Origin of the sequence: Chlorogloeopsis fritschii PCC 6912 (assembly GCF_000317285.1) — a bacterium.
GTDB lineage: Bacteria > Cyanobacteriota > Cyanobacteriia > Cyanobacteriales > Nostocaceae > Chlorogloeopsis > Chlorogloeopsis fritschii.
Genome location: NZ_AJLN01000078.1, coordinates 1 through 98,525 on the forward strand (window position 1 = coordinate 1; position 98,525 = coordinate 98,525).

A 98,525-nucleotide genomic window follows, 5' to 3' on the forward strand; every position below is an offset into this window, starting at 1 on the left:
GAATTTCTATATCATCGATTGTTTGCTGAACTGTTCCTATATTTAGACCAGAATCCCTCTACCTACGACTGGTACGCAGTTATTATTTATCCTAGACGCAACTTAGAACCAGACGAAACAAGACTTCATCAGGTTTTGCTAGAAAGTTTAAAAGTGCAGCGCGTTTATCTTGATGAACTTGATCGCTCAACAAACCAGTCTTTGGGTATTGGTGTTGTGAAGTTAGTAGTAGAACCAGAAGAAAGTGCTGCCAGCAGTGCTAGACAACTCATCGCACAAGCAAGGCAAGAAATAGCAGATCGCTTATCTAATCAAGCGATAATAGATTTAATCGAGACAATTATAGTGTACAAATTTCCCCAGTTGAGCCGTCAAGAGGTGGAAGATATGCTGAAATTGAGCGAACTTAAGCAAACTAGAGTTTACCAGGAAGCATTAGAAGAAGGACGACAAGAAGGACGACAAGAAGGACGACAAGAAGGACGACAAGAAGGTCTAAGAGAAGGTAAAATAGCGGCTGTTCCGCTATTGTTAAAAGCGGGAGTAAGTGTAGAAGAAATAGCTCAACAGTTAGGACTTGAAATGGAGACAGTTATGCAAATAGCACAACAACAGTCTTAATTTGAGATGATTAAGTTTAATGAACTCAAGCACATCATCCCTAATCCCTAGTCTAAGCGCTAAAGCACCCCTATTTTCAAGTTAGACGGTCATGTGAAATCCACAACAAGGGAAAGAAATTTCTTTTCTCTAGCCCCTAGCCCCTAGTCTCTAGCCTCTATTTTCAACACAACCTGGCACTACCCCACAGATGTCACTCCGATTAGCTATTTACCAATTCTGTCTCCATTTGTGAATTCAGCAGTGTCCACAACTGCAAATCTGTAAAATCCGGAATTACCATAAATGCACCTTTCTCTCTAAGAACATCGGGGTTGTGGGTAGAGGCAATACCAATAGTGCGAATACCAGCACCAACGGCAGAACGTATACCAGAAGGAGAATCTTCAAGAGCGATCGCATTTTCTGCTGTTATCTCCAGCTTTTTCAATGCAGCTTGGTAGGGTGCGGGGTTGGGTTTACCTGCAATGCAATCTTCTCCCAGCACAACTATATCAAAGGCTTCTTTTAGCCCCAAAACTTCTAACATGAAATATGCATTTAATTTCGGTGCATTGGTAACTAAGGCACGTTTTAGCTGATGTGCCTCTGTCCATGCTAATAATTCTGTAAATCCGGGCAGGGGTTGAATATCTTGTGCTTGTTGGCGGAACATAGCTTCTTTGTCTTCCGCAAATGTTATGCCTGCTTTCGGTGATAATTGCGGCAAGATGTCTTTGATAATTTCAGCATTAGTCTTGCCACTAATCTTGGTTTGATAGAAATGTTCATCTATCTCCAAACCGTAATCTAAAAGCATTTTTCGCCAAGCTTGGTAGTGAATTGGATCGGTGTTGGCGATCGTTCCATCTAAGTCAAAAAGAATTGCTGCCAGCATGGTTTTTACCGTATGTAAAATATTGTTAAGTTTATTTACATAGTTTACACGGTTTTGTCTCCTTAGTAATTGTTTCTGCATTGATGATAAAAAACTATAATTAAGGTTCTGAGTGAAGATAAACTACAAGCATTAGTGCTTGTGGAAGTAGATAAATTTGTCTGCTCATATACGTTTTTTAGTGTCAAACTTTTCTGTAGAAATCAGATGTCAGTTGCCAAAAAATTGTTGAAAGTCAACGATCTAGATGTGCAGATTTATAACTGTGAAGCCGAATTAGCACAGAATGTAGCAAAAATCGCACAAATTTATTTACAGAATGTTCTCCAGCAGAATGGTAGTGCTGCTGTAGTACTAGCAACAGGTAATTCTCAAATCAAATTTCTTGAGAATTTGACTGCATTGGGTGGGATTGATTGGTCAAAAATTACTTGTTTTCATTTGGATGAGTATTTAGGAATTTCTGCAGAGCATCCTGCTAGTTTTCGATATTATCTACGAGAACGTGTCGAAAAACTAGTAAAACCTAAGGAATTCCATTATATAAAAGGTGATACATTAGAACCTTTAATGGAATGCGATCGCTATACTAAATTATTGCAAGCACAACCCATTGATTTATGTTGTCTAGGTGTGGGAGAAAATGGGCATCTTGCTTTCAACGAACCATCAGTTGCTAATTTCCAAGATCCTTTCAGGATTAAATTGGTGAAATTAGATAAAGTCAATCACCAACAACAAGTAAATCAGGGCCATTTTCCCAATTTAGAAAGTGTGCCTAAATATGCTTTTACTTTAACTATTCCAATGATTTGTGCAGCAAGAAAAATTATTTGTATAACAACAGGAACACACAAAGCTAAAATTGTACAACAGATGTTGCAAGGAAATATTACTACAGATTGTCCCGCTTCTATTCTTCGTAAACAACCTCAAGCAACTTTATTTTTGGATAAAGACGCTGGAGCTTTAATTTAGTAATTAAATTGACATATTTCTTGGAAGACATAATACTTAGTAATCACAACCAGAACTAACAAAGTTTTACTTCTGGCTACTGACTCCTGACATTTATATAGGTGCTTTGGTTATTGACGTGACTATGTGTAGAGTATTGTGCTGTAAATAGGTTTTAGTAGGCAAATTAATTATGTCTAAGCTCATCCTCAAAAAGTATGGGCTTATATATTTTTGTTTTGTAAAATAAAATTCTCACAACCTATCTTGGAGCAATTAAAGATTGTCAACTAAGAAAAGCAAAGCTTTCTAGCTACCTTCTTAAAATGATTTTTATTACAATAAGTAAATAAATATTACAATATATTGCAAGACACTTGTTATGAAATGGCTAGTTAAAACTTAACCCACTTAGGTGTTATTACAAGGTTTAAATTTGCTAATAAAATTTTAGAGTAATAATATTAACAAATTCTTGTTAAGTATGCTAGATTGATTTTATACTAGTGATTAAAATAAATAACTACTTAAATTAGTAAATTATAATAACTACCTATAAAATATTGAGCTTGAATATAAAAAAATACTGAATTTGGTGCTGGAGAGAACATCCAACAACAATGTTATTAAAGTTTCCAGTGGCGTCATCCCTAAAATATCTATGTAATAAATTTTACACTAAGTTGCCCCTTGCAACTATTTTATTTGGCTCTTTTGCATTGCAAATTTGTGGTGCAGTCGGACTTGTAGGATTTATTTCGTTTAGAAATGGAAAAACAGCGGTAAGAGAGTTTGCTAGTCAGTTAGAAAATGAAGTGTGCGATCGCGTCGAACAGTACCTCGATAGATACTTAAAACTTCCTCAGCAAATTAATCAAATCAACTTAGATGCAATCCAGCTAGGTTTGCTAGATGTAACTGATTTGAAAACAACTTGGCATTACTTCTGGAAACAAATGCAAGTATTTGATGTTGGTTACATCAGCTTTTCTAATCCGAAGTGGGAATTGGTAGGTGTAGAAAGATTAGAATCTAACAAGTTTCTAATTCGGCAAACTTCTGTAAGCAAAACTGGATTGGTTAAGCAAGTTGCCTACATCACTGATAGTCGAGGAAATCTTGTCAAGTTGCCTGCAACAGCAAAAGTTCCCTCGCTAACAAGAGAATTTTTGTACATAAATGCAGTCAAAGCAGGAAAATCTGTGTGGAGTAAAAATTATCAGTTGCAGAATAAATCAGTATTATCAATTTCCAACAGCTATCCAGTTTACGACTCCGATCGCAAACTAATAGGAGTGCTGGGAACCAATATTAATTTTTCGCAAATTGATAAATTTTTAGCGCAAGTAAAACTTGCTAGGTCAGGTAATATCTTTATTCTAGAACGGGACGGACTAATAGTCGCTTCTTCTCAAAGCTCACACTCTGTTGTTAAAAATCAGCCAAAGCATCTCTCGGTATTTAATAGTGAAGACTCCCTAATTCAACAGACAAAGCAACATTTAATACAACAATTTGGTAGCTTGAGTTTATTAAGAGAGCAGCAAAAGTTGGTTTTTTCTAGCTCCAAAGCGAATTATTTTGTTCATGTAAAACCTTGGCAAAGCGAGATAGGTTTGGATTGGTTAGTTGTAGTGGTGATTCCTGAAAATGAATTTACAGAAAAAATTCACGCTAATACACTTACTACTTTTCTACTATGTATAGTATCTTTTTTAATAGCTACACTGTTCAGCCTTTTTACTACTCGCTGGATACTCAACCCGATTTTACAATTAACCACATCTGTGAAGAAAATTGCTGAGGGTAAATTGAATGAGACTGCAAAAATTAAAAATTTTAAAGAACTGGCAGAAGTTACCAACTTGGTTACAAATATGGCGAAGCAACTGCAAAAATCTTTTGCCAAGCTCAAAGCTAAAAATGCTGAGTTGAAAATCTTAAATAAGACACTCTCTCAAAGTGAGAGTCGATTGGCTCAATTTGTAGAAGCGATGCCAATAGGTGTGATGCTTGCAGAAGCCAATGGTAGGATTAGCTACAAAAACACAATCAGCAAACAGGTTTTTGAGCAAGCGGTCATACACTTAGCCACAATTGAAGAAATAACAAAAGTGTATCAAGTTTATCTTGCTGGAACAGATCAACTATACCCAAGTGATCGCTTGCCTGCGGTGAGAGCATTGCAGGGTGAAAATGTCACGGTTGATGATATAGAAATTCGCTATCCAGACAAGATTATTTATCTTGAAGCATCAGGAAAGGCAATCTACGATGAATCTGGTAATATCGTTTTTGCGATCGCCACTTTTGTTGATATTAGTCAACGTAAACAAACACAAAAATTACTAGCAGAATATAATCGCACCTTAAAAATTCACGTTAAAAAACGCACTAGCGAACTTCTGAAAGTAATCAAGCAACTGCAATCTTCCCAAAAAGAACTGATTAAATCTCAAGAAATTGCTAAACAAGGACAAAAAGCCGCCGAACAGGCAAACCAAGCTAAAAGTGAATTTCTTGCGAACATGAGCCACGAGTTGCGTACTCCCCTCAATGCTATTCTTGGCTTTACTCAAATGATGAGCCTTGACAAGACTTTAACTGTTGAGAACAAACAAAATTTGGCTATTGTCAATAGTGCAGGAGAGCATTTGCTTCATTTAATCAACGACATCTTGGAAGTATCTAAAATTGAGGCTGGCAAAACCACATTAAATTTGTCAAGCTTTGACTTAATTCTTTTATTAGAAAACATCAAACAGACGTTGGGATTGCGTGCTGCTGCTAAAGGTTTAAAACTAGTATTTGAATATGCGCCTAATCTACCCCGCTTCATCAAAACTGATTCTCATAAATTGCGGCAAGTACTACTCAACCTCTTAGGAAATGCTATTAAATTTACTGATATTGGTAGTGTGACGCTGCGGGTAAGAAGAGGAATTAGGAAAGAAGCAGAGGAGCAGAGGAGCAAAGAGAAGTCACAAGACGCGGAGCGGCTTCCCGAAAGGGTGCGGAGGCAGCCTCCGAAAGCGTTGCTCCTCCAAAGGAGGCTCAGAACTTCGGAGGGAGCAGAGGAGCAATACCCGATCCCCGATATCCAATCTCTGATTTTTGAAGTAACTGATACTGGCTCTGGTATTTCTCCAGATGAAATTCACTTATTATTTAAACCTTTTGGGCAAACAGAGAATGGGAGAAAATCCCAGCAGGGAACCGGGCTAGGTTTGGCAATTAGTCAAAATTACGTGCAACTAATGGGAGGTAAAATTGGTGTCAACAGTAAAGTTGGTGTAGGTAGTACATTTACTTTTAATATTCAAATCAACATCAGCGATTGCAGCGAGATTGTAACAAACAAATTTCAACATCAAATTATAGGTTTAGCAGGCACTCAAGGTGAATACCGCATTCTAATAGTTGATGATCACCAAGAAAGCCGCTTGTTTTTAGTGAAATTACTTAGCTCAATCGGCTATAGCATCAAAGAAGCCACAAATGGAGCAGAAGCCATCTCTGTTTGCGAATCATGGCAACCTCATTTAATTCTGATGGATATGCAGATGCCAGTAATGGATGGCTATGAAGCAATTAGAAGAATTCGAGCCAAGGAAACAGAAGACACATCTAGAACCCGTACCATCATTATTGCCTTGACTGCTACTGCTTTTAAGGAAGAACGGCAGAAAATGTTGTCTGCAAACTGTGATGATTTTATTAGCAAACCATTTTCACTAGAAGTCTTGTTGGAAAAATTGAGCGAATATTTGGGGGTAAAATACACAGCTAAATTCACAAACCAAAACACAGAAGCGATCGCAAACCAAATACAGCCAACTCTAACCTCTACTGAGGTGATAACACAATTGTTACAGTTTTCACCTCAGTGGATAGCCCAGCTTCATCATGCTGCTGCTAGCTGTAGCGATGAGCTAATTTTAGATTTACTTAAGCAAATTCCTCAAGACAAAGCTCAACTTGTGCAGATTTTTAGTGATTTAGCCAATAACTACCAGTTCGAGAAAATTATGGAATTGACTAGAGCAAATGCAGAATGAATTACGAACGAATAAACTCGGCTAAAAAAGATATTTTAATAATTGATGATATGCCAGACAACTTACGGGTTTTATCCTCGCTCCTCACTAAGGAAGGATATCACGTTCGTAAAGCTCTCAACTGGCAAATGGCTTTAACAGCTTGCCAAACTTTATTGCCAGACTTGATTCTACTCGATATCATGATGCCGGAAGTTGATGGCTATGAAATTTGTCAGCGTTTAAAAGCATGGAATTTAACTGCTGCGATTCCAGTAATTTTTATTAGCGCTTTAGATGATGTTTTCGATAAGGTAAAAGCGTTTCAGGTAGGAGGAGTAGACTACATTACCAAACCCTTTGAATTTGAAGAAGTTTTGGTACGTGTCGAAAATCAACTAGCGTTGAAGATGGCACAAATAGAAATATTACAATTAAACGCTGAATTAGAAAAAAGAGTAAAAGAACGTACTTGCCAATTAGAAAAAGCTCTACACAAACTCCAACAAGAAATGAATCAGCGTCAGCAACTTCAAAGTAAGCTGTTGGATATGGCGTTGCATGATTCTCTCACTGGTTTACCAAACCGAGTTTTGTTTCTCAAACGCTTAGAACAAGCACTCAATCGCACTAAATTGGAATTAGATTATCACTTTGCTGTATTATTTTTAGATTGCGATCGCTTCAAGGTAGTGAATGATTCTCTTGGACATTTGGTAGGAGATGAACTACTGATAGCCATTGCCCGCCGTTTACAAGCATCTTTAAGTCCTTTTGATACATTAGCACGATTTGGTGGTGATGAATTTGCTATCCTCTTAGAAAACATTACAGATATTAATATGGCTATTGAGGTAGCCGAAAATATTCTCCAAAAACTATCACTACCTTTTAAACTGTCCAGGTACGAAGTATTTATTAATGCGAGTATTGGCATTAATTGGGGTCATATTAACTATGAAAAGCCAGAGTATTTGCTCAGAGATGCTGACACAGCTATGTATCGTGCTAAGGCTTTTGGTAAAGCTAGATATCATGTTTTTAACCCTGCAATGCATCAGGAAGTAATTGAGCTTTTAGAGTTAGAAAATGACCTCAGAAGAGCAGTAGAGCGTCAAGAATTTGTTGTTTATTATCAACCAATAATTTCTTTAGAGACAGGCACGATTGCTGGGCTTGAAGCTCTTGTCCGTTGGCAACATCCAAAAAGAGGATTGGTTTACCCCGCAACTTTTATCCCCATAGCAGAAGAAACGGGTTTGATTAATACTATCAATATCTGGGTATTGCAATCAGCTTGTGAGACTTTATCTCTTTTGCAGAATCATTTATCAACCCCGAATACTCTAACTATTAGTGTTAATCTTTCACCACGTTTATTTTCTACACCTGATTTAATCGCAAAAATTGACCAAATTCTTGATGATATAAAAATCAATCCTGCTAACTTAGAATTAGAAATTACAGAAAGTGTTTTGATGGATAATAACGAAAATATTAAAACAACTCTTCGTAATATCAAGGAGCGAAATATCAAGTTAGTCATGGATGACTTTGGTACAGGCTATTCCTCTTTGAGTTACTTGCATAGCTTTCCATTAAATTCCCTGAAAATTGATAAATCTTTCGTCAAGTATATGCAGGAAAATCAACAGAGTATGGGATTGGTACCCGCAATGATTGGCATCGCTCATTCTATGGGAATGAGAGCCAATGCTGAAGGTGTCGAAACTCAACAGCAGTTAGTGCAGCTAAAAAATTTAAATTGTGATTTTGCTCAAGGATTTCTATTTTCTCCAGCTTTAGAACGAAAATCTGTTCTAGACTTACTCGCTGTAGCACCTAGATGGTAAATATCAAGCTTGCCAAGTCTATTATTCAAGCTAGAGTATTGTAAAGATTCGTATAGTCGTCATCACCCTAGCCTTAATGAATTAGAGCGATCGCCTGTGTCGGAGCTAAGTTTAAATATAAAAGCTGTAGGCTAGAAAATATTGATTAGATATCATATTTTGGCGCAAAAACATCAAGAAAATCTAACTAGCATTTCTTTACCTGAGCTAAAGAACAAAATTGGTTATCCAAATTTCCATAGAGAAACCTCAATTTAATTGAGGAATTACCTGCAATATTTTTCTGTCACATAGCATAATAGATAATGTGACTGAACTGTTTCACCCTTTAGTGTCTCTAAAACAAGGTCACTGGTTCAAGCTAATTTGCGGAGCCAGCTTCCAGCACCTACCCGCAGTCAGAAGTTTAACATTAGCCTACACATTGGCTGGCGCTGACTGTATAGATGTTGCTGCTGACCCAGCTGTAATTGCTGCTGCTCAATCAGCTCTACAAGTTGCTGCCAACCTTGCTCAACAAGCCCAAAAGCGAGGCTTTGGCAAAAGAGGAAAATTGCCATTTTTGATGGTTAGCCTCAATGATGGTGAAGATCCCCATTTTCGCAAAGCAGAATTTGATTCTATAAAGTGTCCTCCAGACTGTCAGCGACCTTGCGAAAAAATTTGTCCAGCACAGGCGATCGCATTTAGTGGTGTAAAAAATGGCTTCTCAGGAGTCATTACCGAAAAATGTTACGGTTGTGGTCGTTGCATATCAGCCTGTCCATATGAGATAATTTATACATTATCTCATGTTTCAACACCAGGGGCGATCGCGCCATCAATTCTGTCATCTGGGATAGATGCTGTAGAAATTCACACTAAAGTAGGTCGTTTAACGGAATTTCGGCGATTGTGGCAAGCGATTTTACCATGGGTTGAGCGGTTAAAGCTAGTATCGATTAGTTGTCCCGATGGCGAAGGTATGATTGATTACCTTCATGCTCTTTACGATGAGATTGCCCCACTCAAGAGTGCCTTAATTTGGCAAACTGATGGTCGTCCGATGAGTGGTGATATTGGCGATGGTACTACTCTAGCCGCTGTGAAATTAGGGCAAAAAGTTTTGGCAGCAAAATTACCGGGATACGTGCAGTTAGCAGGTGGCACCAACAGCTATACTGTCCCCAAGTTAAAGTCAATGGGGCTGCTTAGGGGAGCAGGGGTGCGGGGGAGCAGGGGTGCAAAGGGGAAAGAAGAATTGTTCTCCCCACCCCCTCAGCTCCTCAACTCCTCAGCCTCTATTTCTGGAGTTGCTTACGGAAGCTACGCCCGCGTATTGCTGTCACCAATTATCGAGCAGTTAGAAGCCAGGGAGGTGAATGGCATCGGTGTCAAACCAACTGTCCGCCTAGAAGAAGAACCAGAATTGCTCTGGCAGGCTGTAGAGCTTGCCCATTCTCTCGTTTCCCAGCTCAAGTCACACTAAGAGCGAAGTGCAAACATTCGCTATCTCTAAAAACGTCACCATAGGAAGCATGACGATTACAGACGATCTCCAAAAGTTGTTAGATATTTTGCCCCAAGACCTGCGGCAAATACTAGAGAAGCATTCCCAACGAGATAGTTTAGTTGAAGTGGTCTTGGATCTGGGCCGTCGCCCAGAGGCTCGCTTCCCCCATCAAGCTGAATATTTGAGCGACAAGCCCGTCACTCAAGAACAAATCGATGACTGCATTCAGCGAGTGGGAACCTTTGGCGGAGATAATCGAGCAGGAATAGAGCAAACTCTGCATAGAATCAGCGCTATCCGTAACCGCAATGGTAAGATTATCGGCTTAACCTGTCGTGTCGGTCGGGCAGTTTTCGGAACTATTGGCATGATCCGCGATTTAGTGGAAACAGGTAGATCGATTCTCATGCTGGGACGCCCAGGTGTGGGCAAAACCACAGCTTTAAGGGAGATTGCCCGTGTTTTAGCGGATGAGTTGAACAAGCGAGTAGTAATTATTGACACCTCTAACGAAATCGCTGGTGATGGCGATGTTCCTCACCCGGCAATTGGTAAGTCAAGACGAATGCAAGTGGCTCATCCGGAGTTGCAACATCAAGTAATGATTGAGGCAGTGGAAAACCATATGCCAGAAGTAATCGTCATTGATGAGATTGGCACAGAATTAGAAGCATTGGCAGCTCGTACCATTGCTGAACGTGGTGTACAGCTGGTAGGTACTGCTCACGGCAATCAAATTGAAAACCTGATCAAAAACCCTACTCTCTCCGATCTAGTTGGTGGAATTCAAGCTGTGACACTGGGAGACGAAGAAGCCAGACGGCGAGGCAGTCAAAAAACAGTTTTGGAGCGCAAAGCACCTCCCACTTTTGAAATTGCCGTGGAAATGATGGAACGGCAACGCTGGGTAGTGCATGAAAGTGTTGCCGACACTGTTGATAGTCTGTTAAGAGGACGTCAGCCAACTCCACAGGTAAGAACCGTAGATGAAAATGGCAAAGTTAACATCACACGTCAGCTTACTGCCATCAACGGTCGCTCTCACTCCCTTGGTGCTGAAGAATCGGTCGTACCCGCACGGCAGGCTAACGGTTGGCGTGCCTCTGGACAAATGGTGCCTTTGCCACCAGTAACACCAGAGCGAGAAAAGCTGTCAGGGCGAAGCGAGTTTGATCGCTTGCTAAATGAGTCTCTCGATTATACTGATAGCTTTGATTTCGCTGATACCAGACACTCTGGGCCAAATGGCGAAGATTTGCCATTGCACGTTTACCCCTATGGTGTTAGTCGCTCTCAATTAGAGCAGGTTATTCAGGTATTAAATTTACCAGTGGTATTGACAAAAGACATTGATAGTGCTGATGCAATCTTGGCATTGCGATCGCACGTCAAAAACCACGCCAAATTGCGGCAAATGGCTAGAGCCAGACAAGTGCCGATTCATATGATCAAATCCAGCACAATTCCGCAAATTACCCGTGGCTTGCGGCGATTGCTGAATATCGACGAGCCGGAAATTACCGACGATCGTGAACTGCAACTATTCCTTCACAGTGCCAGCGATGATGAGATTGACGCCCTAGAAGAAGCTAGATTGGCAGTTGAAAATATCGTCATTCCCAAAGGACAACCTGTGGAATTACTGCCGCGATCGCCCCAAGTGCGGAAAATGCAGCACGAGTTAGTCGAACATTATCGCCTGAAGTCTCATAGCTTTGGGGAAGAACCAAATCGGCGCTTGCGCATTTATCCGGCGTGATTTTACTAAATTAGGGGTACAACGGTGTACGAGTTATACCCCTAAACCCCAACGCTCCTTTCAAAACAAAAATCGAGTGGATAGTTGTGACACAAATCCACCCGTTTTTTCCGTGATCGCAATACCTGGGGAAACCCCGTAAAATTGTTTTAATTATTAGCGCCGTAACAAAATTAACGTGATTCAGTTCCCTGATTGGGGCTGCCTACTACAGTATCTTCACTACCTGATTCTGGCGTAGCACTTGTTTTGGCATTCGTTTCGTCGGAGCCACTGCTAGTTCTACGAGTTTCAGAATCGATATCGGTGATATCTTCTTCTAGGGGATTTTCGTAACCACCAGACCCAGTTTTTTCGTATTCACCAGGTTTCATGGAAGCGCTATCTTTCTGCTCAGACATATATTTACTCCTTATCATTTACTGTTCTTGCAACAGTTTAAAAGGAGCATGGGTGCAAGTTCATCTTTCTAAAAACTGGTTATAGCAAGTTACTCCATCTGTCTGAAGGATTATTTCACACTCACCCGACTGGATATGAAATGCTTACAACCTGAATCAGTGCTATAAAATTCTTTTTCCTAAAGGTACATTTCGCTCTGGCTGAATTAGCACAACTTCTCCATCTTCTAGCACCACACCTAAAACCAGCACTTCAGAGATAAAATCAGCGATTTGTCGGGTTGGAAAGTTAGTAACAGCCAAGATTAAGCTATCTAGTAAATCCTCTTTTTGGTAAAGTTTGGTAATTTGAGCGCTAGATTTTTTAATGCCCAAATTACCGAAATCTATCCACAGTTTGTAAGCTGATTTTCGCGCTTTGGGAAAATCTTCTACTTTGATGACTTTACCAACACGAATTTCTACTTTCTCAAAATCATCATAAGTAATAGGTGCCATTCCCAACCCTCAAATTACTTACTTACCTACGAGCTTAACTAAACCAATACCGCCAAAGTAAAGTCCTAAAACGGCTCCAGCGAGAAGAGTTTGAGTGAGAGGATCGACAGAAGGTGTAAGGACTGCACCTAAAATAACTGCCCCTAAAGTTACGTAACGCCAGCCAGAAAGCATTGTTTCTGAGGAGACGATTCCTAAAGCACCTAGTAAAAGCTGGATGACTGGTATTTGGAATGCTAAACCTGTGCTGAATAGTAACAGCAAGACAAATTCAAAATATTTATCAATTGACCACAACTGTTCTACAACATCTGCACCGTAGCTGATAAAGAATTTTAAAGCAGCTGGAATTAACAGGTAGTAAGCAAAAGTCAATCCTGCTGCAAATAGTACGCTCGATCCCAAAACAATCGGGGCTAACAAGCGGCGTTCTCTGCGAGTTAATCCTGGCAGAACAAATTGGATAATTTGATAGAGTACAAAAGGGCTAGCAACAAGCAAGCCACTGTAACCTGCAACTTTTAAAGAGACAAAAAAGTATTCTCCGGGTGCGAGTTGGAGAAATTTTACTCCTTGGGCTGGTACTTCCAGCAACTGGACAATCGGCTTGACAGCGATAAAGCAACCGATAACGCCGATCGCAACGGCGATGAGCGCATAAAAAATCCGCTGCCGTAACTCCTCTAGGTGTTCAAAAAGGCTCATTTCGACCTCACCAGGTAACTCATCTAGAGGATTGCTTTCTGGTTGGTCGTATTTTTCGGGGTCAAGATCGGGAACTGTTGCAGTGTCTACTTCTTGTGAAGGCGTCATGAGTCAACTAGCGAGCATCATTTGTTAACTATTTTATCTAGGCAAGTAGCTACCAGAAATTTTTCAGTCCGTTAAAACTAACAGCACAATTCTCAATTAGTACCCTAGCCTACCAAGAAATAAATTTCTTGGCTTATAGTTCAAGTCCACTCAAGTGGACTGCGATCGCTAATATCAAGTAAAATCTCGTCCTATAAAGAGCATCCACAAGGCGTTTTAGGGGTGAGGTGCAAGATTTATACAGTTAACTGTACCTGTGTCACCCCTTGCCGCAACTCGCGCTGTCGTCTCAGCCAAGACAATCGTACAGGCTTACGGATTAAGGGAGCTAGCTGGCGTGCAGCCCATCGCACAATTGCGCTTTTATTCAATAGTTGAGCTTGAGCCGCTTCTTCGCTTTGAAGTTGCTGTGCTCTAATAATTTCTGGCTCTCGTTCAGCTTGAATCTGTGGCAACGCCTCATCAATTGCCGCGTGTTCCGATTCCTCACGCAATATGGGAACTAGATGATTTGCTGCAACAATCACATCTCGCAAAGCCATATTGATGCCTTGAGCGCGGATTGGTGACATGGGATGAGCAGCATCGCCTAGAAGCAGTAATCCTGGTGCATACCAGTGCGGGCAGCGCCCAACCACAACGGATAATAAAACTGGTCGCTCAATGGTTTGGGCGTTTTGTCGGAAATGTTCTGCTAACCATGGAGGTGAGGCTTCGGCAAGCGTTTCAGACCAATTGACTTGTTTCCAGTCTATAGAATCATCTTCATGAAGTGCCCAACCCAGTTGAAGATTTCCCTCTGAAGAACGAAACAACCCAAATCCGTGTCGACCATGCAATATAGAATAAAAGACATTTTCCGTCTCAAAACGCGGACTATCCGCCAATTTAAACCAAAGAATGTCAAAACTGTGAGACTGATGTTCTATGGGCAAGTTTGCTCGCTGCCGAACAATGGAATTACGACCATCTGCCCCTACGATGAGATCGGTGTCTAAAGAGCGTTCATCGCCTAGTTTCACGCCACAAACTCGTCGATCGCTCCACAGTAAATCCTGCACGGTGACGCCCTGTAAAAACTCAAAATGGGGATAACTACTTGCCTCTTCAATTAATGCTTCGAGCAGGGCTGGCTGAGAAACGAGAGTGCATGGTTTACCACCAGGTTCGATTGGCTCATCAACTCGAAATAGCGATCGCTTGTCGATGATAAATTCCCAGGCATCTAAGGGACGATGGGGGATGCGTTCTACCACAGACAATAGTCCCATCTGCTCAAGAGCATCCAGCCCGCTGGGCATCAGTCCTTCACCGCGAAAAACTCGACGGAAGCTACGGGATGATTCAATTAGTTTAACTGAAATACCGCGTTGCACGAGGAGGAGTGCAAGTGCTGCACCAGTCGGCCCAGCCCCAACAATAACAACCTGAGTCATTACTCTTTTTAGGTAATTTATCAAGAACTCAGAATAGGGCAATAAAATTTTGGATTGGAATTTTCCAAAATCTAAAATTCCTAGTCCCTAGTCCCTAGCCCCTAGTTCCTAGTTTACTGCTGTGGTAATTGTGGGTGTTTGGCTGAGTATTGACCTACTATACGGGATATTTCGGGGTTGTAGAGTCGCAAATAATTCCAGTAATTTCCAAAAACTTGGCGCACATAGTTCCTAGTTTCGTTAAAGGGTATATTTTCTACAAATTCGTCTGTATCTTCTTTAGGTAAAGTTTGTAACCACTTAGCGACATTACCAGGCCCGGCATTGTAACTAGCGATCGCGAGTAGTGAGTTATTACCATACTGTTGATGGGTGTGATCCAAATACCAAGTACCTAGCATGATGTTATCGTTGGGATTTTCAAGGTCGAAGTTTTTGCTATTTTCCTTGAGTTGAGGAGCAATCCATTTGGCTGTACTCGGCAATACCTGCATTAAGCCGGTGGCATTGGCAACAGATTTGATTTTTGGCTCAAACCTCGATTCTTGACGAATTAAGGCTGTTACCAGTAAGGGATTGAGCTGGCGTTTTTGCGACCAATATTCAATTTCTTTGAGATAGGGAAAGGGATAACGAGCTTGCCAGTAGATAACCTGTTTGCTTAAAGCTTCGTACTCAGCTTGTTCTTCTGGTTTTTCTCGGTCTTCCAATTTAGAAATTTTGTCAATACCGATGATGTTTTCTCCCTTTGCCAATCGCATTAAACCTTCGGTGAATTGCTCTGCTACCGTAGGCTGCATTTTGTTTTGAAATTCGGTTTGCCATTGCAACCACGCGTCACGGTCTTGAGCTAGCAGATATAATTCTTTAAAAGTTTCAGAACCTGCTGTAGGAACAGGGCGCACGAGGGGGACTACTTCTGGTTGTAATTGACGCAGGTTGTTAAAATTGCCGACATTCAGCCCCAAAGTGACAGCCGATCGCCAGGCATAGTAAGAGTAGGGAAACTCGCTAATTACATACTCATAAGCTTGTTTCGCTTCCTGCACTTTCCCCGCTTTCATTGCCCATTTACCAAGCCAAAAGCCTGCTCTGGGAGCCAAAATACTGTCGGGATTGTTGATGGGAATTGGTTGTGCCCATTGCCACGCGGCTTGATAATCTGAGACTTTGGCTTTCTGTTGTGCCATCTTCCAGCGATATTCTGCTGCTTCCTCAGTCTTGCCGTGCTTGCTAACTAATAATTCCAGCGCTTGATTTGCTCCTTGGGTATCGTTTTGAGCTTGCAAGATATTGGCTTTTGCTAAGAGCGCTTCACCAGCATACTCAGGGAATTGATTGATTACCCGATCTAAATACGGCAAAGCGTTTTTACGTATTTTTGACATTTCTGCCAAACGCAGCAGTGCGGTACCAGTTTCGCTTGCCTCTGGAAAAGTATTAATCAGTTTCTGATAAGTAGCGATCGCCTGTTCTTGTTTGCCACCGATTTGCAATCCGCGCGCTGTACGATAGAGATTAAGCGGAGTTACGACTGCTTTGGCATAGGCATTGGCAGCTTTGGTAAATTGATTGTTTTCCCAATAGCCTGTAGCAATAATTTCCCACTGCTCTGGTTTGAGAGCCGGATTTTTGACAAGTTGATCCAACACGGGAAGAATGCCTGGTTGATCGTAGGCGTGTTTTGCCAAAATCAATTTCAACTCTGGCTGATTGGGATTTTCTTGGAGTCGTTTGCGGATAATATCCCAAGTCAGAGGGTGAGAAGGAAATTCAGCGATCGCTTTATCTTGATATTCGGGAAGTGCAATCAGGTAGAAAGCTTTAGCAGCAGCTGGATGTTCGGGATAGCGTTTTACTACTGCCTGCCTTTGATCTGAAGCTTTGCCTTCTTCTCCCAAGATATCGTATGCCTGTGCTCTTTTTAGTAAAATATAGGGCGCTAATACTGGATAGTCATTTTCTAAACCTTCCATTAAAGAGAGCGCTTGTTTTGCTTCTTTGGCTTCTATTAAGTCACTTGCCAACAAATAACGAGCGCGATTCCGATCAGGTGATGGGAACCCTTTGGCTAGTTCTTCGAGTTTTGCCGCTCGTTCTTGGGGGGATTGCAGTACTAATGGGAAAACTGCTGATTTGGCTTTGGTTGCCTCTGTCAGTTGTTGTGGCTCATTTTTAAAATTTTTGAGCCATTGACCCATATATTGTCCCATTCCCGGAGCTGAAGCTACTGCTCCAGCTAAAAAGGCGCACAATCCTGCACCTACAATGAGAGATATTTGCTTTTTCTGTAGCTTCTTCAGCATTGATACCCGCTGAAAATTTCACAAGAATTTCTTGACACTCTAGCACTAACTAGTGGAAGAGATAACCTATTTTGCCTTGAGATTTTGGATTATTAGTCAGAATATGCAAAATTCAAATTTATTTAGGCATTTATACTTAAAAATCTAATTGTTACTCTTGATTTGTAATTCAGCATCATCCTTAAGATATATTTGTTAGCTCGACGTAACTTCCAGTGCCATAGTTACTGCTTTCTGGACGTGAATTAACATAGTGTTAAATAATTTTACGATCGTATCTTGTGGACGAATTAAGAGTGGCAGTTCTGTATTACCCAAAACAATCGCTGTTGCTCCTGCCTCCTGCAAATTGTCAATAATACTCAACAGCTTTTGTCGAGAAGTTTCATGTATCTTTCCTAAGCAAAGTTCTTTATAGATGACTTGATGAACATAATTCATTGATTCAGAACTAGGAACTATTACACTGATGCCATAGGATGCAAAACGTTCCTTATAAAAATCTTGCTCCATCACGAAGCGTGTACCGAGAAGTCCTACAGAAGAAACACCTGACTCTACAATCTTTTCAGCCGTAGCATCTGCAATATGTACTAAGGGAATCCCAACATTATTTTGTACTACTGTTGCTACCTTATGCAATGTATTAGAAGCTATTAGGAAAAAATCTGCTCCTGCTTGCTCAATCTTTTGAACAACATTTGTCAGTAAAGCTGCAATATCATCCCATCTTTCCTCATGTTCAAGTTGAATGATGGGATGAAAGTTTAGGCTATACATTAAAAGTTCAGCAGAGTGTTCAACACCCAGCTTTGCTTTCACTTCCTGGTTGATCAGGCGATAGTATTCGGCAGACGATTCCCAACTAACGCCGCCAACTAACCCAATAGTTTTCATTGGGATGCTTCTCTAAATAGTGAATATTGCTGGGCTATTTTAGGAGTCTTCCCCTTCAAGCCAATCATCAACTTGAGAGTAAATACCTTGAGCAAAGGTAATCGCTGCATAAACCATAAACCCAAGCGACGAACTAATACTAAAGGCAAAAAATGATTAGAGAACATTCGATCTAGCAAGTCAGTAAAACCTAAAATAACCAAGTTTTCCCGCTTACGCCAGCGTTCGTAGCGTTTGAGTACCTTGAGAGAGCCAATATCTTCACCGACTTGGTGTGCTTCTTGGATTACCTGCGCTAAAGCTGCTACATCCCGAATACCTAAATTCAAACCTTGTCCGCCAACGGGATGACAATTGTGTGCCGCATCACCAACTAAAGCCAGTCGATGTAGGGCATAACGATCGCTTTGCATCAGCTGTACTTGAAAAATAAAGCGATCACCTAGTAATTCCAGCTTGCCCATTTGATTGCCAAAACGACGGCTTAATTCTGTTAAAAATTGTTCGTCATCTAAAGCACATAAAGCTTTGGCTTCTTGGTGGGGGGCTGTCCAGACAATCCGGCAGCGGTTTCCCGGTAAAGGTAAAATTGCAAAAGGGCCGCTAGACCAAAATTTTTCGTAAGCAGTGTGGTTGTGAAATTTCTCTGGTTTGACAAATGCCACAATACAAGACTGCCAATATTTCCAGCCACGAGTTTTAATGTCAGCAGCTTGGCGAATGCGCGATCGCGATCCATCGGCAGCTACAAGTAATTTGCTCTTGATTGTCTGCAATTGTTCTGCCACTTTAATTTCTATTGCCACCGCATCTTGTTGGTAATTGGTACTCACTACTTCTGCGGGGCAAAGATAAGTGACGTTGGGACAATTTTGAACAAATTCCTGTAATGGATACAACAGTGCTTGATGTTCTGCTACATAGCCCAAATCCTTGGTGCCGATATCAGCTGTTGCAAACTCCACTACATCTGGGTAGTCGGCATCGGAAAGGCAAACGCGACGATAAACTTCTATTTGGGGTAATATTTTGTCCCAAACTCCAATTCCTTGAAAAATGAGTGCAGACAGCATATGCACAGCGTAAGCTTGCCCTTTGCATACTGCCGCTGATTCTACTTTTGCCTCCACCAGCAGTACGCTTAACCCGGAATCTTTCAAAGCTGAGGCTAGAGTTAAGCCGGCGATTCCGCCACCGACAATGACTAAATCGTAATCGTATCCCTGGTTGTGTGTAGCTACTTGAGCAGGGGAAATAGATTGTAAAAGCTGCGCTTGCGCCATTGTTAAGAGAAATTACAGCATTTTAATTATTATTTTTACGCGATCAGCTTGGGGAGGGCAAGCGCAGGATGTTAGGAATATGTTGTAGTAGAAAAATCTTTCCTTAAATCTGCCTCTAGGGGTTGTTTTCACTTATTAATGAAGTTTTGCAAAGCTTTTGAGTCTAAACTTATTCTCCACAAGCCTGCGAGGGGAGAGTCAGGCAGTTGGGGATTGCCGATGAGATTACTGTCATTATCTAAACCGATACTAAAAATTCCACCCAGAGGAATCTGCCCTAATTTTCCAAAGCCTTCAATATTTTTTGGATCGGCGATCGCTCGCTGCTTCAACCGTATAGTTGTTTGCGAACCACCGTCAAAGTAGATTGTGGCTCTATTACCCTTGAACCTTACCTGAACGTCGTAAACTCCACCAGTTGCGTAATAGTAAGCTTTGGCAGCGAGCTTTTTGCCATCTATATTTCTTCCCTGATACTCGGCTGCCGTAGCGGGTGTGACTAGCATAAACAGGGCTGTAGCTAAGACTAGCCCTAAAACTTTCATAGTTACCCCAAGTTAAAGTCTGATCTAGCTATATATTTCTAGGGTAGAACATGAGTTGATTTAGTAACTATCTTTGTGCTTTTTGGGCTAAATAGCTTGGCGCGATCGCAAGAGTGTCACTCAGTTACACATTTACTATTTATTGGATAAAGTGATAGTAGAGTGACTTGCCAAGCATTACGCAAACACAGATGACACAAAGCCTCGTACTCCAACAAGAAGTGATATCAGCCTTTCAGGCTCAGGTAGAAATGCTTGAGAGATGTCTGAATGGCGCTAGCGAGCAAGACGAGGCAAAAGCAGAAATCATTGAATTGGCAAATAGTAGAGGAATATCTCTCAACGAGCTTAAAGAGGTTATAAAACAGCTTCGAGAAAAATTCAATAAGACTGTTAAAGCTTTTGAAAAGTGTGTACAAGAAGTGAAAAATGACGAATTAACAATACTGTATTTTGTCAGGTGCTGCTTCCTTGTCAAAGAACTCATAGACGAATTCTGGGATTTTTTTCTAGACAACAATGGCACAAAAGCATTCAGAAAAATAACAGAAGCTCTTGTTCGGCTTTACAGAGAGGTTAAAAGCCAAGCTGTGTCTGCAAACCCTCAAACAGATGAAATATACATCTTGACTGATGCTCTCAAACACAGTTTACAGTCAATAATTAGGGCCGCTTTGCGTGTTAATGCACTGTCTCAAGAAGAGATTAATGCATTAGATTTGGGAGATATTACTCCCCAAGAATCGGAAACTATGTTAATTTTCCTATCTACGAGGAAGAGATGGGAGTCGGTTTACAAGAGACTTGCAGAATCCTAAGTTCATCGAAAAAGAGCAAGTGATACGTATACACGATGAACTCGTCAGAAAATCTGGCGAGTCATCAGCCATCCTAAATGAAGGCTTATTGGAATCCGCTCTCTACCAACCAAAGGCAGGTTTTGGAGAAGAATATTTCCATTCCACAATCTACGAACAGGCGGCTGCATACCTGTTTCATGTAGCTTGTAACCACGCTTTTGAGCAGGGTAACAAACGTACTGCTTTTGCTGTCATGGTGACGTTCTTAAATCTAAATGATTATGAACTGACTATGACAGAAGAAAAAGCTTATGAGTTAACAATGCAGGTGGTTAATCATGAAGTAGATAAAGAACAATTAGCCAGTATTCTGAAAAATTACGTCACAGAACTTTTTTGAATTTGATTTACCACAGAACTGTTTAAGTAAGGAGCAAAGATGTATAGATAAAGCGCGATCGCCCTAAATTACCACTTGAGAAAGGTAATGTAACCTTACTTGCGATGGGTGCTATAAATACTTATTACCCTGAATTATAGATTGAAAGTCATTACAAAAAGTTATAATTCCCGCGAACAGTGTTATCACCGTGGCAACTTCCACTCCCGTTGGATGAGTACACAGCAAGCCGAGTTGTTGTCTACTTTTTCTTCAACAGCAGATGGGTTCCAATTAAGTTCTGTACCTTATCTAAAGCAATTCAACTTTACTATGAGGGATTGCGCTCAGGTGAGGAAATTTTTTTATTTCCCGATGGGGTAGATCCTAACGATTTCTATCCTCCTTAAGGATATGGCAAAGTGATTACACCAAACTTAAAAGCTCCAGTTTACTTGTACTCCCACAATATCCACTTGATTCTCGTACTTGCCTCTAAGGGTTCCTTCAGTTCTACTGACTTGTTCAATTGAACCATCGTCAACAAACAAATGAGCATAGCCTATATCTATACTCAGAGAATCTGAAGGTTTATAGCTAGCACCCACAGCTAACCAAGTGCGATCACTATCTGGAATGCGGGCAGTGCGATACTCATCTTTAACTGGAGTAGGATCGTAAGCAATCCCAGCCCGTAAAGTCAGTTGCTCCAAAACTTGATAGTTGAAGCCCAAACCGACTCGGATTGTATCTCGCCAATTTTGCGGTTGTACTGTACTTGGTTGGGCTGGGTTATCATAGTCTATTTGCAATTTATCAAAACGGCTCCAGTTTGTCCAAGTTACATCTCCCATCAAGGCAAATTTGGGAGAAACTTTTTGGTAGATACTTAAAGAAAGTGTATCAGGTAGTTTTAACTCTGCTTTGGCATCTGTATCTGTGAATGCTCCGCGCTGGGTAAGAGCGGCAGTAGCTGTGGGAACGGTAAAATCTGCTTCTCCTCTAAGTTGGTGAGTCATAGCAGAACGATACGCCAATCCAATCCGAGTATTTTTGTCAGGCTTATAAAGAATACCCAGGTTGTAACCCAAACTCCAATCGTTACCTTCCACTTTCACAAAACCATCGGCAGATTGGGGTTGTGTTGGCAATCCAGCACTCAGCCCAATTAATCCAAAATCAATCGCATTGGAAAGTTCGGCGTTGGCATATTGGAGATTCACACCTGCGCCGACTGAAAGTTGCTCGCTTAACTTGGCAGCGATCGCTGGGTTAATATTAATAGTTGTAAGCTGGGATTTTACTGCTTGATAACGCCCTACCCAGTCCGATTCATATTCAGTTGTCAGTGCAAATGGTACATTTACACCAACACCAAGTTTAATGCGATCGGAAATACTCCAATTTGCATATAAGTTCGGCACTACCGCGTTTACGCCTGCATCCCCACCTTCACCCCCAGACAGCGGGGTACCGTTAAATAATGATGAACCTTGATTGTTAAAGCGGACTGTTGGTGCAATATAGTAAGCACCAGCCTGAACAGAACTAGCTTCTAATTCAGTCAATCCTGCCGGGTTGAAAAAGATTGTGCTGGCATCATCTACCGCTGCTGCTCCCCCAGTAAAGGCATTGCCTAAACCTTTCACACTTTGTTCAGATAGGGCAAACCCCGATGCTTGAGCAACTTGGGGATGATGGCAGACAGTTAAAGCAATTGTTGGAAGTAAAAACCAAATTTGTAATTTTAAGCTTTGCATTTTAATTGCTGATTCCAAAAATTTTGTATGCTTTTTGGCAAACAACGTTTTAGGTGATTTGAGAGTGCAAAATTTTGCTGGCTGACAGCGGATTTTACCAGTTTTAGAGATTGGCTTTGATGGAAAGTATTATTTGTTCAAAATTAATAAAGTTTTTCTTCTTACCTTTACACAACAGAAGCAGATTAGCACCCATAAAAAACCCTCCACAAAGGGAGGGAAGCAATAACTATAAAAGCATGAGAATATCCTCAATTGAGAATATCCTTACCCAGTCGAATAAAAAAGGGAACAAGTGTTATGTAAAAAATGCATATATTCTATGTAAGAAATAATAATACTTTGGAAAAACAAAATATTACATTTGTGTAATTTTGTTCTAATTCATTAACTTCAAATAACTTATGACATTGCCACAAGGGTTGCTTACCGATCCATTTTTGCAACTGCCAACTCCAACCTCAGTAAGAGTTGTTTGGTTTACTGAGTTTGCTGGTTACAAACACATGATTGATTACGGCGAGAATTTAGCTAAAACTGTCTTTGCCACAACTTCTAAACTGACTCGCACCCGTGAAGATCAGCAGTCACGTGTGGGAAAACAAACCCAAGATGGAGAAGTTTATCAATATCCTGTTAAACGTCAAATTTGGCGGCACGAGGCTGAAGTAAATAATTTAACTGCTGGCAATAGAATTTCTTATCGAGTTACAAGTGTGCGCGAAGATGGCGAAAGCTTTAGTAGTAATGTATTTAGCCTCGCGCCAAATCCTATCCCTGGTAAACCACTAAAAATTCTGCTTACCTCTGATCATCAAATTAAGCCGATGGTAGCAGCCAATTTACAAAAGGTGGTAGAAACAATCGGGCAAGTAGATGCAGTTTGGTTTGCTGGTGACTTAGCGAATATCCCCGATCGCGCTAGTGAATGGTTTGATGATAATCGTGGTGGTGCATTTTTCCCATGCTTGCAAGGTCGTGCTCACTATGAAATGGCATACAATGACCAAAAAACAATCTACACAGGGGGAGCAATTATTCAATATGCACCAATGTTTACTTGCATTGGTAATCACGAAGTTATGGGGCGCTTTGCTAAAGAGGGGAGTTTGAACGGAGAATTTAACGATACAATTCCTCGTACAGCCGCCCTGAATTTGTATGGAGAGGCATCTCTAAAAGAGAATTCTTTTAATACCGATACCTACGAAGAAATTTTTACCCTGCCGCAGAGTATGGAAGGTGGAAAAACCTACTATGCAGTCAGCTTTGGTGATGTGCGTTTGGCAGTGCTATATGCTACAAATATGTGGCGTTATATCAGTAGTGATGGTGGGCACAAAGGAAAATACAGCGAGCCGGAAGCAAAATTAAGTAATCCTGAGAACTGGGGTTACGGACAGCATATTTATGAGCCGATTGCCAAAGGTAGCAAACAGTACAACTGGCTAGAGCAAGAACTCAATAGCTCTGAGTTTAAACAAGCCAAGTATAAAGTGGTTATGCTACATCATCCGCCTCATACTTTGGGAGATAATATTATACCTGCTTATACCGATCCAGTACAGATAATAGAACGGGATGAAGATGACAAAATTAAGGCAGTGCGTTACGAATATCCCAAACAAGCAGATTATATAATTCGCGATGTATTGCCACTTTTAGAAGCAGCAGGAGTGCAATTAGTATTTTTTGGACATTCTCATTTATGGAACCGCTTTTGTAGTTCTTCTGGGATGCACTTTATAGAAACTTCTAACGTCGGCAACTCTTATGGAGCTGCTTATGGAGATAAACCACGCAAGAACCTACCACCTTGGCATAGTCAAGACTACGTAGCAATTGGCGATCCGTATGGTTTAGAACCAGTAGTGCCGACAATTGCGCCAATACTAGATGAAAATGGGCAAGCGATGCCGTATATTACCAGTAACGACATCACTGTTTTCAGTATTTTTGACACAGGTACAGGTACGGTAAGTAGCTATCGTTTTAATACGCGCAAACCAGATGGAGAAGTGATTAAATTTGATGAGTTTAAGATGGTTAGTGGTTAGTAGGGGAGCCAGCAATTTTTGTAGGGTGGGCACTGTTCACGACATAAAAATAAGGGTTTGAGGAAAGTTAAGCAGTGCCCACCTGATTTCATACCATTTTTAATTGCAATACACATAAATTTTGCCCAGCCACGATATATCGCGGCTCTACGCAGTCTATATTTGTATCAGATTTTTTGTGAAAGCCTGCCTGTAAATTAGTTAGTATTTATACCATACTCACATTAAAGTGGCGTGCAGTTCAATTTCTACTCCACCACGCAAAGCATTTGAGACTGGGCATCCTGCTTCTGCTTCTTGTGCGATTTGCTCAAAGGTTGCTGCATCAATTCCAGAAACGTGCCCTTGAGTTTCTAGACGCATCTTGGTGATTTTGAAACCACCGGTTTGTTGGGGTTCAATTGTACAAGTTGCCTGTGTTTGTACACTCTCAGGCTCATATCCTTTTTCGCTCAATGTAAATGCAAATGCCATACTGTAACAGGCAGCATGAGCAGCAGCTAGCAATTCTTCTGGGTTGGTGCCTGGGGAGTTTTCAAATCTGGTTGCAAAGCTGTAGGGGGTTTCTTGGAGTATTCCACTGCTAGCATTGATTTCACCTTTGCCGTTTTTTAAGTTTCCATGCCATACGGCTTGTGCGGTACGCTTGAGGGTTGCCATACTCCCACATCCTTGATTCAAAGAAGCGACTTCATATTAGTGCGATGAAAAAATTAATGCATACCTCAGTGGGTAGAAAATAGCGATCGCATTTTCCAAAATATCACAATCATCACAGATCCAGAGGATGCTGCTCCCAAGCAGCAATTGCCTGCCGAATCGGGATTTCAATACTAAATTCTGCTCCTTGCCCTGGTTGTGAAGTGCATTTCAAAACACCTTTGTGATTTTCGACAATAATTTGATAGCTAACCGATAATCCCAAACCGACACCACTACCTACGGGTTTTGTGGTAAAGAACGGATCGAAAACTCGTGCTTTAACTTGTTCACTCATTCCAACACCGTTATCAGCAATTTTGACGCGAACTCTACTCGAACAAACAAGCTCTGTACGAATACGAATTTGTGGAATTAGGTACTGGTGATTGGGTACTGAGGATTGGGGAGTGTGGGAAGTTTGAAGAAGGGCGTGGAGAGAAGCGGGTGGGGAGTGTAGGGAGTTTTTCTCTCCCCCATCTTCCCTATCTTCCTCATCTTTTTCTTCCCTTCTTCTTCCTAATCCCTCTAATGCATCAATCGCATTATTAAGAATATTCATAAAAACTTGGTTGAGCTTGCCTGGATAGCACTCAACAACAGGTAAGTTGCCGTATTCTTTGATAATTTCAATTTGAGGATGGTGGAGATTATCTTTGAGTCGGTGCTGCAAAATTAATAAGGTACTGTCAATTCCTTCGTGCAAATTCACCCGTTTCATCTCGGCTTCGTCAAGACGTGAGAAATTTCTTAAAGAAAGGACAATATTACCAATACGTTTAGCACCAGCTTGCATAGATTCTAAAAGCTTTGGCAGATCCATCACCACAAAGTCAAAATCTATGTCTTGCGATCGCTCAACAATTGTCGAGACTGGTTGAGGATAATGTTCTTGGTAAAGGCGCAACATATCTAATAAGTTAGATATGTATTGCTCGGCGTGTGCCAAGTTACCAACAATGAAATTGATGGGATTGTTGATTTCATGAGCAATACCAGCTACCATCTGACCAAGAGAAGACATTTTTTCGCTTTGAACGAGCTGGGTTTGAGTATTTTTAAGGTTTTCTAAAGCTTGCTGCAACTCTAAACTTTGCTCTTGGGCTACTTGAACTGCTGAGTGCAGGGCACGTTCAGCAGAAGTACGCTCCACAATTTCCACTAATAATTGTTCATTGGCATCTTTTAAAGCTTTTGTCCGCTTTTCAACTTGAATTTCTAGTTCATCTTTAGCCTCAAATAGGGCTTTTTCTGCCGAGGCTCGTTCTTGGTGCAGAGCTACTGCTGCCGCTGCTGCTGCCAGCAAATCTATTTCTAAAGCATCCCAAGCACGTGCTTCTGTACAATTGTCAAAGCCTATAAAACCCCAAAATTTGTTATTGACTGTTAGCGGTAAAAGCAGGATGGAAAGAATTTCTTGTCTGCCAAGAAACTTTTGCTCTGATTCTGGAAATTCGGCGACTATACCTGCAATGATTTCACCCTTTCCTAAAATTTCCGCCCAACGAGGAAGAACTTCTTGCAAGGATAAGTTTTGCAGTTGTGAGTTATCGATTTCTGGTGTAATGTCTTTTGCGCACCACTCGGCACGCTGACTTGTAAGCAAGCATCCTGCTGCGTCTTGATGGTTCTCAAATAAGTAAACGCGGCTGGCTCCCGATGCTTGTCCAAGTAATTCTAAGATGTGTGCGTAACAATTGCCAGCAGTATCATCAGCCAGTAACCGCCTTTGTGCTTCTACCAGGGTTGCCAGGTAATGTTCCCGCTTTGCTAGAGCTAACTCTGTCTGTTTGCGTTCTGATTCAGCTTTTTGACGTTGATTTGCTTCGATAGCTAAAGTCACTAAGTCAGCGATACAGCCTGCAAAATTTTGTTCTTCTAAACTCCAATGGCGCACACCGCCTGTATATTCATGGCAAACAACGCCTACCATCTCACCTTCCACCCAAATTGGTGCATCTAACATAGATGTAACGCCAACCGCAGGCAGATAGGCTACGCCAAATTCACAGGTACGCGGATCGGTATAGGCGTCATCTGCTGCGATGGTACGCTCTGCTTCTAAAGCTTGGAAGTATACTGGATAGTCTACTGCTGAAAGTTCTACACCACTGGTATGCCGCTTGAGTGTTTGTTCGTAGAGGTTAAGGCAGCGAATTTTAGAGCGATCGCTATTGTAGTGCCACACACTGACGCGTTCTAATCCAAGGGTAGCGGCGGCAGCTTCGGTGATTTTGGCTAAAGCTGAATTTAAATCGCCTTGTGCCAAGTTTCTACTTTTTGCCAGCGCCAAAAGCACTTGGTTTTGCTGCTCCAAACGATTGTGGGTGTGACGCAGGATCAGTTCGCAGCTTTGCCGTTCAATAATATTACTAAAGGTACAAATTACCTGTTCTGTACCATCCTGAGGCTGGGTATTCACCAGTAACCAAATGCGTTCGCAGTTATTGGGATGAGAAATACTCAAAATCAAATTTTCTTGGCGAGAAAGTAGCAAATTTGGGTTAGCAAAAGCTGTATTGTCTACTTGGGTAACTTGCCAGGTATTCCCAAAAGCAGGAGTTCCCAATAATTCTTTTTCTGAACGTTGCAGCAATTTACAACCTATAGCATTACAAAATAAAATTTCTGCCTTTGCTCCCAATAGCATTACCCCTACTGGTATTTGGCGCAGGATTTTTTCTTGAGCTAATAAAGTTTTTGAGCCTTTTTTACGGCTGTGATATTTAGTATTATTTGTAACCATATTGATAGAATTAAAAAACTTTCTTCCCTGCTGCTTTCTGCCTCCTGCCTCCTGCCTTGGTTCTACTTTTGTACGTACTTATCAACAAAGAAGATGCACAGCCCTATATTAAAATACAATGCTAAGACTGTGCTTATCTTTACAAGAAGTGTATTCAGTAGATTGTTCTGATAATATATTATTTTTTACAAAAAATATAACCGAAAAAATACGGCTGTTATTTAAACTAACAAACGCAACTGTGAACCTTGCTGAGTTTTATTAACTTCAATGCGGGCTGCAAAAGCTTCTTTGAGGTGGGGCATATGGGTAACGGTGAGGATACAAGCGAAATCGGGGGCGATCGCGTTAATTGCTGCAATCAGGCGATCGCATCCTTCGCTATCTTGCGTTCCAAAACCTTCATCTACAATTAACATCTGCAATGCTGCCCCAGCCCTTTGTGCCAATAATTTCGCCAAGGCTAAACGAATCGCAAAGTTAATTCTAAACGCTTCTCCACCAGAGTAAGTTTCATAAGCTCGCGTGCCTCTAGCATCAGCAATCAAAATATCTAAAGTATCAATCAACTTGCTATTTTTCTTGGTAGATTTACCGTTGCGCCCGGCTTTTTGAGTAACAAATTGTACGTGTAATTGATTAGCACTCAGTCGTGAAAGTAATTGATTTGTCTCTGCTTCGAGTTGAGGCAAGACATTTTCAATCATCAGCGTCTGGATGCCGTTTTTACCAAATGCCTGTGCTAATTCCTGATAAGTTCGATATTGGTGTTTGACTTCTTGTAGTTGTTGTTGCTGTTGTTCGTATTGATTCTTGAGAACTTCCAACTGGTGCGCCATCTGCTCTAAGCGCCCGACTTGGGCGAGTTGTTCGTCGAGTTGGCGTCTGCGGATTGCTAGCTGCTGTTCTAAAGCTTGAATTTGAGCGATCGGATTGGCAGTTTCTTGGAGTTGATGAACGATACTGTCTATTTGATGTTTGAGTTTCTGCCGCTCTACCCACCTTGCTTGCAAAGCCACCTCTAATTCTTGTGCTCTTGTCTGCAGCTGCGGATACTGTTGCTGCGCGGTTAGTAGTTGTTGATAGCGTAACTGCCAAGCTTGGGCTTGACGGACTGAGGCTCGCAGGTTGTTATGCTGTTCTGTATCGTAGCCAAGTTCGCTAATGTGGCGATCTAAGACAGCAATTTCTTTGGCGCACTCAGAATCAGTAGCTGCCTGCCCAATTGTAGCTTGCAATTGGACAATTTGTGCTTCTAGTTCCGGCTGACGTGCTGCTATTTGTGCTTCTCGCTTAGTTGCATCTTTAATCTGCCCTTGCTTAATTTCTGCCCAACGCCAGCGTTCCACTTCATTGCGAGCTAGAGCATGGTCTTGTTCATTATAGTTGAGTTGTTGCAGATATTGGTTTAGCTGACTCAGTTCGGCTTGTTGATCATGAGCGTAATCACCAATTTGCAGCGATCGCTCTAGTTGTTGCTTTTGTGTTTCGATATGTTGTATTTGCTGTTCGACATCAGTGGTAGCTTGCAACTGTGCTGCCAATTGTCCCCTTTGTTCGCGTAACCCATCATAGGGAGATAATAACTGGGATATCTCGCGATATTCCTGCCTGAGTACTTGAATTTCTCGATCTGAAACAGCCATTTGTTCGCGAACTACCCACAACTGCTCTTCCGTATCCTTGTACTCAGTCTTAGTTTTGTCCACCACGCGATTCCAGTGATGCTCATCCAAAGGGCGTTCGCACAACGGACAAATTGCATTCGGAGTCTGGAGCATTTGCAATTTTTGCTCTAATTCTCCCAACAGCCTTTCAAAATCCCGTTGGTGAGCTTGCAATCTTTCAATAAAGTGACGCCTTTCCTGTCCTTTTTCCTGAACTCGTTGCAAATATACCCGCTTTTTCTCCAATTCTTCAATCTGTACTGCTACTTCCATCACCGCTTGTTGTAGTTGCGGCTGGCGTCGCTGCTGCCCTTGTAGTTGATTTTGCGTAGCTTCTAGTTGCTCTAATCTTGCTACCAAAGAGGCATGAACTCTATCTATTTGACTTTGTAAAGTTGCCTTTTGTTGTAACAGCGGAGCTACTTGCATTTGCAACCGATCCAGCTGGGCAAGGTGCTGACGCGCTGCTGCTAATTGTGCCAACGCTTCTTCTACCTCACCTGACTTGCTCAGAGTTTGCTGAATCTCCTGCTGTTGTTGTTGCAAAGCTTCCAACTGCGCCTGCGCTTGTTGCAGTTGTCGCTCCATATCTTGAATTTGTTTGGAAAGCTGTTGCTGCTTTTGCTGACGAGCTGCAAGAGCGCGGGTATATTCTGCAAATTTAGCGCTCATCCCTTCTTCTTGAGATTGCAGATTTTGATAGTGAGTATATCCAGCTTTGATTTGGGATTCTTGAGCTAATAACTCTTCTAATAAAGATAGCTGACTTCTTGAGCTTGCCCGCTCCTGTTCGAGGCGATCGCAATCTCCTGTCAAATTTTGGTACTGCTGCCTAACAAAATTCAGTTGCTCTTCCCAATTTTGGCGTTGATGCTGTACAACTTGCAAACTTTGTAATTGAACATTCTCAAAAGCCTGTACCTGTTGCAAGCGCTCCAGTTCGCTTTCTAACTCTGCACGTTTTTGGGCGATCGCATCTCGCTGTTGCAGTTGAGTTTTCATCGACTCTAAAGAACGTTCTAACTCTTCTGCTTTGGCTTTAAACTGACGCGATAATTCTTTTGCTCGTTCTTCTAATTCATCATATTGATTCAGTTTTAATAACTCAGCTAATATCTCTTTGCGCTCGCTGGGGCGCTTCAGCATAAATTCATCTGCACGACCTTGACGCAAGTAAGCAGAATTAATAAAAGTATCGTAATCCAGTTTTATATGTTGTAAAATTTGGTCTTGCGTTGCTCTAACACCTTTGCCAGTCAGCGAACGAAATCCATTTGGCGTTTCGATTTGAAATTCCAGAACACTACTACCACCCCGCGCTCTGGTACGAATGACTCGATAAGTTTGTTGCCCGCTTGTTTTGAAGGTAAAATCTACCCGCACTTCTTTTGTACCAGTGTGGATAACATCATCTTCAGAAGCAGCTCTGCTTTCTCCCCAAATTGCCCAGGTAATCGCTTCCAATAAAGAAGATTTACCCGCACCATTGGCTCCACAAATACAAGCAGTATGCAATCCGCGAAAATCTAAAGTTGTATCACGATAACTGAGGAAGTTTTTTAGGATGAGTTGTACTGGAATCATCTAGGCTAGGAAACCACACATTTTTAATAAGTAGCAGCACAGGTACTCTGTTTGCTAGTCTAGCTAGCTAAAAATCATGTTTCTAGTCTTTAAGACTCTATTTTTACAATTGTTAACATTAGCATGAGAATTTTTTTCCTGTTAAGTAACCCTTTTTTACTATAGTTATATAAAAATTAAACCTAGCCTGAGAGAATAGAGCCTTTATCCTTTAGCTATCCTTCTCAGCTTCTAGTGTCAGAGGTGGTGCAACTAGGAATGTACAGCATAGTATTAAGTTCATTAACAATCTTTTTTTAATGAAAGCAGAAGAAGAAGTTTCTTTACTAGAAAAGTAGAGCATAGGAAAAATGGGAGGGGTTAGTTGCAAATTTTAACCATGAGGTTTAGTAGGTGCGAGAAGGTGTGGCTGTTTTACCCTCCTAGCAAAAAAGTGAGATTCTTTGGTATTCTTTCCGCATTTTCCTCTTGGTAAAGTGGAGATGAAAGTAATTTTGATATTTAAATAGTCAGGATTTGATGATAGACAGGAATTACTTCTATATTAAATTTTAGCCAAAGAGTTATACATAACTTGGCACCATTTTTTAGCAGATGGAAATGTCCTTTAACTTTTTTAAATTCAATATTTTTTAGAGAAACTCTGCAATTACTCCTGGTTATCAAAATTAAGCTTGCTGGTAATCACATATTAACTATCTAAATGTCAAATAGTCTTGTTCTTTGATAACTTATCTATTACCTTGATACTTGCCCGTTAATGAGATTTTCACCATTCTCAATAACCGTAGGGTGGAGAGAAGTCACAAGACGCCGGAATTTTACAGAAAAGAAAATATGTTCCTATGATGTATTTAGGGCGTAGGCAGGCTTAGTTTGTGTAGCCTCAGGCTTCTAGCCTAAGTGAGCACTAATGTGATTTATGGAAGAAGTTTATTGATTGACATATATCTGCCGAGATAGATGATGTAAAAATATCAGGAACAAATTCAAATAAATTTGCGTCATTATTATTATAGATAGTTAATTTATATCTATCGAATAGAGATGAGCATAATATGAAAATTTGAGTAGCGCTTCACATACTATATATGACCTTGGTGCTATGACTTTTGTCATATATAAATAGATAGGTAGATAAGTTAAAAATTCAGAAACAATATCAGTAAAATCACGTCAAAATCAGTAAGATACAAAGACACAAAAGGACTTATTATGAATCGCTTTCTATATTGGAAATCTGGAACTGCCGCAGTTATGGCAATGGCAATTACTACAGGTACAATTGTGCCTTTATTTGCCCCTGTTGGTGCCAATGCACAAACACCGGATCTTTTTAATCGCAGTCGAGTCACAAGTCAATCAAGAACAGTTTCAATTCCTCGTGGAGTCAGAATTCCTGTGACTTACGAAAAAGATAGAATTCTGGTTACTCCTAATGAAACATCATCTTTAAAATTAACAGTTGCCAGGAATATTGTAGATAGGAATGGAAATCTCTTAATTCCGGAAGGAACTGAAATTGAAGGGCAGTTAGAACCTGCAACCGCTAGAAATGGTGATAAAGGTTCTCGCTATGTGGCAAAAGAACTAGTTTTTCGTGACGGTAGGCGGCAAACTATAGATGCAACTTCTCAGATAGTGACTAGAAAAGAAACTATTAAGAAAGGAGCTAAAACGGGGACGATATTAACAGATGCGGCTATTGGGGCAGGTGCTGCTAGTGTAATTTCACTAATTACAGGCAACCGTAAAATAGAAGTTCTAGAGCCTATCGCTGGTGGTGCTGCTGGCGCTTTAGCCAGTGTGCTGTTGCGCAGAAGAGAAGTGGAAGTTGTTTCTATCGATCCTCAAAGAGATTTGGATTTGACTTTAGAATCTAATTTGCTTCTATCTCGCTATTAGAATTAACTGAGTTTAATTTAAAATGCGATCGCTTCCTCAAATCGAATGGGTGCGATCGCTTAATTTTGTATTTCAGTAGAACACATTAATCACTTACAACAGGCAACCAAACAATAAATGTAGTCCCTGGTGCTTGAGGTAATGAAATTTTTGAGGGAAGAGCAGGACTAAAAACTTCAATTTTTCCCTGCATTTGTTCTACCAATTGCTTGGCTATGGCTAAACCCAAGCCTGTACCAGGAATTTCAGTTTGAGCTTGCACACCTCGATAATGCCTTTCACCAAGATGTTCTAAATCTTCGGGTGGAATGCCAGGGCCATTATCTGTGATAGTAACTCCCTGGAAATTATCTTTTTCTTGTCCTACTTGAATTAATATTTTACCACCTGGCGGAGTGTATTTTAAAGCATTATCAATAATATTACTTAACACTTCTGTTAAGGCTTTAGGATTAATCCGCACTAATGGTAAATTAGACGGAATATTGGACATTAATTGCAAGTTTCGCTCTTGAGCTATTGCTTGAGCTGAAACTAATAAAGGTTGCAATACATCAGCTAAATAACATTCTGTTTTTTTCTCTCCAGCCCCCGGTAATAATAGTACAGGTTTGTCTTCTTTTTCTACTGTTGCTTCTACAAATACTTCGTTCTTTTCTGGTAGTTTCAAAGGTGCTAAATCTTCTGCGCTCAAGTCAATTGCTTCATCAAACTTTTGCAGCAATTCTTGCAGGCGATCGCTTTCCCGAACAATACTTTCTGCTACCTCTCGGTTGGCATCTCCTGCTCGCAATCTCTTCATCAGCAGTTTGCCAAAGGTTCGTAATGCTGTTAGTGGATTGCGAAATTGATGCAATAAATTATCCAGCAAATCTTGCTGCTTTTCTTGCAAAATTTGTTGTTGATGCAATTGCACCTCCAACCATGTTCGACGCTGATCTAAAATACAAGCTATTGTCAGGGTTTGAGCAACGCGCTCAATTTGACTGCGCTCTTGTTCATTCCATGCCCTATCTTCCCTGGCTGTGACTAGCAACCCCATCATCACATCTTCATAAATCAGAGGTAGAAAAATTTGATCGCCACTTAGTAATTCCTGTTGTGAATTTGATGCAGTTGTATCTTCTGTTCCAAATTCTTTTGCTGCTGTCAGTAACTTTTGGTTAAACTTTGGCAATGCCAATGCATTTACTCCTTGTCGCCCCATTGCCGTCTCTGGATAAACCACCACAGGAACCAGTTTCGCTTCATTTGTCGGAGCTTCTACCAATTCTTGGGTTAAATACACAACGCTTAAAGACGCTCCTAACCCCTGGGCTAACAACATCATTTGCTCTTGACACAGAACAACAAACTCAGAACTGGCAGACATTAACATTTTTTAGCTCTTGCTTAAAATTTTAGATTTCAGGTAAGACAAGAAAAAGGCAGGAGTTGTTTATGTAACAAAGCATAACTAAACCATTTAAGTTTTGCCTCGCCCTAGCGCATTATTCTTTGACTGCTTTTTATTTACAAAAAAAAGTAAAGGCTGAAAGCCTCGCCCCTTGTGGGTGGATTCGTTTTCCCCCAACCCTGTTTCCTTTCATCTACACTCAAAAAAATATGCTTGTTGTATCAAAAGTTTAAAAACTGTTGATCTTTTAAACTAGAACTTTTATAATTACGACGGATTTTGTAGCTATAACTACAATACGTAGCTTGCAAAGAGGAGGAAAATAGGTTGGCAAGGAGACGGAAGCGGAAAAGCCGTCGTCGCCAAGAAGGGCGGCGCATTCTTGAACATGTGCCTCAATATAGCATTGAAAGTGGCGAAGATAAACCTGTGACAGCAGCCAGAAAATTCATTCAAGCTGAAGGGATTTTGCCACCCGCTTTACTACTTGTGAAGCGTAACGAACATACCACAGACAGATATTTTTGGGCTGAAAAGGGATTGTTTGGTGCTCAATATGTAGAAGAGAACCATTTCTTATTCCCAAGCCTGAGAATTTTAGAAAATCCTTCTGGCTCGGAACCTGTAGCTGTGGCTAGTCGATAGACCATCAAGATGAGCGTGGATTGTGAATGTGGCTTTTGACTTTTATTAACTGGCAAAATGCTAAAGATATTCAATAACTTCATTATTTTTTTAGTTTTCAGCGAGTTTGCCAGTAGGGGTAGCTGTCTGGACTTGGGCAATTAAATTCCATTAAGCAATGGTGTTTGTGGGATTTGGTTTGTAGTTATGAAAATGTACCAGGGAGTAAGAATAAAAGTGCTCTTGGCTGAGGTTAAATTTAATCTCAAGCGATCGCCCACACCAGCTAACTTAGGTGGATGCGAGAAATAGATCGTTGGGAAATCGCCAAGCCTGGGTGTCAAAAATTAAGGCTTGCTCTCCACTAAAGATTCAAATCGTTGTGGAGAATAGCGATTACATGAGGAGCTGTTATTCTTCCTCCCTAAAGTTCATTTTCTGAAAGTTTAGTCAAAAGTCTACATATTGTTGATTTACAGATGGTTACCGGATCTCACGATTATTCACAAGGCTTCAGCTTCAAAGCCCTCTGTAACTCAATGAGTTCATCGCGATGGGCTGTAACAGTGATTTTGCTTGAGAAGCGTGATTCACTCTGGTTTACATCCAGTTGCAGTAACACCTTCTCAAGTTTTTCAGCTTTTTTCCAGTAGAAAATTCCACATAAAGGCGACAACAAGACTAACCATACAAAGGTAGTACCGAGGCTAGGAAAAAGCAGTGACAAAACCAGTGATAAACAAAGAATTCCAGCAGTTGCTAGCAGCGTCAAAAATACAGTTAAAAACCAACTAGGACGAACCGTACCTTCAAAAATCACTTGGTTTTTTTCTGGATCTACCGCTGCCACTCGGTAAGACCGCATTTGAAAATACTCCCTTAATTGAGGCATTAAAGTAGCTTCATCTTGTTCAGATACCAGTTGCACTACTTCTGTACGGTCTTTGGCAGAGGCACGGATAAAGAAAAATAGCCCGACCGATAACAACAAAGTTAGCAGCAACGTGGATGGCAGAATAGCAGTATCCATATCTAAATTGTTACTGTTTTAGTGGAGGGGACTTATTCATTATCAATTATCAATTAACTTGTCCTCCTACTTAACTTATATACTGTTGCCATAGACGAGCTAAATCCTGTGCTTGTGACATCCATTCTGAGGAAACTTGGTACATTCGCCGGGGACGTCCCCTTCCTTCAAGTTTTTTCCAGTACCCTGTGATTGCCCTATGATCTTCGAGAAACTTAATCGCACTATAAAGTACGGTATCTGAAAGCCGATAGTTAGGGTATTCAGCTTCCAATCGTTGGATTAACTCGGTTCCGTAAGACTCCCCTTGTAGCACAACGTACAAGATATAACAAACTGCTAGTTCCTGACAAAGGTAAGTTGGCGGAGGATTTTCAAAGAATTTATATATATCCTCAAGTTTCATGGTAAGTGATGAATGACTAAAAAAATACCTGGAGGTTAGGCTTAACATCCCGATAGGGGGTATATAGTGCTACCCTCTGGTTTGGTTAAGTATATAACTTAGGCTAGATTTGCAAAGCGCAAACTGCGAAACATTACCCACACTATTTAGTTGTGGGAGGGCGCTAGACAGCGCCATGATGAATGCGCCAGCTATGGAGGTGCAAAAATTTGCACTCCTATCCTAAGCTTGAGGCAGTGTGGTGAGGAGCAAATAGACAACGGTTAAGCCGTTGTCTTAGTGTTAAGTGATGCCAAGGATGTGAGAACTGCTTAAGCATAAAGTGTTGCCTTAGCAATAATAAAGGTAGCATGAAAATTTTTCTGTAAAACTTAATAAACACTTTTTTTACAAGGTTTATCCCAGTGCGAATCATCAATGATTATGCTGATTAAAAATTATTTTTTCTAATGCTTGTACCTCTTGACACACATACATCAGTATGCTCATTTGCATTTTTATACTTGAAATACTCCAGATGATGTGAAGACATATGATAGTAAACTTATCTAGCACCCAGCACATTAGGTGATCAGTATGTCAGTAGACTCTCAATCATCTTCCTCTCGACGTCGAGCAATTGCCCAAGCATTTCGCCTCACTGGTTGGATTAGCTTTTGGATTCAGCTAGTGCTAGGTGTCGTTTCTGCCATAATTGTGCTGTTATTTGCCGTTTTTAGCCAAAGACCAGGTAGTCCTAGTAATAATCCAGGTAATGGATTGGGCGTGTTTTTGGCGGTTTGTGGGCTAGTTACCTTAGGTGGGGGTATTTATTTGGCTTTCCGTTATACGCGAATTGGCAGACAACTATTATCTTCAAATCCCAGCAACCACCCAGGCAAATTGGAAACAGTGCAAATCTTGCGGCTGGGACTGATGGTGAATTTGATAGGAATGTTGTTAACTCTTTTAGGAGCGCAGGCGATCGTCGGAACTCTGGTAGCAAGATCTATATCTCCCCAGGCGATTACTACCCAATTGTTTGACCCCAATCGAATTATTAGCGGGCTAGATATGTTGGTAGTGCAAGCAAACACCAACACGGTTTCAGCCCACTTTGCTGGTCTTGTAGGATCTATTTGGCTACTTAATCGCGTCACACGTTAAGTTCTGATATGGCAGAAGTTTAGGCAATCTAAACTAATTTCTGACTCCATTTCTTTACTTTTGTTCTGCATTTACCAAAAGCAAAATTGTACTTTTCCGAAACCATGAGTTATAGGTGTGAAGACTAATACAGATTGATTAAACAAGCATCCTACTAATGGATGAACATAAAATAGTACAAAATTATTAATAAAAATTGTAGGTCTTCTATTATGAACAATCATAAAACATGGACATTTGGAGTACAGGTTTTCTTTAGTGCAGTAGTGATTTTACTTTGTGTTGTACAGATTGGCTTTCAACGGGATAAGGATAATCTAGCTTTATATTGGGGTGGTTTATCCAGCGTACTTGCATACTGGCTGCCCTCGCCTACAAATTCTAAAGAAGATGAGCAATTGTTGGTAAGTAATCAGTATAGTCTGAATCAAATGAGCAGTAATGGTATGGTTAAACATTCGGAAGCCAGCCAAGAAACCGCAGCTATAAAAATGACAAATGAATAACCAATGCTCCTTCTATTCCACAGCCAATCCAAAATAGAAAATAGCAGTGTAGTAGCCCTAGCAGTAATGTTAGGGCTAAATTTTTTATTTTTAAGAAACTTACTTTTTGCAGTCGGCACCAATCAAAATTAGAATATGCTGATGTGTGGTGAATGAAGATAGTAGGCTAACAATTGAGAAAAATCTGTGCTGGATATTAAGCAAATACGGGAGAATCCACAACTTGTTCAGGAGAGGTTGAATACTCGTGGTGGCAACTACGATATTCAGCCAATAGTAGAGTTGAATCAGCAACAACGCGAATTAGAAGTAAAGCGAAGTCAACTCCAAGCACGCAGTAACGAAATTGGTAAACTGGTTGGGCAAAAGATTAAATCGGGCACCAATCCTCAAGATCCAGAAATTAAAGCTTTGCGGGAAGAAGGCAACTCGATTAAAGCTACATTAAGTGAACTCGAACCCCAAGAGAAGGAATTAATAGTACAAATCCAAGAACTCGTACTGGCACTTCCGAATCTGCCTAGCGACTCTACACCTATTGGCAAGAGTGAGGAAGATAATGTCGAGGTGCGGCGATGGGGTGATGAATACATTCCACAAAATCCGAATATCCTTCCCCATTGGGAAATCGGCGAAAAGTTAGGAATTCTTAACGTCGAACGAGCTGTTAAAGTTGCTCAAAGTCGCTTTGTGACATTAATTGGTGCTGGTGCCGCGCTGGAGAGAGCATTAATTCAGTTTATGCTCGATCGCCAAATCGCAGCTGGTTATGTGGAAGTTATTCCTCCATTTTTAGTTAATAGCGCATCTCTCACAGCGACTGGACAATTACCCAAGTTTGCAGAAGAAAGTTTCAAATGCGCTGAAGATGATTTGTGGCTCACTCCAACAGCGGAAGTACCTGTCACCAACCTTTATCGTGGTGAAATTCTGGCTGCTGAAGACTTGCCTATCTACCACTGTGCTTACACTCCTTGTTTTCGTCGTGAAGCTGGGAGTTATGGAAGAGATATGCGGGGGTTAATTCGCCTGCATCAATTTAACAAAGTGGAATTGGTAAAATTTGTCCATCCCAGCATTTCCTTTGATGAACTGGAAAAATTAGTGGGCAACGCAGAAGCAATTTTACAGGCACTAAAGTTACCTTACCGAGTCATCGAGTTATGCACTGGTGATTTAGGATTTTCTGCCACGAAAACATATGATTTAGAAGTTTGGCTGCCTTCTTCTGGCAAGTACCGGGAAATTTCCAGTTGTTCCAATTTTGTGGATTTCCAAGCGCGACGAGCTGAAATTCGTTTTAAGGAAGCGGGCAAGAAAGGAACGCAGTTAGTGCATACACTCAACGGTTCTGGTTTGGCTGTAGGGCGAACAATGGCGGCTATTTTGGAAAATTATCAGCAACCGGATGGCACGGTGCAGATACCAGAGGCTTTACAACCTTATCTTGGACGTGAGGTGTTGTAAATTTGGGGCAATTATTCGCTCTCAATGAGTATGTAAACTCATTGAGCAAGTTCTAATCCTCGTTGACGAAGATAAAACACTCGTTCATCAGGTTCTAATCCTCGTTCGCGAGAATAAAACACTCGTTCATCAGGTTCTAATCCTCGTTCGCGAGGATGAAAGACTCGTATATTAGTTTTTTATTCTTGTCTTTCAATAGTGAAAAATGCCTCACCAACCTCGCTACCTCAATGACTCGTTCCTTGCTTCTAGCAAGGAATGCCGTTTTAGAGGCTCCGCCTCCCGTACTCACTATAGGTAGAACCTCTAGAATTGCGTTCCCAGGCTCCAGCCTGGGAACGAGAAAAGTCGGGATCTATAACCTCTCACTATTTGCTTTGCATCGCACACTACTAGAAGCAAATTTGGAGATAAGTGCGATCGCCTTTGCATCTGTGCACGAAGTTGATAGAAAAATTACCCACTGTCTTTGCCTAGAGTCAGGCAAAATATAAAAATTCACCTATTCACAGGGATTCGTTCATTTACCACTCAGCCTCAGGAATTAGCAAAAAAGTCAGAAAATATGCTCTGTTGCAGACCAATGGTAAGCTGGTACTCATTCTAAAATAGAGAAAAGTATAGTTAAATTAGTTCACAAATATTTATCTATGTCAGTTTTCGCGGCGATCGCAGTTTTAGCTGTTCTTATCCTGGTACACGAACTGGGACATTTCATTGCAGCAAGATCTCAAGGTATTCACGTTAACCGCTTTTCTCTGGGCTTTGGCCCGATTCTTTGGAAGTACCAAGGGACAGAAACTGAATATGCTGTGCGGGCGTTTCCTTTAGGAGGTTTTGTTGGCTTTCCTGACGACGATCCGGATAGTGATATTCCACCCAATGATCCGAACTTGCTGCGTAACCGTCCTATTTTAGATCGGGCGATCGTCATCAGCGCTGGAGTGATAGCAAATTTAATCTTTGCTTACTTTTTGTTAGTTGCACAGGTGAACTTAGTTGGTATTTCCCAAGCAAGTCAACCGGGAGTTTATATCCAACAATTAGCACCAGAAGTAAGTACAGTTGCATCCGATGCTGGAATTAAACCAGGAGATGTGATTGTAGCAGCCAATAACAAAAAATTTGGTACATCACTGCAAGAAATAGAAGCTTTAAGGGAAATAATAAAAACTAATGCAGGCGAGCCAATTCAACTAGAAATTGCCCGTGATAACCAAAAGCTGTCTTTGACTGTTACTCCTGAAGCTAAACCAAATGGAGGTAGTATAGGCGTTGGACTAGCCCCTAACGGTAAAGTTGTACGCCGTCGGGTTAATAATCCCGTGGAAGCTTTAAACCTTGGCGCTAAAGAATTTCAGCGTATTATTTTCATGACATTTCAAGGTTTTAAGCAATTAGTTACAAACTTTGGTGAAACAGCCAGTCAAGTAGCTGGGCCAGTTAAAATTGTTGAGATTGGTGCGAGCATCGCCCAAAATGATACGGGTAGTTTGTTCTACTTTGCTGCTTTGATTAGTATTAACTTAGCTATCATCAACATCTTGCCTTTACCAGCATTGGATGGAGGACAACTCGCTTTCCTGATGATTGAAGGATTGCGCGGTAAACCTTTGCCCACTCGCGTTCAAGAAGGTGTAATGCAAACCGGTTTAATGCTACTTTTAGGACTGGGTATTTTTCTCATTGTTAAAGAAACTTCTCAGTTGGAGTGGGTGCAAAAACTATTCCAATAGTCTTCTAGTACAATCAAGCTTAGGTTAAAAGCATTAGTTGTGTAGTTAGCCCACGTAGGTGGGCTAAGTTTATTTAGCAGCAAATTATATTATTCGCTGGTGAGGTTTAGCAAAATTACAGTAGTGAATAATACACGTAAAATATCATCTAAAAAACAACGGGCACTAGAGATCCTCATCCGTTTGAAACGCCTTTACCCAGATGCCACTTGCTCTTTGAACTACTCAACGCCTGTACAATTGTTGATAGCAACTATTCTTTCTGCTCAGTGTACGGATGAGCGAGTGAATATGGTAACACCAGCATTATTTAGTCGTTTCCCAGATGCACCTAGTTTGGCTAATGCTGATGTGGCAGAGATAGAAACCTTAGTGCGTTCCACAGGGTTTTATCGAAATAAAGCAAAGAATATTCAAGCGGCTTGTCGGATGATTGTCACTGACTTTGGTGGAGAAGTGCCAAAACAGATGGAAGAACTGTTGAAACTTCCGGGTGTGGCACGCAAAACAGCTAATGTAGTTCTTGCCCATGCTTTTGGAATTAATGCTGGAGTAACAGTTGATACTCACGTCAAGCGCCTCAGTCAACGTTTAGGTTTGACTAAGTATGCAGATCCTATCCATATTGAACGAGATTTAATGCGTTTACTCCCACAACCAGATTGGGAAAATTGGTCAATTCGGTTAATTTATCACGGTCGTGCTATTTGTAAGGCACGCAATCCTGCTTGTGAAGCGTGTGAGTTGGCGGATATTTGCCCTTCTGCGACTCTTCCTCAGATTGTCATGTCTTAGATAGTTAGCAGTAACCGTAAGGTGGGTACTGTCCACAACGTAAAAATAAGGATTTAAGGAAAGTTAGGCAGTGCCCACCCTACAAAAATTGCTGTACGGGAGGCAGCGCACCCTTGCGGAGTCAGTGCGCCCTTGGGGGTTCCCCCCGTTGTAGCACCTGGCGTCGGGTTAAGAGCGTTGTAGCGACTGCCGTGCGAGTTTAAAAGATAAATTATCAGTTTGAACGGCAAGATTATCAACAAAACCCGCCCCTACTAACCACTAACCAATTCGATCCGATAGAATGGAAAATGCTGTCTTAAATCAAATTACAAAGCATGGCCAAAAAGAGCATGATTGAGCGCGAGAAAAAACGCGCCAAGATGATAACTAAATATGCGGCAAAAAGAGAAGCTTTGCTGGAAGAATTCCGCAAAACAGAAGATCCAATTGACAAGTTGGAGATTCATCGCCAAATTCAACAACTACCACGCAACAGTGCACCCAGCCGCCGCCGCAACCGTTGTTGGGTAACCGGTCGTTCCAGAGGTGTTTACCGTGACTTTGGTTTGTCTCGGAACGTTTTGCGGGAATGGGCACACGAAGGGCTTTTACCCGGAGTTGTTAAATCTAGTTGGTAGTTAATTGTTAATTGCTAATTGTTAATTGCGATTAACCATTAGCCATTAACAAAAATTATTGACCGCAACACCGATCAATTCCCAAACTGTCTAAAAGTAGATCGCTGACGGCGTTGGCGATCGCAAATTCTCCATAGAAGCTTTTGGAAAAATCAAACGACTGCATCTCTGTGACGATCGCGATTACCAGAGAACCCAGATCGTTTTCTCCTTCCATTCTTTGCCGAACAAAAATCTGTGCTGCCCGTTCGGCAATCTTTTGATTGATAATTTCTGGGAGAAACTCTTCATCGAGCCACCTATGCAACCGTTGTCGCAACCATTCGCCCTCAAGCTCTGGATTTTTTGGTGGTGGTAGGGTAATGGGTGGGATTGGTTCAGTCATGTTTTTTATCTTTTTTCTTTCAATCTTTGATTTTTTAATCCCTGATAGGGATTAATATAGAACCACTTCCGCCAAAATGCACACTAGTAGCAAATAACAACTGCTAGCATCAAATTGCCCGCATCAGAGGCTTTTTTGATTTGTGGCTTATTTATGCAATATGATATTGCCTCTATAGTTCAAGGCTACGCTCAAGGCTATTTTCTCATGGCTGACGAGGATAACGTCTTGGGTTGGTATGGAAGTCGCGATCGCACTCTCATTCCTTTAGACGAACGATTCCGCTACCCAAAATCACTGCGGCGTGTCCTTAATCAACAGCGGTTTGCAGTGGCTATTAACCGCGACTTTCAAGCTGTTGTCGAGGGTTGTGCTCAACGAGAGTTAACTTGGATTTCACCAGAGTTGAAACAGATATACTGGGATCTTTACCAAGCAGGTTGGGCGTATAGTTTTGAAACTTGGCAGGATGATGAACTGGCTGGGGGAATTTTAGGAATTGCAATTAATGGTATTTTTATTGGAGAATCGATGTTTTACCGCATTCCTGAAGGTTCCAAGGTAGCAATGGTAAAGCTGGTGGAAAGGTTGCGGGAGAGGAAATTTGTGATGTTTGATGCTCAAATGATGAATCCCCATTTGGAGAGGTTTGGGGCTTATCGAGTCAATGATGAAGACTATCAAGAGTTACTTGATAAAGCGTTGCAGCAAAGGTGTTCTTTGATTTAATTAACCACAGAGATGCAGAGAGCGCAGAGAGAAGAATAATTATAGGTGGTGTTTATTTACTCAATTCGTATATTGGGAAGTGAACATTGCTATTCAACGCCATGATAATGAGTACTGGGGTTTTATACAGAACTGACTCGACGTTCTGTTACCAAAGTCAGACTTACCCATTCTCCTTTGTCGTTGTAGCTGCGAACCATTCTTTGACGCAAATTTGGCTTGATTAACCAACCAACTTCCAACACAAAAGCTTGACGCAATTGCACTTTGAGGGGAGAAGTGGCAGAAGCACCATCGGGTAGCAGCAAAACTTGTACCTGCTTGTGTGGATCTTGGTCAAATTTCAGTATAGAACCCTCAATGACAGCAGAAGAAGTTATCGTTTTACTATCAAAAAATAGACTTTGAACTAGTTTGCCAGCATCATCAAGTTGTAATTTCAAAGTTGTGGAGTAAGTATCAGGCGATCGCCAGTCTGGATATATTGTTACTGCTTCACCATGCCATTCTCCCAACAAAGCTTCTACGCTTACAGATGGGTGTTCTGGTTTTGGGCTTCCGGCTAGATATTCGCGAATCAGGGTAAATTGGTTTAGCTGACCATTCTTATCAAACAACTGTACGAGGCGCAAGCGACTATTTTCATCAATTAAACCTAGTTCTGCCCCAAATTCAGAAAAAGGTGCTAACTGAATTGAACCTTGAGAAAAAGCTCCATTTTGAAAAAACAGTACACCTCTTCCTAGAGAACTGTATTCTAGAATCTTTTTATCTGTGCCCAAACGAATTGTCTGACGAATTGTCTGGTTGTCGTTCAGCCCTTCCAAACAAACAATGCTAGGTGTATCTTCTAAAATTTCACCTTGGGGAGACACACGAGTGAATGAGCCTTGCCATTCACCAAGATTTTGCAGCAAACATTCCCATTGAGATTTCATAGTAACTTTTGTTCTTTGACCTTTGTCATTTATGATTGGTTAATCACAAAAGACAAATGACTAATGACCAATAACTAACTTTTAGCAAATCGCCGTACAGCAAATAAACTCCCAATCAATCCCACTGTTGCACCAAAATTCAGAAGAATCAGAGGTAATAATAGAGTTTGCAAAGGAGTTAGTTGCAAACCGTTAGTAATAAATTTAATAAATTCTGGCTGATTAGCTAATACATTACCAAGAAATTGCTGAATCAGACTGATGCACCCCCAAGCGATCGCTCCACCAACTACACCAAAAGTAATTCCTTGGAGGATAAACGGTAGATAAATCCAAGTAGAAGTAGCTCCTACCAGTTGCAAGATTTCAATTTCTTGGCGTCGTGCCATAACTATCAATCCAATAGTGGTAGAGGTGACAGCGATCGCGCTGGAAGTCAGAATGATAGTAATAGTTAGTGTCATCCAATTCAAACTTTGATGCAATTGGGCGATATGCTTGACAGCTTCATCCACATACTGCACTGCATCCACGCCCCGCAACTTCGCTAATTGTGTCGCCAAAGTTGACACCACCTCAGAGTTACGCGCCTTCACCTTTAATTCATCTACGAGAGGATTTTCCCCCAACTGCTGAGTAGCAGCTTCGATATTAGAAATTCCCAGTTCCTTAACTAACCTACTCCAAGCTTGCTCTTTAGTGATAATCTTGGTGTCTGCGACTTCTGGCATTCTCGCTACTAGTGGTTCAATGCTTTCTGCTCGCGCACTCGAATCGAGATAAACTGATACTTCTAATTGGCTGCCGAATTGGTAGAGCAGTTTTTCTACTTGCCAAGAACTTTGCAAACTCAAGCCGAATAAAAATAGTAACACCGTCACAGTACTGATCGCAGCCCAGTTCATCCAGCCACCACGTCGCAAACCAATCCAAGTTTCTTTGAGCAAGTAATCTAGTTTTGTAAGAATTTTCAACACACCACAGCCTCACCAAGACTTAAAATTGACACAAGACAATAAAACTTCACGTCTTCTCGGCGCAAAATAATTACACTTTTTATACTCTCTAATGGGTAAAGCAGACAAATAGGGGCGCTTAGGCTAGGGACTAGAGATGAGAAAAAAGCAGGGGAGAAAAACTTCACTAATCCCCGATACCCAATCACTAGTACCTAATCCCCAATCACCAGCACCCAATTCCCAAAATATGAATTTGCATATCTTCCTGGTTGCTAAAATTAAATTAAAGCGGAATCATTTCCAATCCATATTAGGTGAGTTAAAAGAGCATGTCTCTGGAAATTGCTGTTGAGAAGAAAAAGTTAAAAAATCCGCCCTTGGAGCTGCATTATCTAGGCGATCGCGTTCTGCGCCAAGCAGCCAAGCGTGTTGCAAAAGTAGATGATGAAATCCGCAAGCTGGCACGGGAAATGCTACAAACCATGTATAGCCAGGATGGTATTGGTTTGGCTGCACCCCAAGTGGGAATTAACAAACAAATAATTGTCATTGATATTGAACCAGATAACCCAGCTAATCCCCCATTGGTGCTGATTAACCCAATTATTAAACAGGTTAGTCGTGACATTTGCGTTGCTCAAGAAGGGTGTTTGAGTATTCCGGGGATTTATATGGATGTGAAGCGCCCCCAGGTTGTAGAAATATCCTATAAAGATGAGCATGGACGTCCCAAAACGTTGAAGGCTGGAGAACTACTTGGACGCTGTATTCAGCACGAAATGGATCACCTCAATGGCGTGGTGTTTGTAGATCGTGTAGAAAATTCTTTGGCTTTGGCGCAGGAGCTATCCAAGCATGGCTTCTCTTATCAAACTGTCAAACCGATCGCATAGGGTGGTGTGCTTGTGAATACAATGACTCCAAAGAGCGGCTTGTTTCTTGCTTGTTCGTGCATAGCAGCGATCGCAGCAGTTGGTTCAGTTTTTGAACTTACTTCCGGACAACCAGATTTAGGCAACCAAACCACTGCAATTATCTTGGCATTAAGCATTCCACTGACAGGATTATTTTTCTTGGCCGCAGTCAAGGATGCTAGAGCTAATATTAATAAATAAGCATCAGGTTTAGAATTAATAGGAAAAAGGAAAAAGGATATTTCTCCTTTTTCCTTCACCTTTTTTATGCTTTACTGCCAATTTACAGCCGCTCTTAGAATTAGGTACTGAAGAGAACAGTAATAAAACTGGGCAGCTATCTAAGTACCAGCAACCTAAACTGTTAAAAAATCAAAATTAAGCAATTGCCAAACAGATCGCAGCCAAAATACTATTAATCAGGTAGAAAGCAGCAACAACTTGCAGTTCTGACCAACCAGAAAGCTCCAAATGGTGGTGCAAAGGAGCCATTTTAAATAGACGCTTTCCTTTGCCATCTGGGCCTTTAGTTGCTTTGTAGTAGCTTACCTGTGCCATGACAGAAAGAGTTTCTACAAAGAAGATACCGCTGAGAATAAATAGTGCAACCAAGCTGTTAGTTACCAACCCCACTGCTGCCAAAGCACCTCCCAGTGCCAAAGAACCAGTATCACCCATAAAAACACGGGCAGGATTGCGATTGTGTGCCAAAAATCCCAAGCAACTACCGCTCACAGCAGCACAGAAAATCATCATTCCCTGAGAAGTCGGAGCAACAAGCGCACCTAATGCTAGTAAGGCGATCGCTACCGTTCCTCCTGCTAAACCATCGATCCCGTCTGTTAAATTAGTGGCGTTACTTTCTGCTACCAGTACAAACCCAGCGAGAGGCCAAAATAAAAAGCCTAAAGGTATAGATAAACCAAAAGGTAAAGCAATATTTGTAATATTAGAAGGCTGATTAAACATTAACCATAGACAGAATAAAGCCGCAAAACTAACCTGGAGAGCTAGTTTTGTCCGTGGAGAGATACCTTTATTGGACTTGCGACGTAAAATCTGCCAGTCGTCTAGCCAACCAATTAACCCATAACTCAGTGTTAATATAGAAACAGCCAGTACCTGCGTATTAAAATTAGACAATATACAAGCAACGATTACTGCTACTGGAATAAAAAATATACCACCCATTGTAGGTGTACCCGCTTTTTTCAGATGGGCTTGAGGGCCATCTTCACGGATTATTTGCCCCGTTTTAAGTGCTTGTAGCATTGGCACTACAAAAAAACCTGTTGCTGCTGAAATTGCAGCACAGGACAACAACGGTAAGGTCAGCGAATTACTGTGCCAAGGCAACCGATTCGCTGTTCCATCTAAAACGAGTGCAGCAGTAGTTAAGCCTACACCTAGTAAAGAAACTAGGCCTATACCAGAAATGTTTAGCCCCTGATCGGAAGACACTTTAGCGTCCACGGTATGTTTCCCCTCACTCCACACTTGTACAGTTAGACACTTGGGATTTAGTTAAAATAGCAGTTCTTGAGCTTTTTGTTGGTTAATCTTCGTCTGGAACGATGTCATCATCGTCATCAAAGTCATAATCACCAATTCCATCCTCACCACCCAGAAATTCGGTAATTTCTTCTTCATTTTCTTCAGAAAAATCCTGTTCATGATTATCACGCGCGATCAGACGACCGCTAGCCTGTAACCAATCTAAAAGTGAGGACTCTTGCTTTAATGGTATAACAGCGGCACGCTGGTTGCGGGGCTGTTCACGTAATGGAGAATTCAGCATATCTGACGAAGAAAAGAAGGGGTATTGTATATAGACATTAAGAGTCTATCACTGGATACGCAAGATAGTAGTTAATCATTCAACTAATTTCTTTCTAAATCCGACGGAAATTTTCGTGATTTTCCTAATCACAACACCAAAGACTTAGGTCATGCACGTATTAGCATGACAACATAAATGAGCTCGCAACATCTTCCTGATTGTTTAATGAAAATAATACTGTTTGAGGTAACAGGTGATGATCGCAAAAGCGGCTCTTTTAGAAGCAATTGCTGGCAAAAATCGGGGGCTTTTAGCAACTGAGCAAGATAAAAAAGCTATCTTAGTCACGATCGCCAATTTGGAAGACTTTAACCCGACACCACGTCCACTTGAAGCTAGCGATTTGCTCGATGGCAATTGGCGACTACTTTACACTACTAGCAAAGCTCTGTTGAACCTCGACCGCTTTCCTTTATGCAAACTTGGAGAAATTTACCAGTGTATCCGCGTCCAAACTAATAGCGTTTACAACATAGCCGAGATTTATGGATTGCCTTTACTCGAAGGTATAGTTAGCGTTGCTGCGAAATTTGAACCAGTTTCAGAACGTCGTGTGCAAGTAAAATTTGAGCGATCGATAATTGGCTTACAGCGCTTGATTAGCTATAAGTCTTCAACAACTTTTATCCAACAAATTGAAGCTGGGCAGAAATTTACCGCTGTTGATTTTCCTCTTAACAGTAATGAACAACAGGGATGGTTGGATATTACTTATCTAGATAGTGATTTGCGGATTGGCAGGGGCAACGAGGGAAGTGTGTTTGTTCTAGCAAAAGCATAAGGAGGGCGACTTTGAACATTAATGTTAGCGAATCGAGCGTATTTCATAAATAAAGATTTTGTCAAGGAGGTTTTTACCACTTTTTGAAGCTAGGGGATGAAGAGGAAACAGGGACACTGGGACGCAGTGATTATTGAGCGATATAAATCAGGATGTAGAGACGCGATATATCGCGTCTCTACAGGGGTTTTGGCATTACGCAAAATTTTTTCACGCCATGAAATTAGCTGGGCTGAATGAATTGCACGGCAAATTATGGACACTTTGCCTAAATTATGACATCACAAGATTTTTATTTGGGTATTTATTCTACTGTCATTGTGATTCATAATCATATAGATAACTATTTTTCAATAGTTTGAGCAATACAGGCACAATTCATTTAGTTCCCAATACAGTATAAATTTTATAGAAGCTTTATAGATGTAATTACTAGCCTCACAAAAAATTTAATATGTATAATTTTTACAAAAGCTTCATAGTTATATTTACTAGGGTAGTGATAACTTCACAAAATATTACGTAAAAATCTTTAATATCAATTAGCATACACAGTTTTAAACTATGTTATGCAGCTTTATACACCCCTCGAAATTGACATAATTCAGCAAGATATTCCTTATTTAATTGAAGTTATGGATTGGGTTAAAACTTTTTTGGCAAAACCCCATCCTGATTTAGGTAGAAGTGGTGTTGTGTGTCCTTTTGTTCCTCACTCACTCAAGTCAAATAGCATTCGTCTAGCAGTTATTCGTGCTAAAAACCTACAGCCACAACAAGTTGAAGATATAGTTAAAGACTATCGAGATATATTTCTGCAAATGGAGCCGCAAGATAGAGATGTTGGCATTAATAAAGCTTTTTTACTTATTTTTCCGGATATCGAGAGCAACGATGCTGCCACGCTGATTGATAACATTCAACAAAAACTCAAACCATTCTTTGTTGAAGAAGGGCTAATGATAGGAGAATTTCACAAGCATACAGAAACGAGGGGACTATACAATCAAGATTTCTATCCACTTCGTAGCCCTGTTCCCCTCATAGCTATACGTTTTATGGTTGAAGCCGATTTACCCTTTCTGATGAATGCAAACAATCTACATTTACGTATTAGATATTTAGAAGCTTATTTACAGCGTTTTGAGAAAAATATGAAAGATAAAATCAAGCTAAATACTGCTTATCAAGCATTAGCTTTGGCAAGAGAAAAATTGACAATAGAAAATTCTGCTAATTCACCATCTGAGAAGCACACAAAGATGACTTTTTCGTGCCCATTCATACACCAAAACTAATCAATGGTTGATGAAGTGACATAAGCTAAATAAGTAATCATTAAAGTTGACATTATTATAGCAGTTTTAACATGATGAATCCACGAAATATAGAGTGAGTACTCCTCGTCAAAGCCTAAGTGATAAAGATTTGAGATATAAGTGAGTAATGCCCATCTCACAGTAAAATTTGTTAGCGCTTAGTCCAAAAACTGTAATTTTATTATTTCTACAAATGCAGTTTAAAAACAAAAATTTATCCCAAGAATTGAAAATACAGATAAATACTTTGATAGCACAGAAGACTAATAACAGCCAAACTGATGACATCAAAGATGTATGCATTCATCAAATGTTTGAGGCACAGGTAGAAAAATCTCCTGGAGCGATCGCGGTATTTTTAGACGCTCATAACCTGGCTTCTGGCGTAGAGGAACAACTTACCTACAGGCAACTAAACCAAAGAGCAAACCAACTAGCGCACTACTTACGTACTTTGGGAGTTGCTCCTGAGGTATTGGTTGGTATTTGCGTGGATCGTTCCGTAGAGATGATAGTAGCAATTTTGGGAGTACTTAAGGCTGGAGGTACTTACGTGCCCTTAGATCCAGCATATCCTCCGGAACGGTTAGCCTTTATTTTGGAAGACACCAAAATACCATTGATCCTCACTCAAGAAAAATTAAGAGAGAATTTAACAGCTAATGAAGCACATCTGGTTTGTTTGGACTCAGATTGGGAAGCGATCGCTCACAACAGTCAAGATAATCCTGTAAATTGGACAACCCCGGATCACCTTATCTACGTTATTTATACTTCTGGTTCTACAGGACAACCAAAGGGTGTAATGATTTCCCACCGTGGTATCAGCAATCAACTGCGCTGGCGACAAACAACCTTTGAATTAACCAACACAGATAAAGTTCTGCAAACTATATCGTTTAGCTTTGATCCCTCTGTTTGGCAGATATTTTGGCCGTTATGCTTTGGAGCGCAGTTAGTATTGCCTCGTCCAGGCGGACATCACGATAGTGTTTACTTAATTCAGACAATCATCCAACAGCAAATTACTGTCTTGGCAATGGTTCCCTCAATGCTGCGTGTATTGCTAGAGGAGAAAGATATTGAGAATTGTCAAAACTTAAAACACATTACCTGTGGTGGCGAAGCTTTACCAATCGAACTCGTGGAACGCTTCTTTGCTCGTTTAAATCTAGATAATGTTCTGCATAATTGCTACGGCCCTACAGAAGCTTCTATCGATGCTACATTCTGGACGTGTCAGCGCCATACAAACTATATCACCGCTCCTATTGGTCGCCCCATTGCTAACACCAATATTTACATCCTAGACTCTGATTTACAACCTGTGCCTATTGGAAAAGTCGGCGAATTGTACATTGGTGGTGTTGGGTTGGCGCGAGGTTATTTTAATCGTCCAGAATTAACAGCACAAAAATTCATTCCCAACCCTTTTAACTCGTCAGAACGTCTGTACAAAACTGGAGACTTGGCACGTTACTTAAGCGACGGTAACATCGAATATGTCGGTAGGATTGACCATCAAGTAAAAATTCGCGGTTTTCGCATTGAGTTAGAAGAAATCGAGGCAAAGCTATTACAACATCCTGGCGTGCAGGCAAGTGTAGTGATAGCCCGCGAGTATATGTCGGGTGATAAGTGCTTAGTCGCCTATTTTGTCCCTAATCGGGAGCAAACACCTACAATTAGCGAACTCCGTGACTTTCTCAAGCAGACGCTACCAGATTACATGGTGCCATCAGCGTTGGTAATCCTAAATTCTCTACCGCTAACAGCCAACGGCAAGGTAGATCGTCGCGCCCTACCAGCACCAGAACAAAATCGTCCCGAACTAGCAACAGACTTTTTAGCACCACGCGATCGCTTAGAACTTCAGTTAACACAAATTTGGGAAGAGAGTTTAGGCATTCACCCGATAGGAGTCACAGACAATTTCTTTGATTTAGGCGGGCATTCATTGGTTGCTTTGCGTCTATTAGCACAAATCGAGCAGAAATTTGGCACAAGGCTTCCCCTATCGACATTTTTGCAAGCACCGACAGTAGAAAAACTGGCTGATATTCTCCAGCAGAAAGAATCACAAGCACTCTGGCAACCTTTAGTGGCGATTAAACCCAATGGTAAGAAAGCGCCCGTATTCTGCGTACATGGTGCGGATGGTAATATTATTGTCTTCCACAACTTAGCTTGTTATTTAGATGCAGATCAGCCAGTTTATGCCTTGCAACCCTTTGGCTTAGATGGGAAGCAACCTTTCCAAACCAAAATTGAAGATATGGCATCTGACTACATAAAAGAGATCCGTACCATCCAATCAGAAGGGCCTTATTTACTAGCTGGCTACTCTGCTGGGGGTACAATCGCTTTCGAGATGGCACAGCAATTGGTTGCGCAAGGGGAAAAGGTAGCTCTGTTAGCGTTGTTTGATACTTGTAGTTCAGTTTATTTCCACGAATTATCATTCCGTCAATGGATTGCTCGCCATTGGCATAACTTTTGGCAACTCGACGAACCAAAACAGAAGCTGAACTACTTATTTATGGCGATACAGCAACGCCTTCAGAAAATTAACAAAAAGTTCGGTTTGGATAATATTGGTGCAGAATCACCATATGCCCATGTATCTTTGGAATACAACTCAAACTTATTAGAGGATGCTCTATTTATCACTCAACAGCAAGCTGTTAGGAAATATCACCCACAGGCATATTCTGGCAAAGTAACCCTTTTCCGGAGCAATGAGCAGATTTGGTGGCTGGAAGGCGATCGCTCGTTAGGTTGGAGAGAACTAGCTGAAGTGGAGGTTCACGCGATTCCAGGTGATCACAATAACATAGTCAGAGCTAACGTACAGTCTCTAGGCGAAAAATTGAGTGATTGTTTGAGAAGGGTAGATCAACATCACTCAGTCAAATAACTTAACAAATGGGCTGCAAACGACCTTCTAGCTGTACAGTGAAATCAATTAGCCTTTACACATTGGCAATTGATAACAAAAAGGGAAAAACTTATGGTTCAACGTGGATCTAAAGTACGTATTCTCCGCCCAGAGTCCTACTGGTTTCAGGATGTAGGAACAGTGGCGTCTATCGAGCAAGGCGGCACTAGCAGATATCCCGTGATTGTCAGATTTGAGAAGGTAAATTATGCCGGTGTCAACACCAACAACTTTGCCCAAGATGAGTTAGTAGAGGTTGAAGCACCTAAAGCAAAACCGAAAAAATAAAGTAGTAGGGCTGTTTTCAAACCTCCAACACCCCCAAGGGAGAGGCTACACTAACTGAGTGTGCCAGCGCAAACTCTACATAAAAATCATACTTTGAGTCTGTAAAGGCAGGCTTTGTGTGTGTAGCTTCAGACTTTGAACTGCAATCCTTAAGTTTGAAAACACGCTTGGGCGGCTAGCAAAGTCAATAACCACCTGGTAAAGTCAATTTCGGGAGTAAGGAGTAGCAGGTAAGGAGTTAAGGCTTCTATCCACTACTCACTACTCCCGATCTAGTCATCTACCAAAATCAACTCAAATGCCTGAATTGCCTGAAGTAGAAACAGTTCGACGGGGGCTAAATCAATTAACCCTAAACCAAAAAATTGTAGGTACAGATGCGCTGTTGCATCGCACGATCGCCTACCCGCATTCAGTGGATGATTTTGTAACTGGCATTCAGGGAAGCGTGATCGCTACTTGGCATCGTCGTGGCAAATACCTCCTCGCCGAACTCTCTCCCCCTGCCCCCCTCTCCTCTGCTCCCACTCCTGTTGGCTTCCTCGGCGTTCACCTGCGAATGACTGGTCAATTGCTATGGTTGCATCGCGATGAGCCTCTACACAAACACACACGAGTCAGGTTATTCTTTGAGGATGGGTGGGAATTGCGCTTTGTCGATCAACGTACCTTTGGTCAAATGTGGTGGGTTCCACCTGATAAAAAACCGGAAAGCGTGATTACTGGTTTAGCAAAACTAGCAGCAGATCCCTTCTCACCTGATTTTACAGTTGATTATTTAGCAAATAAACTACAAAAAAGTCGCCGTCCCATCAAAACCGCACTGCTAGATCAGTCTATCGTTGCGGGATTAGGTAATATCTATGCTGACGAAGCCTTATTTCTCAGTGGCATATTACCAGAAACTTTGTGTACAGATTTGCAGCGAGAGCAAATAGAGCGATTGCAAGCAGCGATCGTCAAAGTCTTAGCAACTAGTATTGAAGCTGGTGGAACAACTTTTAGCAATTTTTTAAACGTTAAGGGCGTAAACGGCAATTATGGCGGCGTGGCTTGGGTTTATAACCGCGCTGGCGAACCTTGTCGTGTTTGTAGTACACCGATCCAACGGATTAGACTAGCTGGACGTTCTAGTCATTTTTGCAACCAGTGCCAAAAATAGGGAATTCCAAATTACAGCAGAAGTCAGGAGCTAGGAGCCATAAGTAAAATAGGCTATGACTTTGAAACTAAAGTTTGTACCTCATCAACTTGAAATCTGCTGTAAAAGTTAAAAATTGAAACTGTTTGCAGCTATTAGTGGCAATTTAGTATAACTATTTAATACACTGAAAGTAGTTGGTGATTGATGTTTAGTAGTTAATAACTGATAGCTAATATTTAGTATGTTTAGTAATATAGTAGTTGATAATTACTAAGGACTAGTCACAAACTACTAACAGTTAGCATATACATTTATTTTTGAGGAGATTCTGGATCTGAACTCTAAATTCTGTGTTTTTTGCTTATAATTTTGAATTTACTAATACTTGCCATTTAAGATTTGGAAGAATTTAAAATCTATCAAATAGATGATGAAATTATCTTAAAGGCAGGACAAAATTATCAGGTAGACAACCATAATTAAATGTAATATTCCCATTCCTAGACCAGATAGAAATTGCCTTTTACTATCTATCCTCTGTTCATTTATATTAAGTATTCCCCAATTAAATAAAGCAAAACTAATTCCTAGCTCAATAGAGACTAGATACAAGATAGAATCCTGTATAAAAGCAAATTAGTAAATCCAAGAGGGGAATTCATGCCTATCAAAAGAGGAGACACAGTTCGTGTTAATCGCGAAAAGCTGGAAAACAGTATAGAAGCACAAGCTAGCGATACTCGCTTTCCTTCCTATCTGTTTGATAGTAAAGGTGAAGTTGTAGATATCAAAGGTGATTATGCCTTTGTGAAATTCGGGCTAGTACCAACACCCAATATATGGTTGCGTTTAGATCAACTTGAAGAGTTTAAGTAGAGTTTAAAAATAAGATTATGTATTCTTCCCCTTCCTCCCCACTTTTGTGTCATTCACCCCGCGTTACCGTGATCGGTGCTGGTAGAGTAGGCAGTACCCTTGCCCAACGCATCGCCGAAAAAAATCTAGCCGATGTGGTTTTGTTGGATATTGTTCAGGGAATGCCCCAAGGGCTGGCACTAGATTTGTTGGAGGCAAGGGGAATTGAACTACATAACCGCAAGATTATTGGCACCAACAACTATGCCGATACAACTGGTTCGGATATTGTGGTGATTACGGCAGGCTTTCCCCGTAAACCAGGCATGAGTCGAGATGATTTACTGCGGACAAATGCCAAGATAGTCGTAGAAGCAGCCAAAAACGCGATCGCTTACTCTCCTGATGCCATATTTATTATCGTCACCAATCCCTTGGATGTAATGACTTATTTAGCTTGGCAAGCAATAGGATTACCACGCGATCGCGTTATGGGTATGGCAGGCGTGTTAGACTCGGCACGCTTTGAAACCTTCATTGCGATGGAATTGGGAGTTTTGCCTAGTGATGTTAAAGCAATGGTAATGGGCAGCCACGGTGATTTAATGGTTCCAATTCCGCGTTTCGCTACCGTCAACGGCATTCCAGTTACAGAATTATTAGATGCAGCCACAATTGAACGTTTGGTAGAACGTACCCGCAACGGTGGCGCAGAAATTGTGGAACTAATGCAAACAGGTGGTGCATTTTTTGCCCCAGCCTCAGCTACGTGCGTAATGGTGGAATCGATTCTGCTCAACCAGTCGCGTTTATTACCTGTAGCAGCCTATCTTCAAGGTGAGTACGGCTTGAACGATGTTTTTATTGGCGTACCTTGTCGCTTGGGATGTGGTGGAATTGCAGATGTGTTGGAATTAAATCTCACCGATGAAGAGACAGCAGCGCTCCATATTTCGGCACAGTCTGTACGGAATAATATTGAACGGGCACAGGAAATTCTTACCAGCGTGACTAGGTAATTACAATGTGTTTGAGAAAAGCCTTCCTACAAGCTGGGCACGAGACGAAACATCAAGCTTGCGAAACATCCGTTTTAAAGCTTGCTTAACAGAATTTTCTGTAATCCAAAGAGATGCGCCAATTTCAGCATTTGTCAGCCCGTGTGCCACTAGTTCAGCAATTTGAAGTTCACGGGGTGTTAAACGATTCATATCCAAAGAATTCCATTCTGTGGATTGCAACCGTATCGCTGTTAACCAGGTTGACAGATGCAAGCAAAAAGCGCTCAAATCAGCTAGATCCTTAGCATTAAAAGCAGGATTACCCCGAATGCGGGTAAAGCCAACTCCACCAATAAGTTGCCCGTTGCTTACAATTGGCCCGACCATCACATGACCGTGGTCAGCGCGCGGGCATATAATTTTCCACATGGGGGCAGATAACAACAATTCTTCGTGAACTGGAGCATGGTGTTCAACTAAGTAGCGCAAGACAGGATTATGTTCTACTGATGCAGCTAATTGCAAGATGCCCTGAAGACGTGTAGGGGCTGGGAGTTGATTGAAAAAGAAAAGTCCCCAACGTTGAGCAGCAAAATACTCACCAACTTTAACCATGACTTGCAGTCGTAAGTCTTGCTCATCACGAGCGTGGGCGATTTCTTGAAATAAAGACTGTAAAGTGTTTGCCATCATTGCTACTGCAAAATGTACTCGTTCGAGGACTAGGCGCACTTAGGAAATTAATTTTACTCTAGCCTCATCACAGTTACAGAGCAAGGAGTAAACCTGATGTCATTGTCAAGTTATGCCCATCCGGAAGTTCTCGCAGATATGCAATGGGTTGCTGAACATTTACATGATCCTAAAGTGCGTCTTCTAGAAGTAGATATTGATACCAAAGCTTACGAATCCGGACATATTCCCGGTGCTGTGTTCTGGAATGGTTTGACGACAATCTTGCAGCCTGATTACCGTGTCAATTTTGATCAAGGAGCGTTAGAAGAATTGCTCGCGCGATCGGGTATAGCCAATGACACAACCGTGATTATTTATGGCAATCATAATGTTGGTGCTCCTTGGGGCTTTTGGTTCCTGAAAGCACTCGGACATCAAGATGTACGGATAATGAATGGCGATCGCCAGAAATGGATTGCCCAAGGAGGCTCTCTGACAACTGAAATTCCTGCGATCGCAGCAACTAAGTATAAAATTCAAAATCTCAATTCAGGTATACGTGCCCTGCGAGATGAAGTACAAACAGCAATTGGTAAGTCAGACTGCCTTTTAGTAGATGTGCGTACACCTCAAGAGTACTCTGGTGAATTATTTACCATGCAGCCACCACAAGGAACTCAGCGAGCAGGACATATTCCGGGTGCAGTCCATATTTTTTATGAATCAGCCTTGAATGAAGATAATACCTTTAAATCAGCTGATGAACTGTATGCTTTGTATATTAATAAAGGTATTACCACCGATAAGGCAGTGCTAACATACTGTGCAATTGGGGCGCGTTCTGCACATACTTGGTTTGTTTTAAAGTATTTGCTAGGCTACGAGAATGTACGCAATTATGATGGCTCTTGGAATGAGTGGGGGAATCTACCTGATACGCCAGTTGAGAAATAGTCAGGACTTATGCACGAGTTATGGAATAATAAACCGCAGAGGACGCGGAGGGCACGGAGTCAAGAGGATATTAGAGAGATTTTGCGTAAGTTTTAAGAATAATGCGACTACATTGCTAGATAAGTTGGAGAATCCCCGTTTTAGTGAAAATTGATAGCACTTATATTGCTAATGCCTCCATTATTTCTGCTCGCTCGATTTCTGATTCATCCCGAATTTTGAAGTAGTAATAGAGGTTTGCAACTGTTAAGTCCGAAGCTTGCTGTAAGTTCTTTGGAACTAATGTTCTGTAACCGACATTACCAGCTTGTTGACTTACGTAAGCTTCGTACTCTTTACGTAATGCTGGTTTGAACATAAATATTAGCTGGTCACGCAGCGAAAAGAAATGTAATTTTTCGCTTAAATTTTCGTATGCAAGTTGTTCGGGTGGTGCTGGTAAAGCGGTTATGGTTTGATTGGTATCTGGGATGTTATTAAATTCAGAAGTGTTGAAATCGGCACTATTTAAAAGTTTAAGTTCTGAAGGGGAGAGCGATCGCATGGGTAGTAAAAGTAAATTATGGTCTTCTGAACATAGTCATCTTTTCAGCCAAAAACAACTAATACAAGATTATACAAACCAATTTATTAGAGACTTATCGGTGGAAGTAGATGAATGGGGGAACAAAAAACTGAAAGACCTAATTTTGAAAGAATCACTTAAAATTTTAGATAAAAGATTGAATATCAATTAAATGCCATTCAAACAGACTTTCAAAAATTAGACACACAAGTAAACACAAATTTTAGCGAACAAATTAAACTCTCAATCACTGATGTTAGTGATGGATTTATTGGGTTTGGAGGAATTGGTGGTGGTGTTGGTATAGGAGGAGCTTTAGCTGCTGGATTGTTAGCATTTACAGGAATCGCTGAGTTTGTGAGTTCCAGTCAAATTTCAGAGGAAGTTCGGACACGGATTAGAACACAAGCTAAAAATCAATGTGGCTATTGTCGCAGTCTTCAGAAGTACGTTTTGGGGATTTTGGAGATTGATCATATTTATCCCAAAAGCGGTGGGTGGGACTGACGATGAAGAAAACCTTTGGCTTGCCTGTAGGCTATGCAACGCTTTCAAAGGTATTCAAACCCATGGACAAGACCCAGTTACAAATCGTAAGATTAAGCTTTTTAATCCCCGTCAGCAGAAATGGTCACGACATTTTAGCTGGAGTGAAGATGGAGCATACATCGTAGGTATTACTGCTTGTGGTCGAGCAACTGTTGTTGCACTTCAACTCAATAATGCTTACGCTGTAACTGTCAGACAAGCCTGGGTTTTTGCTGGCTGGCACCCACCACAGGAGGAATAGATTTAGTCTTTATTGCTGTTAATCATCCAGATCTATGTTGACCATACCACCTTTCCTGGTTGAGGCACATCTACACTCTCCTCACTCTGTGCAAATTTCCCAACGATCGCATCCAAATTTTTTCTCGCATCGCCAAACAGCATCCGCGTATTTTCTTTATAAAACAGGGGATTTTCAACTCCAGCGTAGCCACTAGCCATACTGCGCTTCATCACCACAACAGTACCAGCCTTCCAAACTTCCAGCACTGGCATCCCGGCAATCGGACTATTGGGATTTTCTAAAGCACTGGGGTTAACAGTATCGTTAGCACCAATTACCAATACAACATCCGTTTTTGGAAAGTCCTCGTTAATCTCATCCATCTCTAATACGATGTCGTAAGGCACCTTAGCCTCAGCTAGAAGCACATTCATGTGTCCCGGCATACGCCCGGCTACCGGATGAATGCCAAACCGAACTTGTACACCGCGATCGCGTAACTGCTTGGTAAGTTCTGAGACAGCGTGCTGGGCTTGAGCTACTGCCATACCGTAGCCAGGAACAATGATCGCACTCTTAGCACCACGTAACAGTTCAATGGTTTCCTCTGTCGTGGTTTTGGCGATTTCACCTACAGGGCGATCGCTCTCCAAGGCTGGTGTACTTGCCTCTGCACCAAAGCCTCCCAGAATCACGCTGATAAACGAACGGTTCATGGCTTTACACATGATGTAGCTAAGGATCGCACCACTACTACCCACCAAAGCACCTGTAATAATGAGTAAATCGTTCGATAACATAAAGCCAGCGGCGGCGGCTGCCCATCCAGAGTAGCTGTTGAGCATTGAAATCACAACTGGCATATCAGCACCGCCAATCGCCATCACCAAGTGAACGCCCAAAACTGAGGCGATCGCACACATCAACAACAAGGGTTCCAGCCCGCTGAAATTTCCGGCTCCCAAGAATAGAGCACCAAGCCACAGTGAAGCTCCAATCATGCCCAAGTTGAGCAAGTGTCTTCCTGGTAAAAGTAAAGGTTTGCTGCTAATAATGCCGCGTAGTTTCCCAAAGGCAACTATCGAGCCTGTAAAAGTAACAGCACCAATAAACACACCCACAAAAATTTCAATTTGGTGGATTGTAGACTCAGCCCCAGCGAGCGATTGTGACTCTTGCAGATAATTGGCAATGCCTACCAAAACTGCAGCAGCACCAACAAAGCTATGTAAAATAGCCACTAGTTCTGGCATCGATGTCATCGCTACACGTGAAGCGACGATGGCACCAATAATGGCTCCTGGGATAACAACTGCAGCTAAGGTACCATATGCATTCGCCTTGAGTGAGAGCGCAGTTGCCACGAAGGCAATCAGCATACCGATGATGCCGTAAATATTACCTTTGCGTGCCGTTTCCTGATCGGACAATCCCCCCAGGCTGAGAATGAATAAGGCACTTGCCCCAATATATGCAACCGTCAGTAGGTTATTTAACATAGTTTTCTTTTACTTTTGGAACATCTTGAGCATACGTTGAGTAACTAAAAAGCCACCGGAAATGTTGATTGTCCCAACCAGGATAGCGATCGCACCAAGGATGGTAGTCGATGAACTTGATGCCCCAGAAATTTGGAGCATCCCACCAATAATGATGATGCCGCTAATAGCATTGGTGACACTCATTAGCGGCGTATGCAGAGCAGGCTTGACGTTCCAGATTACTTGCCAGCCAACAAAGCAGGCAAGGACAAACACAGTGAAATGAGATAGAAACGAAGGAGGTGCGCTGATACCAATACCAAGGAGAGCCAAGCCAACTAGAACCAGCCATAAGTCACTGCTACTTTTTGAAGAACTGGAAACTGGAGAGGCTAAAACAGATGGAGTTGAAGGTGCAGCAACAACCGTAGGCTCTTTCGTTTTGTCTTCTTGTCTCCGTGTCTCCGTATCTTTCAGCACAGGCTTAGGTGGCGGCCAAGTAATGTCCCCAGCGTGAGTTACCAAAGCACCTCGAATTACCTCGTTTTCAAAATCAACTCTATAGTTGTTAGCTCCACCTATTTCTTGGAGGAAATGGTAAAGATTAGTACCGTAAAGCTGGCTTGCCTGTTGAGCCATACGACTAGGCAAATCGGTAAGCCCTACAATTGTCACTCCCTGATAACGGTAAACTTCATCAGGGTGTGTACAGGCACAATTACCGCCTTGCTCTGCGGCGAGATCGACGATTACCGATCCCTCCTTCATACTCTCAACCATTTCCTGCGTAACTAGTACAGGTGCTTTTTTCCCAGGGATTAGTGCTGTCGTGATAATAATGTCAACTTCTTTGGCTTGAGCGGCGAACAACTCCATCTCAGCTTTGATAAATTCATCACTCATGACTTTGGCGTAGCCGCCTTCACCCGAACCGTCTTCTGCAAAGTTGAGTTCCAAGAACTCTGCACCTAAACTCTCTACCTGCTCCTTAACTATAAGACGTGTATCAAAAGCACGAACAATCGCACCTAAGCTTCTGGCAGTACCGATCGCTGCCAATCCAGCTACACCAGCACCAATAATTAATACCTTTGCAGGTGGCACCTTTCCAGCTGCTGTAATTTGTCCGTTAAAGAAGCGCCCAAAGTGATTGGCAGCCTCTATTACAGCTCGATAACCAGCCAGATTTGCCATTGAACTCAGAGCATCCATCTTTTGTGCCCTAGTGATACGCGGCACCGCATCCATTGCTAGCACCGTAGCCTTACGCGCTGCCAATTTTTCCAGCAAATCGGGGTTTTGGGCTGGCCATATAAAACTGATTAATGTCCCTCCCTCCCTTAGCAGTTCAGTTTCATCCTTTCCCAACTCAGGGTGTAACTGTGGCGGACGAACTTTAAGTACAATATCTGCCTCTGCCCAGAGGGTAGGTGCATCTGGGACAATTTTGCATTCAGCCTGTGTATAGGCTTCGTTTGTAAAATTTGCGCTTTCGCCCGCATTCTTCTCAATCAGCACATCGAAGCCAAGCTTCATTAGATGCTTGGCTGTCTCTGGTGTTGCTGCCACGCGACATTCACCAGGGTAAACTTCCTTTGGGATACCAACTTTCATAATCTGTCTCCTCTCTATTAAGCTGAATTCCCCAAGCAAAGAGAGACAATAACTCGTTTATAGTGTAGTTTTGAACATACTATTACAAGAGTAATATTTGATATCTAGAACTGTCTTAATTCTTCACAAGTAATTAGTAGATTTCTATCAAAAGAAATATAGAATTTATACCTATTTTATATTTTTAGTACATCAAATCCTTGACAAAAAACAGGTAAAAATTAGAGGGATCAATTATTTCTCTGTTAATTATGACAATTATGAAGCTTATATATTTTCAAATTAGACATAAAAAAATTTACAACAAGTAATGAAAATTTTACTTGTTGTAACATCTACTATATGTAATGACAGTTGTTCACGAAGATTTGTCTACCTTAAAATAAGGCAGCCTTTCATCAGATTGGCTCGCATAAAAAATAGATGAAAACTCTCTTCCCTAGCTCCTAGCCCCTAGCTTCTAGTCCCTATTTTCAGATAGGCACTATTGTGCAAAATACTCAATATAATTAATATAGCTAACTAACTTGGACACTTTGCATTAACAATTGTTACTGGATTCAATGGTGCAAAACGCGTTAGCTGTCCTATTGGTACAGAGCGAGATAGCTGTACTTGCAATAACTGATACTCCCAAGAGTGAGATTTGAACCACAATAAGGCAGTGTTGAGATGTTCTAATGTCGCCAAAGCCAGAACTATCACACCTTTGGGATTTAACCTACTAGTACAAGTATCAAGAATTGCAGTTAAATTTCCACCGCTACCACCAATAAAGATGCGATCGCATTTCCCTTCCAAACTTTCCAATACTTCTGGTGCCTTGCCGTGAATAGATATAACATTTTTAACTTGGAAACGTTCACAATTACGTGTAATTAATGAACTACCCGCAGCAGTTTTTTCAATGGCATAAACTTTAGAAGTGGGGAATAAACGGGCAATTTCAATCGAAACAGAACCAGTCCCCGCGCCAATATCCCAGATAACTTGTCCGGGACGCAGCGCTAGTTCTGATAAAACCAAAGTGCGGACTTCCCGTTTTGTCATTAAACCAGGGCGATCGCTAAAACACAGAAAGCAATCATCTGGTATCCCAAAGTGGGGTAATTTTTCCAAATCTAACTCTTGATAATGCTCTTGACGTATAAATATCACTATATTTAAGTGGGCAAAATCCTGATTTTGTAGAGATGCAAAATTTCCCGTCTCTATAATGCGTTCGTCATTACCACCTAAATTTTCACAAACCCAACATCGATATTGACTGGGCAAATTTAAAGATTCTACCAAGCGAGCGATCGCACTCGGAGTATTCTTGCCATCTGTGAGTACGGCAATTTTCTCCACTCCTTGCTGCAACGCTTGTACTAATTCATCAACAGAACGCCCGTGTGCGCTGATGACACGGGCGTCTTGCCAGGGAACTTGAATGCGATTAAAAGCTAGCTGTACTGAACTCAGATGCGGATGAAATGTCAGTTTTTCTGGGGAGAATTCCGACGACAGCAACCGTCCTAAACCAAAAAATAACGGATCTCCAGAAACCAAAACGACAATGCCCTCACTACCGTTTGTCAACAAGCGACGGATTTCTTGAATTGCTTCAGTAAAATCTTTGAGGACTAGACGTTGAGCCGGGTGATTGGGAAAATAACTCAAGTGGCGATCGCTGCCCACAAGCAATGTCGCTTTTTCAACTAATTGTCTGACTTTTTCCGTTAACCCAGCTGCCCCATCTAAGCCAATTCCCACAACATGAATTTTAGTCATTAATTAATAGTCAATGGTCATTAGTTAATATTCACATTTTCTACCGTAGCTATACGTACAAAGTATGCCTACTTTTTAGGACATCAGTACTAAGTAACCTAGTCCGCACAGGCGGACTTAGTACGTGTAGCCGCACCCTTCTAGGGTGTCGGCGGCAAATGACAAATGACAAATGACCATTGACTAATGACTAACCACCAAAAGGAGTTAAACGCTTGATCGCACGACCGGCAACATCCCCATAGCGCAACTCTCCACACAGGATTTTACCCATCATTTGAGGTGCAGAGGGACGCTTGACACCAACTTTGTAGCCAACTCCAGGAAAACGATAAAACAGCCCGGCTAATTTTTGTGCCCAAGCCATATCAGTGCCCCATTCTTCATTGATGACTTCAGAGTATTTTTCTAGGGCATTGATATCGCCACCGACGGCTTTGTCAATCGCCTCTGCTGCTTTTAAACCAGTAAAAATCGAAGGACGAATACCTTCTGCGGTAAACGGATCGACAACACAAGCCGCTTCTCCTGCCAAAATCGCATTATCAGTATGCAACTTTTGCTCACCATTCCAAAGGCAGAGGGCGTGTCCGTACTGTTTGCAGGTTTTCACATCCAACCCAAACGAGTTGCCATATTCATCCAAAATTTTCTTAAAGTCTTGTGGTTCACCACCGATAAAAGTACCAACACCAATAGAGTATCCATCTGCTTTCGGGAAGTTCCACAGGTAGCCATTTTTCACCATGCCAAATTCAAAGTGGGCGATGTGCCCGTTTTCTACCTGGGCTGGTGCTTCTGCTTCTAAGGCTCCAGCTAAACGGCGTTTGCGTTCTTTGAAGCCTAGCCATTTTGCCATTGGGCCTTTTGCACCATCAGCAGCAATTAAATATCGACCTGTAAATGAACCATTAGCAGTATTTACTTGCCAGCGATCGCTTTGAAACTCAATACCCGTAACTTCTACATTGTCTTTTAGTTCTGCACCTTGTTTCTGGGCTTGCTGAATTAAGAAGTGGTCGAAAACATCCCGTCGTACCATCCACACTGGTTCGGGAGTTTTAAGTTCAGCTTCCACTGGATCGCCCATTTTCCACGTGCAGCGAATTGTGTTTGCTTTAATAGAAATTGCTGGGCTAAAGTCAAAGTCAAACCACTCAGCTATGCTTGGCGACACGCCACCGCCACAAGGTTTATATCTTGGCAGAGACTCTTTTTCCAAAACTAATACAGAGCGTCCTCGTTTTGCTAAGTGATATGCAGCTGTTCCACCAGCTGGCCCCGCGCCGACGATAATGCAGTCGTACATATGGCTGAATTTTGCTCCTGATGATTGTTGAATTTTTATACTCTACCGCTAGACAGTCTCACCAATTTAACTTGATTTTGGTGTCTACTGTGCAAAATTCCACAGCTTTGTGTTTGACTAGTCTCAAGTATTTACTTATAACTAAGAATGTTCATTACGTAAATCTTGGCATTCAAAACTAAATTTTTAATAGTTTATTTTTTTGACTTTGTTATTGTTCTCTAATTTATTCTTAGTTTTTTCATATATTTTCGTAGTCTATATGTATTATTTTGAGTACATATAAAAACAGCTACTTGTCTGGCTTGACCCCTACTAAGTTACAATTCATTGATTATACTGATTACAAATTTTCTGCAAAGTTTTAGTAAATATTTTCACATTTCACAAAAATTTTTGCAGCTTTTGTAGTTTAGATTGCCATTACTCTGTGCTCCTCCCCTACGGGAAGGCAAAGCGCCTAATGTGTTTTCCTGTGTGTTCCTTAAGTTGAAAAACATTATGAGGAATTAATGTACCAAGACAAGAATTACGCATAAGTTACGGAAGTATCAACTGCAGAGTACGCAAAGAACACGGAGGAAAGAGAGTTTTAGAGGAATTTTACGTAATTTCTACAAGAATGAGTAGCTGAGAGCAACGAATTGAACTCTCAACTATTCACTCTTGTACAATCAGATTTAAGCAGATATTACTTTTCACAACTAGGAGCCATGCTCTGCGTGCTACAGGTATATCAAAATTTGTCACAGCGCGATCACGTTGTGGCTACCTTTTTAAGAGTTTTAAGTCACAACAGCACTAGTCTCCTCTCATCCTCCATTTTTAGACAGTTGTGATGTCTTTTTCTTTTTCTGCTAGTAGTTCGTTGATTTTGCCAGTGTATTTGTCCGTCAGTTTTTGTAGTTTATCTTGTTGATCGCGTGCTTCATCTTCTGTTATTTCTGAGTTTTTTTCCATTTTGCGAATAGTGTCTAGAGCATCGCGGCGAATGTTACGAATTGCGACGCGCCCTTCTTCGGCATACTTCGCAGCAATTTTGACCAATTCTTTACGGCGATCGCTCGTTAGGGGCGGAATATTTAGCCGGATTGCAGAACCATCATTATTGGGGGTTAAACCCACATCCGACATCGAAATCGCCTTTTCAATCATATTCAAGGTACTGCGATCGTAGGGCTGAATCATGATTGTTGTAGCATCCGGCGTGCTAATGTTTGCCAGAGACTTTAGGGATGTAGGTGTACCGTAGTATTCTACTGTCACCTTATCTAATAAACTCGCGTTAGCGCGACCAGTGCGAATTGTGTTAAAAGCTCGTTGAGTTGCCTCAACAGTCTTTTGCATCGTACTCTCAGCTTCAGCTAATTTCACAAGAACCTCCCACAAGGGTGCCGATCGATTCTCCCATGACTGCTCGGCGGATATTACCCCGCACTGTCAAGTCAAAAACGAGAATAGGGATATTATTCTCCTTACATAAGGCTATCGCGGTACTGTCCATTACCCGCAAATCTTTAGCCAAAACATGGCCATATGTCAGAGTATTGTAGCGCTTGGCCTGAGGGTAGATATGTGGATCGGCGTCGTAGATTCCGTCTACTTTTGTGGCTTTGAAAATCACATCAGCTTCAATTTCTGCCGCTCTTAAAGCAGCAGTTGTATCAGTAGTGAAAAAAGGATTGCCAGAACCCGCACCAAAAATAACCACCCGTCCTTTTTCTAGATGACGGATGGCACGACGGCGAATATAGGGTTCAGCTAATTCCTGCATGGCGATCGCGGTTTGGACTCGTGTTTGTACCCCGATTCGTTCGAGTGAGTCTTGCAGAGTCATGGCATTCATTACCGTGGCAATCATTCCGATGTAGTCAGCGGTTGCCCTATCCATCCCCGCCGACGCGGCTTTGACGCCACGAAATATATTACCCCCGCCAACGACGATGGCAATTTGAACACCAGTAGCTACCACTTCTGCTACTTCTTGTGCTATTTCTTTGACCACTTCTGGATCAATTCCATAGCCCATGTTGCCCATCAAGGCTTCACCGCTTAGTTTAAGTAAAACCCGTCGGTAATGTGTTCCCATGAAGTTACGCTTTATCAAAAAATATGCAATTACCTCCAATTTAAGATAACAGCACAGTGACTATCTGTCTCTAGTCACGCCACACTAAAGCAGTACCTACGGGTTCAGTTTCTTTTGGAAAAATTTCTTTACCTTGGATCAAACAGGCGATCGCCGCTTTGAGAAAATGTCTTTTCACAGCTAGCGGATCTTGAGGATAATCGTCAATTAATCCTTTGTAGCGTAAAATACCATCTTTATCGATCAAGAAAGCCATTGGTGTTTTGCTGGCACCAAAGCTGCGAGTTACATCTTGAGTAGAATCCCATAGGTAAGGGAAGTTTAACTTGCGATCGGCTGCAAAAGCTTTCATATTTTCAAAGCTTTCTGTTGGTATCTGACTGGCATCATTGCCATTCACACCTATCAGCGTAAAACCTTGTTTATAAAACTCAGTTTGAATGCTCTTCAGCCTTTCTACATATAACTTTACATAAGGACAATGATTAGACATCAAAATGACGCCGACTGCCCGGAATGATTCTAAATAACGGCGAAGATGATGTACTTGTTTGTCAATTCCTGGCAATTCAAAATCTGGTGCGTAACTTCCCACCGGAGTATTTATTGTTTCTAGTGCATTCATTGTTCTAACTCCCAGGAACTTTGTATGAACAAGAAAACATACGCCCTCATTTGCTAGCGTCATTTCCCCATTTCACACCACCCCTTTTGCGGATGCTTGATATCCAACAATTTTAGAAATCAATTTCCTTGTTGTAAATTGTGAAACTACTGAATATCAACCTTATGCTTGCTTTACCACAAGCCACATCACAGCTAGCCCCACGTAATTCCACACAAGACAGCATTAAAAAAGAACTTATTTTCCTGGCTCCTGACTTCTTTTTTATTAAAAACTTAACAAAGTATGCTTACATAACTTCAGCAGTAATACTGTATTTACTATTCAAAGTCTTTACTAAAGTTAACATCACCAATCAACTTGTACACTATTCTTTGTAGTGACTTTGTGCCTTTGCTCCACATCTAAAACCTGTCTGGATATAAACTACCCATGACTACTTCCATTTCTACGACGGCGCTAACCTCAACAAAAACCTGGAATTGGCAAGGTTTCTCGATCTGCTATCAATCTCAAGGAAGCACTGGCCCGGCTATTGTTTTAGTGCATGGCTTTGGAGCCTCATGGTGGCATTGGCGCAAAAATATTCCGGTGCTGGCAGAAAATTTTCGTGTTTACGCGATTGATTTAATAGGCTTTGGTGCTTCAGCTAAACCCAAACCCGGTGAAAATTTTGCCTATACAATTGAAACCTGGGGACAACAGATAGCAGATTTTTGCCGTGAAGTGGTGGGTGAACCAGTTTTTTTAGTTGCTAACTCCATTGGCTGTATTGTTGCTATGCAGGCAGCTGTGAGTAATCCTGAGATTGCCTTAGGAGTGGCATTACTCAACTGTTCTCTGCGCTTATTGCATGATCGCAAACGCGAAATGTTACCTTGGCATCGCCGCTTTGGAGCACCCTTACTACAACGTATTTTATCTTTTAAACCAATCGGCGAGTTTTTCTTCTATCAAATTGCCAAACCAAAGACTGTACGGAAGATTCTTCTCAAAGCTTATGCAAATTCTACAGCTGTGACAGAAGAATTGGTAGATATCCTGACAGCACCAGCTAGCGATCCAGGAGCAGCAGCTGTGTTTCTCGCCTTTACTTCTTATTCTCAAGGGCCTTTACCAGAAGAGCTTTTGCCTCAACTGCCCTGTCCGGCTATTATCTTGTGGGGAACAGCCGATCCTTGGGAGCCAATAGAGTTAGGCAGAGAATTAGCCAATTTCCCGCAAGTACAAAAGTTCATACCTTTGGAAGGCGTAGGGCATTGTCCTCAAGATGAAGCTCCTGAATTAGTGAATCTAATCTTACAAGACTGGATTTGGGAACGTACTAAATGAGGTTAGTGGATAGTGGATAGTGGTAAACAACCAACTACTAACTACTAACTACTAACTATTTAAGGTTGAGTAGTCTCCTCGAATAATCCTCTTTGTTCTAACCAATCCTTACCAACTTGGATGCTAATATCAGAGCCAAGATTGCCGGTGCTTTCTACTCTTACTTCTCCAAATCCTAAACTATTGCGAATTAGATCGGCGCTGTTGCCATCTCCTTGTTGGGCGACAATGTGAGTTACATCCAAGGGTACACCCGAACTTTTAGCTATATAAACGTTGCGATAGCCTGCTTTAATCAAAGATCTAACTAACGGTCGGAGATTGGTTTCCTCACTACCAGTATTGTCTTGAATCGCTACTCGTAATGAGGCTGGATCGACAAGTTGGGAAAGAGAATCGGTTTCTGTCTCAAGATCGAAGTGTTGAGCCATCATTGCATGGATACGTCTTTTATATGGTATCCAATAGCTAGCTTCATATTCACTCTTTTCGCTAAATCTACCGGGTAACATTAACATCTGCATATTGGAGCGATTTGTCCTAGCTCCAAATCCCACTAGCGCCAATAATTCTTCAACAGTCAAGTTAGTATCTATGTGTTCTTTGACTACATTAAGAACTTTAGGCAATTGGGCTAAGGTCGTAGGGTTGAGGGACTGATCTATCAGTGCTCGAATTACCATTTGTTGTCGTTGAATCCGCCCAATATCCCCATTCTCATCATGGCGAAAACGTAAAAGTTGCAGCGCTTGTTCACCATTGAGATGCTGCTTGCCTTTCTTTAAATTTATGTATAAGTGCTGGGAATCATCTTGGTATTTCATATCTCTGGGAACGTAAACCGTTACCCCTCCCAAAGCATCGATTAGCTTGGCAACTCCCAAAACATTAATCCGCATATAGCGGTCTATTCCTACCCCCTCTAGGAGGTTACTGACGGTTTTAGCAGTTAAAGCAGGGCCACCCTGAAGATTGGTAGAATTAATTTTTTTCATGCCCTGCCCTTCTATTTCTACACGTGTATCTCTGGGAATAGAAAGCATGACTAATTTTTTCTTCTCCGGATCAAACCGGATCAAAAGCATTACATCAGCAAGTCCGTCAAAAGAGTTTACCTGGGGCAGGTATCCGAGATTTTTGGTTTCTTCTGGAGCATTTTGCACATCTGGGGGGAGAACGCTCATCCCCATCACCAAAATATTGACGGGGCGAGTTAGCTCTGAGAATCGCAGTCCACCTCCAGAAATGCGATCGCTATCAAAAACCGCTGCCTCATCGGCACTGAGATTGGCTTGCATCAGAGGTTTACTAGTTAAAGAAACTGCCAACAGCGCCCCTGCGGTTGCTGACACCATTGCAATACCACTCATGCCCACCCAAAACCATACCCAACGCCCAGATTTGGGATTTTTGATGCTTCTTCTATTTGGCTTGGAGGGCTTGGCAGAGGGGTTTCCTTGCGCCGATCTTCTGTGAATGGTCACTGGCTTCCTCACACTTACTGAATAATGCTTAAGTAAATCTACTTTTGGAGAGCAGATCCTAAATCTATAACAGCTAACTCTATAATTATTTGTGCCTAGCTTTGCACTTACGTGTGATCCAAAACACTGATAGCTGTGTTTCTCCTTCTTTTGAGTGAATTAGGAGATGATTTATATGAAGTATGGCAACAATAAACAGGTTTTGACTAGGTCATTGTAAAATCCTGAGAAAATTAAGTCTAAATATACATGGCAAATAAATATATATAGCTATCTCCTCAAAAAAAATCAGGATAAGTACTTACCAATTACTTTTTCAGCAAAATAGTTCAATCCCGGCAAACGTCTAGATTTGCGTCTAACTATGAGAAATATTAACCAAAGACTTACTAAAAAGTAGCCAGAGGTCAAGAAGCTATTGAGGATCAAAAGACGCACTGCAACAAAATCTAAACTTGCTGCCCCAGTTGCCAAAAAAAGGTAGCCTAACACCCAAGATACAGCTAAAGTAATTGACAGACGGCAAGTGGCTAGTTGTTCCTGACTGCCTTGGCGGTGATAAAGAGTCCACAGTGAGGGGAAAAAGCCGATGATGGGAATTAAATACAAAATTAACTCTATAGGCGAAGAGGAGTGGGAGAGGGGGTGAGTGGGAGAGGGGGGAAAATTACCAAAAATACTCCCCGCGTCCCCCCTTTCCCGTGTTCCCGTGTCCTCTTCATTCTCCGCATCCTCCTGTCCTTCATAGTCATTAATTCGTTCAAAATGATTCATGAGAGTGAGTTTAATCCTAAATTAGAGGGATGAATGAGAGTGAAATAGTTAGAGATAATAGGCTTGATAGTAAAGATATTATTCTGTTGTATCCCGCAATCGGCAGATGCAGACACGCAAATTTTTTGACTGGTGGCAGACACTTACACCAATAGCAAGAATAGGCGCGATCGCCCTGTTCGCTCCACTGCTAGTACTCAATGGCTGGGCGATTTCAGTAATTTTTCATTACTTCCACTCGCTGATTGTCATTTTAGTCGGGGCATCCGTGCTAGCGTTTCTGCTCAACTATCCCGTTAGTTGGATGGAGCGTCAAGGAGCGAGACGAGAGCAAGTTGCCATTTTAGTATTCCTACTGGCTTTATCAATTTTATTAGCACTAGGTCTTACACTTTTTCCGTTAGCTCTGACGCAGGCTCAACAACTAGTGGCTCGGTTGCCAGAGTTAATAGATTCTGGACGCTATCAGTTGATGATGTTGAATGAAAAAGCAGAAAGTCTGGGTTTACCGATTAACCTTGATGCTTTGGCTGCGCAAATTAACGATCGCGTCAAGGGACAATTACAGGCGATCGCCGGACAAGTTTTAAACTTGGCGGTAGTCACTTTCACCAGCCTGTTAGATTTTCTCTTGACAATGGTTTTGACTTTCTATCTATTGCAGCATGGTGATGAACTGTGGCAAAGTTTAATAGATTGGCTTCCGGCTAAATTCCGTGAGGCATTTTCACAAACAGTACGCCTCAGCTTTCAAAATTTCTTTATCACGCAATTAATTTTAGCTACCTGCATGGCATCTGCCCTGATTCCTACTTTTTTGTGGCTCAAGGTGCCATTTGGTCTATTGTTCGGTTTAACTATTGGCATTATGGCATTAGTACCCTTTGGCGGTTCTGTGGGTATTGCTTTAACTACAACCTTGGTGGCGCTACAAGATTTTTGGATGGGAGTCAGAGTTTTAATTGCAGCAGTAATTGTGCAGCAAATCTTAGAAAACTTGATTGGGCCGCGAATTTTAGGTAGTTTTATTGGTTTAAACCCCGTTTGGGTTCTAATTTCAGTTTTGACTGGAGCGAGAATTGGCGGACTTTTGGGTGTAATTGTTGCGGTACCCACTGCAGTTGTGATCAAGACGGCTTTAAGCGCCTTGCGGCGTTCTTCCGTAGTTTCTACTCACAACGAAGTCGGAGAAAATATTGCTTCTGAAGAAGTCACTGGCAATGTTTCTGAGCATACTGAGGAATCTTATCGCAAACCCGTCAGTGACGCGGCTAATGTTCGTTCTCTTGAGGTAAGTACACCAGCCACACCAGAAGCATCTCCTCCAACTGCTTAGTTAATTGCCATTAGCTATTAACGGATCTACTATTGAACCCATAAACAAAACACTTCCTGTCTGATTGTCGCGAATTGCACACAAAAAAGGACGGTCAACAATCATCCGGAATGGTTCATCTAGGGGCATAGATGTTGCTACTATCCCTACAGAAGTAGTGGCAGCAGCTTCTGTGCCTTCTTCATTTACTTCCACAAAAGTTTTATGTTTAACTTCACTAATAGTAAAGTTTTGACCCATGTTAGAAAAATCTGCGTTATTGCTAAAAGCCTTGCCCATACCTAAGGCTTTGAGGGCATTATTTAGCGTAACTTCATAGTCCATTTTAAAGCGGGGTAAACGAATAAAACCTTCCCGCTTGGTAAACTGAGACATCCACTTTTCCCAGTTTTCAGCATTTAAGTTTTGATATAAAGATTTAAGGGTATAGTTTTGTTTTGGTAAGAAAATATATAAGCTTATGTTGCCATTCTGACCATAAGGCAAACTCACTGCCTGCAATTGTTCATTTTCATAATATTTATATTTACCTTTTTGTGACATCATCGGGTGTTGTTTTTGCTTACCGGATGTTGAATAAAAAGGGTATTGGGCTGTCTGGCTTTTATCGAATTCATTAGTCCATTTACCTTTAAAATAGATTGCATTTATTAAAAAAAGTACTTGTTCTGGTTCTAATCTTTCAACAATTTTGTTAATTTTACCACGAGTACTTTCATTAACCCAGTTATTAATAATGCCAGGTGTACCTGCATCTTTAAAATTTAAATTAGTTACTTTAGCTTGATAGAATTCTTGAGTTCTTTGGATAAATTCAGGTTTAAAGCTAACATCTTGATTCGCCCAAAGTGAGTTAGCAATATTTAATTGAACTTGAGGATCGGAATTTTCTAACAGCGCCTTTAATGCCGCGTTAGAAGAGTTGATTTCTGGCAATGTCAATCCTTCTAACTCAAGTGCTTTAGCCATTGCTTGTCGCGTACTGCCACTAGCGCCGTTGTAAGTCATATCTAAGGCGATCGCTACACTAGCAGGTGAAACAAAAACGTTCTTGTCACCCTCTTGTTCCAGAATTCTTGAAAAAAGTTTAAATCCAAACTTGGTATTAGCAGTAGTGAGTTTAGTATTAGGTAAGACAGATTTTGCGGGCATGGGAGATTCTGAGTGAGGAGGACGAGATTGAGCAAAAACGCTAGTACTATCACTGACTTGGGAACACCCAATCACGCTCATCAGCATCACGCCGGCAGCAGCCATAACGTAGCGTCTTCCCAAGCGTACAGCGTAACGTCTTTGCAAGAATTTTTCCCAGTCACTACTCAATTTTTGCTTCATAATTGCTACACCTGATGCCAAAATCTACGCTTCTGACTAAAAAGGATGAAAAATATTCGTAGGGCTACCCGCATACTTCATACTTCAACCTTTAGTTGACTATGGCATTTAAGAAGGCGTGGTCATCTAGTGGTTACAGTTTTAGCAACAGTATTCTTAGGGATTAGGGGCTAGGGACTAGAAAATTAAAAATTTTTAATTTTACATTTTTAATTTTTAATTGCTCTGTCCCCAATCCTTATTTCTTAGGTACAGTCCACCATGCTAAGGCGTAAGACTGAGTAGCCGTATTTACTTGTGTACGGAACTGAACGCGGATTTTATAGTTGCCTTGAGCAGGTACGGGACAGAATATATGCTCGACGCTATCGACTTCGCTGATGGAAGAACAAACAGTACCAGTATCTAAATCTTTGGCATCGGATTTGACTAGATGAATGTCAAGATTGTTCAAACCGCGATCGCGAAAATCTTCACCTGCATCATATAAACCATTTTGATTTTTATCGTTTAGTTCTACCAATCTGTTCCAAGCTACGGTGATGGCAACAAAACTGTTTTGCGGTAAGGGCTTTGCTAATGTATATTCTACAGATGCCCCAGTATTTACAGTGTTGTAGTCCCAACCAATAGCTGGCACAGGTTGAGAAGGGTTCCACTGACCAGCACTAAATTGCTGGTAAGCCCGAAAAGCATTTAAATGTCCTGTTCCCATTTGGGAATCTAAAGGTATTTTCGGGTCTTTATAGCTATCAGAAGCGAGCCAGTCTTTATTTTGTTTATCAACTAGTGTGCGAGTCATTCCCAGGCGTAAGCCATCACCGCTATCAAGAATCTTATCTGTTGAGTTCAGCAAGACTGCTTTCATTACTTCGTGTTGGCGAGAAGCGATACTCCAATTTTGTTGTTTTGTCCGCAGTTGGCGATCGCCAAATTCTTGTAGTAAGGCAATTGTACCTGTAACATGAGGTGCAGCAAAACTTGTACCCGTGACTTTATTCACTTTGCCATCGGGATTGAGCATAGGTATGTTATTGCCAGGGGCAACTAAAGCAATAGTACGACGCGGGCCTAAATTAATTTCCTTGCCAGCTAGCCGCTCTTTCATTGCCTCGCTAGTCGCGACTAAATTAGAAACGTCTACCTTATTAAAAATTCCTCCCCGACGAGAGGAAAAAGCCACGTTAACTCCATTAAAATTGTCAGTAGGGATGGGAATTCCTCCTTTTCCTTGGTTGCCTGCGATCGTGTAAAAAACATTATGAACACGACTAGACCAGTCAACACATTGGGTTAGTAAGGCGTTGCCATCCAAAACTGCCTCCGGACGAGGATCGCGGTGCAGTGGTTCGCCAAAGCTGAAGTTAATGGCACGAATATCACCACTATTTTGCAGGGCGATATGCTGTGCAGATAAGCACTCCTCTGGTTGACCCATTTTGGTAGAACCTACAGCAGATGAGTACAATCGTGCCCCTGGAGCAACTCCTGGGAATGCTTTATCTGTACTGACCATCACGCCAGCAACATTATAGGCGTGGGGATCAACACCATTATTCGACTTGGCAGGGCTATTACGTAAAAAAACACCCGCTATGTTTACAGAGCGATTTTTGGAGACGGCTTTATCTACCCCAAACATTCCTGGACGCCCAATCTCCACTTGACCAATGGCAATCTTGCGACCAGTCAAATTATACGGAGGTTTGCCTAGCCTTAAAGAATCAATGCCGTTAGTACCAAGGGAAGTTTCTAGAGTGAGAGCAACTACTGGTAAACTCAAGCAAGAAGCACTCAATCCCCAAACAATCCAAGTTAGTTTTTTCACCATAGTCAAGAGTCAACTGTTAATGGTCATTGGTCATTTGTTAGTAGGGGAGGCAGCGCGCCCTTGGAGGTTCCACGCCACATGCTTTATGCCGGGAAACCCGTCCACCGCAGTGGCTCCTCCGTTGTAGCGACTGCCGTGCGGGTTTATTTTAGATATTTCGTTATTTTGAGAGATTACTAATAAAACCCGCCCGTACAGTAGTTGGTTGTCTATTACTCCCCTTGTCTCCTTGTCCCCGTGTCCTCTTCATAAAGGGCATTATTTAAAGATGTAAGAGTTTGCTAAAGTTTTGTTACAATGTTTACAGAAAAGGACGCTTACATACCCACTAGCCATGACCGAAACCCTATCTAAAAAGCATATTGTGATTGCTCCATCTATCCTATCAGCGGATTTTAGTCGCTTGGGAGACGAAGTACGCGCTGTAGATGAAGCCGGAGCCGATTGGATTCATGTTGATGTAATGGACGGTCGTTTTGTACCTAATATTACGATAGGTCCTCTGGTAGTGGAGGCGATTCGTCCGGTTACGAAAAAGCCACTGGATGTCCACTTAATGATTGTTGAGCCAGAAAAGTATGTTGCGGACTTTGCAAAAGCTGGTGCAGATATTATTTCTGTACATTGCGAGCATAATGCTTCACCGCACTTACACCGCACTCTCGGTCAAATCAAGGAGCTTGGTAAACAAGCTGGTGTCGTTCTCAATCCATCCACACCTTTGGATTTAATTGAGTATGTGCTGGAGCTTTGTGATTTGATCTTGATTATGAGTGTCAACCCTGGTTTTGGCGGACAAAGCTTTATTCCAGGTGTGGTACCAAAAATCCGCAAGCTACGCCAGATGTGTGACGAACGTGGTTTAGATCCCTGGATTGAAGTAGATGGTGGACTGAAAGCTAACAATACCTGGCAAGTTTTAGAAGCCGGAGCAAATGCGATCGTAGCTGGTTCCGCAGTATTTAATGCTAAGGACTATGCTGAGGCGATTACAGCGATTCGTAACAGCAAGCGTCCTACACCAGAACTAGCAAAGGTGTAAATTAAGTACTAAGTAATTCCCAATCTAAATAGAAAGATAAAGGGCGATCGCTTGATTGATCGCCCTTTTTTCAAATCATACAAATAGCCTTCTATTTGTAAACTCTTGCCCAATGAGTTGCTTTCCACAGACTAATAAACAAAGCAGCAGAAACCAAGGCTCCCAAGTTCCATTTCACAGAATTCTTGATCAACTTCGTTCTCTGAGAAGACAGATTAGCTTGTGCTTGTGTCTGGATTTGTTCTTTAGCTTTAGAAAGTTCTGATAAAATTTTACTTTTTACTTCTTCAGGATTTTGATTATTTAATGAGCGACCTTGGCTTCTTAAAAAATTGTTAATTTGTTGGGGTGAGGCTTGACTGAGTTGCTTTTCTACTTGTTCAGCTTGAGAAATTTGTTGTTGCGAAACGGCATTTATTTGAGTAGTACTTGCGTTAGTGAGTCGGACAGTGTTAATAACTCCCAAAGGAATCATTAAGGAGAAAAATACTGCAAACAATAAAGTTAACCAAGACAGGAATTTCAAAATCCGAAATTCCCATTTGTTTCGCGCATATGTCTCTCCAAAAAATACCAATACTAATCCAATTAAAGGTACAGGTACTCGTTCGACAAGTGTTCCAAAAGTTTGAAATTCCCAAGCAGGATTCATAAATCCTGGCGGTACAAACATTTCTATAATATCGAATATTGCTAATAGTAATAGACCATAACCAAGTATTCGTAAAATATTCATTGAATCTGCCTGTTTATAGGCAAATTCTTGGAGTTCATTTAACACTGGCATGAATTTATCACTAGTTGATTTAGTCATTTTCCTCACACAATATATAAACAATATTTAGATGCATGAAAATTCAATAGGGGGCATCCCACTTTTTTAATCAATACCCTGGAAGGGTATTGCCACACAAACAAAACTTGCCTACGCAGTCTATAAACACTCATAGCCTGTGGGCATTTTTGTAGAGACATAGTTACTGCTACTTGATTGTTCTGATTTTGGCTGACTTATATTTGTTGATAAAAATATCTTGATTAAAATTAATATGATACTACTCAGGATAAAAGCTAAAAACGGAATTCGCAATTGTTGCCAATAAGCCATTACTTTTTCAACTCCGTAGAATCTTGATTATTTTTTTCCTGCTGTCGAAGCAAGAAAACATAGAACAAAGTGAATACTATGACTTGAATCATGCCAAATATGAGAGAACCATCACCCTCGTGCCAGTAATTAAACGCTTGCAGGTTCTTCTGTGCAGATATTACAGCTAAGAGAGAAACTCGTATCCCGTTGATAATAAATCCCAAGGCGATCGCCATAACCAGCACTAAAGTTCTCTGTTTGCGATGAATGGGAAATACTAGCAAACAAATCACAGCAATGCCCAGCAGATAGCAGATGGATTCGATGCCTGAACATGCTGAATAAACCTTGACACTTCCTGTTGGTAAATTTATGAAAACTCCCTGTAGGGATACTTCAAAACCAGAGTACCAAAGCAGAAAAGCTGAAAATTTGGCTGTCAAGGGAGAAATATCAAACAGAGATGATAGCACTAACTTTGGGATGCCGAGAAAAAATAGGATAGTTAGTTCCTGCCAATATTGCTTTAAACCTTTAAAACCAGAAGCTAATAAACCAACAGCTAAACCAGAAATCAATGGTGACACGCGAAGAAAAATTTCTAGTAAGTCACCATGACCAAGAGTAGCACTTTGCCAAAGTACAACACCAATTAACAATCCACCTAAAACGCTGGGAAAAATTCCACTTTCAAAATCAAGACTATGGCGTTTGTCTCCAAGTAGAGAAGCTACAGCTAACAAAAACAGTACACTCATTCCTACTTGAGCAACATCTCCAGATTTCCAAGTCAGAGTTAGGTTAATTGCAATTAAACCGGCTCCTATTCCTAATAGCCATAACTGAGTATTTTTTGGTGATTTAACTTTGGTGAATGGAATCGTTTTACATTTAGATGTCATTGAACTAACTGCGATCGCAACATCAAGTCGAATAGTAAAGTATGCGCATAGCTGTGTTCACCCCCACTTTAAGCAAGCGTAAGTGTAGCTTAACTGGGCATACCCAGCAGCACCAATCAGTCATTGGCACTTAATTACTTAGTTGTTTTTTTACTTCACTTGTTAATTTAAGTTTCAGTAATTATCCCACAATAATATGTGACTAGTGATAATTTTAACTTTGTCAAAACTTTATCATTGGTTTTGACTAGACTTGATGAAATCTTTAATTTTATTTAAGAAAGCAGTAAGCCACAAAACTCCAGATTCTTTGGGATTTACCAATGAATAATTAGTAATATCGTATTGTAATAATTCTGTAAAGTTTATATTCTCTTAATTCTGTAAAATGTATTTAATATCACATTAAATTGTAGCGTAGTAGTCTTGATTATAGATAGTGTAGGTAACAATGGCATCAAAAATCATATTCGATGACGTAGTATTTTAAAAGCAAAAAAGGTGGGATTTTACCCACCTTTGGTTATTATCCACACTTATCTAACTTACTTACGACCGCCCAACCACTTAGCTGCCGCCAATCCCAAAATTGCTCCGACGATAGGATTGCTGAGAAACTTCATAATCGCGGGTTGCTCTGCTAGTACTTCCCGGAAAACATCGGGATGGTTGTGATAAGCAAAAGAGGCAAGTTTGCTTACATCATCAGCATTCATGCGGTTGGGGTGATGGGTGGAAAGCCCTAATTGTTGCTCTAGATGGCGCTCATCCAGCCCTCTTTGCTTGAAGTGCTTGAAGAAGGCGCGTGCTACATCATCTCTTTCATTTGGTTTAATATTAGCGATCGCCTTTTGTAGTTCAGGCTCCATTTGGCTGGGAGGAATGCGCTCTGGATGTAAGGAGCGTTCAAACATTTGGCGACGTTGATCTAACGTGGTACGTTGAGCAAAATCATCAAAGTTTTGATACTCCTCGGTTGAAACATCATCGAGGGATTCGGTATTTCCTTGAGCCAAATCTCTCATAATTTGGCGTTTGTACTCATCGCTGCTAGTCACTTTACTAATCTCCTTATTGCTGATCGTGAATCGCTAATAGCTAACTTTTAATTGCGGTGAATATTAGCTATTAACCCTACGTGTACTGAACCTGATTGGATTGAACATCATAGCGAGCTGTCAAAATCAGCTGCTTGTCTGGTGCATAAATCAAAACTGTCAAATCTTGATTGGGAAAGTTCTTCCGGAAACCTTCAACTAGGGATCTTGCTAAAGTACGCACTTCATTGGGGCGCACTTGTGGAGAAATCACAACACCTAGCTTGTTGTTGTCACGCACATAAACATCTTTAACTAAACCCCTAGATGTTTGCACAACCCAATTACCAAAACTTTGCCCAGCAGGGGTATTTCCTCGCTCTAATTGTGCGGCTACATCCCGACCAACTCCGGGTGGAGTTGTGGTACGGTCAACTTGAGCGACATTACCACCGCAGGCGGTAGTAATTGTTAGAACTAAAATCAAAACAAAAGCCGTTAAAATTTTACGACTCTGCTGTAGCAGATTCATTCTGATTACCTCCTTTAAAAACTATTGCCACACTAGACCTTATTTATTGTTATTTTCAAAGATTTGAATTGATAATTCTTGTCTTTATATGAGGTCTAGACAATCATTAATTAATATGGGAGCACTTTCTTTAAAATTAACCCTCATACTCAAGAAATAATTATGAGATGAAATAAAAAGCCCGCTTACGCGGACTTCTAAGAAACCGCGCATCTATTAAGCGCGTTTAGTTAGTAGTTCTGGTAATTCGGGTAATTTTCTAAAGTGAGAGTGCACCCTGTTTAACCTCGTTGAATTCTTGAACTTGAAGAAAATTAATTCTAGTCAAGCTTTTTCTTGATATTGTCTTTTACGTCTTCAGTTGCATGACGTACTTCACTTTCTGCTTGTTTAGCTTTTCCTTCTGCTTTATCTTCTGGATCGCCAGTCACATTTCCCCATGCTTCTTGAGCTTTACCTTCTACATTTTTAGCTGTAGCTTTTGCTCTATCTTCTAAACTCATTTTTTTTCTCCTTATATTTATTGAATTTATCTTCAAAGTTGTTAATTCAACTTTGTTTTGTGATTACATTTACAAATTAACTGATTACTTTTGTTATAGCCTTCCGCCATAGGATATATTATCGCTCTATGCTAAAAGAGATAGAAAATTAGATCCGGGGATCAATTAGTAATTATTGCTAAATATCGATAAATATCAACTATTAACTACCATTAAATCAATAAAAAACCCGGTTTTTTAAGAACCGGGTTCAGAAAGTTATGGGTATTATTTTTTATCTATCTAATCTCTATCTAATCTAGAAAACCCATCAAATATTGAGAATCATCAATCTCATTTGATGCTACCGGACGATTACCCATTACAGAGTAGGTTTCAGAAATTACCAGTGAACTGGAAGCGATCGGGCGAATTCCCGATAAATTCATGCTGTCAACTACTTGAATAGTGTTTGCAGCAATGGGACGTATACCCATGATGTTCATTGTCTCTACAACTTGTAAGTTACTGGCAGAAATCGGACGTATGCCAGAAATTGAGACAGTTTCCGCAACCTCCAAGTCACTAGCACCAATCGGACGTATACCAGAAACAGCGAGGTTGTCACGGACTTCGAGTTTACCTGGCGAATCTAGCTGCACTGGTTGCTTCGTATTTGAGTTTTGACCCTGGTTATTTTCAAGTTCCACAGTATCCCCCTTTAACTTTGCACGTTTTTGCCGAGGACTGACTCCTTTGCCAGTGCTGCTCATAGTCATAAATCACACACCTCTAAATTATTAAGGAATTTTTAGAATATTTTTGAGAAGTCAAAATTTTCCTAATATATTTAGAGTTTAACTTTAAAAAACATTCTATATGTATAACTTTATTTAAAAGCTATACATAAGTCTTATTAATATTAAAGCTTTTTGCAATAAATTAAGAGATATTAAAATAATTTTTCAGTGTGATAAAGATGTGCATTGTGATTTGGTCAAAGTATGTATTCGCTACTATAAGGTTGGGTATCTATAGCAAAACTGTATGACAGAATTTTGTCTTCAAGCTCCCTTTAGTCCAACAGGCGATCAACCCCAAGCGATCGCTCAACTTGCAGCAAGTATTCAAGCAGGTCATCATTATCAAACATTACTAGGAGCTACGGGAACCGGGAAGACATTCACGATCGCATCAGTAATTGAGAAAGTTGGCAAACCGACTCTAGTTCTGGCACATAACAAAACTCTGGCTGCCCAGCTGTGTAACGAGTTGCGGGAGTTTTTTCCTAAGAACGCTGTTGAGTATTTCGTGAGTTACTACGATTATTATCAGCCAGAGGCTTATATTCCTGTTACTGATACGTATATTGAAAAAACCGCTTCAATTAACGATGAGATTGATATGTTGCGGCACTCGGCAACGCGATCGCTGTTCGAGCGTCGTGATGTGATTGTAGTTGCTTCAATTAGCTGTATCTACGGCTTGGGAATTCCTGCCGAATACCTCAAAGCTGCGATACCCTTCCAAGTGGGAATGGAAGTTAATCAACGGGAGATTTTACGAGATTTAGCATCGGTACAGTACAGTCGCAACGATTTGGAAATTGGCAGGGGAAGATTTCGGGTTCGGGGTGATGTGCTGGAAATTGGCCCGGCGTATGAAGATCGTATTATTCGGATTGAGTTCTTTGGCGATGAAATAGACGCTATCCGTTATGTCGATCCGGTAACAGGTGAAATTCTCCAGAGTTTGCAAGCAGTGAATCTTTACCCTGCACGTCACTTTGTCACCCCAGAAGACAGGTTAGAAGAAGCTTGTGATGCGATCGCTCAAGAATTAAAAGAGCGCAAAGCCGAATTAGAGGCGGCAGGAAAATTACTAGAAGCGCAACGTATAGATCAGCGGACACGCTATGACTTAGAAATGCTCCGAGAAGTCGGTTACTGCAACGGTGTCGAAAACTATTCCCGTCACTTAGCAGGAAGACTAGCAGGAGAACCGCCAGAGTGTTTGGTTGATTATTTCCCTAAAGATTGGCTGTTGGTAATCGATGAATCTCACGTCACTGTGCCGCAAATTCGCGGTATGTACAACGGCGATCAAGCTAGGAAAAAAGTATTAATAGAGCATGGTTTTCGCTTACCTAGTGCTGCCGATAACCGCCCTTTGAAAGCAGAAGAATTTTGGGCAAAGGTAAATCAATGTGTTTTTGTTTCTGCGACTCCAGGAGACTGGGAAATAGAAGTTTCTCAAGATCATGTGATAGAGCAAATTATTCGCCCCACTGGTGTAATAGATCCAGAAATTATTGTTCGTCCGACAGAAGGGCAAATTGATGATTTGTTAGGTGAAATCAAAGATAGGGTAGATCTCCACGAGCGGGTGTTGGTGACAACCTTAACAAAGCGCATGGCGGAAGATTTAACCGAGTACCTGCAAGAAAATAGTATTCGGGTGAGGTATTTGCATTCAGAAATTAATTCCATTGAAAGAATCGAAATTATCCAAGACTTACGCGATGCTAAGTTTGATGTCTTAGTTGGTGTGAACTTACTGCGAGAAGGATTAGACTTACCGGAAGTTTCCTTAGTGGCAATTTTAGATGCAGACAAAGAGGGTTTTTTACGTGCAGAGCGTTCTTTAATTCAAACTATCGGCAGAGCAGCACGTCACATTCGCGGACAAGCAATTATGTATGCCGATAACCTCACCGATAGCATGATTAAAGCTATTGATGAAACAGAGCGCCGTCGCGGTATTCAAATGGCATACAACCGGATGCACGGAATTACACCGCAACCAATAGTCAAGAAATCGAGTAACGCAATTTTATCTTTCTTGGAAGTATCGCGAAGGTTGAATGCTCAAGAGTTAGAAACAGTCGAGCAACATATAGATGAATTGCCGTTAGAAAACATTCCAGAATTGATTACTCAACTAGAAGCACAGATGAAAGAAGCGGCGAAGAAATTAGAATTTGAGGAGGCGGCAAAGTTACGCGATCGCATTAAGCATCTGCGTGATAAGTTAGTGGGAAGGTAAGCTAAACAAAAGTTAGATCTTTGGCAGACATAGGTATCCGTAATTATCTTTCCTTTTTCCTGCTTCCATCTAGACCCCCGCAATTCCCCCACCGCCAACGCTTCGCGTGTGGCGGTGGGGGAATTGCGGGACAATCTTGGGGGTTCAATGCCCCTAAGATTGTCAAATCAAGGCTTTTTAATCTTCTTTTTAAGACTACGGATAAATTCACGGATTACCTCTGTTTGAGTTCTATTCTCTTGCTGACAGTAATTTTTAAGGATTTCTAATTCTTGTTCTGGAAGTCTGATATCTATGCGTGTAGTCATACAAATGTACGGATTAATGCTGTACAATATTTGTATGTTACTCACTTACCAGTACAAACTCAATCCCACACCAGAACAGGTTGTCACGATGGAAACCTGGGGTGAGTTACTGCGTCGTCACTATAACTATGCGTTAGGGCAAAGACTTGATTGGTTGAACCGCACAAGGTCACAAATTGACCGTTGCAGTTTGATTTATGAACCAATTGGTGAGATACCGCAAAAAGTTGATTACTACACACAAGCGTCTGACCTCAAACAAACTAAACAACTGTTTCCTGAATACGAAAATATCTACGCCGACTGTCAACAACAAAACCTCATGAGGTTAGACAAGTCTTGGAAACGGTGGTTAATTCCTGACAAGAATGGGAAAAGGGGAGGACGTCCACGATTTAAAAAACGTGGCGAAATTTGCTCGTTCACGTTTCCGCGTGTCAACTGTGCCAAAGCTGGCGCACATCTAACAGGTAATACTCTCAAGCTTTCTAAGATTGGTGAAATTAATGTTATTCTGCATCGCCCAATTCCAGATGGGTTTGAAATTAAACAGGCAACTATTCTGAAAAAAGCTGATGGTTGGTATGTCAGTTTTTCTTTGGAAGATAAAAGCGTACCCACTGCATTACCTATTGATGAAATTAAAACTGCTACTGGCATAGATGTCGGGCTAGAGAAATTTTTAACAACTGCTGATGGGCAGAGCATTGAAGTGCCACAGTATTACCGCAAGGCTCAGGCAACTTTAGCTCGTCAACAACGTAAACTTGCAAGGTCTACCAAGGGGTCTAAGAACTACCACTCGTCAGTTAACAAGGTAGCAAGACTGCATTTGCACGTTGCAAGACAAAGGAAAGAGTTTCATTATCAAGTTGCTCATTGGTTGGTTAATTCCTATGACTTAATTGTTTTTGAAAACCTGAACATTAAGGGATTAGCTAGAACACGACTAGCTAAGTCGATACTTGATGTCGCTTGGGGCGCATTCCTCCAAATTATGCAAGCAGTAGCGGTAAGACGCGGCAAGCATACGCAAGGCGTTGACCCCAGAGGGACAAGTATCAATTGTTCTGGTTGTGGCGCGAGGGTTGAAAAAACTCTTGCAGTTCGTGTTCATAGTTGTTCTTGTGGGTTGGTTATTGACCGTGACTGGAACAGCGCACTCAACCTGTTAAAACTTGGGTCGGTTGGACTACCGATTCCTGGCTGTGGAGGCTTAGGGAATACCCAGCCTATGAAACAGCAAGTCTCGTTTGTGAATCCGAGATGCTCCCGCTACACTGCTTGCAGTTAGCGGTGAGAGTTGTCACGCTACCTGATACATCACTCAACAGGAACGGATGATTAAAATCCTACGTCAGGTGCTACAACAGTTGTCTGACAGAGATTTTTGAGGTGAAAATGTGTAAGCTACGCGATCGCTGACTTGCAGATACAAAAAAAATTTCTACAATAGCTAAAAAAGAAAAATAGTAACTGTTGCACATCTTCCTAGAATAGCTAGGTGGTTACAGATACTTTTTGACTATCTTGTGTAAAGTTCTTGTATTTATGATTCTTTCATCCCGCTTTCATGCAATTTTTGGTCTTATGGGTACTGTTGCGCTGCCATTACTACAAATTGAAATGGCGATCGCTTCACGAGCAAGGCTAGATACAGCTACTGGGCAGCAAAAAGTTCACATTGATGGAACAAAGACTGATTCTGAGGTAAATATAGTCAGCCAAGGCGATACGTACACTCTTTTGACTAACACTTCTCACTCACTCGCCTCAGCAGAACTAGCAAAGCTACCACAGCCAATCCCTGTTCAATCATTCAAACCTAGTACACAAACCGTTTCTAATTCGACGTTATTGAAGCGATCGCCTAAAGAATTAATAGATGAAGTTTGGCAAATTATTTACCGTCAATACGTAGACAGTAGTTTTAATCGAGTAAATTGGCAAGCTGTTCGTCGTGAGTACTTAAACAAATCTTACAGCAGCAATCAGGAAGCTTATAAGTCTATCCGAGAGATGCTCAAAAAGTTAAATGATCCATACACCCGGTTTATGGATCCCCAGGAGTTCAAGAATTTGCAAACGGAAACTTCTGGCGAATTGACGGGTATTGGTATTCAGATTGGTTTAGACGATAAAACCAAACAACTAATTGTGATTGCCCCAATTGAGGATACGCCCGCTTTTAAAGTCGGGATTCTAGCAAAAGACATTATCACCAACATTAACGGTAAAAGCACAAAGGGAATGGATACCGATCAGGCTGTATCCTTAATTCGAGGTGAACCAGGAACCAAAGTTAACCTGACAATCTTGCGGAACGGACAAAAAAAACAATTTACAATTACACGGGCGCGGATTGAAATTCATCCTGTCGAATTTTCTCAAAAGCAATCTTCGGCAGGGAAAATTGGCTATATTCGTCTCAAGCAGTTCAGCGCTAATGCCGCTAAAGAAGTGCGAGACGCAATTAAAAACTTGGAAAGCAAACAAGTAACTGGCTATATTCTGGATCTGCGAAATAATCCTGGTGGATTATTCTCTTCGAGTGTGGAAATTACTAGAATGTGGCTCAATCAAGGTGCGATTGTCTCCATGATTGACAGGCAGGGTGAAGTAGAACGAGAAGTAGCAAATGGACGTGCTTTGACAAATAAACCCTTAGTAATATTGGTAGATCAAGGCAGTGCAAGCGCTAGTGAAATCGTCTCTGGTGCTTTACAAGACAATAAGCGTGCTGTTTTAGTTGGTAGTAAGACATTTGGTAAGGGTTTAGTACAATCAGTGCGTTCCTTAGACGATGGTTCGGGAATAACAGTGACAATCGCCAAATATCATACTCCCAGTGGTAGAGATATTAACAAGCAGGGTATTAATCCAGACATAGCCGTGAATTTAAACGATAAACAACTACAAAATTTATGGCTTCAGGAACGAGATAAAATCGCTACTCTAGCAGATCCCCAATTTGCTAAAGCGGTGCAAGTCTTAGGCTCATTAAAAAGATAAATTACCTTTGCGGTGGACTAACTTTGGATAGAAGTGTACTAGCACAGCAGTATCTAATATTTAATCTGGTGTTGCTTCTGTTTGCTATGTCTTTTGTGCCTCAATTAGATCTTCGCCGCAAAGAAATCCTCCGTGGTGTTCTTGCCGTTTCTATCATCATCGTCGGTATCACTCATTTTATTCGACCGGAGCAATACGCCCGTATTGTACCGCCACCCTTTCCGCCATTTGCGTCTGTATACATCAGTGGAGTTTTCGAGATTTTAGGTGGCATTGGTTTAATGATTCCATTTGTGAGTGTGGCAGCAGCATGGGGATTGATTGCTTTGTTTATTGCCGTGTTCCCTGCCAACATTTACATGACTTTGCACAATATTAAAGTTGAGGGAATTCCCCACAATCAATTACTTTATTTGATAAGGCTACCCTTCCAGGCAGTATTAATTGCTTGGGCATACTGGTACACTCGCAATCCAGAAACACAAGTAGGAGCGTCGGAAGTTGTCAAAGAAGTAAGAAAAGCCAAGGCAAGCGGGTAATGGCTTATGCCATCTCCAAGCGCCGCACCGTTTGAGATTTTCTACTACTACTTGTAAGGTGGGCACTACCCACAACGTAAAATAAGGGTTTGGAGAGAGTTAGGCACTGCCCACCCTACAAAAAAATAATAGGAGAGAAAAGGCTCCTAGTAGCGTTTTCCTTGCAGAACTTGACTACTAATACAATAGACTTTTTGCAACAATCACGATTTAGGTTAATTACAACCACAGATAGACACCGATAAACATAGATTTTATCTGTGTCTATCTGTGTCCATCTGTGGTCGATTTCTTTGAATATAGAATGAGTGCAAGAGGTTTAATGCACTATTTTAGCTGTGCCACACCACTACTACTACTTGTAAGTTGGACACTGCCAACAACTTAAAAATAAAGGTTTGAGGAAAGTTAGACAGTGCCCACCCTACAAAAATTGCCGGCTAGAAGTCAATTAAGCTTCAAGTAATCACAGTTGGTTTTTCCATGCCTGTGAGTGCACGTACCTGGGCAACTTCATCTGCGATCGCTATTAAATCTGCAAGGCTTTGTTGCGGATCGAGATCGTGCTTGCTCGGATCAGGTTCATAACTTTCTAAATAAATTCGCAGCGTTGCGCCTTGGGTGCCAGTGCCAGAGAGGCGGTAGACAATGCGAGAACCATCAGTAAATCCAATCCTGATGCCCTGATTTTTGCTTACACTACCATCTACTGGATCGGTATAGCTAAAGTCGTCGCTGTACTCTACCTCGCGATCACCAAATTTTTTCCCTTTAAGAGTAGGAATTTGTTCGCGCAGTTTAGCAATCAATTGGTTCGCGCGATCGCTATCTATGGCTTCGTAGTCATGGCGAGAGTAGTAATTGCGACCAAATGAGTGCCAGTGTTCCCGCATCAGTTGCTCGACGGGTTGTTGTTTGACTGCTAGGATGTTCAGCCAAAATAACACTGCCCACAATCCATCTTTTTCACGGATATGATTGGAACCAGTACCAAAGCTTTCTTCTCCACAAAGAGTAATTTTACCTGCATCTAACAAGTTACCAAAGAACTTCCACCCCGTCGGTGTTTCGTAGCAATCGATACCCAAACTAGCAGCAACTCGATCAACTGCTTGACTGGTGGGCATAGAACGCGCTACTCCTGCTATGCCATCTTTGTAACCTGGAACTAAGGTGGCATTAGCTGCTAGAACTGCCAAACTATCGCTCGGTGTGACAAAAAATTTGCGTCCCAAAATCATATTGCGATCGCCATCGCCATCAGAAGCAGCACCAAAGTCGGGAGGATTTTCACCAAAAAGTATCTCTACTAAATCGTGAGCGTAAACCAAATTTGGATCGGGGTGTCCACCGCCAAAATCTTCTAAGGGAGTACCGTTTTTTACCGTACCTGCGGGTGCGCCTAGTCTCTGCTCAAATAAAGCATGGGCATAGGGGCCAGTAACTGCGTGCATTGAATCTATGCACATCCGAAACTTACCACTAGTCAGCATTTCACGGATTTTGTCAAAGTCGAATATTGACTCCATCAACTGTTCGTAGTCTTGCACGGAGTCAATGACTTCTACTACCATGTCTCCTAATTTGAATTCACCCAATGTATCCAAATCTACATCAGGAGCTTCCAGAATTTTATACTTGTCTATGACTTTGCTTCTCTCAAAAATTGCTGCTGTCACCTTTTCTGGTGCAGGGCCGCCATTACTAGTATTATATTTGACGCCAAAATCTCCATCTGGGCCGCCGGGATTGTGGCTAGCAGACAAAATTATACCACCAAAAGCGTTGTACTTACGAATTACACAGGAAGTCGCTGGTGTAGACAAGATGCCTCCACGACCAACTTTTACCCGTCCAACACCATTAGCAGCAGCCATTTTCAGGATGGTTTGAATCGCTTGCCGATTATAGTAGCGACCATCACCGCCCAAAATCATGGTTTGCCCCTGGTAATCTTCGATACTATCAAAAATCGATTGAATGAAATTTTCGAGATAGTGGGGTTGCTTAAACACAGAAACTAATTTTCGCACACCGGAAGTGCCTGGTTTCTGGTCTAAAAAAGGTGTAGTCGCAACTGTTTTAATGTTCATTGGAATACATCACTATCTGGGAAGTGCAAGCAGTAAGCCTTCAGCCGAAAGCTATCTTACATTTTGACAGGGAAAGTATCCTTTAAACATCGTTCTTGTTATGCTGTTGTTTTTCTCTCTACTGAGTGTTGCACGTAAAGCTGTAAGTAGCAATGAATGTATTGATGATCAATACCAGCTAAACTTAGCTCCTAGACTATGCCCACCTCATCCCTATTACGAACAAAATTACAAACTTCAAAATTACTACAGGATTTCTTACAAAGACATTCAGGAGAGCGTATTTACCTGAGAGACTTGCTGAATGAGATGAGCAATCGGGCTTTTGCTCCTCTGATATTTATTTGTGCGTTACCAGAAGCATTGCCACTACCTGTTGCTGGAGTTTCTGCGATTATCGGCATACCTTTGATGATAATATCAGGGCAGTTAATGTTGGGTTTTTCCAAGCCTTGGCTACCGAAATGGATAGCAAATCGCTCTTTGAAACGCAAAGATTTCGAGAAAATTATCAAAAAAATTCTGCATTATCTGCAAAAGTGTGAAAGAGTGATTCGCCCACGCTGGCGATTTGTTACTTCTCCTTTAGCACAGCGCCTGTTGGGCTTATTGTTTCTTGTTCTTGCTTTTGTGATTGCTCTGCCAATACCTTTTGGTAATTTGCCACCTGCCGTTGCTATAGCCATTATTAGTCTAGGCATCATCGAGCAAGATGGGGTGGTGATAGTTTTGGGTGTTTTGGCAGCCTGTGCAATTCTCGTCATTATGGCGAGTGCGATCGCGGCTTTGTTATCTGCGGCACTGGTACATTTGGGGATAGGTGATAGGTGACAGGGGACAGGAGACAGATGAGTTTAATTGTTCTGTTCCCTGTAACCTGTACCCTGTTCCCTTTTATTAGCGATCGCATATTCAAGCAAAACAGGCAGACAAAGCCTAAATCCCGTCTACCCATAAAATTAATTACAAAATTTGTTTGCGATTTATTGCTGCAACTTATATAAATGACTCTCCAATAACGATGCGATCGCCTCTGGATGTACTTTTTTGTATTCTTTGTGTCCAAGTTGCAATATGCAGTTGGGTGCGTTATTACAACGCTTTAAGCAGCCAGTAGTTTCGATAACGACTTGATCTTGAAGCCCACGTTCGCACAAAGTCTTCTCTAATTCTGAGAGTAAACCTTGACCACCCCGTTTGCGACAGCCAGATTTTTGACACACCAAAATTTTGGCTTTCGGTGGCAGGGGCATTTTTTGGCTTGGGCAAATACCAAGTGGTTTTACCCCATAGACTTTGAATTTGATTTTGCCTGTGTGAGAGTTTAACTTACTCAAACCAAAAACGCTAATGATTTCACCAATTTCTAGATGTTGATTGAGAGAACAACGCAACTCCTTGGGAATTTTTAGTCTTACTTCTCCCGATGCGATCGCTACTCGCAAATATTTACACGCTCCTGATGAATCGCCCACAAAACCAAGGAATTGCCCCTCAAGGTTAAACTCCGATAAGGTTAGGTACTTATTGCTCATTTTCTACTTTGGATTTGAGGTTATTAATTGTTAGTAGTTAGTTGTTAGTTGTGATAACCACTAACTACTGTACGGGCGGGTTTTGTTGACTATCTTTCGGTTAAAACCAGCAATTTATCTTCTAAACCCGCACGCCAGTTGCTACAACGCGGGAAACCCGCAAGGGCGCACTGGCTCCCCTACTAACCACTAACTATTCCCTATCTATGCAAGACGTTTTGCTTCAAAAGTTTGAGGTAATACTAGCGGATCTGGTAAGTTAGTAAATAATAGTTCCCAACCATTTGCTAAAGTAAAAATCTTGCCATCGGCTCCATCTGTTTCTTTAACAACTTCTTCTTCCAAATCTTTTTTGGCAACGTAAACCATTAAAGTACCAGCGTTATTTTTGCGTAGCATTACCTTCATTATCTTTAGCCTCTACAAGTTCTAGTTCTTTTGCACGACAACCGATGATGAACCCTGTATGTAAGAAATGCACCGCATAAATATAAGACCTTTGTAAAAAGGTACCTATACTAGCGACATAACCAATATCTCCAATATTTGCTAATACTTTCCCAATTTCTTGTCCGGGAAAAGTCCCATCATTTTTAATTAACTTGCGAACTCGGACTTTATCACCTATTTCAAAAGCAGGTGCATCATCTAACTCAAATTCATCCGATGGCATGAGAGTATCTCACTTCTTTAACTAAATTCAATACTTCTTGTGCGCTTAAGCTACGTTTTTTCTGAACTGATTGTTTCCGCACAGCATCCAAAACATACTGGCTTTCTTCTACACTGAGGGTAATGCCATGTTGTAGTAGTAAATTAGATAGTAAGTGTCTGCCAGAATGCTTGCCTACAACCAAGCGCCGCTCCCAACCCACCTCTTCAGGTGCAAATGGCTCATAGGTGGAGGGGTTTTGCATGACGCCGTGGGCATGAATACCAGATTCGTGAGCAAAGGTATTTTCGCCAACAATTGCTTTCCAGGGCGGCACACTGCAACCTGATGCCGCAGCTACCAGTCGAGACAGTTCTAACAAACGCTGGGTGTCGATCCCAGCATCGAAACCGTAAATGCGCTTGATTGCCATGACAACTTCTTCTAAAGCCGCATTACCAGCTCTTTCACCCAATCCGTTTACCGTTGTATTTACCGACATGGCTCCGGCTTTGATACCAGCTAGAGCATTGGCAGTTGCCAAACCAAAATCATTGTGAGTGTGGATTTCCACCGGAATCATCAAAGCTGCGACTAGGCGATTCACTTTTGTATATGTGGTAAACGGATCGAGAATGCCAACGGTATCGCAGAAACGAAACCGCGATGCACCCCATTCTTGGGCATAATGAGCTACATCAAACAAAAAGTTATCATCGGCTCTAGAGGAATCTTCGCCTCCTACTGCAACCCAAAGACCGCGATCCAAAGCAAAGCTGATACTATCTTTGAGTTGTTGTAATGTTACTCGCCATTGACCGTGAAATTTAGCAGCTATTTGAATTCCAGACACAGGAATAGAAATATGCACTCGCTCCAAGCCACAAGCCAAGGAAGCTTGAATATCTGAGATTACGGCACGGTTCCAGCCTAGCAAATTTGCAGACAAACCTAAGTCAGAAATGGCTGCGATCGCTCGCATTTCTTCCTCACCCATTGCTGGAATACCGACTTCTAATTCGTGAACGCCGATACTATCAAGAAATTTGGCGATCGCTACTTTTTCTTGTAAGTTAAAAGCAACACCTGCCGCTTGTTCGCCGTCACGCAAAGTCGTATCATTAATTAAGACCTGATTCATTGCAAAAATACCTCTTAGGCAATGTTTTTCATACCATTTCTGGTCTAGTGCCCTAAAAAATTACTGGTAACGAGCAATGACTTAATAAGGGATGAAGTATGAAGTATGAAGTATAAATTAGTAAAATATTTCATCCTTTATCCTACCCTACTCTGCGGGTTCTCCTATGAAGTACGTGAAGCCGCTCTAATGGGGCGTCTACACCCTTTAGCCTTTCTCTTCATTCTTACTCGATTACCAATTTGCATTCTGTATGACAACAAACCAGGAATAAGTATAAATTAAAAATTATTTTCCCCAGAATGATTAGGGATTTTATCGAGTAGCATATAGCTCATATATGTATTGGCAATTCCTGAGAAAATCAATAAGCTTAATCCAGCAATTAAAGTACAAATCATCGTGTTAACCTCAACGTAAATGTAAAATTTTTGTGTGCTAAGTAGAAGGCAGAAGGCAGAGGGCAGAAGATAAAAGGCTGTTTCCACCTATTTTCTAGAAGTAGAATCAAAAATTATCTAACTAAACTTGTTCTTCTAGCCAATCAAATATCCGTTCTAACTGCTCTATATCTACTAATCCGTATTGCCAAAGCAGCATTGGTAAGGGGCCATTTTCTACCTCGCGTTTTCGTAAAGCTACAGCAATATCTCTTCTTGTCAGTTCAAGTTCTTCTTGCAAAAAATTGATAAATTTTATATCAGTGTTACAGTTAACCATAAGAGAAGATTTGACAAAAAATTAAATAATTACAACTGCCAACATTGCTCTAACCAATCAACTAATTCTTGACGAGAAGCCACAAATTGCTTGACAGTACTATGAACAAGAATTACTGTTAAACCACTATTTATATGTACTCGTAAAGAACCATCAGGTGGACACGAACAGGGAATCATTAACTCTTGCAAACGGTGATAAATTCGCCAGCGATCGCCTAAAGGAATTTGCAAAATATGATCACCTAAGGCGTTAGAACTACTGTGTTGTAACATTCTTCATTTGTTAGTAATGGGTGAATAACAAATAACTACCTTCTGCCTACTTTCGCTTATCCGCTACGCGTCTACTGCCTTCTTTTAGAATTTGCAGTTGTTGTTCGAGTTGCTCTATGCGTTCTAGCAAAGAGCGAATCACAGTTGCTTCTACATCCGGAAGCTTGTTATGTTCCAAAGGAGAAAGATTAGCAGACTGCTTGCGGGAAATATTGCGTCCGGGAATTCCCACTACAGTACAATCAGCAGGGACATTCCGCAGCACAACCGAACCTGCACCGACACGAACGCGATCGCCAATGTGAATATTGCCTAAAACTTTCGCACCCGCTCCCACAACAACGTTTTTGCCTAAAGTAGGATGGCGCTTGCCAGTTTCTTTTCCGGTACCGCCAAGGGTGACACCTTGGTAAATTAAGGTGTAGTCTCCAACAATCGCAGTTTCGCCAATGACAACACCCATACCATGGTCGATAAATACCCCTTTACCAATTTCTGCACCTGGGTGAATTTCAATTCCTGTCAAAAATCTTCCCACATGAGAAATTAAGCGAGGGATAAAAGCCACCCGGTGACGGTGCAACCAGTGGGCAAGACGATGCAAACACAGAGCATGAAATCCGGGATAGCAAAATAGCACTTCCAACCAATTGCGTGCTGCCGGATCGCGCTCAAAAATAATCCGAAAATCACTTAATAATGGCTCAAACAAAACGTCAGTAACTAAAGACGACTGTTGTTCTGTATTTGCACCATCCTGGGTTTGTGCAATTTTGGTTTTCCGACTCGGCTCTAAGGTCTGTGGCATCGTTAATGCTCTGATAAAAAGCAGTGCGCTATTTTCTGCTTATATCAGGCACCTTGCGATCTGTTAGTACATTCGGTGTCGATTGGATTTATTGGATTGATTAAGCTTGTACTCAAAAGCCCCAACCCCGATTTAATGGAAATTTAAAATTTCTGTGGGGGTAGGGGTGTTAGTATTTTTAGGATGGGGGTTCTAGTATTTTTGGGTGAAGGGCTAGGTATTTTGGTACTCAAGTCAAGCGCCTTGCTTTTAATGTTTTGCAACGATTGAGCAAAATATTTTTGCATAACTTAACGTGTACTCAACCGTGCGGAAATATGCGGTTTTTAGTATGAACAGTAAAAATTCTGTATAGGCAGTTACTATCAATATTTTATTATTTTGTTGGTGAAAAAACAAGTCGGAATTGGGACTCAAACAGAAAAGATAGGGACGAATAGAATTCGCTAATACACAGGCAAAGCCCACGCAGGTGGGCTAATATCGTTTCACTTTAAGATTGATACAAATAGGGAGTGGGGGGGAAAGAATTAAAGGCTAATCATTGGTATCAGGCATTTCGTGAAATGGCATAACGTCAAAATGAACTTTTTCAATCTTTGCCTTGCAGGTTTTGTTTGTGTAGCTGTGATTTCCAATCGCCGAGTTTGAATAAAATTTGACTCACGAGACAACCTCTAAGCTCGCTATTTCGTCAGGCGTTAACTGAATTGACGCAGCGGCAATGTTTTCTTCTAAATGGCTGATGGTCGTTGTGCCAGGAATCAAGATAATATTAGGTGCATAATGTAGCAGCCATGCCAACGCAATTTGATTGGTTTTCACGTTATGGCGATCGCCAATTTCTCGCAAGTTTCCGCCTGCATCAGCTAGGGGTGCACCCCGCTTCAGTGGATGGGCATCAAGAGAGCCATAAGGGATGAAAGCAATAGCATTTTGAGTGCAATAGTTGAGAATATCGACATGAGTGCGATCGCGAATGCTAAAGCGATTTTGAACAGAAGCGATCGCCACAATTTTTCGGGCTTCTTCCAATTGGTTGAGTGTCACGTTTGACAAGCCAATATGGCGAATTTTGCCTTCGCGCTGAAGTTCAGCGAGTGCTCCCACCGATTCGGCAAACGGCACATTGGGATCGGGACGATGCAGTTGATACAAATCGATGCGATCAACTTTTAACCTTTGCAAACTTGCCTCACAGCCACGGCGCAGATTTTCGGGGCTGCCATTGGCACGAATATTATCTGGTGCAGGTTTGTCAATCCCGCCTTTTGTTGCGATCGCCAGATGTGATGGATAAGGGTGCAAAGCTGAAGCAATCAACTCTTCGTTAAAACCAGGCCCATACGCTTCAGCAGTATCTATGAAATTTACTCCCAGTTCAACAGCACGCCGGAGTAGATTTTGCCCACCTTCCCAGTCAGCGTAAGGGCCAAAATTGCCTGGTTGTCCAGTTAACCGCATCGCGCCGTAACCGAGACGATTGATAATTACGTCTCCTCCCAATTCAAAGGTTGGGGGAACAGATGGTTGTTGCGAAGTCATGTTAGACATGGATGTTTACCGTTGTAGAATAAATTTCTGCCTTAGCGTCCGTCAGAGATGTGTTCGTGAATTATTCGCCAACCTTCGGGGCGACGCTCCCATACCAATGTAAAATTCTTACGTGTAGGCGTTTGTTTGCCGTCTAGAGAAGTAAAAGTACCGAATCCATCAAATGTGGTTATCGCCCATGTGCCATTGATTCGTACCCGAACGTTTTTGATTTCCTGCTCGAAGCCTCCAACTTTCTCAAAAATGCGTGGCCAAAGGCTGCGATAATTTCTATAGCCGTTGATTCGCGTACTTTGGTTTGGAGCGATCTGAATAGCTGCCAAATCCGTATCAATAGCCGTTAACTGGTCTGAATTTGCATAAAGTCGATCGGCTGGCTCAATAGAGAATTTGCCACTTTTTTTAGTCCAAAGCGCTCGATAGTCTTTCTCTACCAACCTTTGCAACGTTGCCTTTTCTTCCAGGTTGGCTAGAACCAAGTTTGTACTGGTTATTGTGGTGAGGCACAGAAGTAGCATTGCGGTTGTCGCTACTGATGTACGGCGTAATGGTTTTTTTGCTGCAATATTCATAGCCATTGATATCTTCTGTCAGATTATTTTTGATTGGAAACATCATTT

89 protein-coding genes are annotated in these 98,525 nt (G+C 41.4%); 38 read left to right on the forward strand and 51 right to left on the reverse strand.

The annotated features are described in order from the left end of the window. On the forward strand, window positions 1-621 hold a 621-nt coding region (locus UYC_RS0114025), incomplete at its 5' end, for an Rpn family recombination-promoting nuclease/putative transposase (protein ID WP_016879550.1). Window positions 622-823: 202 nt separating this feature from the next. Here the strand turns inward: UYC_RS0114025 and UYC_RS0114030 are convergent. Then, window positions 824-1,498: an HAD family hydrolase gene (locus UYC_RS0114030; RefSeq protein ID WP_016878390.1), complete on the reverse strand. Its 675-nt coding sequence runs from the start codon at window positions 1,496-1,498 to the stop codon at window positions 824-826. Window positions 1,499-1,705: 207 nt separating this feature from the next. Between UYC_RS0114030 and UYC_RS0114035 the strand changes: the two genes are divergently transcribed. From UYC_RS0114035 to UYC_RS0114055, 5 genes are all read left to right on the forward strand, one after another. Continuing rightward, entirely contained in the window at window positions 1,706-2,476 is a 771-nt protein-coding gene (locus UYC_RS0114035; RefSeq protein WP_016878391.1) for a glucosamine-6-phosphate deaminase, read from the forward strand. 599 nt (window positions 2,477-3,075) lie between these two features. Then, window positions 3,076-6,513, forward strand: coding sequence for a response regulator (locus UYC_RS0114040; RefSeq protein WP_016878392.1), 3,438 nt, complete (start codon window positions 3,076-3,078; stop codon window positions 6,511-6,513). Continuing rightward, window positions 6,510-8,345 carry a GGDEF/EAL domain-containing response regulator gene (locus UYC_RS0114045; RefSeq protein WP_016878393.1) on the forward strand — a complete coding sequence of 612 codons (1,836 nt, stop codon included), beginning with the start codon at window positions 6,510-6,512 and terminating at the stop codon, window positions 8,343-8,345. The genes UYC_RS0114040 and UYC_RS0114045 overlap by 4 nt, the downstream gene beginning before the upstream one ends. A gap of 307 nt (window positions 8,346-8,652) precedes the next feature. Next, entirely contained in the window at window positions 8,653-9,813 is a 1,161-nt protein-coding gene (ldpA, locus tag UYC_RS0114050) for a circadian clock protein LdpA (RefSeq protein WP_016878394.1), read from the forward strand. A 49-nt stretch (window positions 9,814-9,862) separates the two neighbouring features. Beyond that, entirely contained in the window at window positions 9,863-11,596 is a 1,734-nt protein-coding gene (locus UYC_RS0114055; RefSeq protein ID WP_016878395.1) for a R3H domain-containing nucleic acid-binding protein, read from the forward strand. Window positions 11,597-11,769: 173 nt separating this feature from the next. Here the strand turns inward: UYC_RS0114055 and UYC_RS0114060 are convergent, their stop codons facing one another. From UYC_RS0114060 to UYC_RS0114095, 8 genes are all read right to left on the reverse strand, one after another. Then, complete coding sequence (locus UYC_RS0114060) at window positions 11,770-11,997, reverse strand: hypothetical protein (RefSeq protein WP_016878396.1); 228 nt, start codon at window positions 11,995-11,997, stop codon at window positions 11,770-11,772. 162 nt (window positions 11,998-12,159) lie between these two features. Then, window positions 12,160-12,495 (reverse strand): tRNA-binding protein, encoded by a 336-nt coding sequence (locus UYC_RS0114065; protein WP_016878397.1) that lies wholly within the window; start codon window positions 12,493-12,495, stop codon window positions 12,160-12,162. Window positions 12,496-12,513: 18 nt separating this feature from the next. Further along, on the reverse strand, window positions 12,514-13,308 hold the full coding sequence (tatC, locus tag UYC_RS0114070; RefSeq protein ID WP_016878398.1) for a twin-arginine translocase subunit TatC: 795 nt from the start codon (window positions 13,306-13,308) through the stop codon (window positions 12,514-12,516). Window positions 13,309-13,544: 236 nt separating this feature from the next. Next, window positions 13,545-14,744, reverse strand: a complete 1,200-nt coding sequence (locus tag UYC_RS0114075) for an FAD-dependent monooxygenase (RefSeq protein ID WP_016878399.1) — start codon at window positions 14,742-14,744, stop codon at window positions 13,545-13,547. Window positions 14,745-14,857: 113 nt separating this feature from the next. Then, window positions 14,858-17,050 (reverse strand): transglycosylase SLT domain-containing protein, encoded by a 2,193-nt coding sequence (locus UYC_RS0114080; RefSeq protein ID WP_016878400.1) that lies wholly within the window; start codon window positions 17,048-17,050, stop codon window positions 14,858-14,860. A gap of 195 nt (window positions 17,051-17,245) precedes the next feature. Next, complete coding sequence (locus UYC_RS0114085) at window positions 17,246-17,947, reverse strand: aspartate/glutamate racemase family protein (RefSeq protein ID WP_016878401.1); 702 nt, start codon at window positions 17,945-17,947, stop codon at window positions 17,246-17,248. Then, window positions 17,944-19,230, reverse strand: coding sequence for an FAD-dependent hydroxylase (locus UYC_RS0114090; RefSeq protein ID WP_016878402.1), 1,287 nt, complete (start codon window positions 19,228-19,230; stop codon window positions 17,944-17,946). Before UYC_RS0114090 ends, UYC_RS0114085 begins: the two co-directional genes overlap by 4 nt. A 128-nt stretch (window positions 19,231-19,358) precedes the next feature. Next, the gene (locus UYC_RS0114095) at window positions 19,359-19,775 is read right to left on the reverse strand and encodes a hypothetical protein (protein ID WP_016878403.1); all 417 of its coding nucleotides are present in this window, start codon (window positions 19,773-19,775) and stop codon (window positions 19,359-19,361) included. Window positions 19,776-19,996: 221 nt separating this feature from the next. On the opposite strand from UYC_RS0114095, the gene UYC_RS0114100 reads away from it, so the two are divergent. Next, window positions 19,997-20,593 (forward strand): hypothetical protein, encoded by a 597-nt coding sequence (locus tag UYC_RS0114100; RefSeq protein ID WP_235083162.1) that lies wholly within the window; start codon window positions 19,997-19,999, stop codon window positions 20,591-20,593. Next, the gene (locus UYC_RS0114105) at window positions 20,580-20,975 is read left to right on the forward strand and encodes a type II toxin-antitoxin system death-on-curing family toxin (RefSeq protein ID WP_016878405.1); all 396 of its coding nucleotides are present in this window, start codon (window positions 20,580-20,582) and stop codon (window positions 20,973-20,975) included. Before UYC_RS0114100 ends, UYC_RS0114105 begins: the two co-directional genes overlap by 14 nt. Before the next feature lie 416 nt (window positions 20,976-21,391). Here UYC_RS0114105 and UYC_RS0114110 read toward each other — a convergent pair whose 3' ends face one another. Then, window positions 21,392-22,714 carry an OmpP1/FadL family transporter gene (locus tag UYC_RS0114110; RefSeq protein WP_235083163.1) on the reverse strand — a complete coding sequence of 441 codons (1,323 nt, stop codon included), beginning with the start codon at window positions 22,712-22,714 and terminating at the stop codon, window positions 21,392-21,394. 404 nt (window positions 22,715-23,118) lie between these two features. Here UYC_RS0114110 and UYC_RS0114115 point away from each other — a divergent pair, with 404 nt between their 5' ends. Next, entirely contained in the window at window positions 23,119-24,771 is a 1,653-nt protein-coding gene (locus UYC_RS0114115; protein ID WP_016878407.1) for a purple acid phosphatase family protein, read from the forward strand. Between the two features lie 219 nt (window positions 24,772-24,990). Here the strand turns inward: UYC_RS0114115 and UYC_RS0114120 are convergent, their stop codons facing one another. The 3 genes from UYC_RS0114120 to sbcC form a co-directional block, all read right to left on the reverse strand. Continuing rightward, window positions 24,991-25,431, reverse strand: a complete 441-nt coding sequence (locus UYC_RS0114120) for an OsmC family protein (protein ID WP_016878408.1) — start codon at window positions 25,429-25,431, stop codon at window positions 24,991-24,993. 112 nt (window positions 25,432-25,543) lie between these two features. Beyond that, on the reverse strand, window positions 25,544-28,216 hold the full coding sequence (locus UYC_RS0114125) for a GAF domain-containing protein (RefSeq protein WP_016878409.1): 2,673 nt from the start codon (window positions 28,214-28,216) through the stop codon (window positions 25,544-25,546). Between the two features lie 221 nt (window positions 28,217-28,437). Beyond that, window positions 28,438-31,467, reverse strand: coding sequence for an exonuclease subunit SbcC (gene sbcC, locus UYC_RS0114130; RefSeq protein ID WP_016878410.1), 3,030 nt, complete (start codon window positions 31,465-31,467; stop codon window positions 28,438-28,440). Window positions 31,468-32,682: 1,215 nt separating this feature from the next. On the opposite strand from sbcC, the gene UYC_RS0114135 reads away from it, so the two are divergent. After that, a complete protein-coding gene (locus UYC_RS0114135; protein ID WP_016878411.1) occupies window positions 32,683-33,372 on the forward strand; it encodes a hypothetical protein in 690 nt (229 codons plus the stop codon). 85 nt (window positions 33,373-33,457) lie between these two features. Here the strand turns inward: UYC_RS0114135 and UYC_RS0114140 are convergent, their stop codons facing one another. After that, window positions 33,458-34,750 carry a sensor histidine kinase gene (locus UYC_RS0114140; protein WP_016878412.1) on the reverse strand — a complete coding sequence of 431 codons (1,293 nt, stop codon included), beginning with the start codon at window positions 34,748-34,750 and terminating at the stop codon, window positions 33,458-33,460. A 345-nt stretch (window positions 34,751-35,095) separates the two neighbouring features. Here UYC_RS0114140 and UYC_RS0114145 point away from each other — a divergent pair, with 345 nt between their 5' ends. After that, window positions 35,096-35,413: a DUF3155 domain-containing protein gene (locus UYC_RS0114145; RefSeq protein WP_016878413.1), complete on the forward strand. Its 318-nt coding sequence runs from the start codon at window positions 35,096-35,098 to the stop codon at window positions 35,411-35,413. 478 nt (window positions 35,414-35,891) lie between these two features. Here the strand turns inward: UYC_RS0114145 and UYC_RS0114150 are convergent, their stop codons facing one another. Both UYC_RS0114150 and UYC_RS0114155 read right to left on the reverse strand, forming a co-directional pair. Beyond that, complete coding sequence (locus UYC_RS0114150) at window positions 35,892-36,422, reverse strand: cofactor assembly of complex C subunit B (protein ID WP_016878414.1); 531 nt, start codon at window positions 36,420-36,422, stop codon at window positions 35,892-35,894. Between the two features lie 70 nt (window positions 36,423-36,492). Then, complete coding sequence (locus UYC_RS0114155; protein WP_016878415.1) at window positions 36,493-36,828, reverse strand: PadR family transcriptional regulator; 336 nt, start codon at window positions 36,826-36,828, stop codon at window positions 36,493-36,495. A gap of 576 nt (window positions 36,829-37,404) precedes the next feature. Here UYC_RS0114155 and UYC_RS0114160 point away from each other — a divergent pair. The 7 genes from UYC_RS0114160 (at window position 37,405) to rpsN (ending at window position 43,098) form a co-directional block, all read left to right on the forward strand. After that, window positions 37,405-37,974, forward strand: coding sequence for a DUF3611 family protein (locus tag UYC_RS0114160; protein ID WP_016878416.1), 570 nt, complete (start codon window positions 37,405-37,407; stop codon window positions 37,972-37,974). A 212-nt stretch (window positions 37,975-38,186) separates the two neighbouring features. Continuing rightward, window positions 38,187-38,480, forward strand: a complete 294-nt coding sequence (locus UYC_RS0114165) for a hypothetical protein (protein ID WP_016878417.1) — start codon at window positions 38,187-38,189, stop codon at window positions 38,478-38,480. 186 nt (window positions 38,481-38,666) lie between these two features. Next, on the forward strand, window positions 38,667-39,947 hold the full coding sequence (serS, locus tag UYC_RS0114170; RefSeq protein WP_016878418.1) for a serine--tRNA ligase: 1,281 nt from the start codon (window positions 38,667-38,669) through the stop codon (window positions 39,945-39,947). Between the two features lie 230 nt (window positions 39,948-40,177). After that, window positions 40,178-40,441 carry a hypothetical protein gene (locus tag UYC_RS37830; RefSeq protein WP_148125391.1) on the forward strand — a complete coding sequence of 88 codons (264 nt, stop codon included), beginning with the start codon at window positions 40,178-40,180 and terminating at the stop codon, window positions 40,439-40,441. 156 nt (window positions 40,442-40,597) lie between these two features. Beyond that, window positions 40,598-41,683, forward strand: a complete 1,086-nt coding sequence (gene rseP, locus UYC_RS0114175) for an RIP metalloprotease RseP (protein WP_016878419.1) — start codon at window positions 40,598-40,600, stop codon at window positions 41,681-41,683. Between the two features lie 123 nt (window positions 41,684-41,806). Then, the gene (gene nth / locus UYC_RS0114180; protein ID WP_016879551.1) at window positions 41,807-42,478 is read left to right on the forward strand and encodes an endonuclease III; all 672 of its coding nucleotides are present in this window, start codon (window positions 41,807-41,809) and stop codon (window positions 42,476-42,478) included. Window positions 42,479-42,795: 317 nt separating this feature from the next. After that, a complete protein-coding gene (gene rpsN / locus UYC_RS0114185) occupies window positions 42,796-43,098 on the forward strand; it encodes a 30S ribosomal protein S14 (protein ID WP_016878421.1) in 303 nt (100 codons plus the stop codon). A gap of 55 nt (window positions 43,099-43,153) precedes the next feature. On the opposite strand, the gene UYC_RS0114190 is transcribed toward rpsN, so the two are convergent. Next, the gene (locus UYC_RS0114190; protein WP_016878422.1) at window positions 43,154-43,483 is read right to left on the reverse strand and encodes a hypothetical protein; all 330 of its coding nucleotides are present in this window, start codon (window positions 43,481-43,483) and stop codon (window positions 43,154-43,156) included. A gap of 153 nt (window positions 43,484-43,636) precedes the next feature. On the opposite strand from UYC_RS0114190, the gene aat reads away from it, so the two are divergent. Next, window positions 43,637-44,212 carry a leucyl/phenylalanyl-tRNA--protein transferase gene (aat, locus tag UYC_RS0114195; protein ID WP_016878423.1) on the forward strand — a complete coding sequence of 192 codons (576 nt, stop codon included), beginning with the start codon at window positions 43,637-43,639 and terminating at the stop codon, window positions 44,210-44,212. Window positions 44,213-44,334: 122 nt separating this feature from the next. On the opposite strand, the gene UYC_RS0114200 is transcribed toward aat, so the two are convergent. Then, on the reverse strand, window positions 44,335-45,150 hold the full coding sequence (locus UYC_RS0114200) for a DUF3598 family protein (protein ID WP_016878424.1): 816 nt from the start codon (window positions 45,148-45,150) through the stop codon (window positions 44,335-44,337). Between the two features lie 74 nt (window positions 45,151-45,224). After that, window positions 45,225-46,127: a cell division protein FtsX gene (locus tag UYC_RS0114205; RefSeq protein WP_016878425.1), complete on the reverse strand. Its 903-nt coding sequence runs from the start codon at window positions 46,125-46,127 to the stop codon at window positions 45,225-45,227. A gap of 311 nt (window positions 46,128-46,438) precedes the next feature. Here UYC_RS0114205 and def point away from each other — a divergent pair, with 311 nt between their 5' ends. Both def and UYC_RS39495 read left to right on the forward strand, forming a co-directional pair. Next, the gene (gene def, locus UYC_RS0114210; protein WP_016878426.1) at window positions 46,439-47,002 is read left to right on the forward strand and encodes a peptide deformylase; all 564 of its coding nucleotides are present in this window, start codon (window positions 46,439-46,441) and stop codon (window positions 47,000-47,002) included. A 21-nt stretch (window positions 47,003-47,023) separates the two neighbouring features. Further along, window positions 47,024-47,224 carry a hypothetical protein gene (locus tag UYC_RS39495; protein ID WP_016878427.1) on the forward strand — a complete coding sequence of 67 codons (201 nt, stop codon included), beginning with the start codon at window positions 47,024-47,026 and terminating at the stop codon, window positions 47,222-47,224. A gap of 177 nt (window positions 47,225-47,401) precedes the next feature. Here UYC_RS39495 and mraY read toward each other — a convergent pair whose 3' ends face one another. Both mraY and UYC_RS0114225 read right to left on the reverse strand, forming a co-directional pair. Beyond that, window positions 47,402-48,496: a phospho-N-acetylmuramoyl-pentapeptide-transferase gene (gene mraY, locus UYC_RS0114220; protein WP_016878428.1), complete on the reverse strand. Its 1,095-nt coding sequence runs from the start codon at window positions 48,494-48,496 to the stop codon at window positions 47,402-47,404. A gap of 82 nt (window positions 48,497-48,578) precedes the next feature. Beyond that, on the reverse strand, window positions 48,579-48,821 hold the full coding sequence (locus tag UYC_RS0114225; protein ID WP_016878429.1) for a DUF3134 domain-containing protein: 243 nt from the start codon (window positions 48,819-48,821) through the stop codon (window positions 48,579-48,581). Between the two features lie 238 nt (window positions 48,822-49,059). Here UYC_RS0114225 and UYC_RS0114230 point away from each other — a divergent pair, with 238 nt between their 5' ends. The 7 genes from UYC_RS0114230 to mdh all read left to right on the forward strand — a co-directional run bounded on the left by UYC_RS0114230 (window position 49,060) and on the right by mdh (window position 57,207). Beyond that, complete coding sequence (locus UYC_RS0114230) at window positions 49,060-49,644, forward strand: PAP/fibrillin family protein (RefSeq protein ID WP_016878430.1); 585 nt, start codon at window positions 49,060-49,062, stop codon at window positions 49,642-49,644. Between the two features lie 569 nt (window positions 49,645-50,213). Then, window positions 50,214-50,942, forward strand: a complete 729-nt coding sequence (locus UYC_RS0114235) for a DUF6875 domain-containing protein (protein WP_016878431.1) — start codon at window positions 50,214-50,216, stop codon at window positions 50,940-50,942. A gap of 214 nt (window positions 50,943-51,156) precedes the next feature. Beyond that, window positions 51,157-53,880: a non-ribosomal peptide synthetase gene (locus UYC_RS0114240; protein ID WP_235083164.1), complete on the forward strand. Its 2,724-nt coding sequence runs from the start codon at window positions 51,157-51,159 to the stop codon at window positions 53,878-53,880. 93 nt (window positions 53,881-53,973) lie between these two features. Further along, entirely contained in the window at window positions 53,974-54,189 is a 216-nt protein-coding gene (locus tag UYC_RS0114245) for a photosystem I reaction center subunit IV (RefSeq protein WP_016878433.1), read from the forward strand. Between the two features lie 298 nt (window positions 54,190-54,487). Next, window positions 54,488-55,351 (forward strand): DNA-formamidopyrimidine glycosylase, encoded by an 864-nt coding sequence (locus tag UYC_RS0114250; protein WP_016878434.1) that lies wholly within the window; start codon window positions 54,488-54,490, stop codon window positions 55,349-55,351. Window positions 55,352-55,993: 642 nt separating this feature from the next. Beyond that, on the forward strand, window positions 55,994-56,209 hold the full coding sequence (gene ndhO, locus UYC_RS0114255; protein ID WP_016878435.1) for an NAD(P)H-quinone oxidoreductase subunit O: 216 nt from the start codon (window positions 55,994-55,996) through the stop codon (window positions 56,207-56,209). A gap of 17 nt (window positions 56,210-56,226) precedes the next feature. Further along, window positions 56,227-57,207 (forward strand): malate dehydrogenase, encoded by a 981-nt coding sequence (gene mdh, locus UYC_RS0114260; protein WP_016878436.1) that lies wholly within the window; start codon window positions 56,227-56,229, stop codon window positions 57,205-57,207. Here mdh and UYC_RS0114265 read toward each other — a convergent pair whose 3' ends face one another. Beyond that, window positions 57,208-57,879, reverse strand: a complete 672-nt coding sequence (locus tag UYC_RS0114265) for a helix-turn-helix transcriptional regulator (protein ID WP_016878437.1) — start codon at window positions 57,877-57,879, stop codon at window positions 57,208-57,210. A 99-nt stretch (window positions 57,880-57,978) separates the two neighbouring features. On the opposite strand from UYC_RS0114265, the gene UYC_RS0114270 reads away from it, so the two are divergent. Next, window positions 57,979-58,818: a sulfurtransferase gene (locus tag UYC_RS0114270; protein WP_016878438.1), complete on the forward strand. Its 840-nt coding sequence runs from the start codon at window positions 57,979-57,981 to the stop codon at window positions 58,816-58,818. 160 nt (window positions 58,819-58,978) lie between these two features. Here UYC_RS0114270 and UYC_RS0114275 read toward each other — a convergent pair whose 3' ends face one another. After that, window positions 58,979-59,362, reverse strand: coding sequence for a hypothetical protein (locus UYC_RS0114275; protein ID WP_016878439.1), 384 nt, complete (start codon window positions 59,360-59,362; stop codon window positions 58,979-58,981). 442 nt (window positions 59,363-59,804) lie between these two features. Here UYC_RS0114275 and UYC_RS35545 point away from each other — a divergent pair, with 442 nt between their 5' ends. Continuing rightward, window positions 59,805-60,173 (forward strand): HNH endonuclease, encoded by a 369-nt coding sequence (locus UYC_RS35545; RefSeq protein WP_235083165.1) that lies wholly within the window; start codon window positions 59,805-59,807, stop codon window positions 60,171-60,173. 32 nt (window positions 60,174-60,205) lie between these two features. Here the strand turns inward: UYC_RS35545 and pntB are convergent, their stop codons facing one another. The 7 genes from pntB to UYC_RS0114320 form a co-directional block, all read right to left on the reverse strand. Beyond that, on the reverse strand, window positions 60,206-61,654 hold the full coding sequence (gene pntB, locus UYC_RS0114290; RefSeq protein ID WP_016878441.1) for a Re/Si-specific NAD(P)(+) transhydrogenase subunit beta: 1,449 nt from the start codon (window positions 61,652-61,654) through the stop codon (window positions 60,206-60,208). 9 nt (window positions 61,655-61,663) lie between these two features. Beyond that, window positions 61,664-63,250, reverse strand: a complete 1,587-nt coding sequence (gene pntA, locus UYC_RS0114295; RefSeq protein WP_016878442.1) for a Re/Si-specific NAD(P)(+) transhydrogenase subunit alpha — start codon at window positions 63,248-63,250, stop codon at window positions 61,664-61,666. A 522-nt stretch (window positions 63,251-63,772) separates the two neighbouring features. After that, window positions 63,773-65,023: a precorrin-6y C5,15-methyltransferase (decarboxylating) subunit CbiE gene (cbiE, locus tag UYC_RS0114300; protein ID WP_016878443.1), complete on the reverse strand. Its 1,251-nt coding sequence runs from the start codon at window positions 65,021-65,023 to the stop codon at window positions 63,773-63,775. Window positions 65,024-65,213: 190 nt separating this feature from the next. Continuing rightward, window positions 65,214-66,332 (reverse strand): geranylgeranyl reductase family protein, encoded by a 1,119-nt coding sequence (locus UYC_RS0114305; protein ID WP_016878444.1) that lies wholly within the window; start codon window positions 66,330-66,332, stop codon window positions 65,214-65,216. 825 nt (window positions 66,333-67,157) lie between these two features. Beyond that, window positions 67,158-67,706: a ribosome recycling factor gene (gene frr, locus UYC_RS0114310; RefSeq protein ID WP_016878445.1), complete on the reverse strand. Its 549-nt coding sequence runs from the start codon at window positions 67,704-67,706 to the stop codon at window positions 67,158-67,160. Then, complete coding sequence (pyrH, locus tag UYC_RS0114315; RefSeq protein ID WP_016878446.1) at window positions 67,693-68,421, reverse strand: UMP kinase; 729 nt, start codon at window positions 68,419-68,421, stop codon at window positions 67,693-67,695. The genes frr and pyrH overlap by 14 nt, the downstream gene beginning before the upstream one ends. A gap of 70 nt (window positions 68,422-68,491) precedes the next feature. Continuing rightward, entirely contained in the window at window positions 68,492-69,046 is a 555-nt protein-coding gene (locus UYC_RS0114320; RefSeq protein WP_016878447.1) for a thioredoxin family protein, read from the reverse strand. 432 nt (window positions 69,047-69,478) lie between these two features. On the opposite strand from UYC_RS0114320, the gene UYC_RS0114330 reads away from it, so the two are divergent. Then, entirely contained in the window at window positions 69,479-70,378 is a 900-nt protein-coding gene (locus UYC_RS0114330) for an alpha/beta fold hydrolase (protein WP_016878449.1), read from the forward strand. Window positions 70,379-70,437: 59 nt separating this feature from the next. On the opposite strand, the gene UYC_RS0114335 is transcribed toward UYC_RS0114330, so the two are convergent. Both UYC_RS0114335 and UYC_RS0114340 read right to left on the reverse strand, forming a co-directional pair. After that, window positions 70,438-71,862, reverse strand: coding sequence for an LCP family protein (locus UYC_RS0114335; protein ID WP_026087718.1), 1,425 nt, complete (start codon window positions 71,860-71,862; stop codon window positions 70,438-70,440). Between the two features lie 288 nt (window positions 71,863-72,150). Further along, on the reverse strand, window positions 72,151-72,636 hold the full coding sequence (locus UYC_RS0114340) for a hypothetical protein (protein WP_016878453.1): 486 nt from the start codon (window positions 72,634-72,636) through the stop codon (window positions 72,151-72,153). A 106-nt stretch (window positions 72,637-72,742) separates the two neighbouring features. Between UYC_RS0114340 and UYC_RS0114345 the strand changes: the two genes are divergently transcribed. Continuing rightward, a complete protein-coding gene (locus tag UYC_RS0114345; protein ID WP_016878454.1) occupies window positions 72,743-73,972 on the forward strand; it encodes an AI-2E family transporter in 1,230 nt (409 codons plus the stop codon). Here the strand turns inward: UYC_RS0114345 and UYC_RS0114350 are convergent, their stop codons facing one another. Together UYC_RS0114350 and UYC_RS0114355 are read right to left on the reverse strand one after the other, a co-directional pair. After that, window positions 73,973-75,307 (reverse strand): serpin family protein, encoded by a 1,335-nt coding sequence (locus UYC_RS0114350; protein WP_016878455.1) that lies wholly within the window; start codon window positions 75,305-75,307, stop codon window positions 73,973-73,975. It abuts the gene before it with no gap. A 238-nt stretch (window positions 75,308-75,545) separates the two neighbouring features. Continuing rightward, the gene (locus tag UYC_RS0114355; RefSeq protein WP_016878456.1) at window positions 75,546-77,138 is read right to left on the reverse strand and encodes a S8 family serine peptidase; all 1,593 of its coding nucleotides are present in this window, start codon (window positions 77,136-77,138) and stop codon (window positions 75,546-75,548) included. Between the two features lie 334 nt (window positions 77,139-77,472). Between UYC_RS0114355 and rpe the strand changes: the two genes are divergently transcribed. Next, entirely contained in the window at window positions 77,473-78,180 is a 708-nt protein-coding gene (gene rpe / locus UYC_RS0114360; RefSeq protein ID WP_016878457.1) for a ribulose-phosphate 3-epimerase, read from the forward strand. A gap of 91 nt (window positions 78,181-78,271) precedes the next feature. Here rpe and hpsJ-A read toward each other — a convergent pair whose 3' ends face one another. The 6 genes from hpsJ-A to UYC_RS0114395 form a co-directional block, all read right to left on the reverse strand. Continuing rightward, on the reverse strand, window positions 78,272-78,994 hold the full coding sequence (gene hpsJ-A, locus UYC_RS0114365) for an HpsJ-like protein, cyanoexosortase A-associated (protein WP_026087719.1): 723 nt from the start codon (window positions 78,992-78,994) through the stop codon (window positions 78,272-78,274). 293 nt (window positions 78,995-79,287) lie between these two features. Continuing rightward, complete coding sequence (gene crtA / locus UYC_RS0114375; protein ID WP_016878460.1) at window positions 79,288-80,172, reverse strand: cyanoexosortase A; 885 nt, start codon at window positions 80,170-80,172, stop codon at window positions 79,288-79,290. 545 nt (window positions 80,173-80,717) lie between these two features. Continuing rightward, window positions 80,718-81,230: a hypothetical protein gene (locus tag UYC_RS0114380; RefSeq protein WP_016878461.1), complete on the reverse strand. Its 513-nt coding sequence runs from the start codon at window positions 81,228-81,230 to the stop codon at window positions 80,718-80,720. A gap of 76 nt (window positions 81,231-81,306) precedes the next feature. Beyond that, the gene (locus UYC_RS0114385; RefSeq protein ID WP_016878462.1) at window positions 81,307-81,741 is read right to left on the reverse strand and encodes a hypothetical protein; all 435 of its coding nucleotides are present in this window, start codon (window positions 81,739-81,741) and stop codon (window positions 81,307-81,309) included. 320 nt (window positions 81,742-82,061) lie between these two features. After that, on the reverse strand, window positions 82,062-82,244 hold the full coding sequence (locus UYC_RS0114390) for a CsbD family protein (RefSeq protein WP_016878463.1): 183 nt from the start codon (window positions 82,242-82,244) through the stop codon (window positions 82,062-82,064). A gap of 293 nt (window positions 82,245-82,537) precedes the next feature. Continuing rightward, window positions 82,538-83,002, reverse strand: a complete 465-nt coding sequence (locus tag UYC_RS0114395) for a hypothetical protein (protein WP_016879554.1) — start codon at window positions 83,000-83,002, stop codon at window positions 82,538-82,540. 268 nt (window positions 83,003-83,270) lie between these two features. Between UYC_RS0114395 and uvrB the strand changes: the two genes are divergently transcribed. Next, window positions 83,271-85,268, forward strand: coding sequence for an excinuclease ABC subunit UvrB (gene uvrB / locus UYC_RS0114400; protein ID WP_016878465.1), 1,998 nt, complete (start codon window positions 83,271-83,273; stop codon window positions 85,266-85,268). A 167-nt stretch (window positions 85,269-85,435) separates the two neighbouring features. Here the strand turns inward: uvrB and UYC_RS36555 are convergent, their stop codons facing one another. Then, a complete protein-coding gene (locus tag UYC_RS36555) occupies window positions 85,436-85,576 on the reverse strand; it encodes a ribbon-helix-helix protein, CopG family (protein WP_071588492.1) in 141 nt (46 codons plus the stop codon). On the opposite strand from UYC_RS36555, the gene UYC_RS0114405 reads away from it, so the two are divergent. The 3 genes from UYC_RS0114405 to UYC_RS0114415 all read left to right on the forward strand — a co-directional run bounded on the left by UYC_RS0114405 (window position 85,563) and on the right by UYC_RS0114415 (window position 89,127). Continuing rightward, on the forward strand, window positions 85,563-86,870 hold the full coding sequence (locus UYC_RS0114405) for an RNA-guided endonuclease InsQ/TnpB family protein (RefSeq protein WP_235083166.1): 1,308 nt from the start codon (window positions 85,563-85,565) through the stop codon (window positions 86,868-86,870). The two genes, UYC_RS36555 and UYC_RS0114405, sit on opposite strands and share 14 nt — an antisense overlap. Before the next feature lie 257 nt (window positions 86,871-87,127). Then, entirely contained in the window at window positions 87,128-88,588 is a 1,461-nt protein-coding gene (ctpC, locus tag UYC_RS35550) for a carboxyl-terminal processing protease CtpC (protein WP_016878467.1), read from the forward strand. A gap of 86 nt (window positions 88,589-88,674) precedes the next feature. Continuing rightward, on the forward strand, window positions 88,675-89,127 hold the full coding sequence (locus UYC_RS0114415; protein WP_016878468.1) for a DoxX family protein: 453 nt from the start codon (window positions 88,675-88,677) through the stop codon (window positions 89,125-89,127). 458 nt (window positions 89,128-89,585) lie between these two features. Here the strand turns inward: UYC_RS0114415 and UYC_RS0114420 are convergent, their stop codons facing one another. Beyond that, entirely contained in the window at window positions 89,586-91,220 is a 1,635-nt protein-coding gene (locus UYC_RS0114420) for an alpha-D-glucose phosphate-specific phosphoglucomutase (protein WP_016878469.1), read from the reverse strand. Between the two features lie 198 nt (window positions 91,221-91,418). Between UYC_RS0114420 and UYC_RS0114425 the strand changes: the two genes are divergently transcribed. Next, window positions 91,419-92,051, forward strand: a complete 633-nt coding sequence (locus UYC_RS0114425; protein ID WP_071588493.1) for an exopolysaccharide biosynthesis protein — start codon at window positions 91,419-91,421, stop codon at window positions 92,049-92,051. A gap of 152 nt (window positions 92,052-92,203) precedes the next feature. Here UYC_RS0114425 and UYC_RS0114430 read toward each other — a convergent pair whose 3' ends face one another. The 9 genes from UYC_RS0114430 to UYC_RS0114470 form a co-directional block, all read right to left on the reverse strand. Beyond that, on the reverse strand, window positions 92,204-92,755 hold the full coding sequence (locus tag UYC_RS0114430; protein ID WP_016878471.1) for a (2Fe-2S) ferredoxin domain-containing protein: 552 nt from the start codon (window positions 92,753-92,755) through the stop codon (window positions 92,204-92,206). Between the two features lie 204 nt (window positions 92,756-92,959). Then, complete coding sequence (gene nifT / locus UYC_RS0114435) at window positions 92,960-93,163, reverse strand: putative nitrogen fixation protein NifT (protein ID WP_026087720.1); 204 nt, start codon at window positions 93,161-93,163, stop codon at window positions 92,960-92,962. After that, the gene (locus UYC_RS0114440) at window positions 93,138-93,428 is read right to left on the reverse strand and encodes a nitrogen fixation protein NifZ (protein WP_016878473.1); all 291 of its coding nucleotides are present in this window, start codon (window positions 93,426-93,428) and stop codon (window positions 93,138-93,140) included. Before UYC_RS0114440 ends, nifT begins: the two co-directional genes overlap by 26 nt. Further along, on the reverse strand, window positions 93,415-94,548 hold the full coding sequence (gene nifV, locus UYC_RS0114445; RefSeq protein WP_016878474.1) for a homocitrate synthase: 1,134 nt from the start codon (window positions 94,546-94,548) through the stop codon (window positions 93,415-93,417). Before nifV ends, UYC_RS0114440 begins: the two co-directional genes overlap by 14 nt. Before the next feature lie 522 nt (window positions 94,549-95,070). Beyond that, on the reverse strand, window positions 95,071-95,268 hold the full coding sequence (locus UYC_RS0114450) for a DUF2949 domain-containing protein (RefSeq protein ID WP_016878475.1): 198 nt from the start codon (window positions 95,266-95,268) through the stop codon (window positions 95,071-95,073). 29 nt (window positions 95,269-95,297) lie between these two features. Next, window positions 95,298-95,543, reverse strand: coding sequence for an Asr1405/Asl0597 family protein (locus UYC_RS0114455; protein ID WP_016878476.1), 246 nt, complete (start codon window positions 95,541-95,543; stop codon window positions 95,298-95,300). A gap of 46 nt (window positions 95,544-95,589) precedes the next feature. Next, the gene (cysE, locus tag UYC_RS0114460; RefSeq protein ID WP_016878477.1) at window positions 95,590-96,351 is read right to left on the reverse strand and encodes a serine O-acetyltransferase; all 762 of its coding nucleotides are present in this window, start codon (window positions 96,349-96,351) and stop codon (window positions 95,590-95,592) included. 663 nt (window positions 96,352-97,014) lie between these two features. Next, window positions 97,015-97,905, reverse strand: coding sequence for an aldo/keto reductase (locus tag UYC_RS0114465; RefSeq protein WP_016879557.1), 891 nt, complete (start codon window positions 97,903-97,905; stop codon window positions 97,015-97,017). 32 nt (window positions 97,906-97,937) lie between these two features. Then, complete coding sequence (locus UYC_RS0114470; protein ID WP_016878479.1) at window positions 97,938-98,483, reverse strand: nuclear transport factor 2 family protein; 546 nt, start codon at window positions 98,481-98,483, stop codon at window positions 97,938-97,940. Window positions 98,484-98,525: the final 42 nt, after the last annotated feature.

Coding starts and splice junctions, on each gene's coding strand:
- UYC_RS0114030 (WP_016878390.1), bottom strand. CDS start 1,498: ATGCTGGCAGCAATTCTTTTTGACTTAGATGGAACGATCGCCAACACC.
- UYC_RS0114035 (WP_016878391.1), top strand. CDS start 1,706: ATGTCAGTTGCCAAAAAATTGTTGAAAGTCAACGATCTAGATGTGCAG.
- UYC_RS0114040 (WP_016878392.1), top strand. CDS start 3,076: ATGTTATTAAAGTTTCCAGTGGCGTCATCCCTAAAATATCTATGTAAT.
- UYC_RS0114045 (WP_016878393.1), top strand. CDS start 6,510: ATGAATTACGAACGAATAAACTCGGCTAAAAAAGATATTTTAATAATT.
- UYC_RS0114055 (WP_016878395.1), top strand. CDS start 9,863: ATGACGATTACAGACGATCTCCAAAAGTTGTTAGATATTTTGCCCCAA.
- UYC_RS0114060 (WP_016878396.1), bottom strand. CDS start 11,997: ATGTCTGAGCAGAAAGATAGCGCTTCCATGAAACCTGGTGAATACGAA.
- UYC_RS0114065 (WP_016878397.1), bottom strand. CDS start 12,495: ATGGCACCTATTACTTATGATGATTTTGAGAAAGTAGAAATTCGTGTT.
- tatC (WP_016878398.1), bottom strand. CDS start 13,308: ATGACGCCTTCACAAGAAGTAGACACTGCAACAGTTCCCGATCTTGAC.
- UYC_RS0114075 (WP_016878399.1), bottom strand. CDS start 14,744: ATGACTCAGGTTGTTATTGTTGGGGCTGGGCCGACTGGTGCAGCACTT.
- UYC_RS0114080 (WP_016878400.1), bottom strand. CDS start 17,050: ATGCTGAAGAAGCTACAGAAAAAGCAAATATCTCTCATTGTAGGTGCA.
- UYC_RS0114085 (WP_016878401.1), bottom strand. CDS start 17,947: ATGAAAACTATTGGGTTAGTTGGCGGCGTTAGTTGGGAATCGTCTGCC.
- UYC_RS0114090 (WP_016878402.1), bottom strand. CDS start 19,230: ATGGCGCAAGCGCAGCTTTTACAATCTATTTCCCCTGCTCAAGTAGCT.
- UYC_RS0114095 (WP_016878403.1), bottom strand. CDS start 19,775: ATGAAAGTTTTAGGGCTAGTCTTAGCTACAGCCCTGTTTATGCTAGTC.
- UYC_RS0114110 (WP_235083163.1), bottom strand. CDS start 22,714: ATGCAAAGCTTAAAATTACAAATTTGGTTTTTACTTCCAACAATTGCT.
- UYC_RS0114115 (WP_016878407.1), top strand. CDS start 23,119: ATGACATTGCCACAAGGGTTGCTTACCGATCCATTTTTGCAACTGCCA.
- UYC_RS0114120 (WP_016878408.1), bottom strand. CDS start 25,431: ATGGCAACCCTCAAGCGTACCGCACAAGCCGTATGGCATGGAAACTTA.
- UYC_RS0114125 (WP_016878409.1), bottom strand. CDS start 28,216: ATGGTTACAAATAATACTAAATATCACAGCCGTAAAAAAGGCTCAAAA.
- sbcC (WP_016878410.1), bottom strand. CDS start 31,467: ATGATTCCAGTACAACTCATCCTAAAAAACTTCCTCAGTTATCGTGAT.
- UYC_RS0114135 (WP_016878411.1), top strand. CDS start 32,683: ATGAATCGCTTTCTATATTGGAAATCTGGAACTGCCGCAGTTATGGCA.
- UYC_RS0114140 (WP_016878412.1), bottom strand. CDS start 34,750: ATGTTAATGTCTGCCAGTTCTGAGTTTGTTGTTCTGTGTCAAGAGCAA.
- UYC_RS0114150 (WP_016878414.1), bottom strand. CDS start 36,422: ATGGATACTGCTATTCTGCCATCCACGTTGCTGCTAACTTTGTTGTTA.
- UYC_RS0114155 (WP_016878415.1), bottom strand. CDS start 36,828: ATGAAACTTGAGGATATATATAAATTCTTTGAAAATCCTCCGCCAACT.
- UYC_RS0114160 (WP_016878416.1), top strand. CDS start 37,405: ATGTCAGTAGACTCTCAATCATCTTCCTCTCGACGTCGAGCAATTGCC.
- UYC_RS0114165 (WP_016878417.1), top strand. CDS start 38,187: ATGAACAATCATAAAACATGGACATTTGGAGTACAGGTTTTCTTTAGT.
- UYC_RS37830 (WP_148125391.1), top strand. CDS start 40,178: ATGACTCGTTCCTTGCTTCTAGCAAGGAATGCCGTTTTAGAGGCTCCG.
- rseP (WP_016878419.1), top strand. CDS start 40,598: ATGTCAGTTTTCGCGGCGATCGCAGTTTTAGCTGTTCTTATCCTGGTA.
- rpsN (WP_016878421.1), top strand. CDS start 42,796: ATGGCCAAAAAGAGCATGATTGAGCGCGAGAAAAAACGCGCCAAGATG.
- UYC_RS0114190 (WP_016878422.1), bottom strand. CDS start 43,483: ATGACTGAACCAATCCCACCCATTACCCTACCACCACCAAAAAATCCA.
- aat (WP_016878423.1), top strand. CDS start 43,637: ATGCAATATGATATTGCCTCTATAGTTCAAGGCTACGCTCAAGGCTAT.
- UYC_RS0114200 (WP_016878424.1), bottom strand. CDS start 45,150: ATGAAATCTCAATGGGAATGTTTGCTGCAAAATCTTGGTGAATGGCAA.
- def (WP_016878426.1), top strand. CDS start 46,439: ATGTCTCTGGAAATTGCTGTTGAGAAGAAAAAGTTAAAAAATCCGCCC.
- UYC_RS39495 (WP_016878427.1), top strand. CDS start 47,024: ATGACTCCAAAGAGCGGCTTGTTTCTTGCTTGTTCGTGCATAGCAGCG.
- UYC_RS0114225 (WP_016878429.1), bottom strand. CDS start 48,821: ATGCTGAATTCTCCATTACGTGAACAGCCCCGCAACCAGCGTGCCGCT.
- UYC_RS0114230 (WP_016878430.1), top strand. CDS start 49,060: ATGATCGCAAAAGCGGCTCTTTTAGAAGCAATTGCTGGCAAAAATCGG.
- UYC_RS0114235 (WP_016878431.1), top strand. CDS start 50,214: ATGCAGCTTTATACACCCCTCGAAATTGACATAATTCAGCAAGATATT.
- UYC_RS0114240 (WP_235083164.1), top strand. CDS start 51,157: ATGCAGTTTAAAAACAAAAATTTATCCCAAGAATTGAAAATACAGATA.
- UYC_RS0114245 (WP_016878433.1), top strand. CDS start 53,974: ATGGTTCAACGTGGATCTAAAGTACGTATTCTCCGCCCAGAGTCCTAC.
- UYC_RS0114250 (WP_016878434.1), top strand. CDS start 54,488: ATGCCTGAATTGCCTGAAGTAGAAACAGTTCGACGGGGGCTAAATCAA.
- ndhO (WP_016878435.1), top strand. CDS start 55,994: ATGCCTATCAAAAGAGGAGACACAGTTCGTGTTAATCGCGAAAAGCTG.
- mdh (WP_016878436.1), top strand. CDS start 56,227: ATGTATTCTTCCCCTTCCTCCCCACTTTTGTGTCATTCACCCCGCGTT.
- UYC_RS0114265 (WP_016878437.1), bottom strand. CDS start 57,879: ATGGCAAACACTTTACAGTCTTTATTTCAAGAAATCGCCCACGCTCGT.
- UYC_RS0114270 (WP_016878438.1), top strand. CDS start 57,979: ATGTCATTGTCAAGTTATGCCCATCCGGAAGTTCTCGCAGATATGCAA.
- UYC_RS0114275 (WP_016878439.1), bottom strand. CDS start 59,362: ATGCGATCGCTCTCCCCTTCAGAACTTAAACTTTTAAATAGTGCCGAT.
- pntB (WP_016878441.1), bottom strand. CDS start 61,654: ATGTTAAATAACCTACTGACGGTTGCATATATTGGGGCAAGTGCCTTA.
- pntA (WP_016878442.1), bottom strand. CDS start 63,250: ATGAAAGTTGGTATCCCAAAGGAAGTTTACCCTGGTGAATGTCGCGTG.
- cbiE (WP_016878443.1), bottom strand. CDS start 65,023: ATGACTAAAATTCATGTTGTGGGAATTGGCTTAGATGGGGCAGCTGGG.
- UYC_RS0114305 (WP_016878444.1), bottom strand. CDS start 66,332: ATGTACGACTGCATTATCGTCGGCGCGGGGCCAGCTGGTGGAACAGCT.
- pyrH (WP_016878446.1), bottom strand. CDS start 68,421: ATGGGAACACATTACCGACGGGTTTTACTTAAACTAAGCGGTGAAGCC.
- UYC_RS0114320 (WP_016878447.1), bottom strand. CDS start 69,046: ATGAATGCACTAGAAACAATAAATACTCCGGTGGGAAGTTACGCACCA.
- UYC_RS0114330 (WP_016878449.1), top strand. CDS start 69,479: ATGACTACTTCCATTTCTACGACGGCGCTAACCTCAACAAAAACCTGG.
- UYC_RS0114340 (WP_016878453.1), bottom strand. CDS start 72,636: ATGAATCATTTTGAACGAATTAATGACTATGAAGGACAGGAGGATGCG.
- UYC_RS0114345 (WP_016878454.1), top strand. CDS start 72,743: ATGCAGACACGCAAATTTTTTGACTGGTGGCAGACACTTACACCAATA.
- UYC_RS0114350 (WP_016878455.1), bottom strand. CDS start 75,307: ATGAAGCAAAAATTGAGTAGTGACTGGGAAAAATTCTTGCAAAGACGT.
- UYC_RS0114355 (WP_016878456.1), bottom strand. CDS start 77,138: ATGGTGAAAAAACTAACTTGGATTGTTTGGGGATTGAGTGCTTCTTGC.
- rpe (WP_016878457.1), top strand. CDS start 77,473: ATGACCGAAACCCTATCTAAAAAGCATATTGTGATTGCTCCATCTATC.
- hpsJ-A (WP_026087719.1), bottom strand. CDS start 78,994: ATGACTAAATCAACTAGTGATAAATTCATGCCAGTGTTAAATGAACTC.
- crtA (WP_016878460.1), bottom strand. CDS start 80,172: ATGACATCTAAATGTAAAACGATTCCATTCACCAAAGTTAAATCACCA.
- UYC_RS0114385 (WP_016878462.1), bottom strand. CDS start 81,741: ATGAATCTGCTACAGCAGAGTCGTAAAATTTTAACGGCTTTTGTTTTG.
- UYC_RS0114390 (WP_016878463.1), bottom strand. CDS start 82,244: ATGAGTTTAGAAGATAGAGCAAAAGCTACAGCTAAAAATGTAGAAGGT.
- UYC_RS0114395 (WP_016879554.1), bottom strand. CDS start 83,002: ATGACTATGAGCAGCACTGGCAAAGGAGTCAGTCCTCGGCAAAAACGT.
- uvrB (WP_016878465.1), top strand. CDS start 83,271: ATGACAGAATTTTGTCTTCAAGCTCCCTTTAGTCCAACAGGCGATCAA.
- UYC_RS0114405 (WP_235083166.1), top strand. CDS start 85,563: ATGCGTGTAGTCATACAAATGTACGGATTAATGCTGTACAATATTTGT.
- UYC_RS36555 (WP_071588492.1), bottom strand. CDS start 85,576: ATGACTACACGCATAGATATCAGACTTCCAGAACAAGAATTAGAAATC.
- ctpC (WP_016878467.1), top strand. CDS start 87,128: ATGATTCTTTCATCCCGCTTTCATGCAATTTTTGGTCTTATGGGTACT.
- UYC_RS0114415 (WP_016878468.1), top strand. CDS start 88,675: ATGTCTTTTGTGCCTCAATTAGATCTTCGCCGCAAAGAAATCCTCCGT.
- UYC_RS0114420 (WP_016878469.1), bottom strand. CDS start 91,220: ATGAACATTAAAACAGTTGCGACTACACCTTTTTTAGACCAGAAACCA.
- UYC_RS0114425 (WP_071588493.1), top strand. CDS start 91,419: ATGCCCACCTCATCCCTATTACGAACAAAATTACAAACTTCAAAATTA.
- UYC_RS0114430 (WP_016878471.1), bottom strand. CDS start 92,755: ATGAGCAATAAGTACCTAACCTTATCGGAGTTTAACCTTGAGGGGCAA.
- nifT (WP_026087720.1), bottom strand. CDS start 93,163: ATGAAGGTAATGCTACGCAAAAATAACGCTGGTACTTTAATGGTTTAC.
- UYC_RS0114440 (WP_016878473.1), bottom strand. CDS start 93,428: ATGCCATCGGATGAATTTGAGTTAGATGATGCACCTGCTTTTGAAATA.
- nifV (WP_016878474.1), bottom strand. CDS start 94,548: ATGAATCAGGTCTTAATTAATGATACGACTTTGCGTGACGGCGAACAA.
- UYC_RS0114450 (WP_016878475.1), bottom strand. CDS start 95,268: ATGGTTAACTGTAACACTGATATAAAATTTATCAATTTTTTGCAAGAA.
- UYC_RS0114455 (WP_016878476.1), bottom strand. CDS start 95,543: ATGTTACAACACAGTAGTTCTAACGCCTTAGGTGATCATATTTTGCAA.
- cysE (WP_016878477.1), bottom strand. CDS start 96,351: ATGCCACAGACCTTAGAGCCGAGTCGGAAAACCAAAATTGCACAAACC.
- UYC_RS0114465 (WP_016879557.1), bottom strand. CDS start 97,905: ATGTCTAACATGACTTCGCAACAACCATCTGTTCCCCCAACCTTTGAA.
- UYC_RS0114470 (WP_016878479.1), bottom strand. CDS start 98,483: ATGGCTATGAATATTGCAGCAAAAAAACCATTACGCCGTACATCAGTA.